The organism is Paraburkholderia terricola (assembly GCF_003330825.1).
Taxonomy (GTDB): domain Bacteria; phylum Pseudomonadota; class Gammaproteobacteria; order Burkholderiales; family Burkholderiaceae; genus Paraburkholderia; species Paraburkholderia terricola.
Window position 1 is genome coordinate 1,886,732 of the sequence record NZ_CP024941.1, and the last position, 114,303, is coordinate 2,001,034.

General features: G+C 64.6%; 97 protein-coding genes (2 of these 97 only partly in view). 61 read left to right on the plus strand and 36 right to left on the minus strand.

Annotated features, from left to right (window positions below):
* Both CUJ90_RS08535 and CUJ90_RS08540 read left to right on the plus strand, forming a co-directional pair.
* Nucleotides 1–564, plus strand: the final stretch of a protein-coding gene (locus CUJ90_RS08535; RefSeq protein ID WP_114162419.1) for an AAA family ATPase. Its footprint begins 597 nt before the window's first position; only the last 564 of its 1,161 coding nucleotides appear in the window; its start codon lies beyond the left edge, outside the window; its stop codon occupies nt 562–564.
* A gap of 240 nt (nt 565–804) precedes the next feature.
* Nucleotides 805–1,872, plus strand: coding sequence for a glycosyltransferase family 4 protein (locus tag CUJ90_RS08540; protein WP_073426651.1), 1,068 nt, complete (start codon nt 805–807; stop codon nt 1,870–1,872).
* Nucleotides 1,873–2,181: 309 nt separating this feature from the next.
* Here CUJ90_RS08540 and CUJ90_RS08545 read toward each other — a convergent pair whose 3' ends face one another.
* From CUJ90_RS08545 to CUJ90_RS08555, 3 genes are all read right to left on the minus strand, one after another.
* Entirely contained in the window at nt 2,182–2,772 is a 591-nt protein-coding gene (locus tag CUJ90_RS08545) for a BPSL1445 family SYLF domain-containing lipoprotein (protein ID WP_073426650.1), read from the minus strand.
* A gap of 434 nt (nt 2,773–3,206) precedes the next feature.
* Nucleotides 3,207–3,656, minus strand: a complete 450-nt coding sequence (locus CUJ90_RS08550) for a hypothetical protein (protein WP_114162420.1) — start codon at nt 3,654–3,656, stop codon at nt 3,207–3,209.
* 274 nt (nt 3,657–3,930) lie between these two features.
* On the minus strand, nt 3,931–4,236 hold the full coding sequence (locus CUJ90_RS08555; protein ID WP_073426648.1) for a PsiF family protein: 306 nt from the start codon (nt 4,234–4,236) through the stop codon (nt 3,931–3,933).
* Between the two features lie 454 nt (nt 4,237–4,690).
* On the opposite strand from CUJ90_RS08555, the gene CUJ90_RS08560 reads away from it, so the two are divergent.
* Both CUJ90_RS08560 and CUJ90_RS08565 read left to right on the plus strand, forming a co-directional pair.
* Nucleotides 4,691–4,987: a YciI-like protein gene (locus tag CUJ90_RS08560; protein ID WP_073426647.1), complete on the plus strand. Its 297-nt coding sequence runs from the start codon at nt 4,691–4,693 to the stop codon at nt 4,985–4,987.
* A gap of 576 nt (nt 4,988–5,563) precedes the next feature.
* Complete coding sequence (locus tag CUJ90_RS08565; protein ID WP_114162421.1) at nt 5,564–6,805, plus strand: DUF6566 family protein; 1,242 nt, start codon at nt 5,564–5,566, stop codon at nt 6,803–6,805.
* 104 nt (nt 6,806–6,909) lie between these two features.
* Here CUJ90_RS08565 and CUJ90_RS08570 read toward each other — a convergent pair whose 3' ends face one another.
* A complete protein-coding gene (locus tag CUJ90_RS08570; protein ID WP_073426645.1) occupies nt 6,910–8,457 on the minus strand; it encodes a mannose-1-phosphate guanylyltransferase/mannose-6-phosphate isomerase in 1,548 nt (515 codons plus the stop codon).
* A 649-nt stretch (nt 8,458–9,106) separates the two neighbouring features.
* On the opposite strand from CUJ90_RS08570, the gene CUJ90_RS08575 reads away from it, so the two are divergent.
* From CUJ90_RS08575 to CUJ90_RS08620, 10 genes are all read left to right on the plus strand, one after another.
* The gene (locus CUJ90_RS08575) at nt 9,107–10,504 is read left to right on the plus strand and encodes an undecaprenyl-phosphate glucose phosphotransferase (RefSeq protein WP_073426644.1); all 1,398 of its coding nucleotides are present in this window, start codon (nt 9,107–9,109) and stop codon (nt 10,502–10,504) included.
* A 128-nt stretch (nt 10,505–10,632) separates the two neighbouring features.
* On the plus strand, nt 10,633–12,075 hold the full coding sequence (locus tag CUJ90_RS08580) for a UDP-glucose dehydrogenase family protein (RefSeq protein WP_073426643.1): 1,443 nt from the start codon (nt 10,633–10,635) through the stop codon (nt 12,073–12,075).
* Between the two features lie 53 nt (nt 12,076–12,128).
* Nucleotides 12,129–12,584 carry an arsenate reductase/protein-tyrosine-phosphatase family protein gene (locus CUJ90_RS08585; protein WP_114162422.1) on the plus strand — a complete coding sequence of 152 codons (456 nt, stop codon included), beginning with the start codon at nt 12,129–12,131 and terminating at the stop codon, nt 12,582–12,584.
* A complete protein-coding gene (locus CUJ90_RS08590; protein ID WP_374710259.1) occupies nt 12,578–13,822 on the plus strand; it encodes a polysaccharide biosynthesis/export family protein in 1,245 nt (414 codons plus the stop codon). The genes CUJ90_RS08585 and CUJ90_RS08590 overlap by 7 nt, the downstream gene beginning before the upstream one ends.
* Nucleotides 13,823–13,989: 167 nt before the next feature.
* On the plus strand, nt 13,990–16,188 hold the full coding sequence (locus CUJ90_RS08595; protein ID WP_114162423.1) for a polysaccharide biosynthesis tyrosine autokinase: 2,199 nt from the start codon (nt 13,990–13,992) through the stop codon (nt 16,186–16,188).
* 78 nt (nt 16,189–16,266) lie between these two features.
* The gene (locus CUJ90_RS08600) at nt 16,267–17,199 is read left to right on the plus strand and encodes a glycosyltransferase family 2 protein (RefSeq protein ID WP_083084286.1); all 933 of its coding nucleotides are present in this window, start codon (nt 16,267–16,269) and stop codon (nt 17,197–17,199) included.
* A gap of 97 nt (nt 17,200–17,296) precedes the next feature.
* Nucleotides 17,297–18,484 (plus strand): glycosyltransferase, encoded by a 1,188-nt coding sequence (locus CUJ90_RS08605; RefSeq protein ID WP_114162424.1) that lies wholly within the window; start codon nt 17,297–17,299, stop codon nt 18,482–18,484.
* A gap of 3 nt (nt 18,485–18,487) precedes the next feature.
* Nucleotides 18,488–19,951 (plus strand): glucose-6-phosphate isomerase, encoded by a 1,464-nt coding sequence (locus tag CUJ90_RS08610; RefSeq protein WP_073426639.1) that lies wholly within the window; start codon nt 18,488–18,490, stop codon nt 19,949–19,951.
* On the plus strand, nt 19,948–21,177 hold the full coding sequence (locus tag CUJ90_RS08615; protein ID WP_073426638.1) for a glycosyltransferase family 4 protein: 1,230 nt from the start codon (nt 19,948–19,950) through the stop codon (nt 21,175–21,177). The genes CUJ90_RS08610 and CUJ90_RS08615 overlap by 4 nt, the downstream gene beginning before the upstream one ends.
* Nucleotides 21,178–21,256: 79 nt before the next feature.
* A complete protein-coding gene (locus CUJ90_RS08620; RefSeq protein WP_083083719.1) occupies nt 21,257–22,423 on the plus strand; it encodes a glycosyltransferase family 4 protein in 1,167 nt (388 codons plus the stop codon).
* Between the two features lie 301 nt (nt 22,424–22,724).
* On the opposite strand, the gene gmd is transcribed toward CUJ90_RS08620, so the two are convergent.
* The 3 genes from gmd to CUJ90_RS08635 all read right to left on the minus strand — a co-directional run bounded on the left by gmd (nt 22,725) and on the right by CUJ90_RS08635 (nt 25,976).
* A complete protein-coding gene (gene gmd, locus CUJ90_RS08625; protein WP_073426636.1) occupies nt 22,725–23,768 on the minus strand; it encodes a GDP-mannose 4,6-dehydratase in 1,044 nt (347 codons plus the stop codon).
* Between the two features lie 226 nt (nt 23,769–23,994).
* Complete coding sequence (locus CUJ90_RS08630) at nt 23,995–24,678, minus strand: SGNH/GDSL hydrolase family protein (RefSeq protein ID WP_244220017.1); 684 nt, start codon at nt 24,676–24,678, stop codon at nt 23,995–23,997.
* A 164-nt stretch (nt 24,679–24,842) separates the two neighbouring features.
* The gene (locus tag CUJ90_RS08635) at nt 24,843–25,976 is read right to left on the minus strand and encodes an acyltransferase family protein (protein WP_073426635.1); all 1,134 of its coding nucleotides are present in this window, start codon (nt 25,974–25,976) and stop codon (nt 24,843–24,845) included.
* Between the two features lie 690 nt (nt 25,977–26,666).
* Here CUJ90_RS08635 and CUJ90_RS08640 point away from each other — a divergent pair.
* From CUJ90_RS08640 to CUJ90_RS08650, 3 genes are read left to right on the plus strand one after another with little or no spacing between them, the layout of a single operon-like run.
* Nucleotides 26,667–28,868 carry an NHL repeat-containing protein gene (locus CUJ90_RS08640; protein ID WP_114162425.1) on the plus strand — a complete coding sequence of 734 codons (2,202 nt, stop codon included), beginning with the start codon at nt 26,667–26,669 and terminating at the stop codon, nt 28,866–28,868.
* Between the two features lie 52 nt (nt 28,869–28,920).
* A complete protein-coding gene (locus CUJ90_RS08645) occupies nt 28,921–30,387 on the plus strand; it encodes a flippase (protein WP_073426633.1) in 1,467 nt (488 codons plus the stop codon).
* The gene (locus CUJ90_RS08650; RefSeq protein WP_114162426.1) at nt 30,384–32,831 is read left to right on the plus strand and encodes a glycosyltransferase family 4 protein; all 2,448 of its coding nucleotides are present in this window, start codon (nt 30,384–30,386) and stop codon (nt 32,829–32,831) included. The genes CUJ90_RS08645 and CUJ90_RS08650 overlap by 4 nt, the downstream gene beginning before the upstream one ends.
* Before the next feature lie 158 nt (nt 32,832–32,989).
* Here the strand turns inward: CUJ90_RS08650 and CUJ90_RS08655 are convergent, their stop codons facing one another.
* Nucleotides 32,990–34,192 (minus strand): acyltransferase family protein, encoded by a 1,203-nt coding sequence (locus tag CUJ90_RS08655; protein ID WP_114162427.1) that lies wholly within the window; start codon nt 34,190–34,192, stop codon nt 32,990–32,992.
* A gap of 255 nt (nt 34,193–34,447) precedes the next feature.
* Here CUJ90_RS08655 and CUJ90_RS32815 point away from each other — a divergent pair, with 255 nt between their 5' ends.
* Together CUJ90_RS32815 and galU are read left to right on the plus strand one after the other, a co-directional pair.
* A complete protein-coding gene (locus tag CUJ90_RS32815) occupies nt 34,448–34,591 on the plus strand; it encodes a hypothetical protein (protein WP_167363261.1) in 144 nt (47 codons plus the stop codon).
* A gap of 328 nt (nt 34,592–34,919) precedes the next feature.
* Complete coding sequence (gene galU / locus CUJ90_RS08660; RefSeq protein ID WP_073426630.1) at nt 34,920–35,825, plus strand: UTP--glucose-1-phosphate uridylyltransferase GalU; 906 nt, start codon at nt 34,920–34,922, stop codon at nt 35,823–35,825.
* 186 nt (nt 35,826–36,011) lie between these two features.
* Here galU and CUJ90_RS08665 read toward each other — a convergent pair whose 3' ends face one another.
* The 5 genes from CUJ90_RS08665 to glcD all read right to left on the minus strand — a co-directional run bounded on the left by CUJ90_RS08665 (nt 36,012) and on the right by glcD (nt 42,579).
* A complete protein-coding gene (locus CUJ90_RS08665; protein WP_114162428.1) occupies nt 36,012–38,183 on the minus strand; it encodes a malate synthase G in 2,172 nt (723 codons plus the stop codon).
* 83 nt (nt 38,184–38,266) lie between these two features.
* Nucleotides 38,267–38,671 carry a heme-binding protein gene (locus tag CUJ90_RS08670; RefSeq protein ID WP_114162429.1) on the minus strand — a complete coding sequence of 135 codons (405 nt, stop codon included), beginning with the start codon at nt 38,669–38,671 and terminating at the stop codon, nt 38,267–38,269.
* 19 nt (nt 38,672–38,690) lie between these two features.
* Nucleotides 38,691–39,959, minus strand: coding sequence for a glycolate oxidase subunit GlcF (glcF, locus tag CUJ90_RS08675; protein WP_114162430.1), 1,269 nt, complete (start codon nt 39,957–39,959; stop codon nt 38,691–38,693).
* Between the two features lie 56 nt (nt 39,960–40,015).
* A complete protein-coding gene (glcE, locus tag CUJ90_RS08680) occupies nt 40,016–41,080 on the minus strand; it encodes a glycolate oxidase subunit GlcE (RefSeq protein ID WP_114162431.1) in 1,065 nt (354 codons plus the stop codon).
* A complete protein-coding gene (gene glcD, locus CUJ90_RS08685; RefSeq protein ID WP_114162432.1) occupies nt 41,080–42,579 on the minus strand; it encodes a glycolate oxidase subunit GlcD in 1,500 nt (499 codons plus the stop codon). Before glcD ends, glcE begins: the two co-directional genes overlap by 1 nt.
* A gap of 252 nt (nt 42,580–42,831) precedes the next feature.
* On the opposite strand from glcD, the gene glcC reads away from it, so the two are divergent.
* Together glcC and CUJ90_RS08695 are read left to right on the plus strand one after the other, a co-directional pair.
* Nucleotides 42,832–43,599, plus strand: a complete 768-nt coding sequence (glcC, locus tag CUJ90_RS08690) for a transcriptional regulator GlcC (RefSeq protein ID WP_073426624.1) — start codon at nt 42,832–42,834, stop codon at nt 43,597–43,599.
* Nucleotides 43,600–44,005: 406 nt separating this feature from the next.
* Nucleotides 44,006–44,890, plus strand: a complete 885-nt coding sequence (locus tag CUJ90_RS08695; RefSeq protein ID WP_114162433.1) for an MOSC domain-containing protein — start codon at nt 44,006–44,008, stop codon at nt 44,888–44,890.
* Nucleotides 44,891–44,979: 89 nt separating this feature from the next.
* On the opposite strand, the gene CUJ90_RS08700 is transcribed toward CUJ90_RS08695, so the two are convergent.
* Together CUJ90_RS08700 and cobA are read right to left on the minus strand one after the other, a co-directional pair.
* Entirely contained in the window at nt 44,980–45,366 is a 387-nt protein-coding gene (locus tag CUJ90_RS08700) for a response regulator (protein WP_114162434.1), read from the minus strand.
* Between the two features lie 383 nt (nt 45,367–45,749).
* Complete coding sequence (cobA, locus tag CUJ90_RS08705; protein WP_244219999.1) at nt 45,750–46,565, minus strand: uroporphyrinogen-III C-methyltransferase; 816 nt, start codon at nt 46,563–46,565, stop codon at nt 45,750–45,752.
* A 741-nt stretch (nt 46,566–47,306) separates the two neighbouring features.
* Here cobA and nirB point away from each other — a divergent pair.
* From nirB to CUJ90_RS08745, 8 genes are all read left to right on the plus strand, one after another.
* The gene (nirB, locus tag CUJ90_RS08710; protein ID WP_114162435.1) at nt 47,307–49,847 is read left to right on the plus strand and encodes a nitrite reductase large subunit NirB; all 2,541 of its coding nucleotides are present in this window, start codon (nt 47,307–47,309) and stop codon (nt 49,845–49,847) included.
* 45 nt (nt 49,848–49,892) lie between these two features.
* Complete coding sequence (gene nirD, locus CUJ90_RS08715) at nt 49,893–50,255, plus strand: nitrite reductase small subunit NirD (RefSeq protein WP_083083731.1); 363 nt, start codon at nt 49,893–49,895, stop codon at nt 50,253–50,255.
* Nucleotides 50,256–50,310: 55 nt separating this feature from the next.
* Nucleotides 50,311–54,537: a bifunctional nitrate reductase/sulfite reductase flavoprotein subunit alpha gene (locus tag CUJ90_RS08720; RefSeq protein WP_114162436.1), complete on the plus strand. Its 4,227-nt coding sequence runs from the start codon at nt 50,311–50,313 to the stop codon at nt 54,535–54,537.
* Between the two features lie 241 nt (nt 54,538–54,778).
* Nucleotides 54,779–56,146 carry an MFS transporter gene (locus tag CUJ90_RS08725; RefSeq protein ID WP_073432583.1) on the plus strand — a complete coding sequence of 456 codons (1,368 nt, stop codon included), beginning with the start codon at nt 54,779–54,781 and terminating at the stop codon, nt 56,144–56,146.
* Nucleotides 56,147–56,243: 97 nt separating this feature from the next.
* Entirely contained in the window at nt 56,244–56,918 is a 675-nt protein-coding gene (locus CUJ90_RS08730) for a type IV pili methyl-accepting chemotaxis transducer N-terminal domain-containing protein (RefSeq protein WP_083083733.1), read from the plus strand.
* 121 nt (nt 56,919–57,039) lie between these two features.
* A complete protein-coding gene (locus CUJ90_RS08735) occupies nt 57,040–57,501 on the plus strand; it encodes an SRPBCC family protein (protein WP_114162437.1) in 462 nt (153 codons plus the stop codon).
* Nucleotides 57,502–57,604: 103 nt separating this feature from the next.
* Nucleotides 57,605–57,919: an ArsR/SmtB family transcription factor gene (locus tag CUJ90_RS08740; protein ID WP_073432588.1), complete on the plus strand. Its 315-nt coding sequence runs from the start codon at nt 57,605–57,607 to the stop codon at nt 57,917–57,919.
* Between the two features lie 236 nt (nt 57,920–58,155).
* Nucleotides 58,156–61,245 carry an acetoacetate--CoA ligase gene (locus tag CUJ90_RS08745; protein ID WP_114162438.1) on the plus strand — a complete coding sequence of 1,030 codons (3,090 nt, stop codon included), beginning with the start codon at nt 58,156–58,158 and terminating at the stop codon, nt 61,243–61,245.
* A gap of 7 nt (nt 61,246–61,252) precedes the next feature.
* Here CUJ90_RS08745 and CUJ90_RS08750 read toward each other — a convergent pair whose 3' ends face one another.
* Together CUJ90_RS08750 and CUJ90_RS08755 are read right to left on the minus strand one after the other, a co-directional pair.
* A complete protein-coding gene (locus CUJ90_RS08750; RefSeq protein WP_073432579.1) occupies nt 61,253–61,618 on the minus strand; it encodes a hypothetical protein in 366 nt (121 codons plus the stop codon).
* A gap of 158 nt (nt 61,619–61,776) precedes the next feature.
* Entirely contained in the window at nt 61,777–62,607 is an 831-nt protein-coding gene (locus CUJ90_RS08755) for an oxidoreductase (RefSeq protein ID WP_114162439.1), read from the minus strand.
* Nucleotides 62,608–62,856: 249 nt separating this feature from the next.
* Between CUJ90_RS08755 and CUJ90_RS08760 the strand changes: the two genes are divergently transcribed.
* From CUJ90_RS08760 to CUJ90_RS08775, 4 genes are all read left to right on the plus strand, one after another.
* Nucleotides 62,857–63,801: an AraC family transcriptional regulator gene (locus tag CUJ90_RS08760; protein WP_114162440.1), complete on the plus strand. Its 945-nt coding sequence runs from the start codon at nt 62,857–62,859 to the stop codon at nt 63,799–63,801.
* 154 nt (nt 63,802–63,955) lie between these two features.
* Nucleotides 63,956–64,210, plus strand: coding sequence for a hypothetical protein (locus CUJ90_RS08765; protein WP_073432577.1), 255 nt, complete (start codon nt 63,956–63,958; stop codon nt 64,208–64,210).
* A 124-nt stretch (nt 64,211–64,334) separates the two neighbouring features.
* Nucleotides 64,335–64,958: a glutathione S-transferase family protein gene (locus tag CUJ90_RS08770; RefSeq protein WP_114162441.1), complete on the plus strand. Its 624-nt coding sequence runs from the start codon at nt 64,335–64,337 to the stop codon at nt 64,956–64,958.
* A gap of 192 nt (nt 64,959–65,150) precedes the next feature.
* A complete protein-coding gene (locus tag CUJ90_RS08775; protein ID WP_083083739.1) occupies nt 65,151–65,777 on the plus strand; it encodes a TetR/AcrR family transcriptional regulator in 627 nt (208 codons plus the stop codon).
* A gap of 35 nt (nt 65,778–65,812) precedes the next feature.
* Here CUJ90_RS08775 and fabV read toward each other — a convergent pair whose 3' ends face one another.
* Nucleotides 65,813–67,009, minus strand: a complete 1,197-nt coding sequence (gene fabV, locus CUJ90_RS08780) for an enoyl-ACP reductase FabV (protein ID WP_114162442.1) — start codon at nt 67,007–67,009, stop codon at nt 65,813–65,815.
* 174 nt (nt 67,010–67,183) lie between these two features.
* Between fabV and CUJ90_RS08785 the strand changes: the two genes are divergently transcribed.
* Complete coding sequence (locus CUJ90_RS08785; RefSeq protein ID WP_114162443.1) at nt 67,184–69,727, plus strand: penicillin-binding protein 1A; 2,544 nt, start codon at nt 67,184–67,186, stop codon at nt 69,725–69,727.
* A 125-nt stretch (nt 69,728–69,852) separates the two neighbouring features.
* Here the strand turns inward: CUJ90_RS08785 and CUJ90_RS08790 are convergent, their stop codons facing one another.
* The gene (locus tag CUJ90_RS08790) at nt 69,853–70,107 is read right to left on the minus strand and encodes a hypothetical protein (protein ID WP_152035337.1); all 255 of its coding nucleotides are present in this window, start codon (nt 70,105–70,107) and stop codon (nt 69,853–69,855) included.
* Between the two features lie 290 nt (nt 70,108–70,397).
* Here CUJ90_RS08790 and CUJ90_RS08795 point away from each other — a divergent pair, with 290 nt between their 5' ends.
* Entirely contained in the window at nt 70,398–70,673 is a 276-nt protein-coding gene (locus CUJ90_RS08795; RefSeq protein ID WP_143326608.1) for a hypothetical protein, read from the plus strand.
* 30 nt (nt 70,674–70,703) lie between these two features.
* Here the strand turns inward: CUJ90_RS08795 and CUJ90_RS08800 are convergent, their stop codons facing one another.
* Nucleotides 70,704–71,135: a cupin domain-containing protein gene (locus CUJ90_RS08800; protein WP_114162445.1), complete on the minus strand. Its 432-nt coding sequence runs from the start codon at nt 71,133–71,135 to the stop codon at nt 70,704–70,706.
* 59 nt (nt 71,136–71,194) lie between these two features.
* Complete coding sequence (locus CUJ90_RS08805; protein ID WP_073432570.1) at nt 71,195–71,632, minus strand: carboxymuconolactone decarboxylase family protein; 438 nt, start codon at nt 71,630–71,632, stop codon at nt 71,195–71,197.
* Between the two features lie 366 nt (nt 71,633–71,998).
* Between CUJ90_RS08805 and CUJ90_RS08810 the strand changes: the two genes are divergently transcribed.
* Entirely contained in the window at nt 71,999–73,633 is a 1,635-nt protein-coding gene (locus CUJ90_RS08810) for a D-alanyl-D-alanine carboxypeptidase/D-alanyl-D-alanine-endopeptidase (protein ID WP_114162446.1), read from the plus strand.
* A 21-nt stretch (nt 73,634–73,654) separates the two neighbouring features.
* On the opposite strand, the gene CUJ90_RS08815 is transcribed toward CUJ90_RS08810, so the two are convergent.
* The gene (locus tag CUJ90_RS08815; protein ID WP_114162447.1) at nt 73,655–75,310 is read right to left on the minus strand and encodes a D-alanyl-D-alanine carboxypeptidase/D-alanyl-D-alanine-endopeptidase; all 1,656 of its coding nucleotides are present in this window, start codon (nt 75,308–75,310) and stop codon (nt 73,655–73,657) included.
* 340 nt (nt 75,311–75,650) lie between these two features.
* Here CUJ90_RS08815 and CUJ90_RS08820 point away from each other — a divergent pair, with 340 nt between their 5' ends.
* The 4 genes from CUJ90_RS08820 (at nt 75,651) to CUJ90_RS08835 (ending at nt 80,957) form a co-directional block, all read left to right on the plus strand.
* Complete coding sequence (locus CUJ90_RS08820) at nt 75,651–78,350, plus strand: type VI secretion system Vgr family protein (RefSeq protein ID WP_114162448.1); 2,700 nt, start codon at nt 75,651–75,653, stop codon at nt 78,348–78,350.
* 19 nt (nt 78,351–78,369) lie between these two features.
* A complete protein-coding gene (locus CUJ90_RS08825) occupies nt 78,370–79,527 on the plus strand; it encodes a DUF2515 family protein (RefSeq protein ID WP_114162449.1) in 1,158 nt (385 codons plus the stop codon).
* A gap of 106 nt (nt 79,528–79,633) precedes the next feature.
* Nucleotides 79,634–80,479, plus strand: coding sequence for a hypothetical protein (locus CUJ90_RS08830; protein WP_114162450.1), 846 nt, complete (start codon nt 79,634–79,636; stop codon nt 80,477–80,479).
* Between the two features lie 52 nt (nt 80,480–80,531).
* The gene (locus tag CUJ90_RS08835; RefSeq protein ID WP_227470724.1) at nt 80,532–80,957 is read left to right on the plus strand and encodes an SRPBCC family protein; all 426 of its coding nucleotides are present in this window, start codon (nt 80,532–80,534) and stop codon (nt 80,955–80,957) included.
* A gap of 117 nt (nt 80,958–81,074) precedes the next feature.
* Here CUJ90_RS08835 and CUJ90_RS08840 read toward each other — a convergent pair whose 3' ends face one another.
* On the minus strand, nt 81,075–81,587 hold the full coding sequence (locus CUJ90_RS08840) for a nuclear transport factor 2 family protein (protein ID WP_114162451.1): 513 nt from the start codon (nt 81,585–81,587) through the stop codon (nt 81,075–81,077).
* Between CUJ90_RS08840 and CUJ90_RS08845 the strand changes: the two genes are divergently transcribed.
* Entirely contained in the window at nt 81,586–81,765 is a 180-nt protein-coding gene (locus CUJ90_RS08845; protein WP_114162452.1) for a hypothetical protein, read from the plus strand. The two genes, CUJ90_RS08840 and CUJ90_RS08845, sit on opposite strands and share 2 nt — an antisense overlap.
* A 293-nt stretch (nt 81,766–82,058) precedes the next feature.
* Here the strand turns inward: CUJ90_RS08845 and CUJ90_RS08850 are convergent, their stop codons facing one another.
* The 3 genes from CUJ90_RS08850 to CUJ90_RS08865 form a co-directional block, all read right to left on the minus strand.
* Entirely contained in the window at nt 82,059–83,459 is a 1,401-nt protein-coding gene (locus CUJ90_RS08850) for an ISNCY family transposase (protein ID WP_167449666.1), read from the minus strand.
* 309 nt (nt 83,460–83,768) lie between these two features.
* Nucleotides 83,769–84,779 (minus strand): IS110 family RNA-guided transposase, encoded by a 1,011-nt coding sequence (locus CUJ90_RS08855; RefSeq protein WP_073432975.1) that lies wholly within the window; start codon nt 84,777–84,779, stop codon nt 83,769–83,771.
* Between the two features lie 210 nt (nt 84,780–84,989).
* Nucleotides 84,990–85,466 (minus strand): universal stress protein, encoded by a 477-nt coding sequence (locus CUJ90_RS08865; protein WP_114163490.1) that lies wholly within the window; start codon nt 85,464–85,466, stop codon nt 84,990–84,992.
* Between the two features lie 254 nt (nt 85,467–85,720).
* On the opposite strand from CUJ90_RS08865, the gene arcD reads away from it, so the two are divergent.
* From arcD to CUJ90_RS08900, 7 genes are all read left to right on the plus strand, one after another.
* On the plus strand, nt 85,721–87,202 hold the full coding sequence (arcD, locus tag CUJ90_RS08870) for an arginine-ornithine antiporter (protein WP_114162454.1): 1,482 nt from the start codon (nt 85,721–85,723) through the stop codon (nt 87,200–87,202).
* Nucleotides 87,203–87,227: 25 nt separating this feature from the next.
* On the plus strand, nt 87,228–88,445 hold the full coding sequence (locus CUJ90_RS08875) for an arginine deiminase (RefSeq protein ID WP_114162455.1): 1,218 nt from the start codon (nt 87,228–87,230) through the stop codon (nt 88,443–88,445).
* A gap of 37 nt (nt 88,446–88,482) precedes the next feature.
* A complete protein-coding gene (gene argF, locus CUJ90_RS08880) occupies nt 88,483–89,481 on the plus strand; it encodes an ornithine carbamoyltransferase (protein ID WP_114162456.1) in 999 nt (332 codons plus the stop codon).
* Between the two features lie 10 nt (nt 89,482–89,491).
* Complete coding sequence (arcC, locus tag CUJ90_RS08885; RefSeq protein WP_114162457.1) at nt 89,492–90,400, plus strand: carbamate kinase; 909 nt, start codon at nt 89,492–89,494, stop codon at nt 90,398–90,400.
* Between the two features lie 278 nt (nt 90,401–90,678).
* Complete coding sequence (locus tag CUJ90_RS08890; RefSeq protein ID WP_114162458.1) at nt 90,679–93,366, plus strand: type VI secretion system Vgr family protein; 2,688 nt, start codon at nt 90,679–90,681, stop codon at nt 93,364–93,366.
* Nucleotides 93,366–94,229 (plus strand): hypothetical protein, encoded by an 864-nt coding sequence (locus CUJ90_RS08895; protein WP_073431472.1) that lies wholly within the window; start codon nt 93,366–93,368, stop codon nt 94,227–94,229. Before CUJ90_RS08890 ends, CUJ90_RS08895 begins: the two co-directional genes overlap by 1 nt.
* A 79-nt stretch (nt 94,230–94,308) precedes the next feature.
* Entirely contained in the window at nt 94,309–95,466 is a 1,158-nt protein-coding gene (locus tag CUJ90_RS08900) for a glycosyl hydrolase (protein ID WP_114163491.1), read from the plus strand.
* A 213-nt stretch (nt 95,467–95,679) separates the two neighbouring features.
* Here the strand turns inward: CUJ90_RS08900 and CUJ90_RS08905 are convergent, their stop codons facing one another.
* On the minus strand, nt 95,680–96,369 hold the full coding sequence (locus CUJ90_RS08905) for a CBS domain-containing protein (RefSeq protein ID WP_114162459.1): 690 nt from the start codon (nt 96,367–96,369) through the stop codon (nt 95,680–95,682).
* A gap of 231 nt (nt 96,370–96,600) precedes the next feature.
* On the opposite strand from CUJ90_RS08905, the gene adhP reads away from it, so the two are divergent.
* Nucleotides 96,601–97,626 (plus strand): alcohol dehydrogenase AdhP, encoded by a 1,026-nt coding sequence (gene adhP / locus CUJ90_RS08910; RefSeq protein ID WP_114162460.1) that lies wholly within the window; start codon nt 96,601–96,603, stop codon nt 97,624–97,626.
* Nucleotides 97,627–97,760: 134 nt separating this feature from the next.
* Here the strand turns inward: adhP and CUJ90_RS08915 are convergent, their stop codons facing one another.
* From CUJ90_RS08915 to CUJ90_RS33580, 5 genes are all read right to left on the minus strand, one after another.
* Entirely contained in the window at nt 97,761–98,027 is a 267-nt protein-coding gene (locus CUJ90_RS08915; RefSeq protein ID WP_114162461.1) for a UDP-glucose 4-epimerase, read from the minus strand.
* 94 nt (nt 98,028–98,121) lie between these two features.
* A complete protein-coding gene (locus CUJ90_RS08920) occupies nt 98,122–98,772 on the minus strand; it encodes a BON domain-containing protein (protein ID WP_114162462.1) in 651 nt (216 codons plus the stop codon).
* A 212-nt stretch (nt 98,773–98,984) separates the two neighbouring features.
* Nucleotides 98,985–99,545 (minus strand): hypothetical protein, encoded by a 561-nt coding sequence (locus CUJ90_RS08925; protein ID WP_114162463.1) that lies wholly within the window; start codon nt 99,543–99,545, stop codon nt 98,985–98,987.
* A 224-nt stretch (nt 99,546–99,769) separates the two neighbouring features.
* Entirely contained in the window at nt 99,770–100,567 is a 798-nt protein-coding gene (locus CUJ90_RS08930) for a potassium channel family protein (RefSeq protein WP_114162464.1), read from the minus strand.
* A 13-nt stretch (nt 100,568–100,580) separates the two neighbouring features.
* Nucleotides 100,581–100,715 (minus strand): hypothetical protein, encoded by a 135-nt coding sequence (locus CUJ90_RS33580; protein WP_277998132.1) that lies wholly within the window; start codon nt 100,713–100,715, stop codon nt 100,581–100,583.
* Between the two features lie 301 nt (nt 100,716–101,016).
* On the opposite strand from CUJ90_RS33580, the gene CUJ90_RS08935 reads away from it, so the two are divergent.
* From CUJ90_RS08935 to CUJ90_RS08945, 3 genes are all read left to right on the plus strand, one after another.
* Nucleotides 101,017–101,259: a hypothetical protein gene (locus CUJ90_RS08935; protein ID WP_114162465.1), complete on the plus strand. Its 243-nt coding sequence runs from the start codon at nt 101,017–101,019 to the stop codon at nt 101,257–101,259.
* A 47-nt stretch (nt 101,260–101,306) separates the two neighbouring features.
* Nucleotides 101,307–102,776: an MBL fold metallo-hydrolase RNA specificity domain-containing protein gene (locus CUJ90_RS08940; RefSeq protein WP_114163492.1), complete on the plus strand. Its 1,470-nt coding sequence runs from the start codon at nt 101,307–101,309 to the stop codon at nt 102,774–102,776.
* Nucleotides 102,777–102,888: 112 nt separating this feature from the next.
* Entirely contained in the window at nt 102,889–103,575 is a 687-nt protein-coding gene (locus CUJ90_RS08945; RefSeq protein WP_073431521.1) for a nitroreductase family protein, read from the plus strand.
* 325 nt (nt 103,576–103,900) lie between these two features.
* On the opposite strand, the gene CUJ90_RS08950 is transcribed toward CUJ90_RS08945, so the two are convergent.
* A complete protein-coding gene (locus CUJ90_RS08950; protein WP_073431482.1) occupies nt 103,901–104,374 on the minus strand; it encodes a universal stress protein in 474 nt (157 codons plus the stop codon).
* 48 nt (nt 104,375–104,422) lie between these two features.
* Entirely contained in the window at nt 104,423–104,767 is a 345-nt protein-coding gene (locus tag CUJ90_RS08955) for a hypothetical protein (protein WP_073431522.1), read from the minus strand.
* A gap of 351 nt (nt 104,768–105,118) precedes the next feature.
* Here CUJ90_RS08955 and CUJ90_RS08960 point away from each other — a divergent pair, with 351 nt between their 5' ends.
* The 7 genes from CUJ90_RS08960 to fnr all read left to right on the plus strand — a co-directional run bounded on the left by CUJ90_RS08960 (nt 105,119) and on the right by fnr (nt 111,983).
* On the plus strand, nt 105,119–106,750 hold the full coding sequence (locus CUJ90_RS08960; RefSeq protein WP_114162466.1) for an oleate hydratase: 1,632 nt from the start codon (nt 105,119–105,121) through the stop codon (nt 106,748–106,750).
* A gap of 117 nt (nt 106,751–106,867) precedes the next feature.
* Nucleotides 106,868–107,716: a universal stress protein gene (locus CUJ90_RS08965; RefSeq protein WP_114162467.1), complete on the plus strand. Its 849-nt coding sequence runs from the start codon at nt 106,868–106,870 to the stop codon at nt 107,714–107,716.
* A 37-nt stretch (nt 107,717–107,753) separates the two neighbouring features.
* Nucleotides 107,754–108,269 carry a universal stress protein gene (locus CUJ90_RS08970; RefSeq protein WP_114162468.1) on the plus strand — a complete coding sequence of 172 codons (516 nt, stop codon included), beginning with the start codon at nt 107,754–107,756 and terminating at the stop codon, nt 108,267–108,269.
* 261 nt (nt 108,270–108,530) lie between these two features.
* Nucleotides 108,531–109,877, plus strand: coding sequence for a PAS domain-containing sensor histidine kinase (locus CUJ90_RS08975; protein ID WP_114162469.1), 1,347 nt, complete (start codon nt 108,531–108,533; stop codon nt 109,875–109,877).
* Nucleotides 109,874–110,521: a response regulator gene (locus tag CUJ90_RS08980; RefSeq protein ID WP_114162470.1), complete on the plus strand. Its 648-nt coding sequence runs from the start codon at nt 109,874–109,876 to the stop codon at nt 110,519–110,521. Before CUJ90_RS08975 ends, CUJ90_RS08980 begins: the two co-directional genes overlap by 4 nt.
* A 249-nt stretch (nt 110,522–110,770) precedes the next feature.
* Complete coding sequence (locus CUJ90_RS08985) at nt 110,771–111,202, plus strand: response regulator (protein WP_114162471.1); 432 nt, start codon at nt 110,771–110,773, stop codon at nt 111,200–111,202.
* The gene (fnr, locus tag CUJ90_RS08990; protein WP_073431489.1) at nt 111,195–111,983 is read left to right on the plus strand and encodes a fumarate/nitrate reduction transcriptional regulator Fnr; all 789 of its coding nucleotides are present in this window, start codon (nt 111,195–111,197) and stop codon (nt 111,981–111,983) included. Before CUJ90_RS08985 ends, fnr begins: the two co-directional genes overlap by 8 nt.
* Nucleotides 111,984–112,067: 84 nt before the next feature.
* On the opposite strand, the gene CUJ90_RS08995 is transcribed toward fnr, so the two are convergent.
* Complete coding sequence (locus CUJ90_RS08995) at nt 112,068–113,054, minus strand: zinc-dependent alcohol dehydrogenase family protein (RefSeq protein WP_114162472.1); 987 nt, start codon at nt 113,052–113,054, stop codon at nt 112,068–112,070.
* 92 nt (nt 113,055–113,146) lie between these two features.
* Nucleotides 113,147–113,422 (minus strand): DUF1488 family protein, encoded by a 276-nt coding sequence (locus tag CUJ90_RS09000; protein ID WP_083084292.1) that lies wholly within the window; start codon nt 113,420–113,422, stop codon nt 113,147–113,149.
* Between the two features lie 242 nt (nt 113,423–113,664).
* Between CUJ90_RS09000 and CUJ90_RS09005 the strand changes: the two genes are divergently transcribed.
* The gene (locus CUJ90_RS09005; protein ID WP_422879697.1) at nt 113,665–113,988 is read left to right on the plus strand and encodes a c-type cytochrome; all 324 of its coding nucleotides are present in this window, start codon (nt 113,665–113,667) and stop codon (nt 113,986–113,988) included.
* A 69-nt stretch (nt 113,989–114,057) separates the two neighbouring features.
* Nucleotides 114,058–114,303 carry the 5' portion of a DUF3564 domain-containing protein gene (locus CUJ90_RS09010; RefSeq protein WP_114162474.1) on the plus strand. 129 nt of this gene lie beyond the right edge of the window, so only the first 246 of its 375 coding nucleotides appear in the window; it begins with the start codon at nt 114,058–114,060; its stop codon lies beyond the right edge, outside the window.

Here is a 114,303-nt window from a genome sequence, read left to right on the forward strand (position 1 = left end):
CACTTCCGCACCGACGCCGAAGCCGCCGCGCGTCTGCCGCAACTCGGCACGCATACGCCGGTGCTTTCCAACGACGGCGCCGACCTCGCCGCCGCGTTGCAAACCATCCGTGAAATCGGCGACCCGCTCGCGCTCGATGCGGCAATCGACGACGCCTTTCCCGGCTCGCGCCTCGACATCGCGACGCAGGACGGCCGCTTCGAAGTGACGATGCAGCAACACGGCCTGCTGCGACCGTTAAAGGGCGCGGAGCTATCGGACGGCACCTTGCGCTATCTGCTGCTGGTGGCCGCGTTATTGACGCCGCGTCCGCCGGCGCTGCTGGTGTTGAACGAACCGGAGACGAGCTTGCATCCGGATCTGTTGCCGGCGCTCGCGCGCCTGATCGCGCGCGCTTCAACGCATTCGCAGGTGCTGGTGGTGTCGCACGCGGCGCGGCTGATCGCGGCGCTCGAGCGCGAGAACGACAGCCGCTCGATCGTGCTGGAGAAGCACTTCGGCGCGACGCGTATCGCGGACGCGGACGATCGCGATTTACCGGCGTGGAAATGGCCGGCTCGCTAGCAGCGTCGCCGTTCGGTGCCTGGGCGGATGTAAGCTGAATGTAACAGCACCGAGGAAATGCAAGACGAGCGGCTTTTTGTTGCGCCTTGATGAATAATGCTTCGATGCCGGTGGTGCACGCGCTCGCGCGGCGGGCGATCGCATTGATCGGCATTGATCGGGAAGCACCTGGCGCCGGCATCCCGGCGCCGCTGACGCGCACCGCCGCACGCGCAAGCCGTCAGTTCACGGAGACACAATATGAAGATTGCGCAGATCGCCCCCTTGACCGAATCGGTGCCGCCCAAGTTATATGGCGGCACGGAGCGCGTCGTGTCGTACATTACCGAGGCGCTCGTCGATCTCGGCCATGACGTGACGCTGTTCGCGAGCGGCGACTCCGTCACGAACGCAAAACTCGAAGCGGTCTGGCCTCGCGCCTTGCGTCTGGACCCCGGCATCCGCGACCGCGTGGCGCCCCATATGCTGTTGATGGAACTGGTGCGCCGCCAGGCCGAGAACTTCGACGTTCTGCACTTTCACCTCGACTACTACTCGTTTTCGGTGTTCAAGCGCCAGGAGACGCCCTTCGTCACGACGATGCATGGCCGCCTCGACTTGCCCGAGCAGCAGCCGGTGTTCGACACGTTCAACACCGCGCCGGTGATTTCGATTTCGAATGCGCAGCGTCATCCGCTGCCGCAGGCCAGGTGGCTCACGACCGTCTATCACGGTTTGCCCGAGCAGCTCTACACGCCGCAACCCGTCGAGCAGAAGTACCTCGCGTTTCTCGGCCGCATCTCGCCGGAAAAACGTGTCGACACGGCGATTCGCATTGCCGGACGTTGCGGCATGCCGATTCGCATCGCCGCGAAAGTGGACGCCGCCGATCGCGAGTACTTCGAACGCGATATCCGGCCGTTGCTGGACTTGCCCTATGTCGAGTTCATCGGCGAGATCGCGGATCACCAGAAGGCCGAGTTCCTTTCCGGCGCGCATGCGCTGCTGTTCCCGATCGACTGGCCGGAGCCGTTCGGCCTCGTCATGATCGAGGCGATGGCGTGCGGCACGCCGGTGATCGCGTTCAATCGCGGCTCGGTGCCCGAAGTGCTGGAAGACGGCGTGACCGGCTTTATCGTCGAGGACGAGATCGGCGCGGTCGCGGCGGTCAATCGCCTGCATAAGATGCCGCGCGCGGGCGTGCGGCAACGCTTCGAGGAGCGCTTCACGTCGCACCGGATGGCGCAGCAGTATGTGGACGCGTATCAGTCGGTGATTCGCGCGCAGAAGCGTTCGCGCTTCAAGGTGATCGATACGTCGGGAAGTTGAGGCGAGCGGACATGGCGCAGGGGTGAGCCCGGTTGATAAAGCGGCCACCGCCTCGCGCGGCACGATAAAAAGAACGGCGATGTGCAAGGCGCATCGCCGTTTTTATTGCCGCTTCGCTGGGGATAGTCGCATCGCCGGCACGAGGGCATGCATCGGGAGCCGAACACAAAGCTCCATGACCCGCAGGCACCGCGTGCGCGGGATGCAACGTGCAATGGTCGCGTCCGCGGGCTGCGTCTGAACCGCTGCCGCCGCTAACGGAACCGGCGGATCCGCCGCAGCCCGCGGACCGGCAAATTCACCGCGCGCTCAGATCTTCAGGCGCGACACCTTGGTGCCCTGGAGCGACAGGTCGGCCATCAGGCCGGCATTGGTCATCACGAATACCTCGACCGGCGCCGTGGCCGTGTTCGTGTCGATCGCGCCGTTCGCGCCCATCTTCACCAGTGCGACGGAAGCGTCGCCGCCCACGGACCAGCCGTCGGCGTTGCGGAATTTGTCGAGCGCGTCTTGCGTCATGAACAGGAAGACGATGGCCTTCGATTGCGCGCCTGCCTGCAGACCGAACGATCCCGTGGCCGTGCTGTAGTAGCCGACCGTGCTGCCGCCCACGCGCAACGCGCCTTCGCCGTATTGGCCGCCGACGATGAAGCCCGCTTGCAGGACCGACGGGAACACGAGAACGCCGCGCGCCTTGGCGACGAGTTCGCGCGAACCCTTCACCGTCGTATAGAGGCGCGACATGGTGCCGTCGACGCTGGCGTCGATCGACTGGCGTTTGGAGGTATCGGTGGAGGACGTGCCCTGCTTGCCGCCGCCGGTGGTCGTACAGCCGGCGAGTGCAAGGCCTCCGAAAGCGAGCGCAGCGGTAGTCTTCAACATGAAGTTTCGTCTTTGCATCGTTTTTCTCCGTCATGGTTCCGGGGCGCAACCTCGTTGGATGTTGCCGGGGTTGCCCTTTGAGTTATATCACATGCGGACCTGGAGGGACGCCTCGCCGGCAGGCGGAGAGCCTTGTGTGGCGGGGCTTTGCGGCTAATCGCAAGGCATCGTGATGTAAATTTGACCTGCATCGAAAACACCGTTCGAAGCGCTCCGGCAGCGAGTTCGAATGGGCTTTCCGGGGCGGCTGTCGAGACTCGATCCGCGCCACGCTCGAAAGGACGCGAACCAACCGAATGCCCGTTTTTACCGATTTTTCGCGCCGGCGATTCCCGTTGCAATTCAATTGAAAGTGTTGCTTCTGCGCCGCGAACCGGTGTTTCGTGATGCTGATCCGGCGCCCGCGCGAATGCAACGACGCCAGCGCGCAGCGACTATCGACGCAGTCGCCGTCATCCGTGATTCGCTGGGCTTTTCACCGCCGGCGGCCGCCGCAGCGCGCGGCGAATCATGCCGATCAGCACGCCGAGCAGGAACAGTGCGATAGCCGGCACGACCCAGTAGCCGACGAACGCATGCCAGAGATAAGCCATCAGGGTAGTGCGGCGCACGCCGTATTCATTGCGCGCGTCCTGCTGACGCGGCGCATTGGCGGCCAGCACCTCGGCCGGGCAGCCGGCGGCTTGCGCTTCGTCGGGCTTGCCGTGGCAGCGCGCGGCTACGCCTGCGGCGCGTTGCGCGTCGGTGAGATTCCAGGTGGTGAGCGCGCGATCGAGGTCGACGGCGTTGTACGCCATTTCCTCCCTGATCTCGTTCACCGCAACGATCGCCACGGGCACCGCCCAGAAGATGATGACGACCAGCCACCGCCTTAACCAGCGGTTTTTATGCTTCGATACCATCCTTGCCTCCGATCGATGCCCTGCAGCACCAACGACAAGATGGCGGCCCGTCTGATGTTGTATTGAGGGTGGGCCGTCTCCGCAGCCATCATAGAAGAAAAACGGCACGTTCGTGCGTGCGTTGATGCGTGCGTTGATGCGCACGGAGCGTTGCAAGAAGGGCGCACAAAGCAAAGGGCCGCGCCGGAGAAAGGCGCGGCCCTTATCGATCGATGAGCGACTCAATGCCGGACGTTCGCGCCGGATTCATTCCGTCGCATTCATTGCGCATCGCTCATTGCACGGCTTGGTTGGCCGGCGCGGACGACAGGCAACTCTTCATGAACGCCTTGCGGTCGTCGCCTTTCTTGCCGGTGGCTTGCGTGTTGCACACTTTCATCTTTTCCTGCTGGGTCATCGGCGCGGCCGCGGGCTTGGCGGACAGGCAACTCTTCATGAAGGCCTTGCGTTCGTCGCCTTTCTTGTCGGCTGCCTGCTTGTTACAGTCGGCCATTTTGGTCTGCTGGCTGTTCTGTGCGAACACCGGCGAAACGAGCACCGCGCCCAGCACCAGCGTAGCGATAGCGGATTGGATCTTCATGTGACACTCCATGGGTGGTGAGACATTTTGTGGTTGTTCAGGCGAGCGGGCACAAACGCAACAGCCCGCAACAGAGCCGCTCGGCACGTTCATTATGGCAAATACTGTCTGCCACAACGGCGGACGGCGCGTTCTGGTTGACACGCGCGCGCCGTGGTATTCCCTTACGCCTGCCATGGCGGAGGCCGCGTGCGTCCCATGATTTGAGCAAGCGCGACAGCGCCGAATCATGTCATGCGACGCAGAGGAATTGTCGCGGCGAATTCGCGTGAATTACATCAACGGCATTCACGCCGAATGATGAAAGGCGTAAGTATGCATTTCGGATTGCTGCGGGCGCACGTGAATAGTAAATCGGAAGAAAATCAATTGGTGATCATTGGCGTCTATTAGACTCGACATGTGCCCGGTGCGTCACTGATCCATTCTTGCAAGCAAGCCTTGGGAGACTCTCATGCACTACCTCTTGATGTATGACCTCGTGCCCGACTATCTCGAACGGCGTGGCACGTATCGCGACGAACATCTGAAGCTCGCATGGGCGGCAGTCGAACGCGGCGAGCTGCTGTTGGGCGGTGCGTTGACCGAACCCGCGGACACCGCCTTGCTGCTCTTCCAGGGCGACTCGCCCGCTGCCGCGAGAGCCTTTGCCGAGGCCGATCCGTATGTTCGCGCGGGTCTGGTCGCGCAATGGCGCGTGCGCGAATGGACGACCGTGGTGGGCGAGGGCGCCGCCAAGCCAGTGCGCTGAAACTTGCGCCGGCCCGCGCGGGTGTCGTCGAACGCGAAGCCGGCGCTTTGCGTGGGCGTGGCTCGCGCGTGCGGCGGCGTACAGGCGGCTGTTCGAGCGCTGTCGAAAAGATGCGCCCGAGGTGTTGCGCGCCTCTTCGACATTCACTCAAAATGTATTGAAATCGCGTGCCGCCCGGGCAACAGATTTACCAAGGCAACTCGTTTAGATAGTCGTAACGTTGTGCTGCGCAGCAACCTTTTCCGTCGCCGGAATGGACAGTAGTTCTGTTACGGCAATGCGTGGAATGACGCAGCAAAAAGGACAAGTTTGTTTCCATCCGTAACACTTGTCTCAGTCATATTCACGCAAACCCTGGGGATGGTATGCTTCGTGCACAATTCTCCCATGCACGAGTGAGACCACGTTTTGTGCTTCGCAATAGGGACAAACCGCACTAAGACAGGGCGGTATTGACCAGCCAGCAAAACGTCCAAGACATATTTGTGCAACCGAGGGTCGCACATGGATCGTGAAAGTTGAATCCGTGGCTGACCCAAAGCCGCGGCCTGGCCAGGCTGCGTGGAGAAAATCCAAATGTTTTTTGATGAGCTAAGCAATGACGAATGGGCGCTGCTGGCAGCGCTCGTCTCCGATGAGCCGGCCGTCCGTCTAAACCGACGCGGCCGGCCCCGCGCCGAACCACGCATCGTGGCGAATGCCGTCCTGTGGATTTTGACAACCGGTGAGCCCTGGTCGAAGCTGCCAGGCCGCTATCCGTCGGGTCCTACCTGCCGGCGCCGTTTCGAAGAATGGCAATTGAACGGCACGCTGCTCGAGATGGTTCGGCTGTTATCCCAAACCGGGCGCACTTTCGCGTACGTCCCCCAACCGGCGCCGCCCGTCGCGGCCAAACCCGCGGCACCGGTCACGGAAACCCCCAGCACGCGTGACGAAAACATGCGTGGCGTGTCCTGGAAGAGTCCCGAGTCGTGGCAAGCGCCGGGCTCGTCCAATGGCACGTCGCATCATGCGGGTAACTGGCGTTCGGCCGATCCGATCGCGGACATCACGCGCCAACTGGCGGGGCTCGATACCGCGCCAGCCGTGGTGCCGCCGGCCGCGCCGTCGCGCATGCAGGCGGCGTCCAACGGCGCGTCGGCTGCGGCGGCGCGGCCCGTGTGGCGAGCCGGTCTGCCGCGCATGGACGAAGCGGGCGCGGTCGGCGCGGCCATGAACGGTTTGAATTCGGCCGTTGTGTCGGCACGCCACGCGCATGAACAGGCGGATCAACGCACGCCGCTGTCGATGAGTCTCGCGCCACGCGGCACCGAGATCGCCGACCGGCGCGGCTATCAGATCTACATCGCGGCCGAGCGGGTGCCCAATGAGATGTATCGCGCATGGGCGGAAATCATGAAGGACGGCAAGCGCATCGAGCGCTCCGGTCTCGTGGGCCCACGCTTCGCGCATGCCGAAGAAGCGGAGCAGTACGCGTTCGAATGGGCGCGTCAGTGGATCGACCGTGAATGCGGCACGCTCGCGGCGGCCCAGACACAAGCGACCCAAGCGGCACCGGAGCCGGCATCGACGGTGAATGTGCCCGCGCCTGCGGTGAGTTCGACGGCGCCGGCGCCCGCGCGTCCCTTGCCGCCCATGCGTCATGTGCCGGAGCCTGTCGCGGTGAATCACGGCGCGCCTTTGCACGGTCCGCTCAATGCATTCCGCGGACCCTTGCGCCGCTATCCCGGCGAACCGGCCAGCACGAACGCAAGCAGCGAGAACAGTGCGTCAGATCGTTTTTCGTCGTACCCAGAACTCATCTCCCACGCGGGATGAGCGCAGCACCCCGCGGCCGGTAGGAGCAACCGCCGCAGGTTCCCGTTTCATCCGTTGTGACTCGTCACTGGCATTGATTCATCGACGTCCCTGACCGGCGTCCCTCATTGACGTCCATAAGTGTCGTCAAAGCGCACGATATCGTCTTCGCCGAGATACGAACCGGACTGCACCTCGATCATTTCGAGCGGCATCTTGCCGGGGTTCTCGAGACGATGCGTGACGCCCAGCGGAATATAAGCCGATTCGTTTTCGGAGACGATGAAGCGCTCTTCGCCGCGCGTGACGAGCGCCGTGCCGCGCACGACGATCCAATGTTCGGCGCGGTGATGATGCATTTGCAGCGAAAGCCGCGCACCCGGTTTCACGACGATGCGCTTGACCTGGAAACGCTCGCCCGTGTCGACGGAATCGTAGTTGCCCCACGGGCGATGCACCTTGCGATGGTTGGCCGCTTCGAGCCCGCCGTCCTCGCGAATCCGGCCGACGATTTTCTTGACGTCCTGCACGCGCGATTTATCGGCGACCAGAATCGCGTCGGCCGTTTCGACCACCACCAGATCCTGCGTGCCCACGCAGGCAATCAGCCGTCCCTCGGAATGCGCGAACGTGGAGTTCGCGCCTTCGAACATCACGCGCCCGCGGCCTACGTTCTGACTCGCGTCCTTGTCGGAGATGTCCCAGATCGCGTCCCACGAACCCACGTCCGACCAGCCCGCCTGCAACGGCACGACCACGCCCGAGGCGGCGGTCTGATCGTTGCCGAGCTGCTCCATCACCGCGTAGTCGATCGAATTCGACGGCGACGCGCTGAACGCATCGCGTTGCAGACGGAAGAAGTCGCCGTCCGCCTTGCCGCCCGCGAAGGCCGCTTCGCATGCTTCGAAAATCGCCGGCTGGAAGTGGCGGATCGCCTTCAGCCACGTCGACGCGCGCATGATGAAAATGCCGCTGTTCCACCAGTATTCCTGCGATTCGATGTAGCGCTGCGCGAGTTCCAGATGCGGCTTCTCGACGAAGCGATCGAGCTGGTGCACCTCGATCTTGCCGGTGCTTTCTTCCTGAGCTTCGTCGGCTGCACCGGCAAGCGCCGCGCCGATGCGAATGTAGCCATAGCCGGTTTCCGCGCGGGTCGGCACGATGCCCATCGTTACGATATGACCGGCCGCCGCGTGCTTCACGCCGACGGCCACCGCCGCATGAAAGCCGTCGAGGTCGGTGACCGCGTGATCGGCGGGCATCACGACCATGATGCCGTCCTCGTCCTGCGCGGCGACCGACAGCGCGGCCACCGTGAGCGCCGGCGCCGTGTCGCGCCCGACGGGTTCGAGAATCAGCCGGGCCGGCTTGCCGCTCGTGCGCAATTGCTCGGCGGTGGTGAAGCGCTGCTCTTCGTTGGCCACCACGACGAGTTGTCCGGTGACGGGATAGCCGGCCTCGAGTCCGTCGAGGCGGCGCGTGGTGGATTGCAGCAATGAATCCTCGCCGAGCAGGCCGATCAACTGCTTCGGATGCTGTTCGCGCGACATCGGCCACAAGCGCGTGCCGGAGCCGCCCGCCAGAATCACGGGATGAACCTTGAGCTTGACGTTCAGGGGCGTAGCTTGCGTGGACCGGGTGTCGGCGGGGATGGCCGTGACCGGAGCTGTCATGATGGACTCCTCGAGGCTGGGGTGAATGCGTCGAGTTTTATCATGAACTCTGGAATCAATAAAAGCGCGTTAAATAGAAACTATATAAATCCGCTAATAAAAATCGTCTGTTTCGTGAAGAAAAAATGTCGGCTTAACTTTTAAAAAAGAAAAATTACCCGAAAAAAATTATGGGCCATTTTTTTACGCCCGACAATGCGGCAGAATAACCACGAAAGGCGCCGCTGTAAGCTTCGTAGGAAACGCCCGGCAGCCACCGCATAGGCCGACGGAAAGGCGCGCAATACGCCGTTCCAACGCTAAATCCGGTAACAATTGCCGAACAAAAGTCGGAAAAAATACCGAAACTTTGACCGATACAATTTGAGATTTTTTGCAGGCTTGCGGCGCGAATTTTAATACCGCTTTATCTATACCTGTACAAGGGTATTCACTCATTCCGACACGCATTTTCCAGCCGGCCGTTCCAGTCATTTTCTGGAAAGGAAAACGGCGGAGCAATTAGCACCGGTTCAATTCATTTCGCGTCGCGCATTTATCTGGCCGGACGCGGATACCGGCGTTGTGCGTCGCGCGGCGGACCGAAGTGCATGACGGAATTAATCAACCACAACGGATGGCACTTGACTGACGAACTGAGGGGCCACGCATGCTGAGCGTTCTATCGAGAATCATCGACATCGCCATGGTCGCGCTGGGCGCCGCCCTCGCGGCGGCCGCGCACAGCGGGAAGTTCGTGTGGCTGGACGATATGCAAAGCGTGTCGCTCGCGTTCGATTGCCTGCTGGTGGTGGTGTTTTTCCCCGCGCTCGGCATCTATCAGTCATGGCGCGGCAAGCCGCTGTACGACCTGCTGTGCCGCGTCGCCGGCGGCTGGGTGCTGGTGGAGGTCACCGGCATTCTGATCAGCTTCAGCCTGCACCGCTCGGACAGCCTGTCGCGGCTGTGGCTCGCGTATTGGGCGCTGGCCACCATCGTGCTGCTGATCGTCACCAAGGTGATCGTGTATTCGATCCTGCGCGGTCTGCGCCGCGAGGGCTTCAATCAGCGCGCGGTGGCGATCGTCGGCGGCGCGCCGTATGGGCGGTTTCTGATCGAGCAGATGCGCAGCCGCCCCGATGCGGGCTTTAGCCCCGTGGTGGTGTTCGACGAGGACGGCACGATCAACCATTACGAAGACCCCGACGCGGGCGACGCGATCGACGGCGTGCCGGTCGAGCGCGACTATCAGCGCATGCTCGAACTGGTGCGCCGGCGCGCGATTCGCGAGTTGTGGCTCGCGCTGCCGATTTCGAAGGAGAAGGCGATTCACCGCTTCGTGATGGACCTGCGCAACGACTTCGTGAATATCCGCTTCATTCCCGACGTGCGCAGCCTCACGCTGTTCAACCAGCCGATGGTCGATCTGCTCGGCGTGCCGGCGATCAACCTGGCCGCCTCGCCGATCACCGATTTGCGCGTGCTGCCCAAGCGCATTTTCGATCGCCTGTTCGCGCTCGCCGCGTTGACCGCGCTGTCGCCGCTGATGATCGTGATCGCGGTGATGGTGAAGCTCAGTTCGCCGGGCCCGGTGTTTTTCCGCCAGAAGAGAAAAGGCATCGACGGCCATCAGTTCGAGATCTACAAGTTCCGCTCGATGCGCATCCATCAGGAAGAGGCCGGCAAGATCACCCAGGCCACGCGCCGCGACCCGCGCATCACCGCGGTCGGCGCGTTCCTGCGGCGCACGAGCCTCGACGAGCTGCCGCAATTCATCAACGTGCTGCGCGGCGAGATGTCGGTGGTCGGCCCGCGTCCGCATGCGCTCGAACACGACGACATCTACAAGGATCTGGTGAAGGGCTACATGCACCGCTACCGGATCAAGCCGGGCATCACCGGGTGGGCGCAGATCAACGGCTATCGCGGCGAAACCGACCGCATCGAAAAGATGATGGGCCGCGTCAAGCTCGATCTGTACTACATGCAGCACTGGACCTTCTGGCTCGACATCAAGATCGTCGTGCTGACGCTGTGGAAGGGCTTCGTGGGCAGCAATGCGTACTGATGTCGGCCCCCAACTGTCGCTGCGCGCCAGCCCCCCGAGGGGGTGCGAGAAAACCTGGGGCGGCCCGGCGTTTTCTTGCGGTGGCCCCGAACTTTATTTGTGAACCAACCCAACCTCCGAGGTAACACATGAACCTGACGATCATCGGTAGCGGCTACGTAGGCCTCGTGACGGGCGCCTGTCTGGCCGACATCGGCCACGACGTGTTCTGTCTCGACGTCGATCAGCGCAAGATCGACGTGCTCAACAACGGCGGCGTGCCGATCCATGAACCGGGTCTGCAGGAGGTCATCGCACGTAATCGCAAGGCCGGGCGTCTGAAGTTCTCGACCAACGTCGAAGCCGCGGTCGCGCACGGCGACATTCAGTTCATCGCGGTGGGCACGCCGTCGGACGAGGACGGTTCGGCCGACCTGCAATACGTGCTGGCCGCCGCGCGCAACATCGGCCGCCACATGACCGGCTTCAAGGTGATCGTCGACAAATCGACGGTGCCGGTCGGCACCGCCTCGCGCGTGCGCGAAGCGATCGCGGAAGAACTGGCCGCGCGCAATGCGAGCCACATGTTCTCGGTGGTCTCCAATCCCGAGTTCCTGAAGGAAGGCGCGGCGGTGGAGGACTTCACGCGGCCCGATCGCATCGTGCTCGGCTGCGACGAGGACGTGCCCGGCGAAAAAGCGCGCGAACTGATGAAGCGCCTCTACGCGCCGTTCAACCGCAATCGCGAACGCACGCTGTACATGGACGTGCGCTCCGCCGAATTCACCAAGTACGCGGCCAACGCGATGCTCGCCACGCGCATTTCGTACATGAACGAACTCGCCAATCTGGCCGACCGCGTCGGCGCCGACATCGAGGCGGTGCGCCGCGGCATCGGCTCCGATCCGCGCATCGGCTACGACTTCCTGTATGCCGGCTGCGGCTACGGCGGCTCGTGCTTCCCGAAGGACGTGCAGGCGCTGATCCGCACGGCCGCCGATCACAAGGCGAACCTGCGCATTCTCGAAGCGGTGGAAGCCGTCAACGACACGCAGAAGAAAGTGCTCGCGCACAAGATCGTCGCGCGTCTGGGCGAGGACCTGTCGGATCGCACGTTCGCGATCTGGGGTCTCGCGTTCAAGCCGAACACCGACGACATGCGCGAAGCGCCGAGCCGTCCGCTGATCGCCGAACTGCTGCGCCGCGGCGCGCGCGTGAAGGCCTACGACCCGGTCGCGATCGACGAATCGAAGCGCGTGTTCGCGCTCGACCTGAAGGACGTGCCGCAGCAGCACGCGCGCCTCACGTTCACGACGGAAGAGATGGAGGCGGCCGAGGGCGCCGACGCGCTGGTGATCCTCACCGAATGGAAGGTCTTCAAGAGCCCGGATTTCGACGCGCTCAAGCAGATCCTCAAGACGCCGCTGATTTTCGACGGCCGCAATCTGTACGAACCGGACGCGCTGCTGGAACTCGGTATCGAGTATCACGCGATCGGCCGTCAGCATGCGCTGCGCAACGCACCGGCGAAGGTCGGCGCGAACGGCTTGCCGCTCGTCGCCGAGGCCGCCACGGCCGAGACCGGCCGCTAGGCCGTCCACGCCAACGCGCCGTCACGAAGCGTCTCACCCGAAGGGAGTCCGCTATGTTCGCCAACGTTCTGATCGTCTGCCACGCCAACGTGTGCCGTTCGCCTGCCGCCGAAATGCTGTTCAAGGCCCGGCAGCGATTGACGTCGCGCACGTCGGCAGCGCCGATCGCGTTTCATTCGGCGGGCATCCGTGCCGTGAACGGCCACGGCATGGACCCGGTGATGCAGCGCCTGCTCGCGGAGCGGGGCGTCGCCTCCGGGATCCACTACTCGAGACGTCTCGACCGGCAGCTCGTGCGCGCCGCCGATCTGGTGCTGGTCAGCGAGCGCGCGCAGGTGAGCGCGGTCGAGGCGCTCGATCCGGCCTCGCGCGGCAAGGTTTATCCGCTCGGCAAGTGGGAGGCCGATTCCGACGTCGCCGATCCGCATGGCGGCGCGGAAACCACTTATAGGGAGAGTCTCGTGCTCATCGAACATCTGGTCATGGGATGGCTGAAGAAAATATGCTGATGAAAAAAACCGCTGCAAGCTCGCTTGCGAACTTCACATCGACGGGCTTCGACTCGACGCGCTTCAAGTCGAGAGTCGCCGCCTCGCTTTTGCTGACGTCCTTTCTGTCGGCCTGCGCCACCGCACCTGGCAATTATCTCGACACCTCCCGTCTCAAAGACGACGGCCAGCACCAGAGCCAGGCTGCGGAAACCTATCCGGTCCATCTGATCGACGGCCCGCTGGTCGCCGCGCAGGCGCAAGCCGCCGCCGCCGCGACCCAGGTGCTGCCGACCTCGCGTTTCAGCGATCCGTCGCAGTACGTGTACCGTCTGTCGCCGCAAGACATTCTCGGCATCACCGTGTGGGATCACCCCGAATTGACCACCCCGCAGGGCAGCACGCTGTCCTCCGGCGGCAACACCACGCAAAGCGTCGCCGGCGCGTTGCAGCAGCCCTATACGGCCGCGCTGCCGGGCCAGGCCGATCCGTACGGCCAGACCATCGCCGCCGACGGCACGATCTTTTTCCCGTTCGTCGGCCGCATCAAGGCCGCCGGCAAGACGCCGGGCGAACTGCGCGATCAGCTCGCATCGGGCCTCGTGCGCTATATCCGCAATCCGCAGGTCGACGTGCGCGTGCTGTCGTACCGCGGGCAGAAAGTGCAGGTCACCGGCGAGGTGAAGACGCCGGGGCCGCTCGCCGTCAGCGACGTGCCGCTCACGCTGGTCGACGCGATCACGCGCTCGGGCGGCTCGACCGGCGACGCGGACATCCAGCGCGTGCGTCTCACGCGCAACAACAAGCTCTATGTGCTCGACGCCAACCGCATGCTCGACAAGGGCGACACCACGCAGAACGTGATGCTGCAAGGCGGCGACGTGATCAACGTGCCGGACCGCAGCGACAGCCGCATCTTCGTGATGGGTGAAGTGAAGACGCCGATCCAGGTGCCGATGCTGAAGGGCCGTCTGACGATCGCCGACGCGCTCACGCAGGCGGGCGGCATTCTCGACACCGACGCCAATCCGCGGCAGATCTTCGTGATGCGCGGCATGCGCGAGAAGCCGACCACGCCGGACGTGTACCGCCTCGACATGACGCAGCCGGACGCGATCATGCTGTCGTCGCAGTTCCAGTTGCAGCCGATGGATGTCGTGTATGTGGGCACCGCCGCCTCGACCACCTTCAACCGTGTGTTGCAGCAGGTCTTGCCGAGCGTGCAGACGTTGTTCTACCTGAAGCAGTTGACGCGCTAAGCCGCGACGGCGTCGACGGGTCCGCGCCGCCTTCACGGGGCGCGGGCCCTCGACACGGAAAGACAGGCAAGCCAGCCGGGAAGCAGGATGAAAGAAGCAAGAAGCCCAGACACACGCCGCAGCAACCGATACGGGATCGAATTGTGAGCAATCAAATCTCTCCATACATGGCCGGTCCGGTTCGGACCGAAGAAGAGGACGTCGTCCTCGGGCAACTGGTGCAGGTGATCCTCGACGACATCTGGTGGCTGATCGCCATTGCCGCGGTGATCGTCGGCATGGCGGGCGCGTACTGCTACCTTGCCAAGCCGGTGTATTCGGCCGACGCGCACGTGCGCGTCGAGCAGTCCGACAACACCTCGCAGGCGCTCACGCAGACGCAGACGGGCGCGGCGATCACCACCGGCTCCACCTCGCTGCCGACCGACGCCGAAATCGAGATCATCAAGAGCCGCGGCGTGGTCGCGCCCGTGGTGCAGCAGTTGAAGCTGAACTTCAGCGTCACGCCGAAGATGTTCCCCTTGCTCGGCAGCATCGCCGCGCGCATGGCGAGCCCCGGCCAGCCGGCGCGGCCGTGGCTCGGTCTGTCGTCGTATGCATGGGGCGGCGAGGTGGGCGACGTCGATTCGATCGACGTGGTGCCCGCGCTGGAAGGCCAGAAGCTCACGATGAAGGCCATCGACGACCAGCACTACGAGCTCTACGCGCCGAACGGCACGCTGCTGCTGCGCGGCCAGGTCGGCCAGCAGGAGCAGGGCGGCGGCGTGACGATGCTCGTGAACAAACTGGTGGCGCGTCCGGGCGAGCAGTTCACCGTGATGCGCGCGAACGATCTCGACGCGATCACCGCGTTCCAGTCGGCGATCAGCGTGCAGGAGCAGGGCAAGCAGACCGGCGTGATCCAGATCTCGCTGGAGGACAAGGACCCGGCGCACGCGGCCGAGGTCGCCAACGCGCTCGCGCAGTCGTATGTGCGCCAGCACGTGCTGAACAAGCAGGCCGACGCGAGCAAGATGCTCGACTTCCTGAAGAGCGAGGAGCCGCGCCTGAAGTCCGATCTCGAACGCGCCGAGGCCGCGCTGACCGCGTATCAGCGTCAATCCGGCTCGATCAACGCGAGCGAGGAAGCCAAGGTCTACCTGGAAGGCAGCGTGCAGTACGAGCAGCAGATCGCCGGCTTGCGTCTGCAGATGGCGCAGCTCACCGAGCGTTACGGCGACGACCACCCGACGCTCAAGGCCGCGCGCGAACAGATGGCCGAATTGCAGGCGCAGCGCGCCAAGTACGCCGACCGCTTCCGCGATCTGCCGGCCACCGAAGTAAAGGCCGTGCAGTTGCAGCGCGACGCGAAGGTCGCCGAGGACATCTACGTGCTGCTGCTCAACCGCGTGCAGGAGCTCTCGGTGCAGAAGGCCGGCACCGGCGGCAACGTGCATATCGTCGACGCCGCGTTGCGCCCCGGCGTGCCGGTCAAGCCGAAGAAGGTGCTGATCCTGTCGGCGGCGGTGATTCTCGGCCTGATCGCGGGCACGGGTTTCGTGTTCCTGCGCCGCAATATGTTCAAGGGCATCGACGACCCCGACCACATCGAGCGCGCATTCCATCTGCCGGTGTTCGGCCTCGTGCCGTTGAGCCCCGAGCAGGCGCTGCTCGAAAGCAGTTTCGAGCGCGGCGGCGAACGCCTGCGCTCGGTGCTGGCGAACGCGCGGCCGAAGGACGTCACGATCGAAAGCCTGCGCAGCCTGCGCACCTCCATGCAGTTCACGATGCTCGACGCGAAGAATCGCATCGTCATGCTGACGGGCCCGATGGCCGGCGTCGGCAAGAGCTTCCTGACGGTCAATCTCGCGGTGCTGCTGGCGAATTCGGGCAAGCGCGTGCTGTTGATCGACGGCGACATGCGCCGCGGCGTGCTCGAACGCTATCTGGGCGGCGCCCAGGACAATGGCCTGTCCGAATTGCTGAGCGGCCAGATCTCGCTGGAGGAAGCGATCCGCAACGCGCCCGTGGAAGGCTTGAGCTTCATTTCGTGCGGCCGCCGTCCGCCGAATCCGTCGGAGCTGCTGATGTCGCCGCGTCTGCCGCAATACCTCGACGGCCTCGCCAAGCGCTACGACGTGATCCTGATCGACACGCCGCCGGTGCTGGCGGTGACCGATGCGTCGATCATCGGCGCGTATGCCGGCTCGACCTTCTTCGTGATGCGCTCGGGCGTGCACAGCGAGGGCGAGATCGCCGACGCGCTCAAGCGTTTGCGGGCCGCCGGCGTGCACGTGCAGGGCGGCATCTTCAACGGCATGCCGGCGCGCGCGCGCGGCGGCTACGACCGCAGCTATGCGGCGGTTCAGGAATATCTGAGCACCTGAGGTGAGGCGCGTTGACGAGCCCCTGAACTTCGCGCGCATTCGAAAGCTGTCGCAATGACGATAACAAAGGACATCACGATGAAAGTGACGGTACTGGTTCCGACTTACCGCCGCCCGGCCGATCTGGCGCGCTGCCTCGCGGCGCTGCAACGGCAATCGCGCGCGCCGGACGAAGTGGTGGTGGTGGCGCGCGCCGACGACGAAGCGACCCATGCCTGTCTGCGCGATCCGGCGGTGCCGGGCAAGCTGCCGCTCGCCGTGGCGCTGGTCGACGTGCCGGGCCAGGTCGCGGCGCTCAATCGCGGACTGGACGCCGCCACGGGCGACGTGATCGCGATCACCGACGACGACGCCGCGCCGCACGCCGACTGGGTCGAACGCATCGCGGCCGCGTTCGAAAACGATGCGCGCCTCGGCGCGCTCGGCGGACGCGACTGGGTGCATGAAAAAGGCCGCGTGCTCGACGGCCAGCGGCCGCTGGTGGGCAAGGTCACCGCGCACGGCAAGATCATCGGCAATCATCATCTCGGCGTGGGCGGCGCGCGCGAAGTCGACATCCTGAAGGGCGCCAACATGAGCTACCGGCGCGATGCGGTGCGCGCCATCCGCTTCGACGCGCGTTTGCGCGGCGCGGGCGCGCAGGTCCACAACGACATGGCCTTCAGCCTCGCCGTGAAGAACGCCGGCTGGAAGCTGATGTACGACCCGCGCGTGGCGGTCGATCACTTCCCCGCCGAACGTTTCGACGACGACCGGCGCGACGCGCAGACCATGACCGCGTTGCGCAACGCCGCCTTCAACTTCCATCTGATCCTGCGCGACCAGTTGCCGCCGCTGCGCCGCGAAACCGCGTGGTGGTGGTGGACGCTGGTCGGCACGCGGGTCTATCCGGGACTCACGCACGCGGCGCTCGCGCTCGTGTCGAGGCAGGCGGCCCTGAAGCTGTCGCGCTGGCGGGCGGTGCGCACCGGCGCGCACGAGGCGCGCCGCGCGCTGTCACGCGCCGCGTGAGCGAAACCAGCGACATGTCCGGCACGTTCGTGCATCGGCCGGCGCGCGGGCACGCGCGCGGCGATGCCCCTTTCCACCGGCAGACCGGAGTGACTGCATGAGTACGAAAGTTCACGTTCACCTGTTTTATGGCGCCGACCCGCGTTTTTATCGACCGGGCGACAACATCGGCTGCCTGTATGGCTATCACCACGCGGAATCCGACGCGTTCGCGCTGACCTATTCGCAGGACGCGCGCGAAGGCAAGGCCGCGCGCCTCTTGCGCCGCGCGCTGAAGGCGGCGCTCGGCTTCGACTTCATCCACACGTGGCGCAACCGCGCCGACATGCTGCGCGCCGACGTGATCTGGACGCACACCGAACAGGAATGGCTCTCCGCCGCGCTGATGCTGCTGCTCTCCGGCCGCAAGGCGGGCGCCGACTCCTCTCCCTTGCTGCTCGCGCAAAGCGTGTGGCTGCTCGACAAGTGGCCTTCGTACGGGATGCTGCGTAGCTGGCTGTATCGCAAGCTGATGACGCGCGCCGATCAGTTGACCACGCTCGCCAGCGAAAACGCCGAGCTGTGCCGGCGCTATTTCGACCGCGATGCGAAGCCGCTGCTCTACGGCCTGAATACGCAGGACTTTCCGGTGCGCGCGCCGAGCGAGTGGAAGCCGCACACGCCGCTGCGCATCGCCGCGATCGGCAACGACCGCGACCGCGATTGGGAGACGCTCATCAAGGCGCTCGGCAACGACGACCGCTACACGGTGAAACTCGCGACGCGCCGCCGGATTCCCGCCTCGTTGCGCGCGCCGAACGTCGAGATCGCGCTGTTCTCGGGCATCAAAAAGCAACACGAACTGTACGACTGGGCCGACGTGATCGTCGTGCCGCTGCGGCCCAATACGCACGCTTCGGGCATCACCGTGATGCTGGAGGCGGCCGCCGTCGGCAAGCCGATGGTGGTGACCAACGTCGGCGCGTTGCAGGATTATTTCCCGGCGGGCGAGGCCGCGTATATCCCGCCGTTCAATCCGCAGGCGCTGCGCGAAGCGGTGGACCGGCTCGTCGCGTCGCCGGCCGAAGCCTTGCAGCAGGCCCAGGCGGCGGCGGCCGGTTTGCTGTCGCGCGATCTGACCACCCAAAGCTACGCGATGCAGCACGTGCGGATCACGCAGGACATGCTGCGGGCGCGCGCGGCGTTGCGCGGGCGCATGGCGGGTGCGGGTGCGGGTGCAGGCGCGGGTGCAGGCACAAGCGGTTCCGCCGGACAGCGCGCGCGCGAATCGCGCGGAGGCTTCTAAACGATGTCGACGATCACGCGAGCCGGCGCCGACGGCGCACCGCGAGCCGTCTCCAACGGCCGCAAGGAGTGGATGCCGGAGGCGCTGCTGTGGCTGATCACGGCGCTCATGATCGGCGCGCGTCAGGGCACGGTGCTCACGCTCGCGTTTCCGCTGCTCGCGATCCTCACGGGCCTGTGGCTGTATTTCAGGAATCCGGCGCGCTACATCGGTTTCATGTGGTGGCTGTGGTTCCTGAGCCCGGAAGTGCGGCGTCTCGCCGACTGGTCCAAGGGCTCGTTCACGCCCACCAGCCTGATCCAGGTCGCGCCGCTCGCGGTGACGATGATCAGCGCGTTCTCGTTGCTGCGCTACTACCGGCTGCTGTCGCAGCGGCGCGGCTTGCCGGTGCTGCTGGTGCTGCTCGGGCTCGCCTACGCGTTCATGATCGGCGTGATGTCGAGCGGGCCGCTCGCCGCCACCTACGACCTCGCGAACTGGCTCTATCCGATCCTGATCGGCTTTCACATCATGGCGCACACGCGCCAGTATCCGCAGTACCGCGACACCATCGTCAACACCTTCATCTGGGGCATGCTGGTGATGGGCGGCTACGGGCTGATCCAGTTCTTCATCATGCCGCAGTGGGACGCGCTGTGGATGCTCGGCTCGCAGATGAACTCGCAAGGCGACGCCGTGCCGATGGGTGTGCGCGTGTTCAGCACGATGAATTCGTCGGGCCCGTTCGCGTTCGCGATGATGGGCGCGATGGTCTTCGTGATGGCGGCCACGCACCGCGTGCGCTGGATCGCCGCGGCGCTCGGCTTCTTCTCGTTCGCGCTGAGCCTCGTGCGTTCGACGTGGGGCGGCTGGATCGTCGCGCTCCTGATTCAACTGGTCAAATCGAACAACAAGGTGCGCGTGCGCATCATCGCGAGCGCGGTGCTGCTCGCGGGCCTGTGCGTGCCGTTGCTCGCGGTCGGCCCGGTGGCCGAGCGGATGCAGGCGCGGCTCTCCACCATCGTCAACCTGAACGACGACCAGAGCTACGCCGCGCGTAACGAGTTCTACGCGACCTTCGCGAAAACCGCCTTTACCGACGTGGCCGGCGAGGGCATGGGCGCGACCGGCACCTCCACCAAGCTCTCGAACGACGGCGGCCAGCTCGGCCAGTACGGCAACTTCGACAGCGGCGTGATGAACATTCCGTTCGTGCTCGGCTGGCCCGGCACGCTGCTGTACATGTCCGGCATCGTCTGGCTGGTGGTGCGCGCGGTGCTCGCGTCGTTCAGGATGCGCAACGACAAGTTCGTGTCCGCCTGCCTGAGCCTGAGTCTCGCGACCTTCGCGATGCTGGTGTTCACCAATTCGCTGGTCGGCACAGGCGGACTGCTGCTTTTCATGAGTGTTTTTTCGATCCTTTCTGCGGTGCACTACGAAAAAATGAACCGCAGACGCACGCTATTTGTCCACGGAGGCACTGAGTGAGAGTCGCCATTGTCACGCACGTCGTGCGCCATAACGACGGCCAGGGGCGCGTCAACCACGAGATCGCGCGCGCCGCGCTCGACGAGAACATCGGCGTCACGCTGGTCGCCTCGCACGTCGCGCCCGATCTGCTCGCCCACCCCAACGTCCGCTGGGTGCCGATGAAAATCGGCCGCTGGTGGCCCACCAATCTGCTGCGCCAGCAGGTGTTCGCGTTCAAGAGCGCGATGTGGCTGCGCGCGCATCGCAGCGAATACGACGTGCTGCACGTGAACGGCTTCATCACGTGGATGCCCGCCGACGTCAACACCTCGCACTTCGTGCATAGCGGCTGGTTCGGCAGCAAGTACTATCCGTTCGGGCTTACCAAGGGCGTGTGGTCCGCGTATCAGTCGATCTATACGCGCTGCAACGCGCTGCTCGAACGCTGGGCCTACCGCCGCTCGAAGGTCATCACGGCGGTGTCGCAGAAGGTCGCCGACGAGATTCGCGCGATCGGCCTCACGCCGGATAACCGCGTCGATGTGATCTACAACGGCGTCGACACGCAAGGCTTCGCCGCAGCCACCGGCGACCGCGAGAAATTCGGCTTGCCGAAGGACGCGTTCCTGCTGCTGTTCGTCGGCGACTTGCGCACGCCGCGCAAGAACCTCGGCACGGTGCTCGCCGCGCTCAAGCATCTGCCCGGGCATGTGCAGATGGCGGTGGCCGGTTTTCTGCCGGGCAGTCCCTATCCTGAAGAAGCGAAGGCGCTCGGCATCGCGCATCGCGTGCATTTTCTGGGGCTCGTGAAGGAGATGCCGGTGCTGATGCATTCGGTCGACGCCTTCGTGTTTCCCTCGCGCTATGAAGCGATGAGCCTGTCGCTGCTCGAGGCGATGGCGGCGGGTCTGCCCGTCGTCACCGCGCGCACGGCGGGCGGCGCCGAGATCATCACGCCGGAATGCGGCATCGTGCTCGACGACCCGGACGATCCCAAGGCGCTGGCCGGCGCGGTCGCGCGTCTCGCCGACAACGACGGCGCGCGGCGCGCGATGGGTGTCGCCGCCAACGAACTCGCCACCGGCTTCGGCTGGGCCCGGATGGCCGCGCAATACATCGCGCTGTACCGGCAACTGGAAGGGCAGCAGAAAAACCGCCGGCGCAGCGACGCGGAAGCGGCGGTGGTCGCCAAGACCGACGCGTTGACGCTGAACACGCTGGCCGGACAGAAGAGCGCCGAATGATCGCGCGGACCTCGCTTGCACGATCGCGCGCCGCATCGCTTGACTCACACAACTCACAGAACGCACAGGGGCAACAACCATGACGACGAGCTCAATCAAATCGCTGCAGATCGGGATGCACTGGTTCCCCGAGCGCGCGGGCGGCCTCGACCGCATGTACTACTCGCTGGTCGGCGCGCTGCCGGGCGCGGGCGTCGCGGTGCGCGGCGTGGTGGCCGGCTCGCCCAAGGTGGCCGCGGACACCGGCGGCGCGATCAACGGCTTCGGCTCCGCCGCGCAATCGCTGCCGCTGCGGCTGATGGCCGCGCGCCGCGCGCTGCGTCAGGAAATCAGCCGGTCGCGCCCCGACGTGATCTCGTCGCACTTCGCGCTGTACACGTTTCCGGGGCTCGACGTGACGCGCGGCATTCCGCAGGTCTCGCATTTTCAGGGACCGTGGGCCGACGAGAGTCATGTGGAAGGCGCCGACTCGCTCGGCCAGCGCGCCAAGCGCTATCTGGAGCAATCGGTGTATGCGCGCTCGTCGCGGCTGATCGTGCTGTCCGAGGCGTTCGGCAAGATTCTGACTTCGCGCTATCGCATCGCGCCGGAGCGGGTGCGCGTGGTGCCCGGCTGCGTGGACGTCGAGCAGTTCAATCTGCCGATCACGCCGGCCGAGGCGCGCCTCAAACTGCAATTGCCGCAAGACCGGCCGATCGTGCTGGCGGTGCGGCGTCTGGTGCGCCGCATGGGTCTGGAGGATCTGATCGACGCGGTGAAGCTGCTCAAGCGCAGCGAGCCCGACGTGCTGCTGTTGATCGCGGGCAAGGGGCGGCTCGAAGGCGAGTTGCAGGCGCGCATCAGCGAGGCCGGGCTGGAGAACAACGTCAAGTTGCTGGGCTTCGTGCCCGATCAGCATCTGGCGGCGTTGTACCGCGCGGCGAATATCAGCGTGGTGCCGACGGTGGCGCTGGAAGGCTTTGGGCTGATCACCGTCGAATCGCTGGCGTCGGGCACGCCGGTATTGGTGACCCCGGTGGGCGGTTTGCCGGAAGCGGTGGCGGGTTTGTCGCCGAACCTGGTGCTGCCGGAGACGGGCGCGAAGGCAATCGCCGAAGGCCTGGCGGGCGCGTTGAACGGCTCGCTGAAGATGCCGGATTCGGATGCGTGCCGCCGCTACGCGCGTGAGAACTTCGATAACTCGGTGATCGCGAAGCGGGTCGCCGCGGTGTATGGCGAGGCGATCGCGGCGGGTGGGGTGCATTGAAGCAAGGCCACGCGCTGCTCCGCGCGGAGGGTGCATGGATGGGGCGGCTTCGGCCGCTCATTATCGTGGCCGTTGAAGCGTGGTCGTTGAAGCGTTGTGGTTAAAGCGCTGTCGCTAAAGCGCTAAGTTAGCGGTCGGCAAGCGCTGCGTTTGTCGTTTTCCAGCTAAGCAATAGACCGGTTTGTCGCTATCCAGCTTTTCCCCGGAAAGCAATCCCACTCCGCGAAATCATTCACGGCCTCCGGACACTACGGTATAGACCGTCGAGTCCGGAGGCCGTGACGCGGCAAACGCGCTCAGATCAAAACGTCTCGTGATGCTCGTTGCGCCCGATATCCGCATGAACCATCATGTGGCATAGCTGTTCGAGCGTGGTTTCCGGCTTCCAGCCGAGCTTCTCATGCGCCTTGTCGGCGCAGCCGATCAGCAGATCCACTTCGGCCGGACGGTAGAACTTCGGATTCACGCGCACCAGGGTCTTGCCGGTGGCGACGTCGATACCGATCTCGCGTTCCTCCTTGCCCGACCACTCGATCTGATAACCCGCCGCGGCAAACGCCATGAGCACGAAGTCGCGGACCGTTTCGGTGCGGCCGGTGGCGAGCACGAAGGTATCCGGTTCATCGGCTTGCAGCATGCGCCACATGCCTTCCACGTATTCGAGCGCGAAACCCCAGTCGCGCTTCGCGCTCAGGTTGCCGAGTTCCAGCACGTCCTGCTTGCCGAGCTTGATCTTGGCGACGGTGTCGGTGATCTTGCGCGTGACGAATTCGCGGCCACGTAGCGGCGATTCGTGATTGAACAGAATCCCGCTGCTCGCGAAGAGGCCATACGATTCGCGGTAGTTGATGGTCGACCAGTGCGCGAACAGCTTGGCCACGCCATACGGGCTGCGCGGATAGAAGGGCGTGTCCTCGCGTTGCGGCACCGCTTGCACGAGGCCGAACATTTCCGAGGTCGACGCCTGGTAGTAACGGGTCTTCGGATTCAGAATGCGGATGCCTTCCAGCAGATTCAGCGCGCCGATGCCGGTCACTTCGGCGGTGGTCACAGGCTGGTCGAACGAGACGCCCACGAAGCTTTGCGCGGCGAGGTTATAGAGCTCGTCGGCCTGCGCGCCTTCGAGCAGGCGCAGCGTGGAGCCGAGGTCGGTCAGATCGTGTTCGACCAGACGCAGATTCGGATGATCGAGCACGCCGAGCTCACGCATGCGCCAGAAGTTGACGGAACTGGTGCGCCGGTACGTGCCGGTCACGTGATAGCCCTTGTCGAGCAGCAGTTTGGTCAGATAGGCGCCGTCCTGTCCGGATACGCCGGTGATGATCGCTTTGCGTGGTTGGCTCATAGCTTGCCTTCGATATTGGTAAAAGAGAAAGAGAAGAAGCATTCGCGCCGGCTACGGCGCATGTCATTGGCACACTTTTGTCGACGAACACAGCGGCACGGTCATTGGCACATCAAGCGGCACACCCCGCGGCAACACTCGAAAAGCGCCTGTCGGAAGCACGCTTCTTCGCGAGCCACTCACAAGGCGCACCCCAGGCGCACCCCAGGCGCACCCGAAAAAAGCTTCAAAGCGCGCCGTCCAGCAGTCGCCGCACCAGCGGATCGACGATTTGAAAATCTTCCTCGGCCTTGAGCCGGTACAAGCCCGGCTTCGGATGCGCGCCGTCGGACATCAGCGTCTTCCAGTCGGGCAAATTGCTGATGTAGGCGAACTGGTCGACGAGCGGCACCTGCTGTTCGGCGGCCACGCGGCGCGTCATCGCCACCATCGCGGCGAGCCGCGCGTTGAGCCGGCCGTCGGGCATCGGATTCGAGGTCTGCAGAACCGGCTCCTTGCCGAGCGCGCGGGCGGTTTTCACGAGCGCCGTTTCGGCCGCGTAGAACGCCTCGGGCGTCTGGTTCTGCATGACTTCGTTGATGCCGTAATTGATCAGCACGATCTCCGCGGGCGACGCGGCGAGCCGCTCCTGCCACGGCAGCCCGGCGCTCGGGCCGGCGCGGCGGTTGCCGGTGCCGTCGCGCAGTTGCGTCGCCATCGTGCCGCCCACGCCGTAGTTCGTGACGCGCACGCGTTCGCCGTGCCGCGCCTGCAATTCATCCTGCAAAAAAGCCACGGCGTTTTGCGCCTGCGGGCCGCAATGACCGTCGCTGCATGTGATGCCGAGCGTGGTCGAATCGCCATAGGCGTCGATCAGCACCTGGGCCGGTTTTGCACGCGCCTGCGTCGGCTGAATTTGCGTGGCCCGGATTTGCGTCGCCTGGGTTTGCGTCAAATTCGTCGGCTTCGCCGGGCTTGCGTCCACGCTGGCCGCATGCGCGCCGGCCGGCAACGAAAGCAGCGCAAACGACAGCAGCGCGAGCGAAGCCAGCGCCGCGGTAGTCCTCAAGCTCGCTCTGCGCCATCCGCCGCGCCTCATGCACGGCTGCGCGGCGCTTGCGACGCGGCCCCGCCACGGCCCGTGGCCGGCGCTTGCGGCGCCGCCCACGTGACGCCCGCGCCCGGCACCGGCGCTTGCGCCGCTTTGCCGCCCGCGCCGAAAATCAGCCGCTTCTCGAACGCGAACCACGTGATGCTCGCGTAGGCGAGCGTGATCGCGAGCGCGAGCGCCGCGGTCATGTAGCGGTTCAGATGCAGCGGCCACAGCGCGTACAGCACGCTCAGGTGAATCAGATAAACCGTGTAGCTGATGGTGCCGATATAGACCAGCACCGGATTGCACAGCAGCCGCTTGACGATGCCCTTGCTTTGCAGGGCGATGACCACGACGGACGTGCAAAGCACCAACGAAACGCTGTAGAGCCCCGCGTTGGAGAGCGGCGTATTGGCCGCGCGAAAACGCGGGTAATGCAGATGCAGCCACGCCAGCACGGCGAGCGCGGCGAATACGCCGAGCACCGCGACGCCCTTGAACGGTTCGAGCGCGTCGCGATCGCGCCGCACGGCGACCGCGAGCAGCGCGCCGGCCGCGAGCAGGTCCATGCGAAACGGCGTCAGGTAATAGATCGGCCAGAACGAATCGAACCAGGGCGTGGCGACCGCGCGCAGCACCGGCACGAGCAGGATCAACGCGGCCGCGACGTAGCCGAGCACGCGCTCGGGCACGAGCAGGATCACGAACGGCCAGAAAATATAAAACTGCTCCTCGACGGCGAGCGACCACAGCACGTTCAGGCTGTCGTGGCCGCTCTGGTTGAGCGCGTCGCCGATATTCGTCGCGAAGAACGCGTACCACTGCCAGTGTTGCGCCCAGCCGAGACCGAACAGCAGCGACGACACCACCATCAGCAGCAGATACGGCGGCAGGATGCGCCGCGCGCGGCGCGCGTAGAAGTAAGCGAAATACGACTGCTCGCGCGACTTGCGTTCGAGCAGGATGCCGGTAATCAGAAAGCCGCTCAGCACGAAGAACAGATCGACGCCCATCCACAGCGGCGCCTTCAGCGCGTGCTGCGCGAACACCGCGAGCACGGCGATCGCGCGCAAGCCATCGAGCTGCACGATGCGGCGGGAGTGGGAAGGCGCTAAGGGCAGGGCGCTGGCAGTCATGAACCGTCCATGGTGTGAAGCGGATGGGCCGGGCGAAGCAACGCGCGTTCGGCAACCACAGGCGCGCTCGCTTCGCGTCGCAACGGAAGTGCAATCGATTCTAGGCAAAAGAAAATCGTGAAAAAACGGGAATGAATTGGATAAATGAATCAGATTGCAACAGGGTGTTTCGTTATTCATTTCCAATGAGTTTTCATGCTTGTGCCGAAGGCGTGACGCGACGCGTAAGAACTGCGCCGTGAGCCTGGCCGCGTCGGTAAGCTTGGCTGCAACGGCCTGGCGCCGGCCAGCCCGGCGTCCATTCCGTTTTAATCGATTTTTAAATCAGTTTCTTTCATTGCGCTTAAAGCGGCGAATATTTTTGAATTATTTTCGATTTTCGTCGCGGTGTTTTTTCCGCGTAATGTGAGCCGTGTGAATTGGGTGGCCAAGGACGGCGCGTGGGCCGCACCCGGTTGTCCCGCTCGCGAGCCCGCGGCGCTGCCGCTTCCCGTTGCCTGCATGCCGCCTCGCCGTCGTTACCCGACCTCGTGTCCTGCGCGAACCGGTCTGATGTTCTTGTGTTGCTTCTGGCTTTTTTGTACCCGTTCGTATTCGTTCGCAAGCGTTCTTACCGTGACCTCACCGGATTTTTTTATCCGCGCGGGTCGTTTGCCTGAGCGCGGCGCGCCGCTGATTGGAGAAAATACTTTGCCCCGTTTCGCGTTCAAAAGCTGGTGTGCCGTGCTGGCATGTGCGGCGGGACTGGTCGCGGGATCGGTCGGCGTCACGGCTCGCGCGGAAACCGCGTTGAACGCGAAAACCTCATGGATCGGCAACACGTTCGGTTTCGGCGACGGCGCGTGGGCGCAAATCAATATCACCGCGATCGCGGTCGCGCCCGATGGCAAGGTCTATACGAACGCGCCGTGGGACGAGAGCGGCGCGGAAGCCAGCGTCTACCAGGACGGCAAGATGCTCGGCTTCGCGGGCGGCACGCACGGCTGGGGCAATAGCGGCGGCAACGCGATCGCGCTGAATCGCCAATACGCGTTCGTGGCGATCGCGGTCGGCAACGAGAAGGGGCGGCTCGTCGAGCAGGGCGTATGGCCGCAGAAGGGCAAGCAATGGTTCGGCATCTCGCGCCGGCTGATCGCCGATCCGAAGCGCGCCGCGCCGTTTCAGCCGGCCGCCAAAAGCGGCGACCCGCATGCGCAGCTCGCCGCGGGCTTCCTGATGATGAACGAAGTGCCCACCGGCACGAGCGCCGAAATCGGCGGCCTCGCGGCGAACGACACCACGCTGTTCGCGGCCAACACGGCGCGCGATCGCATCGAGGTCTACGACGCCGAATCGATGCAACAGAAAACCACCTGGACCGTGCACGAGCCGGGCCGTCTCGCGCTGGCGCCCGACGGCACGCTGTGGGTGCTGGCCGGCACGCGCAACGACCCGGCGCCGCACGTCGAGCACTACACGATCGCGGGCAAGCGCATCGACGAAAACTTCACGCTGCCCGCGGACACGCTCGCCGTCGATATCGCGGTGGACGCGCAAGGACGCATCCTGATCGCCGACAACGGTCCGCGTCAGCAGGTGCTGTTCTTCAGCAGGAGCAATGGCCGCTATGCGGAGTCGGGCTCGCTCGGCGAGCGCGGCGGCATTTTCAGCGGCGTGGCGGGCAGGCCGGGACCCCGGCGTTTCAACGGGCTGACCGGCGTGGGCGTGGATGCGCGCGGCAACGTGTATGTGTCGACCAACGGCATCGGTCCGCGCTATGAGCCGATCGGCGCGGGCCTCGGCGCCACGCTCGAAAGCTATGCGCCGGACGGCCGGCAGAACTGGCAGGTGCAAGGGCTGCTGTTCGTCGACGGCGCATGGATCGATCCGGCTCGGCCCGACAGCGTCTACACCGGCAACAAGCGCTTCGAACTCGATCTGTCGAAGCCCGCGGGGCAGGACTGGAAATACGTGGGCTTCCTGTCGAACCGCTTCAAGTATCCCGACGACCCGGTGTTTCACACCGACCAATATCCGGGGCTGCCGATCGCCCGCAAGCTCAAGGGCAAGACCTTCCTGTATCTCACCGACATGTACGCGGATCACCTGAAGATCTACCGCTTCGATCCGCAGCGCGACGGCGAGGTGGCCGCGCCCTCGGGCTTCATCGCCGGGCGCGAGCGCGCGGTGGCGAAGGTGCCGAACGCGCCGCCGGGCGGCGACTGGATCTGGCGCGACGCGAACGGCGACGGCAAATTCAATACCGACGAATTCACGCCGAACACGAGCGGCACCAAGCTCGCGGGCGGCTGGGGCTGGTGGGTCGATAGCGCGGGCGACATCTGGCGCACGCGCGACACCAAGGGCATCTACCGCTTCCGCTTCGGCGGACTCGATGCGAAGGGCAACCCCGTCTACTCGTATTCGGACCTGACGCAATACCCGGTGCCCAAGCCCTTCACCGAACTGCACCGCGCGATCTACGAACCCGACACCGACACGATGTACGTGGCCGGCTATACGGCCGACACGCCGACCGATCGCGGCTTCTGGAAGGAAGTGGGCCGCGTGCTGGTGCGCTACGACAAATGGTCGAGCGGCAACCCCGTGCAGCGCTATTCGATCACGCTGCCGTGGACCACGCAGAGCAAGCCGATCGCCACGATCATCGGGCTCACCGTCGAAGGGCAATACGTGTTCGGCGTCGAGCCGGTCGGCGCGGTGCACGTGTGGGACAAGGACAGCGGCAAGGAACTCGGCGTGATCCGGCCGGGCCCGGAAGTGGGCCGCGCGTCGGGCTGGGTCGACGTGCCCAACGGCATCAGCGCCGCGAAGCGAAGCAACGGCGAATACCTCGTGTTCGTCGAGGAAGACGCGCGCGGCAAAGTGATGATGTACCGCTGGAAACCTTGATGAAGCGCACAGAACAACAGGCAGTCAACCGTATTCAAACCCAGGGCATCCGATGGACAAAGGCATTCTCAAGAACGTAGCGATCAATTTTTTCGGGTTGGTGCTGCCCACCTTCGTCTCGCTCGTGACCGTGCCGTCGTATATCAGGCTGCTCGGCGTCGAACGCTACGGCGTGATCAGTCTCGTGTGGACCCTGATCGGCTACTTCGGGATTCTGGATCTCGGCATGAGCATGGCCGCGCAGAACCACATCTCGAAGGCGCGCGCCTCCGGCGACAAGACCGAGAGCGCGCGCGTGTTCTGGAGCGCGACGTGGCTCAATCTCGCGACCGGCGTGATCGGCGGGCTGATGATTTACTTCGGCGCGTTTCTGTACACCGCGTATTTCACCAAGGTGTCGCCGGAGTTGCAGCACGAGGTGTACATGGCGCTGCCGTGGCTCGCGGTGGCGATTCCGATCGCCAACGTGTCGTGGGTGTTCGCGGGCGCGATCAACGGCGCCGAGCGTTTCGGCGTCTACAACACCAATCAGACCATCGGCACGTTTCTGTTCCAGTTGCTGCCGCTCGGCGCCGCGCTCTGGCTGGGCGCGACCTTGCAGAACGTGCTGGCCGCCGCGGTGTTCGCGCGCATTCTCGCGGCGCTCCTGCTGGGCCGTTCCGCGCTGAAGGTGCTGGAAATCCGCAGCATCCTGCCGCCGCAACTGGGCGTCGCGAAGGGGCTCTTCAACTTCGGCGGCTGGATGCTGATCGCGAGCGTCACCAACATGATCGCCGAATCGCTCGACCGCGTGATGCTCGGCACGAGTCTGGGCGCGCGCTTCGTCACGTACTACACGGTGCCGCAAAACCTCGTCACGCGTTTGAACATCGTGCCGACGGCGATGGTGCGCACGCTGTTTCCGCGCCTCTCGGCGGTGAGCCGCGCCGATGCCGACACCATCACGCGGCAGTCGCTCGAATTTCTCAACGGCGTGTTCACGCCGGTCGCGCTGGTCGCGATGCTGGTGCTCGAACCGTTCCTGCATCTGTGGGTCGGCAATGAAATCGCCACCGTCGCCGCGCCGGTGGGCCGCGTGATGATCGTCGCGGTGTGGCTCGTCGGCCAGGCGAACGTCACGCGCATTCTGATCCAGTCGCAGGTCCATCCGGCCACCGCCGCGCGCGTCGGCTTGTTCGAATTGCCCTTGTTTGCAGGGGCATTGTGGTTCGGCATCACGCATTTCGGTTTGACCGGCGCGGCGTTCGCCGTGGCCGGCCGGGCGCTGTTCGACTACGCGGTGCTGCTGCGTCTGTCCGCGATTCACGCGCGGCAGATCGCGCTCGACATGCTCGCCCACCTCGCTTTCCTGCTGGCGAGCCTCTGGCTTGCCGGCTTCCTGCCGGGTCTCGCAATGGCGATCGTCGCCGGTGCATTGATGGTGGCGGCCAACGTCGCCTGGTCGATCACGATGACACCCGCCTTGCGCGATCTTGCGCGTTCACTGCTGTTGCGACTGAATTTGAGGAAAAGCGCATGAACCAGGACATCCTTGAAGAAGCCGTGCTGCAACCCGCGACGCGCAGCGCACTGGCCGAACTCACCACCGTTCCCGGCGCTGAGACACAGTCGCGCCGCGCCGCGTTGCGCGGCGACAAGATGGTGCGCGTCGCGATCGTGCATGACTGGCTCGTCACGTATGCGGGCGCGGAGAAGGTGCTGGAGCAGATCGTCGCGTGCTTTCCCGACGCGGACCTGTTCAGCCTCGTCGATTTTCTCGACGACCGCAGCTTTCTGCGCGGCAAGCCGGTGACGACTTCGTTCATCCAGACGCTGCCGCTCGCGCGCACCAAGTACCGCACGTATTTGCCGCTGATGCCGCTCGCGATCGAACAGCTCGACGTGTCGGCCTACGACGTGGTGATTTCGAGCAGCCACGCGGTCGCCAAGGGCATTCTCACCGGCCCCGACCAGGTGCATATCAGCTACGTGCATTCGCCGATCCGCTACGCGTGGGATTTGCAGCACCAGTACCTGCAGCAGTCGAAGCTCACCAACGGCCCCAAGTCGGCGATGGCGCGGCTGATTCTGCACTACATCCGCAACTGGGATATCCGCACCTCGAATTCGGTGGATGGATTCGTGGCGAACTCGGAGTTCATCGCGCGGCGCATCAAGAAGGTCTATCAGCGCGAGGCGCAGGTGATCTTTCCGCCGGTCGACGTCGAGGCGTTTTCGCTGTGCACCTTCAAGGACGATTTTTATCTCACGGCCTCGCGGATGGTGCCGTACAAGAAGATCGATCTGATCGTCGAGGCGTTCGCGCGGATGCCCGAGCGCAAGCTCGTGGTGATCGGCGACGGCCCCGACATGCAGAAGATCCGCGCGAAGGCGGGGCCGAACGTCGAGATCCTGGGCTATCAGCCGTTCAAGGTGTTGAAGGAGAAGATGAGCCGCGCGAAGGCTTTCGTCTTCGCCGCCGAGGAGGACTTCGGCATTTCGGTGGTCGAAGCGCAGGCATGCGGCACGCCGGTGATCGCCTACGGCAAGGGCGGCGCGCTCGAAACCGTGCGCGATCTGTCCGAGCCGCGGCCGACCGGCATGTTCTTCGACGACCAGAACGCCGAGTCGATCATCGCCGCGGTCGAGCGTTTCGACGAGCACGTGAAGCGTTTTTCGCCGGTGGATTGCCGCGCGAACGCGGAGCAGTTTTCCGCCGCGAATTTTCGCGAGCGCTTCTTCGCGCATGTGCGCGCTTCGGTGCCGGCGTTGCGTTCGGCCACGCTGCCGCCTTACGTGCCCTACAAGGCCGAAGCAGGCGCCGACGCGCCGCGCATTCTCGCCGTCGATCAGAGCGGCGTGCTGGGCGGCGCCGAGCTGTCGCTGCTGGAAATCGTCAAGGCGCTGCGCTCGCGCATCGAGGTCGTGCTGTTCGACGACGGCCCGTTTCACACCGCATTGGCCCGGGCCGGCGTGAGCGTCGACGTGCTGGATGCCGGCGCCTTGCGCCACGTTCGCAAGCAAGGCGGCTCGCTGCCGAAGGGCCAGGCGCTCAAGGGCCTGCTCTCGCTCGTGCGCGCCACCGCGAAACGCGCGCGCAATGCCGACGTGATCTACGCGAACACGCAGCGCGCGATGGTGATCGGCGCGATCGCCGGCAAGCTGGCGAGGCGGCCGGTGGTCTGGCATCTGCGCGATATCGTGAGCCCCGAGCATTTCGGCGGCAAGCAGTTGGCGATCATCAAGTGGTGCGCGCGCCTCGGTCTCACGCACGTGATCGCCAATTCCGCCGCTTCGGCGCGAGCGTTCACCGAACTGACGCGATTCGACGAAAAACGTGTCGACGTGGTGTTCAACGGCATTTCCGCCGCGCCGTTCGACGCGCTGCGCACGGTGCCGCAGGCGGCGCTGCGCGAGCGCCTGAACCTGCCGCGCGACGCCTTCCTGGTGGGCTCGTTCAGCCGCCTCGCGCGCTGGAAAGGCCAGCACGTGCTGCTCGAGGCGATGGTCCTCAATCCGCGCATGCACGCGGTGCTGGTGGGGGCGCCGCTGTTCGGCGAGGACCAGTACGAGATCGAACTGCATGCGTTCGTCGCCGCGCACAAGCTAGGCGACCGCGTGCATTTCCTCGGCTTCCAGCACGACATTCCGGCCTGCATGTGCGCGGTCGACGCGGTCGTTCACACGTCGATCACGCCGGAGCCGTTCGGCCGCGTGATCGTCGAAGGCATGCTGGCGCAGCGGCCGGTGGTGGCGGCTCGCGCGGGCGGCGTGCTGGAGATCATCGACGACCACGAAAACGGCGTGCTGTGCACGCCCGGCGATGCGCAAGGACTCGCCGACGCGCTGAGCGAATTGCAATCGAACGACGCGTTGCGCAACAAGCTCGTCAGCAACGGCTATCAAACGGCGCTGCGCCGGTTCGGCACCGCCACTTATGTCGAGGGCGTCGAGCGGATTCTGAAGCGCGTGGTGGCGGGCTGAGCGCGTTGCGAGTGAATGGCTTTGTGCGGGGTAGGGGCGGGGACTTGGCCAGTCCCCGCGGTTAGCGCAACGGAGCGAAAGTCCCAGGGACTTCGCTCCGTTTTTTTATCGCGTGGGTTTCAAGCCTGGATTTGACGCCTGGATTTGAAGCCCGCGTTTCAAGCTTGTTTCAGCGCGGCTTTCGGTTTGAAACTGGCGGACCACTTCATGGCCGGCAGTTCGACCAGCCGGTAGAACACATAGGCGACCGGCACGGCCACCAGCATGTAGCCGAACGACGGCCAGATCGACATCTGCAGCGACGAGCGGAACAGCAGCGACGACAGCAGCACGAAGATCGGCAGATGGATCAGATACAGCGAGAAGCTGAAGTCGCCGAAGCGCGACAACACACGCAGACCCGGCGTGTCGGCGTTGCGGCGTTCCAGCGCCTTGTACAGATAGAACGCGAAGCCGATCGCCCACAACTGGAAGGCGCCGTACTGGCCGAAACGGAACGCCGCGCAGCCGAGCGCGATGAACCCCGCGGCCAGCACATAGAGCCAGATCGACGAGCGCGCCTGCGGCGCGGTGCGGGCCTTGGCGTCCGCGATCCACGCGCCGAGCGTCCACGAAAACCAGTACGACGTGAAAAACTGCAGGTCGTTACGCTCCAGCAGATAGGCGGACGCCACGTTGACCACCGCGACGATCGCCAGCACGGAGGTCATGCCGATGCGCCGGCGCAGCGCGAACAGCAGCGGATAGACCGCATAGAACTGCACTTCGAGCGAGAGCGTCCAGAGCGCGCCGTTCGAGCCGAACGTCTTGCCGGCCACGCCTTGCAGCGAAAACAGATTGACGAGGAAAGCCTGCAGGCCGATCTCGCGGATCTTGTGGCTGACGGGCGGCAGTTGCAGGCTGAACCAGTCGAGCGCGAAGGTCAGCACGAGCGCCGCCAGCAGCACCGGATAGATACGCGCGAAGCGGCGCACCCAGAAATTGCCGGTATCGAGCCGGTAAGCGGGATTTTTCGCGAGCCGCAGCGCGGCGCTGCGATGAATGCAGTATCCGCTGATGACGAAGAAAATCGGCACGCCCGCCGAGCCCCATGCAATCGGGAAGGTCAAATACGCGGCAATCGCATTCAGATTGAATGAATGACCGGCGCTTTGATGAAACGCCTGCATGCCGACCCATTCGATCTGCCGGCAATGGAAATAGGCGACCAGCAGCGCGGCGAAGCCCCGCAGCGCGTCGATGACATGCTCCTTGCCGGCGCTGTCGGCGCGCGCCTCGCTCTGCGCGCGCGGCGCGGCGCCGGAGCGGGCGGGGGAAAGGGGCAGGGATGAGCCGGCGGCATCCAGTGCTGAGTCGCTCATGCGCGGTCCTTATTCTGGAGAAGGGAAAAGCTGATTCCCGGGCGCATGCGCGCCCGCGATGCATGACATCCTAGTGCAACGAGGCAGGCAAAAAATCGGATAAAAAATGACATGGCGAATCGCATGACGAATGCCATAAGCGCGCAATTTTGTGACGAATTGTAATTAAGTCTTATCAAATGCGGCGGCGAATTATTTACCGCTTTTGTCGTGTTAATTTTTGACTTGGGGATTCTACTGACCAGAGGTGAAGTCATGAACCTGCATCTACTCGCCGGCATCGCCGTGCTGCTGATCCTCGTCGCCGCCTCCGCTTACCGGGAGGCGCTGCGCAATGAGCCGATCCGCCGTTTCCGGATGAATTCGGGCAAGCTCCCGCAGATCGACGAGAACGAATAACGCGCCGCATAACGCGCGCGGCAAGCCGCGGCAAAGCAATGACGCGCCCGCGACCTCCGTTCGTCGGGGCGCGTACCGTCCACCGCAACTCCGTTTGGCCGGATACGTAAAATTTTCGGCATTTCCGAAAACAATTCGCTTTCGCCACGTAATTGTTTCCTGTTCCTTGTCACGATGCGATATAGCGAAAGCGAATTGAATTAAATATTCCGGATGGAAAAATTCACGCGTGAACTGAGTTAATTTTTTTGTTAGTCTTTTCGACGACATCGATTGGCCGAAAGGTCCGCGAACACACTAATCTCTAACCGATGTGGGAATGCCTACCATGCTGAAAGTCACCAAAGCCGTGTTTCCCGTAGCGGGCCTCGGGACACGATTCCTGCCGGCTACCAAAGCAAGTCCCAAGGAAATGCTGCCGATCGTCGACAAGCCGCTGATTCAATACGCGGTCGAGGAAGCGATCGCCGCCGGCATCACCGAAATGATCTTCGTGACGGGCCGCAGCAAGCGCGCCATCGAAGACCACTTCGATAAATCGTATGAAATCGAGGCCGAGCTCGAAGCGCGCAACAAGCAGAAGCTGCTCGACCTCGTGCGCAGCATCAAACCGGCCAACGTCGACTGCTTTTACGTGCGCCAGGCCGAGGCGCTCGGTCTGGGCCATGCGGTGCTGTGCGCCGAGAAACTGGTGGGCGACAGCCCGTTCGCCGTGATACTCGCCGACGACTTGCTGCATAGCTCGAAGCCGGTGATGAGCCAACTGGTGGACACCTTCAATCACTATCACAGCTCGGTGATCGGCGTTGAAACCATCGACCGTGAAGACAGCCGCTCGTATGGCGTGGTGGACGGCCGCGAGTGGGAAGACAACGTGATCAAGCTGTCGGGCATCGTCGAAAAGCCGGCCCCGGACAAGGCGCCGTCGAATCTCGGCGTGGTCGGCCGCTATGTGCTGATGCCGACCATCTTCAAGCATATTCGCTCGATCAAGCCCGGCGCGGGCGGCGAACTGCAATTGACCGACGCGGTGCAGTCGCTGCTGACGGAAGAGCAGGTGCTCGCGTATCGCTACTTCGGCACGCGCTTCGATTGCGGCAGCAAGCTCGGCTATCTGAAGGCGACGGTGGAATTCGCGCTGCGCCATCCGGAAGTGAAGGCGGAATTCGAGGCGTATCTGCAAACGTTCATGCAGGCCAACATGCCGGCGCAATACACGGCTGAAGCGGCTTAAAGTTCAAGGGCCGTCCCTAACGTCCCTAACGTCCATAACGCCGTCCTTTAGGGCCGAGCCCGCAACGCATCACGCAGAAGCAACGCGCAGCAGCACCGCGCACATTAAAACGGGCGCCGCATCACGCGGCGCCCGTCCTTTTTTTCAGCCGCGCTCAAAGCGTATTCGAGCCTCGGCGTATCACCCTCAGCCTTGCTTCATTTCCAGCCGGAACTTGTGCAGCAGCGGTTCGGTGTAGCCGCTCGGCTGCTCGCGCCCTTCGAACACCAGCGCCTGCGCGGCCTTGAACGCCACCGTGTCGAAGCCCGGCGCCATCGGCTTGTAGAACGGGTCGCCCGCGTTCTGTTCGTCCACCACCTTCGCCATGCGCTTGAACGTCTCTTCGACCAGTTCGCGCGTCACCACGCCATGATGCAGCCAGTTGGCGATGTGCTGGCTGGAGATGCGCAGCGTCGCGCGGTCTTCCATCAGGCCGACGTTATGAATGTCGGGCACCTTCGAGCAGCCGACGCCTTGGTCGATCCAGCGCACCACGTAGCCGAGAATGCCCTGCACGTTGTTGTCGATTTCGCTGCGAATCTCGTCCGCGCTCCACTGCGCCGATTCGACGACCGGAATCGTCAACAGACCGTCGAGCAGTTCGTCACGCACCTTCGCAAAGTCGGTGCGCTCCAGTTCCTGCTGAACCGCTTGCACGTCGATCTGGTGATAGTGCAGCGCGTGCAGCGTCGCGGCGGTGGGCGAGGGCACCCAGGCGGTATTCGCGCCGGCCTTCGGATGCGCGATCTTCTGTTCGAGCATCGCGTGCATCAGATCGGGCATCGCCCACATGCCCTTGCCGATCTGCGAGCGGCCGCGCAGGCCCGCGCTCAGACCGACCAGCACGTTGCTGCGCTCGTAGGCGGCAATCCACGTGCTCGACTTCATGTCGCCCTTGCGCATCATCGGGCCGGCTTCCATCGCCGTGTGCATTTCGTCGCCGGTGCGGTCGAGAAAGCCCGTGTTGATGAACGCGACGCGCTCCGACGCCTCGCCGATGCAGGCGAGCAGGTTGACGCTGGTGCGGCGCTCCTCGTCCATGATGCCCATCTTGATCGTGTTGCGCGGCAGCTTCAGCAAGACTTCGACGCGCGCGAACAGTTCGCTCGCGAACGCGACTTCGGCCGGGCCGTGCATTTTCGGCTTCACGATATAGATCGAGCCGGTGCGCGAATTCAGCTTGTGCTTGCGGTCGTGCAGCGCGCACAGCGAGGTGATCACCGCGTCGAGAATGCCTTCGGGAATCTCGTGGCCGTCTTGAGTCAGCACCGCCGGGTTGGTCATCAAATGGCCGACGTTGCGGATGAAAAGCAGCGAGCGGCCGTGCAGCTTCACCGGCGTCTTGCCGTCCGCGCCGGTGTAGTCGCGATCGGCATTCAGACGGCGCGTAAAGGTCTTGCCGCCCTTCGTGACCTGTTCGGTCAGATCGCCGTTCATCAGGCCGAGCCAGTTGCGATAGAGCTGGACCTTGTCGTCGGCGTCGACGGCGGCCACCGAGTCCTCGCAGTCGATGATCGTGCTCACCGCCGCCTCGACCACCACGTCCTTCACGTGAGCCGCGTCGGTCTTGCCGATCGGATCGTTCGCGTCGATCTGGATCTCGAGGTGCAGGCCGTTGTGCTTGAGCAGCACCGCCGACGGCGCGCCCGCTTCGCCCTGATAGCCGATGAACTGCGCGGGCGTCTTGAGTTCGCTCGCGCCGCTCTTCAGCGTGACGAGCAGCTTGCCGCCTTCCACCTTATAAGCCGTCGCGTCCGCGTGCGAGCCGTTCGCGAGCGGCGCGGCCTGATCGAGAAACTTGCGCGCATACGCGATCACCGCCGCCCCGCGCACCGGGTTGAAGGTCTTCTGCCGGTCGGCGCCGTTGCTCTCGGGAATCGCGTCGGTGCCGTACAGCGCGTCGTACAGGCTGCCCCAGCGCGCGTTCGCCGCGTTCAGCGCATAGCGCTGATTCGACAGCGGCACGACCAGTTGCGGGCCGGCCTGTTCGGCGATTTCGGTGTCCACGTGGTCGGTCGTGGCCTTGACGGCGGCTGGCGCCGGCACGATGTAGCCGATGCCTTCGAGAAACGCGCGAAAGGCGCGCGGATCGCGCACCGGCCCCGGATTGGCGCGATGCCAGTTGTCCAGTTCGGTTTGCAGACGGTCGCGCTCGGCGAGCAGCGCGCGGTTTTTGGGCGCCAGCTCGTGCACGAGGGCGTCGAAGCCGGACCAGAACGCGGCGCTGTCGATTCCGGTGCCGGGCAGGGCTTCGGTTTCGACGAACTGGTCGAGGTTGGCGGCGACTTGCAGTCCGCCGCGCGGGTTCATCTGAGTCATCGACTGCTCCATCTATCTGAATGAATGGGGCCGATGTGGGGGCATCGGCCCGCGTTGTGCTGCGTTCTTCCGCTTGCCGCGACTCAGGCGGCGAGCGCCGCAATGCCCGCGCGGGCGATCTGCGCGTCCTGGTCCGACTTCACGCCCGACACGCCGACCGCGCCGACCACCTGGCCCTCGACGATCACCGGCACGCCGCCTTCCAGCGTGCCTTGCAGCGGCGCGCTCAGGAATGCGGTGCGGCCGTTGTTGATCATGTCTTCGTATACCTTGGTTTCACGGCGGCCGATCGCCGAAGTACGGGCCTTTTCCGTCGCGATGTACGCGCTGGACGGCGCGCTGCCGTCCAGACGCAGCATTCCGAGCGGGTGGCCGCCGTCGTCGACCACCACGATCGCGACGGCCCACTTGTTCTTCTCGGCTTCCGCGCGCGCGGCTTCGAGGATCTGGGTCGTTTCGGCGACGGTCAACACGGGTTTGCTCAGCATGATCGATGTCCTGTTTCGTTTAAGGTAAGGAGGCTTCTACAAGTTCTATCCAATGACGCGCCGGCGTGCGCCCCGCGCCGTCCAGATGCGCCTGGCAGCCGATGTTGGCCGTGACGATCAGCGCCGGCCGGCCGCTTTCCAGCGCGTCGAGCCGGTTGTCGCGCAAGCGCTCGGCCAGCTCGGGCTGGGTGATCGAATACGTGCCCGCCGAACCGCAGCACAGATGCGCGTCGGGCACCGCGGCGAGATCGAAGCCGAGCCGTTGCAGGACCGACTCCACCGCGCCGCCCAGCTTTTGCGCATGCTGCAACGTGCAGGGGCAGTGAAACGCGATCTTCCGCTGCGCGTGCCCGGGCGACGTTGCCGGCAACGCCGCTTGCAGCGTCGCCTGCGACGGTTCCGCCTGCAAGCGCTCGAGCGGTTCCTCCGCCAGGATCTCGACGAGGTCCCGCGCCAGTTCGCTGACCCGCTGCGCTTTTGACGCATAGCGCGGGTCGTCGCGCAGCAGCTTCCCGTATTCCTTGACGAACGCGCCGCAGCCGCTCGCGGTTTGCACGATCGCCTCGGCGCCGGCTTCGATGGCGGGCCACCACGCGTCGATATTGCGCCGCGCCCGCGCAAGCCCGGGCTCTTGCGCATTCAGATGATAATCGGTCGCCCCGCAGCAGCCGGCCCGCCCGGCATTCACGATGCCGATGCCGAGCCGGTCGAGCACGCGGGCGGCGGCCGCGTTGGTGTTCGGCGACAGCGCGGGTTGCACGCAGCCTTCCAGCATCAGCATGTTGCGCGGATGCCGCGGCGCGGGCCTCGTCTTGGCCCGCGCGCCACGCCTGGGGATTTTACGTCCAAGCGCAGCGGGAAGAAATGGCCGCAGCGTGCGGCCGGTCCTGAGCAGCGCGTCGAACACCGCCGGATGCGGGATCACGCGGCGCAAACCCTCGCGCAGCAGGCGTTCGGACGCGGGCCGGCGAATCCGCCGTTCCAGTTCCGCGCGGCCGATATCGAGCAGCGCGTGATAGGTGACTCCCGACGGGCAGGTGGTTTCGCAGTTGCGGCAAGTCAGGCAGCGGTCGAGGTGCAACTGGGTTTTGCGCGTGACCGGCTCGCCTTCGAGCATCTGTTTGATCAGATAGATGCGTCCGCGCGGGCCGTCGAGTTCGTTGCCGAGTAGCTGATAGGTCGGGCAGGTCGCGTTGCAGAAGCCGCAATGCACGCAGGAGCGCAGAATCTGTTCGGCTTCGTCCGCGCGCGCCAGGGTTTGGGCGGCGTCGCTGAGATTGGTTTGCATGGTGTGGGTTCGCCTTCGGTATTCACAGAGCCGCGCTCATCGAGCGGCGCGCATGGTCACAGGCCGGCATACAGACGGCCCGGATTGAACAGGCCGCGCGGGTCGAGTTGCTGTTTGAGTTGCCGATGAAAACGCAGCAGCGCCGCGGGCAGCGGCGTGAACGGTTCGGCGTGCGCATGGGGTGTGAAGCAGGTGGCATGACCGCCGGCGGCATGCGCGATCTGGCGGATCGTTGCGGCCGGCGCATCGCTTTTCAGCCAGCGTTGCGCGCCGGCCCAATCGAGCAATGTGTCGCCCGGCAGCGGCACGAGCGGCGAGGCGTTCGGCAATGAGAGGCGCCACAGCGCACGCGGATCGTCGAAAAAACCCAGACGGTGCTCGCGCAATGCGTCCCAGAAGCGTGGGTCGAGTTCGTCGCCGCCGATGCGATCTCTTGCCGACGCCACCGACCCCGCACCGCCTTCGAGCCGCACTTGCAAGCGGCCGTCGACGTGACATGCGCCGCTCACCGGCAACGCCGCGCGGCGCCATGCCGACAGTTCGCGCAGCGCTTCGCCCGCGTCGAGATCGAGCGTGAGGCTGCCGGATGCGCGCGGTTTCGGCAGCACCTTCAGCGAGACTTCGGTGATGAGGCCAAGACAGCCGAAGCTGCCGGCCAGCAGCCGCGACACGTCATAGCCCGCCACGTTCTTCATGACTTCGCCGCCGAAGCGCAGATGCTTCGCGTGACCGGTGATCACGCGGCAGCCCAGCACGAAATCGCGCACCGAGCCCGACCACGGACGGCGCGGCCCGGCAAGACCCGCGGCCACCATCCCGCCGACGGTGGCTGCGCCGAACGCGGGCGGCTCGCACGGCAGCATCTGGCCGGCGGCGTCGAGCGCGGCGTTCAGCTCCGCGAGCGGCGTGCCGGCGCGCGCGGTGATGACGAGTTCGGTCGGGTCGTAGCCGATTACGCCGCGATGCGAGCGCGTGTCGATCGGCATGCCTTCGACGGACCGGCCGAGCAACGCCTTGCTGTTGCCGCCGCGGATCGCAAGCGGCGTGCCGCGTTCGAACGCGTGCGCGACTTCGGCGACGAGCCGTTCGCTATCGTCCATCGAGACTGCTTCGATCAGCATCAGAAACGCTCCAGTTCGGGAAAGGGCAGTGCGCCGTGATGCACGTGCATCGAGCCGAATTCGGCGCAGCGGTGCAGCGTCGGCACGTTCTTGCCGGGGTTCAGCAGGCCGCGCGGGTCGAACGCGGCTTTCAGCGCGTGGAAGAACGACAGTTCGTCGCTGTTGAACTGCGCGCACATCTGGTTGATTTTTTCGCGGCCCACGCCATGCTCGCCGGTGATGCTGCCGCCCACCGCCACGCACAGTTCGAGGATTCTCGCGCCGAGCGCTTCGGCGCGTTCGGTTTCGCCGGGCGCGTTCGCATCGAACAGGATCAGCGGATGCATGTTGCCGTCGCCGGCATGGAACACGTTGGCGACGCGCAGACCGTATTGCGTCGACAGATCCTCGATGCCCTTGAGCACGCGCGGCAATTCGCGGCGCGGGATCGTGCCGTCCATGCAGTAGTAGTCGGGCGAGATGCGGCCCACGGCGGGGAACGCATTCTTGCGGCCGGCCCAGAAACGCTGGCGCTCGGCTTCGTCTTTCGCGACGCGGATATCCGTCGCGCCCGCCGCGCGCAGCAGCGCTTCGACGCATGCCACGTCTTCCTGCACGTCGCTTTCCACGCCGTCGACTTCGCACAGCAGGATCGCTTCGGCATCGACTGGATAGCCCGCGTGGATGAAATCTTCCGCCGCGCGGATCGCGAGGTTGTCCATCATTTCGAGGCCGCCCGGAATCACGCCCGCGCCGATGATCCGCGCGACCGCCGCGCCGGCCTTTTCCACGTCGTCGAAACTCGCGAGCAGCACTTTCGCGCTTTGCGGCCTGGTGAGCAGCTTCACGGTCACTTCGGTGACGATGCCGAGCATGCCTTCCGAGCCGGTGAAGAGCGCGAGGTAGTCGAAGCCGGGGGCGTCGAGCGCTTCGGAGCCGAGCGTGATGCGCTCGCCGTCGATGGTGAGAATCTCCAGCTTGAGGATGTTGTTCACCGTCAGCCCGTACTTCAGGCAGTGCACGCCGCCCGCGTTCTCCGCGACATTGCCGCCGATCGAACAGGCGATCTGCGACGACGGGTCCGGCGCGTAGTAGAGGCCATGCGGCGCGGCGGCCTGCGAGATCGCGAGATTGCGCACGCCGGGTTGCACGCGGGCCACGCATGCGTCGGGATCGACTTCGAGAATGCGGTTAAAGCGCGCCATCACCAGCAGAATGCCTTTGTCCAGCGGCAATGCGCCGCCCGACAAGCCGGTGCCGGCGCCGCGCGCGACCACCGGAATCTCTTGCTCGCTGGCGAATTTCAGCAGCGCCTCGACGTGTTCCACCTTGTCGGGCAACGCGACCAGCATCGGCGTCGCGCGATAGGCGGCGAGGCCGTCGCATTCGAATGGCCGCAGGTCTTCCTGCTCGTGCAGCAGTTCCATGCCGGGAATCAGCGCGTGCAGCCGCGCGACGACGGTGGCTTTGTCGTGCGTCGCGAGCGGGCCGTCGACGCGCTCGTCGTAGTGATAGCTCATGTGGGGGGCTCCTGGCGCGGCGCTTCAAGCTGGCGGAATGCCCGTGGGCAACGGCGCGCGAACGTGTCTCCGACGGGATTGTTGCGGCTATGCCGGCCTGTGTCGATGGGGCGGCGAAGTGGTCGTACCAGTTTTTGATTGGGCGTTTGGCGGGCATTTCTTCGTAAAGTGCCTGAATTGTGGCGCTTTCGAGAGGATATGCACACATCGCGTGCTAGCATTTGAAATTGGTCGTACCAGTGAGATTGAACCATGCAGACAGCGGATCTTGAGAGCGCAAGGCAAGTGGCGGACGTGGTGGCCGAGCGTATCGAACGCCTGATCGTCGACGGCGTGCTGAAAACCGGGCAGGCGCTGCCCTCCGAACGGCGCTTGACCGACAAGCTGGGCGTCTCGCGCACGGCGCTGCGCGAAGGGCTCAAGCTGCTGCGGGCGCGCGGCATCATCGAGACTTCGCACGGCAGGGGTTCGTTCGTCGCGAGTCTCACCGCGCAGCCCGCGCTCACGCCGATGATGCATCTGCTCGGCTCGCAGCCGCGCACGCTCTACGATCTGTTCGAGGTGCGCGGCATGCTCGAGGCGGAGTCCGCGCGGCTCGCGGCGCTGCGCGGCACGCCCGCCGATTTCGTGCTGATCACGCGCCGCTATGAGGAAATGCTCGCGGCGCACGGCAAGGAGACGAGCGCCTCCACGCACGCGCGGCTCGATCACGCGTTTCATCTCGCGATCTGCGAGGCCTCGCATAACCCGGTGCTGGTGCATACCTTGAGTTCGCTGACCGACTTGCTGCTGAGTTCGGTGTTCGCATCGGTGAACAATCTCTATCATCGCGAGCCGCACAAGCGCGTGATCGACCGGCAGCACGCGCGGCTCTATAACGCCGTGACCGGCAAGCTGCCCGAGCAGGCGCGCCGGGCCGCGGCCGATCACATCAAGAGCGTGTGCGCGAATCTGCGTGAAATCGAGCAGGAGGAGCAGCGGCTCGTGCGCGCGACGTTGCGGCTGGAAGGGTGGGAGTGAGCGGCGCGAACGTGGCGCAAGCGCGGCGCGAAGATGGCGCGTTAGCGGCACGGGGGCAGCACAGGCGCGGCGCGAACGCGGCACGAAGATGGCACGTTCGCGGCACAAGGGCAGCGCAAGCACGGCACAAGCACGGCACGAATGCGGCGCAAGCATGGCACGAAGAGCACGTTCGCGGCGCAAGGGCAGCGCAAGCGCGGCGCGAATGCAGCGCAAGCGCCGCACGACGAGGCACGAATGTGGCACAGGCGCGGCAGGATCGAAGCGCAGGCGGCGTCACATTCGCTTCGACTCGAATCCGGGCGCCCCAGCCGCTCGCGTCCGCGAGGCGCTACGACAAAGCGCGTAGGCGCTTTACAATCGAGCCTCGACAGAAAAATCGCGTGTTCCCCACGCCCCCCACATCATGCCGACCATCAGCGAGCTTTTCGTCTATCCGATCAAATCCTGCGCGGGCATTGCGTTGAATGAAGCGCGCCTTCACGCCACCGGCCTCGAATACGACCGCGGCTGGATGGTGGTCGACGCGAGCGGCGCAATGCTCACGCAGCGCGCGTATCCGCGCATGGCGCTGATCAAGGTGGAGTTCGGCGAACGGGAACTGGTGATCCGCGCGCCCGGCATGAGCGAACTGCGCACGCCGCTCGACGCCGCGCAGCTGCACGCGCCGCAAAAAGTGCAAACCGTGGTGTGGCGCGACGCGGCCTACGGACTCGACACAGGCGCCGCGAGCGCCGCGTGGTTCTCGAACTTTCTCGGCTTGCCGGCGCGGCTGTTGCGCTTCGATCCCGAGCGCGAACGCACCGTCGATCCCGAGTACACCGGCAGCACCGGCGGCGCGACCACGCATTTCGCCGACGGCTTTCCGCTGCTGGTGATCGGTCAGTCTTCGCTCGACGATCTGAACGTGCGTCTGAACAGCAAGGGCGCGCCGTCGATTCCGATGAGCCGGTTCCGTCCCAACATCGTGCTGACCGGACTGGATGCGTACGAGGAGGATTACGTCGAAAGCCTGAGCATCGAAAATCTCGAAGGGCAGCAGGGGCAGGATGTGCAATTGCAACTGGTCAAGCTGTGCGCGCGCTGTCCGATGCCGACCATCGACCAGGCGAAGGGCGCGCCCGATCCCGATTGGCCGAACGAGCCGACCGACACGCTGAGCGTCTACCGGGCGAACCCGCAGCGCGGCGGCAAGGTGACGTTCGGCAACAATGCGCTCGTCGCGCGCGGCGCCGGCGCGTGGCTGCGGGTCGGCCAGGCGGTGGAAGCGGAAATCGGTTTCGGCGATTAGCCGATCAGGCGACAGATCGGGCGTGGGGACCGGGAGTCGAAGCAGGCCGCCGGATCAGCCGGCGGCGTCATGCGCCAATCATGTGCCGCTTATGTGCCCGTCAGCGCGGCGAGGATGACCGGCATCGGCGTCGGCTTGACGAAATGGTGATCGAAGCCCGAGCGCAGCGAGTCGTTCCTGTCGTCGGGACAAGCGAGGCCGGTCACGGCCACCAGCGTCGGCGGGGGCGTGTCGCCCACGTTGCGGATGCACCGCGCCACCGAGCGTCCGTCGAGGCGCGGCATCTCGACGTCGAGCAGGGCGGCGGCCGGGTGCCACGCGCAATACTGCGCGAGCGCGTCGAGCCCGTTCTCCGCGGTCCGAACGTCGAAACCATGAGCGACGAAGAAAAGGGCGTAGGCGGCCAGCAGGTTCGCATCGTCGTCCGCGATCAGCAGCCGCGCAGCCAGGGGACTCGAAGCTAAGTGACTCGACATCGGGCTTCCTCGGATTGCATTCCCTGTGTAGAACAACAGAGCGAGCAATTTGAAGTCCCGATTCAGGCGTCGCCGGGGCCGCGCATTGACGCGGCTTTCGCGAGGCAGCGGCCACCGCCCGGTGAAGAAATTGCCATCGGCGATGAAAGACGGCCATATGGTTGCACCGTGCGGCTCTCGTGCCTCATGCGGCTTGTGCTGCTTGTGCTGCTTGTGCGGCTCGTGTGGCTCGTGCGGCTCGTGCGCCTCATGTGGCTCATGTGGCTCATGTGGCTCATGTGGCTCATGTGGCTCGTGTGGCTCGTGTGGCTCATGTGGCTCATGTGGCTCATGTGGCTCATGTGGCTCGTGCCGCTCGTGCGCCTGGCGGGGTTCGTCCCGCTTCAGGCGGCCCTGGCGGTCGCCTCCCGCCCACGCGACTCGCCCGCATCCGCGGCGGTGACGCCATCGCGCGACGCGTCGGTGTCCTGCGCCCTCGGTTCGACGCTCTCGCCGATCGCATCCCCCACCAGAATCACCGCCGGACTGCCGAAGCCCGCGCTCGCGGCGTCGGCGGCCAGCCGGTCGAGGCGCGTGAGCAGACGCCGCTCGTCGGCCCCGCCCGCCCACTGCACGACGGCGGCCGGCGTGTCGGCCGGCAGGCTCGCGAGCAGCGCGCCGGCGAGGCTCTCGATGCGCCGCATCCCCATGTAGATCGCCAGCGTGGTGCGGGTCGCGGCGAGCGCGGCCCAGTCCGGCTCGCCGTGGTCCTCGGTGTGGGCGGTGACGAAGCTCACGCCGTGGCAATGGCGCCGGTGCGTCAGCGAGACGCCGAGGCCTGCCGCGGCAGCGAAGCCCGACGAGATGCCGTTGACGATCTCCACCGTGATGCCCGCGCCGCGCAACGCCGCGAGTTCCTCGCCGGCGCGTCCGAACAGCAGCGCCTCGCCGCCTTTCACGCGAACCACGTGCAAGCCCTTGAGCGCATAACGCTGCATCAGCCGTTCGATGAACGCTTGCGGCGTGGAGCGGCAGCCGCCGCGCTTGCCGACGCGAATCACGCGCGCTTGCGGCGCGAGCGTCACGATCTCGGGATTGGCGAGGTCGTCGAGCAGCACGACGTCGGCGGCCGCCAGCGCTTTCGCGGCCTTGAGGGTGAGAAGGTCGAGATCGCCTGGGCCGGCGCTCAATAACGTGACCTTGCCGGGTTGGGTGTTCATCGCGGTGTCCTTAGCCTGTGTGTCTGTCCTTGCCGACGGCAGCCGTCGCGTCGGCGTCGAATAAAAAACGGCGTCCGCCCGTGACTGGTCACGAGGGGACGCCGTTGTCCGTGTTCCTGCTGCTTGCGGTATTCCTGTGGAGCGGGGCGAGGCACTGTGCTGTGTCTCGCCTTTCGACCGCGTGGGCCGCGTTCGCTCCGTCATCGGCTGCGTTGCCGGTGACCCGGCATTCGCTCATGCAAATACCACGCCACCCGCGGCCTGGCTTGCCGCGCCGTTCGGCGAGCGCTTGCCGGGCGCTTGCCGAGCGCTTGCCGCGCCGTGGCCGCAGGGCCGGAAAACACGCCGTCCACCCACGCGCCGCGGCCCCCATGCATGCCCGCTTCCCGCACGCGCCGGGTGCTGCGTCGCACCAAGCGTGTGCTTGCCTGCCTCAAAACCAATCGTCAGACCGCTGCGCCGCACGTCTGTGCGATTCGCCGCCAAGTCCCGTCGCACAGCGCTCGCGCGGCCTTTCCGCGCAATTGGCACAGCCTTTGCATTAAGCCCTGCCATCGGATCAACGAGGGTCCGGCGCGAGCGCAACAACAAGGCGCTCGCCGCAGTACAGGTCAGGACAACGGCGTCCCCCGAATTCAGTCATCGACTGGGTTCGCGGGACGCTTTTTTATTTTCCGAATCACTTTCGCCATCTGCCACGCGGCGGCGAACCCAGCCCAGCACATTGAGGAAAGCGCGGTCATGAAAATCATCGTTATCGGTCACGGGATGGTCGGTCACAAACTGGTCGAATGCCTCGCGCAGGACGCGGCGCACGGCCTCGACATCACGGTGCTGTGCGAGGAACCGCGTCCCGCCTACGACCGCGTGCATCTGTCCGAATTCTTCTCGGGCAAGAGCGCGGACGACCTGTCGCTGGTCGAGCCCGGTTTCTTCGAACGCCAGAACGTGCTGCTGAAGCTGAACGCGAAGGCCGTCTCGATCGACCGCGCCGCGCGCGCGGTGACGGTATCGACCGGCGAGACGCTGCCGTACGACAGGCTGGTGTTCGCCACCGGTTCCTATCCGTTCGTGCCGCCCGTGCCGGGCCGCGAGCGCGCCGACTGCTTCGTCTACCGCACCATCGACGATCTGGAAGCGATGCAGGAATGCGGCGCGCGCTCGAGGACCGGCACGGTGGTCGGCGGCGGGCTGCTCGGTCTCGAATGCGCGAAGGCGTTGCGCGACATGGGCCTGCAGACGCACGTGGTGGAATTCGCGCCGCGCCTGATGGCCGTGCAGGTCGACGAAGGCGGCGGCCGCGTGCTGCGCACGAAGATCGAGGAACTCGGCGTGACGGTGCACACGCAGAAGAACACCACGGCGATCGTCGATGGCGAAAACGGCACGCACCGCATGCAGTTCGCCGACGGCACGCACCTCGACACGGACATGATCGTGTTCTCCGCCGGCATCCGGCCGCGCGACGACCTCGCGCGCGACAGCGGCCTGACGCTCGGCGCGCGCGGCGGCATCGTGATCGACAACGCCTGCCGCACGAGCGATCCGCACATCTATGCGATCGGCGAATGCGCGCTGTGGAACGGTCAACTGTTCGGCCTCGTCGCGCCGGGGTACGACATGGCGCGCACGGTGGCGAAACAGTTGCTCGGCGAGCCGGCCGAATTCGCCGGCGCCGACATGAGCACCAAGCTCAAGCTGATGGGCGTGGACGTCGCGAGCATCGGCGACGCGCACGGCACGACGCCGGGCAGCCGCGCCTACCAGTTCAGCGACGAGCGCAAGCAGGTCTACAAGAAGCTGGTGGTGTCGGAATGCGGCAAGTATCTGCTGGGCGGCGTGATGGTCGGCGACGCGAGCGAATACGGCACGCTGCTGCAGATGATGCTGAACCGCATCGAACTGCCGGAAGCGCCCGAATTCCTGATCCTGCCGCAAAGCGACGGCAAGGCGAAGCCGGGACTCGGCGTCGACGCGCTGCCCGCGGCCGCGCAGATCTGCTCGTGCAACAACGTCTCGAAGGGCGATCTGTGCGCGGCCGTCTGCGCGGGCGCGACCGACATCGGCGCGCTCAAAGGCGCGACCAGCGCCGGCACCTCGTGCGGCGGCTGCGTGCCGCTCGTCACCCAGGTGATGAAGGCCGAGATGAAGAAGCAGGGTCTCGCGGTCAACAACCACGTCTGCGAGCACTTCCCGTTCTCGCGCCAGGAGCTGTATCACATCGTGCGCGTCGAGGGCGTGCGCAGCTTCGGCGAGCTGCTCGCGAAGCACGGCCGCGGCCTCGGCTGCGACATCTGCAAGCCGACGGTGGCGAGCATTCTCGCGTCGTGCTGGAACGAGTTCGTGCTGAAGAAGGAGCACGCCTCGCTGCAGGACACCAACGACTACTACCTCGCCAATATCCAGCGCGACGGCACCTACTCGGTCGTGCCGCGCATGGCGGGCGGCGAGGTGACGCCGGACGGCCTGATCGCGGTCGGCCAGGTGGCGAAGAAATACGGCCTCTACACGAAGATCACCGGCGGCCAGCGGGTCGATCTGTTCGGCGCGCGCGTCGAGCAGTTGCCGTTCATCTGGGAAGAACTGATCGCCGCCGGCTTCGAATCGGGCCATGCGTACGGCAAGGCGCTGCGCACCGTGAAGTCGTGCGTGGGCTCGACGTGGTGCCGTTATGGCGTCGGCGATTCGGTGGGCCTCGCGGTCGAACTGGAGAACCGCTACAAGGGCCTGCGCACGCCGCACAAGATCAAGTTCGGCGTGTCGGGCTGCACCCGCGAGTGCGCGGAAGCGCAGGGCAAGGACGTCGGCGTGATCGCCACCGAGAAGGGCTGGAACCTTTACGTGTGCGGCAACGGCGGGATGAAGCCGCGCCACGCGGAACTGCTCGCGTCGGACCTCGATCGCGAAACGCTGGTGCGCTACATCGACCGCTTCCTGATGTTCTACGTGCGCACCGCCGACCGTCTGCAACGCACCAGCGTGTGGCGCGAGAGCCTCGAAGGCGGCCTCGATTATCTGATCGACGTGGTGGTCAACGATCACCTGGGCGTGGCGGCGGAACTGGAATCGGACATGCGGCACGTGGTCGAGACCTACGAATGCGAATGGAAGAAGGCGGTGACCGATCCTGAAACGCGCAAGCGCTTCCGCCATTTCGTCAACAGCGACCAGGCCGACAACACCGTGACGTTCGTCGAGGAGCGCGGGCAGATCCGTCCGGCGACGCCGGTCGAACGGCAAGCGAAGCTGGTGTCGATTCCCGTGGTTGTCGAGACGGTCTGATTTTTTATCCCCACTCATTTTGCTCATTCACTGAGGAGTTCTGCGATGAACAACGACCGCCTGCCGCGCGCCTGGACACCGATCTGCACCCTCGACGACATCGTTCCGAACACGGGCGTCTGCGCGCTCGTCAACGGCGAACAGGTGGCGGTATTTCACGTGAACAGGCATGAGGAGGATGCGGAGGACACCGCCGTGTACGCGATCGAAAACTTCGATCCGGGCTCGCAGGCGGCGGTGCTCTCGCGCGGCCTGATCGGCAGCCTCGGCGAACGCATCGTGGTCGCCTCGCCGATCTACAAGCATCACTTCGATCTGCGCACCGGCGAATGCCTCGAATCACCGGAGTATTCCGTCAGCGCGTTCGCGACGCGGGTGGAAGACGGCCAGGTGTGGGTCGCGGTTTGAGCGTGCCGATTTCCTGTTTCCTGTTTCCTCTTTCTTTCGAACGACGCCATTTGCCATGTCCTCCACTAGCGTAAAAACCGTGTGCCCTTACTGCGGCGTTGGCTGCGGCATGGTGCTGCACGTCGAGGACGGCCAGGTCGTGAAGATCTCCGGCGACAAGGAGCATCCGGCCAACTTCGGGCGTCTGTGCACGAAGGGCCAGTCGGCGCACGTCGCGTTGCGCAAGTCGGGGCGTCTCGAAGACGCGTTCGTGCGTCATGCGCGCGACCAGGACCCCGCGCCGCTGCCGATGGCGCAGGCGATCAGCACCACGGCGGCGCGCTTGCGCGGCCTGCTCGACGAGCATGGACCGGACGCGCTGTCGTTCTACGTGTCCGGCCAGATGTCGATCGAAGCGCAGTACCTCGTCAACAAGCTCGCCAAGGGCTTCATCCGCACCAACAACATCGAGTCGAATTCGCGCCTTTGCATGGCGAGCGCGGGCAGCGGCTACAAGCTCTCGCTGGGCGCGGACGGTCCGCCGGGATCGTACGAGGACATCGACCACGCCGACCTGTTCTTCGTGATCGGCGCGAATATGGCCGACTGTCACCCGATTCTGTTCCTGCGCATGATGGATCGCGTGAAGGCGGGCGCGAAGCTGATCGTGGTCGATCCGCGCCGCAATGCGACCGCCGAGAAAGCCGACCTGTTCCTGCGGATCAAGCCGGGCACCGATCTCGCGTTGCTCAACGGCCTGCTGCATCTGCTGCACGAGAACGGCCACGCGGATGCGGCTTTCATCGCCGAACACACCGAAGGCTGGGACGCGATGCCCGCGTTTCTCTCCGACTACACGCCGGAGAAAGTCGCGGACCTCACGGGTCTCGCCGCCGAGGACATTCGCCGCGCGGCGCAGATGATCGGCGCCTCGCGCGAGTGGATGAGCTGCTGGACCATGGGTCTGAATCAAAGCACGCATGGCACGTGGCACACCAACGCGATCTGCAACCTGCATTTCGCGACCGGCAAGATCTGCCGCCGCGGTAGCGGGCCGTTTTCGCTGACGGGCCAGCCGAACGCGATGGGCGGCCGCGAAATGGGCTACATGGGGCCGGGCTTGCCGGGTCAGCGCTCGGTGCTGGTCGAAGAAGACCGCGCGTTTATCGAGAACCTGTGGGGCATCGCGCCCGGCACGCTCAGGACCGAAGTCGGCAACGGCACGATCGACATGTTCACGCGCATGGCCGCGGGCGACATCAAGGCGTGCTGGATCATCTGCACGAATCCGGTGGCGAGCGTGGCGAACCGGCAGAACGCGATCGCCGGCTTGCGCGCCGCCGAACTGGTGATCGCGCAGGACGCATTCCTCGACACCGAGACCAACCGCTATGCCGACGTGCTGTTGCCCGGCGCGCTGTGGGCCGAGGCGGAAGGCGTGATGATCAACTCCGAACGCAACCTCACGCTGATGCAAAAGGGCATCGAGCCGCCGGGCGCCGCGTTGCCGGACTGGCAGATCATCGCGCGCGTCGCGTGCGAAATGGGTTTCGCCGATGCGTTCACCTATGCGAGCGCCGAGGAAGTGTTCGCGGAAATCACCCGCGCGTCGAATCCGACAACCGGCTACGACCTGCGCGGCGCGAGCCATCGCCGTCTGAAGGAAACGCCGCTGCAATGGCCGCTCGCCGACGACGCGGCCGAGCGCAATCCGCTTCGCTATATCAACGACGGCGTGAGCCAGCCGTTGAAGCAATGGCCCGACGGCAGCCGTCCGCGGCTCGTGTTTCCGACCGCGAGCGGCAAGGCCAGGTTTTTCGCGCGCGCCCATGCGGCGCCCGCCGAATTGCCCGATCGCGAATTCCCGATCGTGTTGAACACGGGCCGCTTGCAGCATCAATGGCACACCATGACCAAGACCGGCAAGGTCGCGATGCTCAACAAGCTGAACCCCGGCCCGTTCGTCGAGATTCATCCCGAAGACGCGGCCGCGCTCGGCATCAAGCCGAAAGATCCGGTCGAGATTCGTTCGCGCCGTGACCGCGCGGTGTTGCCCGCGGTCGTCAGCGAACGCGTGAGCGCGGGCAACTGCTTTGCGCCGATGCACTGGAACGACGTGTTCGGCGACGACCTGTGCATCAACGCGGTGACGAGCGACGCGATCGACCCGGTTTCGCAGCAGCCCGAACTCAAGTTCTGCGCGGTCGCGCTGAGCCCAGTGGCGCTCGATCGCGCCGAGCCGATGTCGACCAGCGACGACGAGGCGCTTGCCGAAACGTCCGCCGTCGCGATGAGCGTTGCCGGTGACATGAGCGCCGCGAGTGCCGCGCCCGCGAACGCCGTGACGGCCCGCGCCGAGGATCTGGATATGCCCCGTATCAATGCCATCACCAGCCTGCTGCAGTTGCCGCAAGTGAGCGCGCCGTCGTTCACCGAAACAGAGCGCGCCTACCTCTCGGGCTTCGTCAGCGGACTGCGTTCGGCGGAAGCGCAAGGCATCGACCAGGTGCCGGTTCTGCCGGGCAGCGCGCCGTTCGGCGCGACGAGCCGCCTCTATGTGGACGGCTTGCTCGCGGGACTCTATAGCCGTGGCGCGACGGCTGTCGCGAAGCCGGCCGCCGCACGCGCCGAGGCTCACGCGGACGCCGCGCATTCGTCGGGCGTGCGCATCGTGCGCGCGCGTCCGAAGGTGACGCTGCTGTGGGCCTCGCAAACCGGCAACACCGAATCGCTCACGGAGCGCTACGCCACGCGTTTGATGGAATCGCGCTTCGAGATTCGCACCTCGCGCATGGCCGACTATCCGGTCGCGTCGCTCGCCAAGGCGCAATACGTGCTGCTGATGACGAGCACGTTCGGCGACGGCGATCCGCCCGACAACGCGCAAAGCTTGTGGACGCAATTGAGCGCCGCGAACGCGCCGCGTCTCGACGGCGTGCGCTTCGCCGTGCTCGCGCTCGGCGACCGCAACTACGATCAATTCTGCGGCCACGGCCGCCGCCTCGACGAACGTCTCGCGGAACAGGGCGCGCTGCGTCTGATGGAGCGCGTCGATTGCGACAGCGAGTATCAGGAGAGCGCCGACGCGTGGCTCGAACGCATCATCGTGCGCATCAACGAAGAAGATGCCGCGCTGCATGCGGTGCCGCCGGGCGGCATGATCAATGCGGTGGTGCCGGGCGCGGTGCCGACCAAGACGCGCCCGGCCGCATCGCGGCTCGTCACGAATCTGCGCCTGAACAAGCCGGGCACCGCGAAGGACACGCGCTACTTCTCGCTGAGCACCGAGGGCTCCGGCCTCGAATACGAAGCGGGCGACGCGCTCGGCGTATGGCCGAGCAATTGTCCCGAACTCGTCGACGAATTGATCGCGCTGAGCGGCCTGAGCGCGGAGGCTTCGGTGCACGTGCCGGGCGCAGGCGACCTGCGTCTTGCCGACGCGCTCGGCAAGCACTATGAGATCGCGCGCCCGAATCCCGATGCGCTCGCCTTCATCGCCTCGCGCACCAGCAACGGCGCGCTGCGCGATCTGCTGACGCCCGAGCGCAAGGCCGACCTCAAGCAATGGCTATGGGGACAGCAACTCGCCGACGTGCTGCACGAGTTTCCCGTGAGCCTCACGGCCGCCGAATTGACCGGCATGCTCAAGCGTTTGCAGCCGCGTCTGTACTCGATCGCGTCGAGCCCGAAGGCCCATCCGGGCGAGGTGCATCTCACCGTTTCCGCGGTGCGCTACAGCAACGGCCGCCGTCATCGCAAGGGCGTGTCGTCGACCTTTCTCGCCGACCGTGCGGGCGACGTGAACGTGCCGGTGTTCGTGCAGAAGTCCGCGCATTTTCGTCCTCCGCACCACGCCGACACGCCGATGATCATGGTCGGCCCCGGCACCGGCGTTGCACCGTTTCGCGGCTTTCTGCACGAGCGCCGTGCACGCGGCGACAAGGGGCGCAACTGGCTGTTCTTCGGCGAGCAACATGCGGCGAGCGACTTCTACTATCGCGACGAACTCGAAGCGCTGCGCGACAGCGGCGTGCTCACCCGGCTCGATGTCGCGTTCTCGCGCGATCAGGCGGAAAAGATCTACGTGCAGGACCGCATGCGCGAGCAGGGCGCGCAACTGTGGGCGTGGCTCGAGGAGGGCGCGCACTTCTACGTATGCGGCGACGCGAGCCGCATGGCCAAGGATGTCGACGCGGCGCTCAAGCAAGTGGTCGCGCGGCACGGCGGCATGAGCGACGAGAAGGCGCTCGACTACGTGAATCGTCTCGCGCAGGAAAAGCGCTACATGCGCGACGTTTATTGACGGTTCATCGGGCCGGCGGACTCGCGGTTAAGCGGCTTGAAGACGCTTCCGAAGCGAGTTCAAAACGATTTCAAAGAGCACGCAATACAGCATCAAAAGAGGGACCCTGATGGCATGGACGTTGCATGTTCAGGCGGGTTTTCAACATCGTGATCGCTCCGGTGCGTGGCGCTCGAAACCCAATCAGTGCAATGAGCGCAACGAGCCGGATAGTGAACAATCAGTTTGACGAGGATGTCTGATGAAAAACGTGATGAGCTCCCTAAAGAGCGGAGATTGGCGCGCACTGGTAGCGTGTTTCCTCTATTTCGACACCGGCTTTACCGTGTGGGTTCTGTATGGACCGCTCGCGCCGTTCATCAGCAAGAGCATTTCGATGTCGCCCGCGCAACAGGGTTTGCTGGTTGCCGTGCCGGTATTGTCCGCGGCGATCCTGCGCGTGACGCTGGGTAATCTGTATCAATCGGCGCACGGCAAGCGCATTGCGTTGATGGGCGTGCTGCTGTCGGCGGTGCCGACCATCGTGTTGCCGCTGTTGCCGTTCGTGCCGTCGTACACGTTGCTGCTGGTGCTCGGCGTGTTCCTCGGCGTGGGCGGCGCGAGCTTCGCGGTGGCGTTGCCGATGGCCGGCAGCAACTATCCGCCGAAGGTGCAGGGCCTGGTGCTGGGTCTCGCCGCGGCCGGCAACATCGGCGCGGTGCTCGACGGCTTCATGTTCCCGCAACTGGCCACGCACTACGGCTGGCAAATGGCGACCGTCGGCGCGTTGCCGCTGCTCGCGATCTCCGGCATCACGCTGTACTTCTGGGCCAACGATGCGGGCGTGAAGTCGGGCAGCGTGCTGCGCGCGTTCGGCAGCTTCGCGATCACGCTGGTCGGTTTGATCGCGCTGGTGCTGCTCGTCGAAGCCGGCTTGTTCGGCTCGGGCAAGACCGGTGTGCTGCTGTTGCCGGTGATCGGCTCGCTGCTCGCCATCGCCGTGTTGCCCAAGCGCTATCGCGCGGTGCTGACCGAGCGCGACACGTGGGCGATCATGCTGGTGTACAGCATCACGTTCGGCGGTTTCGTCGGCATGTCGTCGTATGTGTCGCTGCTGCTGACCAACCTCTATCAACTCTCGAAGATCGACGCGGGCCTGTTCATGGCGCTGCTCGCCGCGACCGGCGCGATCGTGCGTCCGCTCGGCGGCCTGATCGCCGACCGCGTCTCCGGCGTGCGCGCGCTGACCGTGCTGCTCGCGATCATCTCGCTGTGCGACTTCGTGTTCGCCGCGGCGATGCCTTCGATGGCGGGCGGCATCACGCTGCTGGTGTGCCTGTACGTGGCATTCGGTCTCGGCAACGGCGCGACCTTCCAACTGGTCCCGCATCGTTGGGCGGGCCGCACGGGTCTGATGTCGGGCATCGTCGGCGCGGCGGGCGGCATCGGCGGCTTCTATCTGCCGGTGGTGATGGGCATCGCGAAGGAAAGCACCGGCAGCTATCAGATGGGCTTTGCGACGTTCGGCGCGCTGGCCGCTTGCGCGTTCCTCGCGATCGTCGCGCTGCGCCGTCCGTGGATGGCGTGGTCGATGCAAACCAGCGGGATTCACGCGCACGCCACCGAGTAATACAACCGGGCATCCGCGCCGGCGCGTGCATGTTGAACGCTCGCGCGGTGCGGATGCCGATGGCGCGACGGGCCGATCGATAAAATAAAAAACCGATATGAGCATCACGAAAGAACGGCTTCATGCGCCGCCGTCCGACACGGACGTTTCCGGCGAGGTCCTGGGCTCGTTGATCAACATGGCGGGGCGTCAACGAATGCTGTCGCAACGCATCGCGCTCAAGGCGATGCTGGCGTTCCAGCAGTTCGACGGCGCGCTCGCGATTGCACGCGATACGTTGCGCACTTTTGCCGACACCCACACGGTGCTGGTGCAAGGCCGCGACGGCTTGCCCGGACTGTTTTCTCCCGCGCTGCGCGAGGCCTTTCACGGCGGCGAGCACGTCGCGAGAAAGATCACCGACTTCATCGCGCTGGCCTCGACGGCGATCGACGCGATCGGGCGCGCGTCGCCCGCTGCCGAAGACGCGTTGAAAGCGTTGATCGGATCGGTGGACCCGCTGCTGATGCATCTGCACGCGGTGACCGCGGTCTACGAGCAGGAAAGCCGGCGCATTGCGCGGGCGCAGAAAAAAGAGCAGCGCGACCTGATCGAACGGATCAGCTCGATCGCGAAGGAAGCGCATATCGTCTCGTTCAACGGCCAGATCGTCGCGAGCCGGTCCGATGTGACCGGCCGCGAGTTCGCCGTGGTGGCCGGCGTGATGACCGGCATCACGAAGGAACTGGAAGCCGTGGTCAATGCCTTCGTGAAGAAAACCTCGGCCGCATGAGCGGTGGTCTTCCGTTCGCGTTTCCTTCCAGCGTTTCCCTGCGGAAACGGCACAGGGAATAGGCAGGCAAGCACTTGCATATTGCGCGTCGCGCTCCTAGTATGCAGGCAGGAGGCTGCCTATGACCACATCAACCGATCGCATCGAAAAGCAGATTCTGCTGAAGGCGCCGCGCTCGCGCGTCTGGGGCGCGTTGTCCAACGCCGAGGAATTCGGCGCATGGTTCGGCGTGAATTTCAGCGGCAAGCAGTTCGTCGCCGGCCAGTCCGTGCAAGGCAATATCACCTATCCGGGCTACGAGCATCTCGTCATGGACGTGACGGTGGAACGGATCGAGCCGGAATATCACCTGTCGTGGCGCTGGCATCCGGCCGCGGTCGACGTGTCGGTCGACTATTCGGTCGAGCCCACCACGCTGGTGGTGTTCGAACTGACCGAGGTCGACTCGGGCACCTTGCTGCGCGTCGTCGAATCGGGCTTCGATCAGATTCCCGCCGCGCGCCGCGACGAGGCGTTTCGTATGAATAGCGGCGGCTGGGAGCAACAGCTAGTCAATATCGAAAAGCATGTCGCCGCGGGTTAAGACGGCCGCCGCCAGGGCGGCCATGACGAAGACGAACGCGAACGCGAATGCCAAGGCGAACGCCAAGGCGGTGAAGTCGAAAACGGCGAGCCTGAAGGCCGCCATGCTGAAAAGCGCCGCGCCCATTTTCGCGGCGCTCGGCGACGAGACGCGCCTGCGCCTGATCGCCGTGTTGTGCGCGGGCAGCGCGATGTCGATCGCGCAACTCACCGCCGGAACCGACATCACCCGGCAGTCCGTCACGCAGCACTTGCAGGTGCTCGCCAACGCGGGCCTCGTGCGCGACGTCAAGGTCGGCCGTGAACGCCTGTGGGCGTTCGAGCCGGCTCATCTCGACGAAGCGCGGCGCGCGCTCGAAGCGATCTCGCGGCAATGGGATCATGCGTTGCTGAGCCTGAAGGCGGCAGTGGAAGAGTAGAGGCGTCCTCGCCGCCCCGCGCCTCGCGCCACGCCATTGCGTGCCGTTGGTGCGATGTCGAACAGAGCTATCAGGGTGCAGTCATTAGCCTTCAGAAGTAGTAGACGAAGGCTCCTCAAGAGCTTGCCCAGGCAGCGCCGGGCAGGACTCGTCCGATTGGGGTTTTCCGTCGACGCAACGAATCATGCGAGGCGTGTCCCGGCGAGGATGGCGCGCGCTTGAAGGGGGAGCTTCTGATGGATCGCATGGATCTGGTCGGCGCCTCGTCGGGCGTCGCATCGCGCCTATCGTTCCATGAGATCCAGCCCGATCGCGCCGCGACCTCGCAGATGACGGCATTCACGCGCGCGCTCGAACGCCACACCGGGCGCAGCTTCGCGGACTATCAGGCGCTGCACGATTTCTCGGTGCGCGACTATCGGACCTTCTGGTCATTCCTGCTGCGGTGGTCGGAAGATATCGACTGGTCGGGCAGCGCCGAGCCGGCCTGCATCGGCGACGAATGCGAGCACGCGCGTTTCTTTCCACACGTGCGTGTCAATTATGCGGACGCCTTGCTGAACCTGGCGGTCGCGCCGGCGCACATGCCCGCGCTCACCGTCTGTCACGCGAACGGCCCCACGCTGCACCTGAGTCGCGGCGAATTGCGCGAGCGCGTGGCGCGGCTGGCCGACGCGCTGTCGGCGCTGGGCCTGGGCGAGGGCGACCGGGTGATCGGCGTGCTGCGCAACGACGCCGACGCGGTCGTGACCGCGCTGGCCGTCACCGCGCTGGGCGCGACGCTGTCCACCGTCGCGCCGGAAATGAGCGCCGAGACCATGCTCGAACGTTTCCAGCCGCTCGAACCGCGTTTCATGTTCGCGCACACCGCTGCGCAGCCGTTCGACATCGGCGTGCCGGTGGAGGCGAACGTCGCCGTGCTGGCCGCAGCCTTGCCGTCGCTGCAACATATCGTCGTGCTGGACGGCGGCAGCTTGCCGGACAGGGTTAAGCCCACCGTGCATGCGATGGCCGACCTGATCGCGAACGGCGACGCCGCGCGCTTCGTGTGGCGGCAGTTCCCGTTCAATGAGCCGCTTTTCATCATGTTTTCGTCGGGTACCACCGGCAAGCCCAAATGCATCGTGCACGGCGCCGGCGGCACGCTGCTGCAGCATCTGAAGGAACACCGCCTGCATAGCGATCTGCGGCCCGGCGAGCGGCTCTTCTTTCACACCAGTTGCGCGTGGATGATGTGGAACTGGCAGTTGTCGGCGCTCGCGTCGGGCGTGGAGATCGTGACTTACGACGGTCCGATTTCCACGGTCGACACGCTGTGGCGGCTCGTCGCCGACGAGCGCGCCACCGTGTTCGGCACGAGCCCGGCGTACCTGAAAATGAGCGAGGAGGCCGGGCTCGTCCCCGGCAAGCAGTTCGATCTGGGCGCGTTGCGGGCGATGCTGTCGACGGGCGCGGTGCTGTACGACGCGCAATTCGCGTGGGTGCGCGATCACGTCAAGCCCCTGCCGCTGCAATCGATCTCGGGCGGCACGGACATTCTCGGCTGCTTCGTGCTGGGCAATCCGACGCTGCCCGTGTACGCGGGCGAGGCGCAATGCCGGAGCCTCGGGCTCGACGTTCAGGCATGGGAGCAGGGCAAGCGCACGGACGGCGTCGGCCAGTTGGTCTGCGCGAACCCGTTCCCGTCCCGTCCGCTCGGTTTCTTCGGCGACACCGACGGCGCGCGCTTTCACGCGGCCTATTTCGCCGACAACCCCGGCGTGTGGACGCACGGCGACCTGATCGAGGTATCGCGCGAAGGCTCCGTGCGCCTGCACGGCCGCTCGGATGGCTTGCTGAACGTGCGCGGCATCAACGTCGGTCCCGGTGAGATTTATCGCATCCTCAACGACATTCCCGAGATTCACGAGTCGATGGTCGTGCAGCAGCATGCGCGCGTCGCGCTGGCGGACGGTTCGAGCGCCGTGGCGAGCGAACCACGCGTGGTGTTGTTGCTGGTGTTGCGCGACGGTTGCGTGCTGAACGGCGCCCTGGCCGCGCGGGTGCGGCACGACCTCGCGCGGCGCGCGTCGCCCGCGCACGTGCCGGACCGCATCCTCGCCGTGGCCGAGTTGCCGGTCACGCACAACGGCAAGCTGTCCGAGGCGTCGGTGCGCAATGCGGTCAACGGCTTGCCCGCCGGCAATGCGGCCGCGCTGCGCAACCCGGCCTGCCTCGACGCGATTCGCCATCATCCCGCGTTGCACCTCGCCACGCGCGAGATTCCGCCGCCGGGCGAGACGCTCGAATCGCTGGAAAAGCATGTGCAGGCGCATTGGGAGCGGCTGTTCGAGTTCGCGCCGATCGGCCGCGACGACAACTTCTTCGAGCTTGGCGGCCATTCGTTGCTCGCCGCGCGAATGCTCGCGGAGATCCATCAGACCACGGGCCGCGCGATGCCGCTGGCGACGCTGATGATCGCCCCGACGATCGCGCGCCTCGCCGCCGCCCTCGACGAAAGCGCGCGGCAACCCGCGTCGTCGCCGATCCTGCTGCAAGTGCGCGCCGGCGAGGGCACGCCGATTTTTCTGGCGCACAGCGTGAGCGGTTCGGTGATGGAGTGTTTGACGCTGGTGAATGCGCTGCACAGCCGGCGTCCGGTGTATGGCTTGCAGGCGCACGGTCTGGACGGGGAACAGCCGATGCACCGACGCGTCGAGGACATGGCCGCGAGCTACGTCGAGCAGATGCGCCGCGTGCAGCCGAGCGGACCCTACGCGATCGCGGGTTTCTCATTCGGCGGACTGGTGGCGTTCGAGATTGCGCAGCAGCTATCGCGCGCGGGCGAGCGGATCGAACTGCTGTGCTTGCTGGATACCTACGTGCACGAGCATTTTCTGCCGCTGCACGTGCGCTTGCGGCACCACTGGCGCATGGCCGGCGGGCAGTTGCGCGAACTGCGCGCGGTGCCGGCCGCCCGGCTGCCCGGTTATCTGGCCGGCAAGCTGGTGCACGCGACCGACCGGATACGCCGCCGCACCGGGCGCAGCGCGCGCCGCCCGGACCCCTTCATCGCGAGCTTGCCGCCGACGTTGCGGCGCATCCGCGAAACGATGGGCACGGCGATGCGGACGTATCGCCCTCGTCCCTATGAGGCCGGGCCGATTCTTTATCTGCGCGCGGCGATTGCGGAGCGGGAGCGGGGCGACCCGATGCCGTTATGGCGCAGCATCGCGCGCGGCGGTCTGGTGGTCGCCGAGGTGTCGGGCGGACACGGCGACATGATCGTGGAGCCGAACGTGCAGCGAGCCGCGGCCGTTCTGGATGAACGGCTGGCGAGCGCGTGAAGAGGGATCAATCGGCGATGCGCTTGTCCGCGAGGGCGCTCTGGCAGTCCGCCAACACCTGGCGGACCAGCCGGGCTTGCGGATCGAGTTCGTCGGTGTCGAGAATTTCCTCGACCGCGTCGCGCGCCCACTCCGCGTCCACGAACCTTGCGTGGCGCCGCGCGATTTCGAGCGCCAGCGCCGACAGCCTCGCGATGCTCAGCCAGTCCGCCTCCCGCGAGCGGCGGTCGAGCCACTTGTGGGCGGCCTGCACGTGGAACGCCGCGTCGGGCCAGTCTTCATTCAGGTAGTAGGCGCCGAGGCTCCCGCATGTGAGCCAGCACAACAGCTCCAAACGGTCACGTGGACTCAGATGATGGCGTACATCACTCATGGCGACGCTCGCTGCTGTAATTTGCATTCCGGTGAGGGCGGCGGGCGCCGTCCTGCGCTTGTATCCAACAATATCACGCAGAATTCACGCCCGGCAATTCGTGACGTACCCTGGCTGTTGCGCTGCGGAAAACTCGAAACGACGAGGGCAAGGCGCGCTCACGAGAAATCGGTCGAGCGTGACAGCGCTTCCCACGTCCCGATCTCCGCGCTCAGCGCCGCCAGCTTCGCCGTGACCAACTCGACGGCGTCGTTGCCGAGCAGCAGATGCACGGGTGGATTGGGCGCCGCCACGATCTCCAGCAGCGCTTGCGCGGCTTTGCGCGGATTGCCCGCCTGCTTGCCGCTTTTCGCCTCGCGCGCCGCGCGGACCGGGTCGAAGAGGGCGTCGTAATCGGCGATACTCCGGCCCGCGCGGACCATCGAGCGTCCGGCCCAATCCGTGCGGAACGAGCCGGGTGCAACCGCCGTGACCTTGACGCCGAAGCTCGCGACCTCTTTCGCCAGCGTCTCGGAGATGCCTTCGAGCGCGAACTTGCTGCCGCAGTAGTACGCGATGCCCGGCATCGTGATGAAGCCGCCCATCGACGTGATATTGACGATATGGCCCGAGCGGCGCTCGCGCATGCCGGGCAGCACGGCCTTGATCATCGCCACCGCGCCGAACACGTTGACGTCGAATTGACGGCGCAAATCGTCGAGCGGCGACTCTTCCAAGGTGCCTTCGTGCCCGTATCCCGCGTTGTTGACGAGCACGTCGAGCGCGCCGACGGTTTCGGCGAGCGTCGCGACGGCGGGGGCGATCGCGTCGAAATCCGTCACGTCGAGAACGATCGCGTGCGCGCGCCCGGGCGCGAGCGCCTCGAACGCGTCCCGCGCCGCGCGATTCCGTACCGTGCCGGCGACCGTATGACCCGCATCGAGCGCCGCTTGCGCGAACGCGTGGCCGAAACCGGAACTGACGCCGGTGATCAGAAACGTTTTGCTCATGGTGTTGCACTCCTTTATTTCAGGTGGTGTGAAGGCGCTTTCGGGCGAAAACGCATGGCGTCGGCGGAACCCGGGCCGAGGCTGAATGGTAGGCGCGCCGGCGGCGCACGCGAATGCCGGTTCGTCTGCGGTGCTTGCCTGATCGTATGAGTGCATGGATTTTTCGGCGCGCCGGTGGCACGCTAGCGGCACGTTCCAATCCGGCTCGCAATCAGGCGCAATCAGGCGCACTCCTCGCGCTCCTCAGACGTGATGCTCAAACACAATGATCCGGCGCGGCAACGCATGGTGGCGTTGCTCGAAAGGCTCGCGCCGCTCGAAGGCTACAACCTCACGGCGCTGCCCGACGTGCGCTTTCTGCGCTCGAACCGGCCGCTTCGCCGCACGCCCGTTCTCTACGACCCCGGCATCGTGATCGTCTGCCAGGGGCGCAAGCGGGGCTTTCTGGGCGACACGGTCTATGTGTACGACGCACAGCACTACCTGGCCGTCTCGGTGCCGGTGCCGTTTTCGATGGAAACCGAGGCGAGCGAGGCCGAGCCCTTGCTCGCCATCTATTTCCGGCTCGATTTCCAGGTCGCGGCCGAGTTGATGCTGCAACTCGGCGACAGGGCAGCCGGCGCGCCGGCCAAGCCGCGCGGCATGATGTCGACGCCGCTCGATGCGAGGCTGAGCGCCTCGGTGCTGCGTTTTCTCGAAGCGATGAGCGTGCCGCTGGAAGCCGAATTGCTCGGCCCCGCGCTGGTGCGCGAAATCTACTTTCATGTGCTGACCGGCGAGCAGGGCGGATCGATGCGCGCCGCGCTCACCGCGCAGGGGCAATTCGCGAGAATCGCCAAGGTCATCCGCAAGATTCACGCGTGCTATCGCGAACCGCTCGACGTGGAGCAACTGGCGCTGGCGGCGAACATGAGCGTGCCCACGTTTCATTCGCACTTCAAGGCGGTGACGCGCACTTCGCCGATGCAATATCTGAAGTCGACGCGGCTTCATCAGGCGCGTCTTCTGATGGTGAGGAACGAGATGACAGCGGCGCTCGCATGCGTCCAGGTGGGATACGAAAGCGCCTCGCAGTTCAGCCGCGAGTTCAAGCGTTTGTTCGGGCGCAGTCCGGTGGAAGAGGCGCAGCGGATGCGCAGGAGCTTCGCCGTTCCGCCGCCCGCGCCGGGCACGATCTTCGTGGCGTCGCATTGATGCGTCGCTGCCTGGGCGCGACGGGGCGAGGTGGCGCGTCGTTTCGTTCGCTGTTTCGTTCGCTGTTTCGTCATTCCGTTGTTTGGCTCGGCCGGGAATGCGGGTTGCTGCTCGATGTCGTTGTCCGCTTAAACGCGAGCGAAGGAGAATCGCCATGCAGGAAGTCCACACTCATCGCGGCTTCGTCGTCACGGTGCTGGCCGAGGACGATCCGGCCGGCGGCTCGTCGGTCACCACGCGCATCGAACCCGGCAAGGAGCATCCACTTCCCGACGACGGCACCGACTGGAGCGCGCCGCACCTTGCGCGCTCGCCGTATCGCGGCGCCGCCGCGATCGGCGCCGCGTTCGACGAGGCGCGCCGGCAAATCGACGCGGCGCTCGGCGACCCGGACCCGATCGAGGACTAGCTCATCGTTCGACGTTATCGTTCGACGCCGCCGCGCGCGAAACCCGCGCGGCGAACTGGCCTGGTGCGCAGCCAACCCACTGCCCCTGTGCGTTTTCGCAGGCAGGCGCTACGCTACGAGTCCCATGCTGCAAATACTCGGCAAGACCTCATCCATCAATGTCCGCAAAATCCTGTGGACCTGCGCGGAGCTCGGGCTTCCATTCGAACAGGAAGACTGGGGCTCGGGCTTTCGTGCGACCCATGTTTCCGAATTTCTCGCGCTCAATCCCAACGGCATGGTTCCCGTCATCAAGGACGGCGAGTTCGTGCTGTGGGAATCCAATTCGATCATCCGTTATCTGGCGGGCCGCTATCACGGCGAGGCGCTTTATCCGGCCGATCCTTGTGAGCGCGCGAAGTGCGATCAATGGATCGACTGGCAGGCAAGCGAACTGAACCGCTCATGGAGCTACGCGTTTCTCGCGATGGTGCGGCGTTCTCCGGCTCATCAGGATTCGCGGGAAATCGATGTGTCGTGGGCCAACTGGACGCGTCATATGGCGATCGTCGAGCGGCAACTCGAATTCACCGGCGCGTTCATCGCGGGGCCGTCGTTCTCGCTCGCCGATATTCCGATTGCGCTGTCGGTTAACCGCTGGCTCGAAACGCCATTGCGGCACGACGATTTTCGCGCTGTCGCGGCGTACATGGAGCGGCTCGCCACGCGCGAGGGTTTTCGCGAGTATTGCCGGAACGGCACGCCCTGAGCCGCGGATTCGAACCTGCAAACGGTATAAGGGCCGCACGCACAGCGCGCGGCGCGGCGGGCTGCGGCTTTGTCCCGCGTCCATTCGTATTCGCGGCAAGCCACCGATCATCGTTAAGGTTGCGCGCGCGCCGGACCCGCGCTCGGCTTTTAGAATACGAGCCATCGTTCACATTGACGCCTCGTTTTGCTCATGCCCAAATCACCCGCCGCGCAGCGGCTGAAGCCCCGCAAGTCTCCGGTTCAACAGCGTTCGGCGCGCACCGTCGAAGCCGTGCTCGAAGCGGCGGCCCGCATTCTCGAAACGCGCGGGCTGGCCGCCTGCACGACGAACGCGATCGCGGAGCGTGCCGGCGTCAGCATCGGTTCGCTCTATCAATACTTTCCGAATCGCGATGCGCTGACGGTCGCGCTGATCGAGCGCGAAACCGCGCAACTGGTGGCGGATATCGAGGCGGCGTCGCGGGTGGAGCATTCGCGCGACAGCGTGCTGGCGATGGTGCGCGCGTCGGTCGCGCACCAGATGCGCCGGCCGGTGCTCGCGCGTCTGATCGATTTCGAGGAGCGCCGCTTGCCGCTCGGGGAGCGCGAAGCGCGGCTGGCCGACCTGATTCAGGCGGCGCTCGTCGGCGCGCTCACGGTGAAGCCCGGTGCGCCCGAACTGGACGATGCGAGCCTGGTGGCGCGCGATCTGCTGGCGATCGTGCGCGGCATGATCGACGCCGCGGGCGAGCGTGACGAACGCGACGCCGCGGCGCTGGAAGCACGCGTGATGCGCGCGGTGGACGGCTACGTGGCGCAGTCGCGCAGGGTGAACTAGCGCGCCGCGTGTGCCTGGGTGCGCCGCGCATCACCTTACATTTGCACGAGCTTTGGAATCGGCACGTCGGGATTCACATCGGCGTCATAGTCCACGCCCGCGATCTCGAATCCGAACAGACGCAGAAAATCGGTCTTGTAGCCGCTGAAGTCGGTGAGCTGGTAGATGTTGTCGCTCGTCACCTGGCCCCACAGTTCCTGAACGCGCGCTTGCACCTCGGGATCGAGCTCCTTGTCATCCGCGCGCAGACGGCCTTCTTCATCGATGCGCGGCGCGTCGCCGTACATGCTGTCCCTGTACAGACCGTAGACCTGCTCGATGCAGCCTTCGTGCGTGCCTTTCTCCTTCATCACCTTGAAGAGCAGCGACAGATACAGCGGCATCATCGGAATCGCGGAGCTGGCCTGCGTGACCACCGCCTTGAGCACCGAGACGCGCGCGTCGCCGCCGCTGGCCGCCAGTTTCTCGCGGATGCCGAGCACCTTCTGGTCGAGATCCTTCTTGGCGGCGCCGATCGAGCCGTTCCAGTAGATGTCGTGCGTGATCTTTTCGCCGAGATAGGTGAACGCGGTGGTCTGCGCGCCGTCGGCGAGCACGCCGGCCTCGAGCAGCGCGTCGATCCACATCTGCCAGTCCTCGCCGCCCATCACCGCGACGGTGTTGTCGATCTCGGCTTGCGTGGCGGGTTCGAGAACCGTTTCCTTGACGACTTCCTTGTCGGTGTCGATGCCGCGCAGCGCGACCGCCTTGCCGACCGGCTTCAGCGTGGAGCTGAACACCTCGCCGGTTTTCGGATGCGTGCGCTTGGGCGCGGCGAGGCTGTAGACGACCAGATCGACCTGGCCGAGATCGCGCTTGATGATTTCGATGGTGCGCGCCTTGACCGCGTCGGAGAACGCGTCGCCGTTGATGCTCGTCGCGTACAGGCCTTGCGCGTGGGCGAATTTCTCGAAGGCGGCGGTGTTGTACCAGCCCGCCGTGCCCGGTTTGGTTTCGCTGCCGGCGCGCTCGAAGAACACGCCGAGGGTGGCGGCGTCCGAACCGAACGCGGCGCTGATGCGCGCGGCGAGGCCGTAGCCGGTGGACGCGCCGATCACGAGCACCTTCTTCGGCCCGTTGACGATGGCGCCGCGTGCCTTGACGTAGTCGATCTGCTCCTTGACGTTGGCTTCGCAGCCGGCCGGATGAGTAGATACGCAAATGAAGCCACGCACGCGCGGTTTGATGATCATGAAGCACCTCTTGTCGGAATTGGCGACATTATAGTGGGCCTCGATTTTTGCCGGCGCGGCGCTTGGGCGGGCACGCCAGGGGTCACAGGGATCGACGCAAGAATCGGCGCAAAAATCGGCTGGCGGCTCGCATCTTGGTAGGATTCAGCCTTTCCAAGCAGACGGTAAGCCAGTGTGACGCGCCTGATCAACCGATTCCTACAGACCCTCGACAAAGGGCTGACCCTCGCGAACCCGCTGGTCGCCGGGGCCTGGTGGCATATGCGGCATCCCACCCGCCGCGGCGTGGCAAGGGCTTGCGCCGCGCTTCCGGTGCTGCTGCTTCTCTACGTGCTGATCCTGATTCCGTTCACGCCGGGCATCGGCGACATCCGCAAGGCGAAGAGCGAGCAGCCCGCGCAAATCCTGTCGGCGGACGGCAAGCTGCTGGCCGAATTCAAGCCGTCGAACCGCGAGTGGGTCAAGCTCAAGGACATCTCGCCGAATGTGGTGAACGCGCTGATCGCGACCGAAGACCATCGCTTCTACCAGCATTTCGGGCTCGACTGGCGGCGCACGGCCTCGGCCGCGCTGCATACGTTTTCCGGCGACCGCCAGGGCGGCTCGACCATCACGCAGCAACTCGCGCGCAATCTCTATCCCGACGAAATCGGCCGCGCGCCGACGCTGACCCGCAAGCTCAAGGAAGCGATCACGGCGTTCAAGATCGAGGCGCTCTACACCAAGGACGAAATCCTCGAAACCTACCTGAATACCGTGCCGTTTCTCTACAACGCCTACGGCATCGAGATGGCCGCGCGGACTTACTTCGACAAATCGGCCTCGGAACTGAACGTGCTGGAAAGCGCGACGCTTGCCGGCATGCTCAAGGGCAACAGCTACTACAACCCGGTGCTGAACCCCGAGCGCGCCTTGCAGCGGCGCAACACGGTGCTCGCGCAAATGGTCAAGTACGGCAAGCTCACGCCCGCCGCCTACGAGACGCTCAAGCGCCGCGCGCTGCGCATCGATTTCGAGCGGCAGACCGAGCCGCCCGGACCCGCGCCGCATTTCGCGCAGCAATTGCGCAAGTGGCTCGCGGCCTGGGCCGATCGCAACGACTACAACATCTATTCCGATGGGCTGGTGGTGCGCACCACCATCGATTCGCGCTTGCAGACCATGGCGACCCAGGCGGTGATTCTGCAGGGCAACCAGTTGCAGGGCATCGCGAACTCGGCGTGGGGCACGCGCGCCGGTTGCGCGAACGGCCGGGACCTGTTGCCAACGTTCCTGCGCGAAACGCCCGAGTATCGCGCCGCGAAAGACGCGGGCATGACCGACGAGGACGCGCTGAAGCGCCTTTCGTCCGACCATCACCTCGTGCAGGCGCTGTGCGAGAGCAAAACCCGCGTGCAGGCCGACTTTCTCGCGATGGACCCGCGCAACGGCCAGATCAAGGCGTGGGTCGGCAGCCGCGACTTCAGCCAGGATCCGTTCGATCACGTTCAGCAGGCGCGGCGTCAGCCGGGATCGACCTTCAAGCCGTTCGTCTACGCCGCGGCCTTCGAAAGCGGCGCGAAGCCGACCGACACGCTGCCCGACAAGCCCGTCGAAATCGCGCTGGCCGGCGGCGAAATCTGGCGTCCGAGCGACGAGGACGAACCGAGCGAACGCGCCATCAGCCTGCGCGACGGCCTCGCTTTTTCGCGCAACCGCATCACCGCGCAACTGATGGAGACGGTCGGTCCGACCAAGGTCGCGAGACTGGCGCGCGCGATGGGCGTGCGCGACAGCACGCTCGATCCGGTGCCGTCGCTCGCGCTCGGCACGAGCCCCGTCACGCTGAAGGAAATGGTGTCGGCCTACGGCACGATCGCCAATTTGGGCGGCTACGTGGAGCCGGTGATGGTCACGCGCATCGAGGATCGCAACGGCGAGGTGCTGGCCGAGTTCGCGCCCGCGCCGCCCAGACAGGAACTGTCCGGCGACGCCGCGCGCACGCTCGTCGACGTGATGCGCGACGTCGTGAGCCGCGGCACGGGGTCGAGCATTCGCAGCCGCTTCGGCGTGCGCGGCGACGTCGCGGGCAAGACGGGCACGACCCAGGGCAATGCGGACGGCTGGTTCATCCTGATTCATCCGCAACTCGTGGCGGGCGCGTGGGTCGGGTTCAACGACAGCCGCGTGACCTTGCGCAGCGACTACTGGGGGCAGGGGGCGCATAGCGCGCTGCCGATCGTCGGCGATTTCTTCCAGCGCGCGCAGCGCTCGAAGCTGGTCGATACCCGCGTGAAGTTCGAGACCGAGCAGGAGCCAGGCTGGTTTGCCGAGCGCACCGACCGGCTGCGGGCGTGGTTCGAGCATCTGTTCGCGGCGTCGCCGGGTCAGAGCGAGGCGCCGCTGGTGCGGCGCGAGCCGGCGCGCCGTGCGCCTGGCGGGTCTGCGGCGAGTGCTGCGTTGGGTGTGTCCGGTGCTTCGGCGGCGTCCGGCGCGTTGGGTGCATCCGGTGCATCCGGTACATTGGCTGAGCCGCGCGAAGTGCCGCAACCGCCGCTGCTTTCCGCGCCGGCATCCGCGCCGAGGTTCGCGAGCGGGGCGGTCGATGGCGAGGTGCGTGGCGGCGGCGAACCGGCATTGGCGCCGACGCCCACGCCGGACGACGTGACCCCGCCCGATGCGGGCAGCCCGGCCAATGCGCTGCCGGCTGCGCCGGCAAGCGCCGGTGGTGCGCCGTGAGGTGAGACGACGCCTCGGACCGTTGCCGCAGTTGCCGATGAACGTAGCTCATGCGGCTCCGCGTCTTCGACTCGATCTACGGCATTGAAGGGCGACAGATGATGGGTCTGTCGCCCCCCATACCTTCATACCCGGCTTCTGACAGCGAGCGCCTTAAAGGCCGCGGCGTTCTTCCATTCAGGGTGCATGGCCGGCTCCGCGCGCAACGCGGGTGGCGCGGGCGCGGCATCGACCGTGGTTTTCGGGGTGACGTTCGAGCCGGGCGCCTTGCAACCCGCGGCGCCCAGTGCGACGAGTGCGACGACTGCAACGCACAGCGCACTCGCCGCAACCGGACTCGCGGCGTATTTCAAACGGTTCAACGGGTAGTTCGCTCGCATGGCGACCTCCACTTTGATCATTCGATTCTATACCCGCGTGTCCCACACGACAGGCGACGCGCGCGCGATCCGACAGCGCTACGCCGACGATTGTTCAGTCGAGCGCAACAGTGTTTTCGGAGGGCGGGGCTGATCTCTCGCGCACGATTGGCGATAATTTCGAAACGAAAATCGGCTAATAGCGCAGGTGATACATGTTCAACGTTTTCTCAGCCCGCATGCCCGACAAGGACGGTGCAGCGGGCGGGCTCCGAGGGCGAAACCCGTTCTCCGACCGCTTGCGCAACCTCATGATGGCTGTGGCACTGGGCGCTTCGCTCGCGGGATGCGCGTCCGCCACCGACGTGGTCGCCACCGACAAACCCGGCACCTATACGGTGGCCGCGAGCGCGACGGGCGGGCGGATGGCCTGGGCCCGCGCGCACGAGCACGCAGTGAGCGAGGCGCGCGACTACTGCGAGCGTCGCGGCATGCAGAGCCGTGTCATGAACGAAACGGTGAGCGGCGTGGAAGTAATGACCACGCACGCGTCCTCAGTGAATTTCGAATGTCATCCGAAGTTCTAGCGCTGTCGCCCGGCGCTCGTCGTTGGGCGTTCACTTCTTGTCGAACGTGACGAGGTTCTTGTCCTTCGTGTCGGCCACGAAGATCGCCAGCAGCTTCGCCGGTTCCGTATCGCTCGCGTTCTCGCTGACCGTGTGATGCGCGCCGGGCTTCTCGGTCCACGATTCGCCCGCGTGAAAGACGCGCTCCTCGCCGTTATCGATGCGGCTGCGAATCGCGCCCGAGAGCACATAAGCAACCACGAAAGCCTGTCCATGCCGATGCGGCGCGGACTTGCCGCCCGGCACATATTCGACCACCAGCGCCGTCATCGTCTTGCCGGGGACGTTCGCAATCGCCTCGGCGAAAGCGGGCGTGACCGTTTCCCGCGTGGCGGGCGCATCGGCGGCGAAGGCGGGCTGCACGCTCGCCGCGAGCGAAAGAGCGGCAAGCGCGGCAGCCGCGATCAGTGTGGGTCGTTTCATCGTGTGACTCCTGGACAAGCTTGGGCGAGCGTCGTGATTTCCTGTCGGTGCGCCGGCGCTCACTCGGGCAGCTTGCGGAAGCCGATCGCGAAACGGTTCCACGCGTTGATCGCCGAAATCAGCAGCGTCAGGTCGACCAGTTCCTCGTCGCTGAAATGCGGGCGCACGGCTTGCCATACCGCATCGGGCACGTGCTCATGCGAAACCAGCGTGAGCGCTTCGGTCCATTCGAGCGCCGCGCGTTCGCGATCCGTGAAGAACGGCGTTTCGCGCCACACCACGACGGTCGCGAGACGCCGTTCGCTTTCGCCGCCCTTGCGGGCGTCCGTGGTGTGCATGTCGACGCAATAGGCGCAGCCGTTGATCTGCGACGCGCGCAGACGGACCAGTTCGGTCAGCGATTTTTCGAGCGCCGATTTGCCCACCTGCTGTTCGACGCCCATCAGCGCCTTGATCGCGGCGGGGTTGGCTTTGTAGAAGTCGAGGCGTTGTTCCATGATTCACTCCTTGGGTCGGTTGGACGCATTCAGTGATGCGGTGAGTGAAGATTAGGCCCGCAGGTGGATTTATGAAATGACCGATTCCGGCGATTTTCAGGTAACCACTTGCCCTGAATTTCACGCCTGGCAGGAAGCGCGAACGATCGTGCGCGTCGCGGCTCGTCTCTCCTTTTTCGGTCAATTGCCTTTGCCTAATCGCAATGCATGCATTAACCGCATGCATCCCGCGAACTACGTTCTATAGTTGCTTAGCGAGCGTTGCCTGGCGAGAACCGAGCGCGGCACAGCGGCCAGATCGCCGGCTTCGACGCTTCGTGCGAGCTTTTCGAACGACAAAGACAAAACCAAATCTGGAGACCTGAAATGAACGCGTCTATCGACCGGCAGCGCAAACGCTGCGCCGTGATTGCAAGCGCATTTCTGCTGGCCTCGTGCGGCGATTCGCTCGACTCGAACACGAGTGTTCCCGATCCGATCACGCAGGTGATGCAAAAATCCGCGTACAAGAATGCAACGTGGTCGATGCAGGCGGTCGATCTCGATTCCGGGCGCGTGATCTACGATCTCAACTCCAGTTCGCAGATGTTCATCGCGTCGGTGCGCAAGGTCTTTTCGACCGGCAACGCGCTCAACGCGCTCGGCGCACAGCACCAGTTCGTGACGCCGGTCTATCGGCAGGGCACGGTCGCCGCGGACGGCACGCTCAACGGCAATCTGATTCTGGTGGCAAGCGGCGATCTGACGATGGGCGGCCGCGCAAACGCCGACGGCACGATCGCGCTGACCAGTTTCGACCACAACGAAGCCAACGCGCTGGGCAATGCGGTGCTGTCCGCGCCCGATCCGCTCGCCGGGTACAACTCGCTGGCGGCACAGGTGGCCGCCGCGGGCATCAAGACGATCAACGGCGATGTCGTGATCGACGACCGGCTCTTCCAGCCGTTCAACTTTCGCGACGAGTTCGAGGTGCGGCCGATCTTCGTCAACGACGACGTCGTCGATGTCTCGTTCAATCAGAGTGCGGAAGGCGCGGTCCTGCCGTTCGACTACCGTCCGAAATCGGCGGCGTTCACCGTGCAATCGACGCTGAAGACCGGCGGTGCGGCGTCGGCGCTCGACATCGAACTCGCTCCTGAGCTGCCGCCGTGCATCGGCTCGGCGAATTGCGTGGGCACGGTGAGCGGAACGGTGCCGGCGGACTTCGTGCCGCCTCTGACGGACGCGTATCCGTTGATCCGCACATTCCGCGTGACCCAGCCGTCCAACTACGCGCGCACGATTTTCATCGAGGCGCTGACGCGCGCGGGCGTGACGGTGACGGCCGCGCCCGTCGCGGCCAACCCCGCGCAGTTGCTGCCCGCGCAAGCGTCGTATGCGAGCGCGCAGCAGGTCGCGCGACTGGTGTCCGCGCCGTTCGTGCAGGACGTCCGGTACGTGAATAAAGTCAGCTACAACATCGGCGCCGACGTGAGCCTGATGCTGTTCGGCCTCGCGAAGAACGGCTCGACGACGATGGCCGCTTCGCTCGCGGCGGAGCAGAGCGAGCTGTCGTCGACATTCGGCATTTCGCCGAGCCAGTATCACTTCATCGACGGAAGCGGCGGCGGCGACACGACCGCGAACGGCATCGCCGTCGTCGCGATGCTGCGCGGCATGCGCTCGAAGCCCGACTTCGCGGCCTATGTGGATTCGATGCCCGCGCTGGGCGTCGACGGATCGCTCACGACGATCACGAACTTCGAAGCCGACGCGACGCTGGCCGGCGCGAAAGGCCAGGTGCACGCGAAGACGGGCACCTACGTCGGCGTGAACGCGTCCGCGCCGACGACGCCGATCCTGAAAGGCCAGTCGCTCGCCGGTTATATCGACGCGAAGAGCGGCCGTCGGATCGTGTTCTTTCTGACGGTGAACAATGTGCCGATCACGGGCATCCCGGACATTCTGACCGTCTTCCAGGACCAGGGCACGATCGCGGCGCTGCTGTGGAAGCTGCAATGACGCTTTACGTTGCTTGCCCGTTCAGTATTTCGCATAGACGATGCCGAGAATCCGCGCTTCGTCGTCGAACACCTCCAACGTGTCGGTGAGCGCGGCGACGGGACCGGCGTTGTTGACGAAGAGCGCATAGGCGAGGCGGCGTCCGCTTTTCGCGTCGATGTAGCCCGCCATGTTCATCGCGATCATCTGGCCGTTGGAGACGGTCGCGCCGCTCTTCACGAGAATATGCTGCTTGCCTTCCACATCGTTGCCGATGGCCGCGAGGGAACCGTCGACGCCGAGAATCGGCAGGGCGTTCCGATACGCCGCCTGGATCGGCCGGCGGCTCATCGTGGTCAGCAGCGTCGCCGTCGTGCGGGCCGTCGCGCGGCTGTCGGGCGTGCCGCTGCCATTGCTCGGAAAGTCGAAGCCCGCACCGTCGAGGCCGAGCGTGCCCGTCAGATACTTGCGCTCGGTGGAGAGCGCGTCACCCACGGTTCTGACGCCTTGCGCAAGACCCTGATACATCAGGCTCAGGTTCGCGCCCGTGTTCAGGCTCACCTTCAGAATCAGTTTCGATAACTCCGAATAGGGTAGGGACGTGAAGCTCGCGACCTGTGTGGCGGCCGAGTAGGTTTGCGCCGACGGCAAACGGGCCGACGCGTTGCGCTGCACGGCGGGCGCCGACACCGTCACGCCGGCCCGCGCCAATGCATCGATGAATGCGGTGCGGGCAAAGGAAGGCGGGTCCTCGACGCGCAGATTGCTCACGCACAGAGGGTTGCCGACGAGCGGCGACACGTAGCCGAGAGAAATCGACGCCGGCGAGCCGAGGCCGGCCTCGCCCGACACGGTTGCCGTGCAGCCGGGCGCAGCCAGACAACTGAGCGGCCCTGCATCGAACGCGTCGCCGGATACGACGATGTCCGCCGCGCCCATTGCGCCGCCCCCGCTTTGCGCCGCCGTCGTGATGGTGGTGCCCTGCAGGGTCATCGCGCTGGTGCGTGGCCGCCAGTCCAGCGCGCCGGGCTGTCCCGCGCTCGCGCCCGGAGCCAGCGTCACGTCGATCAGATTTTCGTTGACGAGTATCGGCGAGATCAGCACGTTGCCGTTCGGCACGCGAAACGCATCGAACAGACGGTCATCGACGATGACATCGCCGCTGACGGCCGTGATGCCGGACGCTCGAACCTGCGCGGCCAAATCGTTCAGCGCGGTCAGCGGATCTTCGGGCGTCAGGATTGCGCCGTTAAAGCCGCGCGCCTCGTTGTGGTCGAAGTCGGTGAAATCGATGGTGCCGTCGGGTTTTTGCCGTCCGCCGAACGTCAGGTCGCCGGACGCTTTGAGGATCAGGTCGCCGGTCAGCTTGCCGGACGCGTCGAGCGTGCCGTTCCGGTAGACGGGCGTTTGAAAGCGATGGTCCGCGCCGAGCAGGTCTAGCGCCGTGCCCACCGAGTACAGCTTGCGCACCGAGCCCGTCAGGAACAGGGTGTCCGGTTGCAACGAGTCGAGCACCTGGCCCGTGCTCGCGTCCATGACCACCATCGACCATTGTGATTTCGCGCTCGTGTAGCGCGGCTTGTTCATGATCTGCGCGATGGGATCGACCGGAGGAACGACCGAAAGGTCGCTGCCGCAACCGGCGACGAGCGCGCAGGCGACCACCAACGCCAGAATTGGCGGGAACTGTGCGCGCATGGGTATTCCTGTCGATCGTGATGGGGAAGCTTCAGCTTAGGATGGTGGTGGGGGAATGGAAAGCGTGGGGCGTGGGGGTGGGTGCGGTGGGGCACGGAGGGGGGCGGGTTCTTCGACCAAGGTCGATTTTCGAGTGCAGCAACGTGCGTTATTCGAAAATTAGAAATAACTTAAAAATAGCGAGTTTTACACTGACCTTATGCGGGATGCATGCTTAGTCGCGAGAAAATAAATGCCATTTAAAACGCAAACAATATCAACTCTATAGTCGATCCATCTGAAGTTTTGTAGAATCGCGCGATCGCGGCATGGCTTGGTCAGCTAAAAAAGACGAGGTGATATGGGTGCGCAGGACATAATCGGGGCAATCACTGGCGGACTCATCCAGAGTGATCGCCTGCTGAAGCTGGATACTGCATTGGGAAATAATGTCCTCGTGCCCCAGCGGGTTGCCGGTCATTCGCGAATCGGCCGCCATTTCGAATTCACCGTTGACGTCGTTTCCACATCAGACACTGTTGAACTCAAAACGCTGATCGCCCAGCCTGTCACGCTCTGGGTCCAGCAGACTGACAGGTCCTATCTGCCTCGGCACGGCTATGTTCACACCGTCCGCCGTCTCGGGTCGGATACCGGCCTCACGAGCTATCAGATCGGCTTTGCATCGTGGATGCACTTTCTGCGCTTTCGCAAGGATGCGCGGATCTGGCAGGACAGGCCGGCCGATGAAATCCTGACTGATGTATTCAACATGCACCCGCAGGCGCAGGGGGCATTCCGGTTTGCCCTGAGCAGGCTCCTGCCGTCGCGCTCCTTCTGCGTGCAATACGAGGACGACTGGAATTTCGTCCACCGGCTGATGGAGAGCGAAGGGCTGTTCGGCTACTTCGACCACGCCGGCGACGGCAAATCGCATACCGTTGTCGTCACAGACAACCTCGATACATTCCAGCCGCTTTCGCCCCGGACCGTCAGGTTCTATCGCGCGGGCACGAATAGCGAAACCGATGCACTGGTTCAATGGTCGGGCACACGAACACTTCAAAGCACAACACTTACGACGCGCACGTTTGATTACAAGGCACCGGCTTCGTCAGCCAACCCGAAAGGCACAAACATCCCGACACTTCCCACGCAGGGAAACCTGCCCCAGCAAGCCGAGGTCTATGAGTACACGGGCGCTTACACCTACGGTAGCCAGGACCGGGGCGATACCCTTTCAAAAATCCGCATGGAAGAATGGGAATCGCGGGCGAAGCGTTTTTACGGTTCCGGCGGTGTGCGAGGTACGGATGCCGGTCGCTGGTTTGAACTGGATGACCACCCCGATCACGCCACGGATAGCGGGCAGAACCGGCAATTCGCCGTTATCGAGGCCGCATGGTTCATTGAAAACAATCTGCCGGTGTCCAGTCGGGCCGCCGATTTCCCGCATAGCCTGAAGGGCGACCTTGCGACGGTCAGAGCGAGTCACGCCACTGACGAGTCATTGAAGGTCAGACACGCCGATGGCAGCGAAGGCTTCTTCCTCGTTGAAATCGAGGCGCAACGCAAGATCGTGCCGTACCGTAGTCCGTTTGAACATCACAAGCAGAAGATGCACTTGCAGTCGGCAATTGTCGTCGGTCCGGCTAACGAAGAGGTCTATACCGACCAGCTCAATCGCATCAAGGTGCGCTTTCACTGGGACCGGCTCAATGACGGCGACGAAACAGCATCCTGCTGGGTGCGGGTTGCCATGTCCGATACCGGTGGCGGATACGGTGGCGTGCATGTGCCACGTATCGGCGAAGAAGTGTTAATCAGCTGGGTTGACGGCGATTGCGACAGGCCGCTGGTCACGGGCCGCGTCTATAACGGCGCGACACAACCGCACTGGCATTCCAATGGGCTGCTCTCTGGCTACAAGTCCAGGGAATATCAGGGCAGCGGCTACAACCAGATGGTGATGGATGACTCGACGGGCCAGAACCGCGTTCATCTATATTCGACGAGCACCAATGCACATTTGCATCTGGGTTACCTGATCGACCAGAGCGGCAACTCACGTGGACCATACCTCGGCAGCGGCTTCGATCTGAAGTCCGACGCTTACGGTGCAGTGCGTGCCGGTCAGGGTCTGTATGTCACGACCTATCCGGCAACCAGCCAGCCGCTCGATGCACGGCAAACCACCTCGCAACTGGTGAATGCCGAAAGCGTGCTGGAATCGATGTCCGACGCCAGCACCGCGCACCAGGCGGAAAGTCTCAGGGACGGCTACGACTCGCTGAAGTCTTTCACCGACGCGACACGGAACAACGTGTCGGGTTCATCGTCAGGCGGGAACACCGCGGGCGGTGGAACAGGAAGCGCAAATGCGTTCGGAGAACCGCTCATGCTGTTCGGCAGCCCTTCGGGCATCGCCCTGTCCACGCAGCAGTCCGTGCACATCGCCAGCAACGCACAGACCAACCTCGTGAGCGGACAGAGCACGCACATTGCAACCGGCAAGTCGCTAGTTGCAAGCGTTGCGGAAAAGCTCAGCTTGTTCGTGCAGAACGGTGGGATGAAGCTGTTTGCGGCTAAGGGCAAGGTCGAAGTGCAGGCGCACTCGGACAACATTGAGATTACTGCGCGGAAGACGTTGAAAATTTTGTCTTCGACCGAGCGGATCGAAATTGCGTCGGCAACGGGCATCCTGTTGACGAGCGGTGGCGGCTATATCCGCCTCAAGGACGGCAACATCGAGATTCATTCCCCCGGTGTGGTCGACATCAAGGGGGCCGCGCATATGTTTGCGGGTCCGGCGCAGATGCGCACCAACCTGGGCGCGTTCAAACAATCAGACGGACCGTACGACGAGAAGTTTGTGTTCAAGGATGAGCTCGGGCGTCCCATGCCCAGCATGGCCCATCTGCTCGAAATGCGCAGCGATCAGTTGGAGAACGTCACCGATCAGGACGGCGCGGTTTCGCGCATGTTCACGAGCAATCCGGAGAAGATCTCCGCGTTTCTGCATTTTCCCAATATCACGAGCGGTACTGACTCGCTCAGCTAAACGGTGCAAGAGGGGATTCATGGCTAATGATTCGGTCGTCAACGACGGCGAAGGTACGGCCTATCTGAAGGGCAGGCAGGTTGGCCAGGGCACCACCAATCAGATGCCGGACTCATGCGTCGATTGCACGATAAAGTGCGAGGATCTCTGGTCTGTCGCGCAAATGAAAAACATCAGCTTCGAAGCGGAGAGTGGCCGTTTCATCGAAGACGCAATGCGTCGCGCGAAGCGCACTGCCGGTAACTATGCGCAACTTTTCCTCGCCGACGAAGGCACGGACAAGGCAGGACGTTTCTACTGGCCCGGTCTCGCCGCGTTTGCCGCGAAAGAGGTCGTGGCGGGGATGGATCTTGCGATGCAGTTCATGTCGGTGCAGAAACCTCAGGCGGCGCTCGGTATGGCGCGCGATTCGGCACGCGTGACGTTCTACTATCTTGCGAAGGGCAATCTCTGGGTCTTTCTCGAAGTGACCACGTGGCACCTCTTCTACCGGGACTACGGCAAGGAACTGTTCGAACACTGCAAGGAAAAGCGCGACGTCGGCACATATGATCCGGCGGTCAAGAAAATTATTCAGGGCCTGCCTTGGGCGAGCGGCCCGAACAATGGATTGATCGAAGCGCTGCGCAAGAAAATCGTCGTTTTCGGTGCGGCCGAAATCATGGACGGATCGGCGCTCACAGAAATGAATCAATGCAAGCTTACCCCGTATCTGAACAATGGCTTTGGCCTGCTGGCGCAATATGAAGCATCGAGTGCCAAGGGCCGGCCCCCGCTTGCCCGCTCCGCAGCATGGCAATTTCTGCTACACGAGCAGACGCTTCATTTGCAGAAGATGGTGTATGACCACAAGGAGTTCCGCGATGCCATCGATATGAACGATTTCGGTCGGTTGCCCGTGTTACGTTCGTTGTCGGGAGCGAAGGACCCCACGGTGTTTTTCAATGCCTCGGCAGACGTTACGCCAAGCATCGAAGAAACGGAATTGAAGCCGTATGGCCTGCAAACGGATGACATCAGGGTGACAATGGACACTGGCAAGCTTTATGACACGACCGACCGGATGGGCTACGTCACGAAGATCCTGAACAAATACCATTACCTGATGACGTCACCGCGATATCGACCGTACATGATCGAGCAGATTCGAACAATCGGCGGGTGGGAGGATGCTTAAGCGACGGATCGCGACGATAGCCGCATGCGCCGTTATTGCATTGGGTTCGACCCACACGTGGTCTGCAAAAGGCGAAGCAACGAACGTTCAGCAAGGAAAACATGTGATGCAGGCAAACCTCTCCTTCGGATTAGGCGAGAACAGCGACGAGATCATGCGCAAGTCCGCCGTGCCGATCAGGAAATCAACGGTGTCCACGGCTTTGATGTACGACGCGAGCCGTATCGCGACTGGCGTCGAACCGGTCTTTGAGTTCAAGGATGACCGGTATGGCGTGCTCTTTCCGCAGGCAACTAGCATCGAATTCATGTCGGACTCGGAGGAAGGCGCGCGCGTGCGCAATATCGAGGTGACCTTCAAGGTTCCTGCACCACCGCACGACATCAAGCATCAGGCGGCGCTGAGTGCGTACGACGACGCGATCTATCGCTATGTCATGGATGTCATCGCGCGTATCAACCGGGCCGGCTGGAAGCGCTTCATCGCAGCGGATTCGCCGCGGCTCGGCGGACTGGACACGTATGTTTTCGACACACCCGTGAGCGGCCAGAAATATTCCCCGCCGCCTGGCATCGACTATGCGGACCCGACCTACCCGCTGACGCTCGAGCAATGGACACATCTAAGGGCAGGAGGCACGGTCATTTGGAGCTGGCACGTCGACAATATGTTTATCGATCTGCAATATACGAAAGACTTCCGTGCGGCAGACGCGCCACTGGTGGTTGGCGATCAGCTGAGCGCAACGATCAGGACCGACGAAACGTGGCTCGACGCGTTCGGCAAGGATGGCGATGTCACGCCCGACGCCTTGCGTGCTCGCTACCGCAGTGCGCTACCGGAAATGCTGGCGACCCGCAGAAAGGCGGAGACGATGGCACGTGCTCAGGGCGCCACGATTCTCGATCATTGGAATGAGGCCGTTATCTCCGGCGTTCCTGTTCACCAATGACCGGCGATCCGTTACCCGATATTGCCCGATGGTAAGCCGATTGATTTTTCGCATGCCTGCAACATCGGCAGAGGTATTTGAGGCGTTCCACAATCACGACACGCGTCTGCGCTGGGACACCTTGCTGAAGCAGGCAACGCTGGACGGTGGCCATCGTTATCCGCACGTTGGCGCCGTTTCTATCAACGTCGGACGTGGATGGAGGGGGGTGTTCTGTTTGCGTACGCGTTTTATTGCCTACGATCCACCACAACTCGCCGCGGCGACGATCGACCAACCTGTAGGCATTTTCAATGAGTGGAGTGCGTCGATACGCCATCGCGATCGCGACGACGGTACATCGGATCTCATTTACACCTTTAAACTGGGCTTACGCCCGCGATGGTTCCATCGGCTTTGCGTGGACGCAGTGACTGCGATCTTCGAGGAAGAAACACGACGACGTTTCGAGTCGCTAGCCGCCTTTCTCCGGCAATAGGTCTCATCATCTTGATGAGCCTATCGGATTTTTGAATTGGTCGCGAAATGCTCACGGGTCGCAGGCGGCGGTGTTCATGTCGATGAGGCTCCTGCATGTTTGCGAGCGTGGGTTTTTTCAGAGACCTAGATCGCTGAGTCCGGGGTAATCGTCCGGCCGGCGTCCGAGCGGCCAGAAAAACTTGCGGTCGCTCTCCCTGATCGGCAGATCGTTGATGCACGCATAGCGGTGATGCATGAGTCCATCGGCGCCGAACTCCCAGTTCTCGTTGCCGTACGAGCGATACCAGTTCTGCGCGTCGTCGTGCCATTCGTAGGCGAAGCGCACTGCGATGCGCTCGCCGCCATACGCCCACAATTCCTTGATGAGCCGATAGTCGAGTTTGCGTTGCCATTTGCGGGTCAAGAGGGCGACGATCGCCGGGCGCCCCGTTGCGAATTCGGCGCGGTTGCGCCATACGCTGTCCACGCTGTAGGCGAGCGACACTGTCTCGGGATTGCGCGAGTTATAGCCATCCTCGGCGAGACGCACTTTCTCGATGGCGGTTTCGAGCGAAAACGGCGGAAAGGGCGGTCGCGCCGCGTTGACGCGCCTTTCGACGCTGATCGAATGCCGGACGCTGCTCGTCATGCAGCCGGGGCGCTCGCTGTCCGAGAACTGCAAGGAGTTTCTCAAGTTCCTGCGGCTGCAACTGCAGCAGGAAAGCACGCAGATAGAAGCCGTTCTGGATCTGCGGCACGATGGGCAGCCGGGACAACCTGCGCGGTCGGGCAAGGCGACGAATGCGCCGGCGTCGGCCGTTCGCTGACGCTCACGCCGCGTTTCAGCGTGAAGGTTTATCGTGCGCTTCCGTGTGCGAACGGGTCTGCGGCGCGCGCACATCTGAACTTGGCTGGAACACGACATTCTCATATTGCTGCTACATTGTTTGTCGAGGCCATTTCAAGATGTCGTGGCGGCGGCTAAATACAAATGTCGTGTTTTCAGGGTTAAAAGGTCGGTCTTTCATCGGTTACTGATCACCCAGTGTCGAAGGATCCGCCGTGAATGGGCAGGGCGCCGACGTCTGTTTCGACTGACCCTGCAGACCACCGGCCAGGTTTACGGGTTGCGGGTTATCTGTCTTTGCTGGGCAAGATCCACGATCACATGCTCGATGTCAGTCTGCGTGAATTCGCGTTCTTTCTTCTTGCCCGGCGAGCTGCCCTCAGCCCTGGTTGCAACTCCCAGATGCGTTCGTGAAGGCGCCTTGCCGATCCGGCTGTTATCGCGTTGAGCCTGAATCACCTGCGCGACCTGCAGCACGTGGCTCAAACGTTTATGCTCGACGATCGCGCCCTGATCGATTTCTGTCAGCCGGTCATACTGCCTGCACGACAATGCACCGCCATCTGCCCGAAGTTCGATTCGCCCATCCGGATACTCCCAGACCTCGATATACCGGTCGATCAGCTTGCGATGCGCCGGCGTATCGTCCAGCAGATACATGACGCGGTCGTACTGCACGGTCAGCGCCTTCGTCACCTTGCGCGGCTCGCGCCACGTGAGCACGAGTTCAAGGTTCTCGTCAGCCCTCGGCGGACGGTGTGCGTCAAACTCGCTCTTCGGAGGCTTTGCGAAACGCGCGTTGTAGGCCGCCATGAAGGAGGGCACCCAGGCATTGGCCGCAGCGAGCGTGCGGATGTCGCGCAAGCGCATTTCCTTCACCATCCGGTCCTGCAGCGTCAGGTGCGCGCGCTCGACACGGCCCTTGGCCGCGCTACTGTTTGCACAGATCGTGTCGATGTTCAGCTCGTACATCGCGCGACCAAACTGCGTCACGCTATTGCCGGTCCTGCTTGCGGCCGTGTTCCGGAACACGCTCGCCTTGTCGCTGTAGAACGCCACCGGCTTGCCGTGACGCTCGATGTACGCACGCGTCGCCTCGAAGTAGCTGAAGGTCGATTCCGTGGCCGTGAAAAGCACGTGCATCAGCCGGCTCGTTGCGTCGTCGACGTACACCAGCAGCGTGCACTGCGGCGCCCGGTCCTCGAACCAGGGATGCTCGCTGCCGTCGATCTGGATCAGCTCGCCCAGGCACGACCGCCGCGCGCGCGGCTGGTAGACCTTCGGCGGCCGCTGCCGGCGCGGCACCCATAGGCCCGCGTCCGTCATCAGCCTGCGGACCGTTTCCTTCGCCAGACGTATGCCGTGGCATTCGTGCAGCTTCTCGCAGGCCAGCGTTGGGCCGAAATCGGCGTAGTACTCGCGGATAATCGCCAGGGCGCGCTGGGCCTCGTCGTCGTCCAGCCGCCGGTTACCCGGTCGGCTGCGTTTGCGTGAGACCAGGCCCGCTGCGCCTGATTCACGATACCGGATTACCAGCCGCTCGATCTGCCGCACCGTCAGGCCCAGCCGGTCGGCAGCACGTCCAGGTTTCAGACCGGTGTCCACCACAGCCTGGATCACCTTCAGTCGGTCGAGTTCGCGCATGTTCAATGTCACCAGTGTCGCTGGATGCATGGCCGGCTCCGTAATCCCGCGGGGAACCGGCAAGCATACCCAGAGCAGAACACGACATTTCTTATATGGTCGCCTCCCATTTGCAAGGTAATTGTTCGTAGCGAGAAGGGTGGTTGCGGACTTATATCCGGACTCGATTGCGGAACGTACCCGCCGGCCCCGATGGATTTCGCCGCAAAGGTCCTAATCTAAATAACGGACTCGAAGTCCGAGAAATGTCTCAGGCTTGCCTTCACGCGGTCCAACCTGTCTTGCCATCGTTCAATACACCTGTGCAACCGTGGATGGGTTAAAGGCTACGGTTCGTGCTTACTGCGCTGGTGCTGCCTGATACGTTCGACCATACGCGAGCAGCGCCCAGATTGTTCGCGCCATCTTGTTGGCGAGCGCAACGGCAACGACATTCGTTGGACGCCGGGTCAGCATCTGGCGCAAGCGCTCCGGCAAATACCTTGAACTTGAGATGACCGATCGCGCGCCGTGGATCAGTAGCGTTCGCAAGTACACGTCCCCGCGTTTGCTGATCCCGCCAAGCTTTACCTTGCCCCCAGAGCCGTTCTGTCGCGGCACGAGGCCCAAATAGGCAGCGAACTCCCGGCCGGAGCGAAAGGTCTTCGCCTGTCCAATTACCGATACTGCAGCAGTGGCCGTGAGTACTCCCACGCCGGGGATTTCGGAAATGCGTCTGCATGCATCGTTGTTGCGTCGCCACTCGAGAATGCGCTGTTCGATCCGGGCAATCTGCTCGTCGAGTCCACGTAGCCGCGAGATCTGGTCCTGCAGGCTGTCTGCCAGCATAGTGGGCAACTGCTCAGCCATCGACGCCAGCGCGACTTTGGCTGCCTCTATCGATGCACGGCGACCTGCCGGCAGTATCACGCCAAATTCGTAGAGCAATCCGCGAAGCTGGTTGACCTGCATGACACGGATCCTGACAAGTTGCTGGCGTATGCGGTGCATCGCAAGCATGGCCTGCTGGTCTTCCGTCTTGACAGCTACGAAACGCATGCCGGGACGTTGGGCCGCTTCCCAGATCGCCGCGGCATCCGCGGCATCGTTCTTGTTCGACTTCACGAACGGTCGGACGAACTGGGCTGCGATGAGCCGCACGTCGTGGCCAAGCCGCGCCAGGACACGGGCCCAGTGATGGGCGCTGCCGCAGGCCTCCATAACGACACAAGTCGCAGGCCGGTTGGCGAAGAACGGCACGAGCTGGGCGCGTTTGAGCACCTTGCTGCGAATCGCGCCGGTCACAGGCTCGACGTAGTGAATCTGGAAAACGCGCTTGGCCAGGTCGATGGCAATAGTCGTGGGTTCCATCAGCTTTCTCCTTAACGGGATATCCCAACGGAGACGATACTCGGGCTCGACATCGTCGCCGGGGTTGCTGCGGCGTCGGTTGGCCCGTTAAGGCGGGAGGCGACCATTCCATCTATAAAGCTACTACACTGTTTGTCGGTGATAATTTGTATTATGTCAATCAACGCATACTCCCGACGCACGTCCACTTCATAAACTCCCAACCCCAACTCAAAGCCCCGAAGGTATTCCATCCAGATCCCTCGGAGATCTCGCCACAAGCACCGGAACGTCCGCGCGCCGCAAGAACGCTTCCGCGACGCTGCCGAGCAACAACCGCCCTATGCCGTGCCGGCCTTGCGTACCCATCACCACCAGACCAGCACCCTGGCGTTGCACGCAACGGCCGAGGCAGTGAGCGACATCGTCCGCTGCGTTTTCTGTTTCCTCGATCTCCGTGTCGCCGGGCACGCCACGTTCGGTCATGGCCCGGCGCGCTTCGTCGAGAGCAATGCGGCCGTCTTCACGTAGCACGCCACGAAGCTGATCCGAATCGACATAGCCCGCATACCTGGACACGCCCCAGGGATGCACGATGTACACCGCCTGAAGCCGCGCCTGCGTAAGCTGCGCCATGTCGAGCGCTTCGTACAGCGCCCATCTGGACGACTCGCTGCCATCCAGCGCGACGACGATCTTCTGATACATGACCCGCTCCTCGTAGACGTTGCAGGAATCCCGCTCGACGGCCGGATATCTGCACATCGCTACAGCTAACTGGATCATCGGCGCGAACGCGCTACGTCAACTGACCTGCATCAAGCAAGCGCGTGACAGATCGTCCGACTCCGCGTTCTCGCAGCCCGACCGGTCCGCGGTCGTCGGGTGAATGATCCAGATCAATGGACCCATCGCCATGAAGTGACCTAATCCACTTACCAAAAAAAACGGCGAGGTCCGTCATGAAAAACCTGGCAGATTCACTCCCGGCCTCCGCTTCCGCGAAGCCGGCCGACAGCCCCGCGAGCGTGGGCGCCAAACCATTGCGCCTCGGCTTGCTCACCGCTCTGGTGATCGGTTCGATGATCGGCAGCGGCGTGTTCTCGCTACCGCAGAACATGGCCTCGGGCGCCGGCGCCGCCGCCGTGCTGATCGGCTGGCTGATCGCCGGCGCGGGCATGTTGATGCTCGCATTCGTCTATCAGACCTTGACGACGCGCAAGCCCGAACTCGACAACGGCATCTACGCCTATGCGCGGGCCAGTGCCGGCGACCTCGTCGGCTTCAATTCGGCGTGGGGCTACTGGGTCAGCGCGTGGATCGGCAATGTCGGCTATCTCGTCATCGTGTTCGGCACGCTCGGCTACTTCTTTCCCGTGTTCGGCGACGGCAATACACGTGCCGCGGTGCTCGGCGCATCCATCACGCTGTGGATCATGCACGCGGTGATCCTGCGCGGCGTGCGCGGCGCGGCGGTGCTCAACGCGATCACCACGGTCGCCAAGATCATCCCGCTGCTGTTGTTCATCGTGCTCGCGGCAGCCGCATCCAAAGGCCATGTGATCGCACAGGACTTCTGGGGCAACGTGAAGCTCGGCAGCGTGTTCACGCAAGTCAAGAGCACGATGCTCATCACCGTGTGGGTGTTCATCGGCATCGAAGGCGCCAGTGTGTTCTCGGCCCGCGCGCAGCGGCGCGAGGATATCGGGCGCGCGACCCTGCTCGGCTTCGCCGTCGTCCTGGTGCTGCTGATGGCGGTCTCCTTGTTGTCGCTCGGCATCGTCCCGCAAGGCGAACTCGCCGCGATGAAGAACCCGTCGATGGCCGGCGTGCTCGACCGCGCGGTCGGCGCCTGGGGCGCGGTGCTGATCAGTCTCGGTCTGCTGGTGTCGGTCGGCGGCGCATTGCTGGCCTGGACGCTGTTGGCGGCCGAAACGCTCTTCACACCGGCGGACGGCGGCGTCATGCCGAAGTTTCTGGCCCGGGAGAATAGTCACGGCGTGCCGGCCAACGCGCTGTGGGTCACCAACGGACTGGTGCAGTTGTTTCTCCTCATCACGCTCGTATCCAGCGCGACTTATCAGGCGCTCATCTCGCTGGCGACCTCGATGATCCTGGTCCCGTATCTGTTCTCCGCCGTCTACGCGACCCGCATCGCGATGCGCGGCGAAGGTTATGCGCCGACGGACAACACGCGCCTCCGCGACCTGCTGATCGGCGCGGCCGCGACCGTTTATTGCGGCTGGCTGCTGTACGCCGCCGGTCCCAAGTATCTGCTGCTCTCCGCCCTCCTCTACGCACCCGGCGTGCTGCTGTACGGCTGGGCGAAACGCGAACGCGGCGCGCGTCTTTTCAAGCCTTTCGAAGTGGTGATCCTCGCGGCCCTGCTCGTTCTCGCCGCCGTGGCGGCATGGCTGCTGTCCACCGGCGCGCTCGGCCTTTGATCCGTCAATCTCCAGGAGAATCACAATGACATTCGGCGTTTATTCAGAAATCGGCCCGTTGCGCAAGGTCATGGTCTGCCGCCCCGGCCTCGCCCAGGCGCGCCTGACACCGGCCAATTGCCGCGAGTTGCTGTTCGACGACGTGCTGTGGGTATCGCAGGCGAAGAACGATCATTACGCGTTCGTCAGCACGATGCAGGAGCATGGCGTCGACGTGCTCGAGATGCACGATCTGCTGACCGATATTCTGCGCGGCCGCGAGGCGCGCGAATGGGTGCTCGAGCGCAAGCTCGCGCCCGGCACGGTGGACGATGAACTGGCCGAGCAACTGCGGCCGTGGCTCGATGAAATGAGCGCTGACGAGCTGGCCGAACGCCTGATCGGCGGAATCGTTCGAGCCGAGTTGCCGTTCGAGCCCGCCGGCCTGCTCGCGCAATGCACCCCGCCCTCGGGCTTCATTCTTCCGGCGTTGCCGAACACGCTTTTCACGCGCGACAGCAGTTGCTGGATCAACGACGGCATCGTGCTCGGATCGATGTACTGGCCGGCCCGGCAACAGGAAACGCTGCTTGCCGCCGCCATCTACCGGTTTCATCCGATCTTCAGCGGCGGCACGCGCATCTGGTGGGGCGACCCGGACACGGACCACGGCGGCGCCACGCTCGAAGGCGGCGATGTGATGCCGCTATCGCGCGACGTCGTGTTGATCGGCATGGGCGAGCGGACCTCGCCGCAAGGCGTCGCGCAACTCGCGCGGTCGCTGTTCGCCCGCGAATCGGTCAAGCAGGTCATCGCCGCGCAACTGCCGCGCTCACGTGGCGCGATGCATCTCGATACCGTCTTCACCTTCTGCGACCACGACCTCGTGACGATCTTTCCCGAGGTGGTCGATGCGATCCGTTGCACGACCTTGCGCCCCGGCAGCATGCCGGGTCAGCTCGACGTGCGGCCCGAGAAAGCGCCGTTCCTCGACGTGGTCGCCAGGGCGCTGGGCATCGCGACGCTGCGCACCGTCGCCACCGGCGGCGATACGTGGGAGTCGGAGCGCGAGCAATGGGACGACGGCAATAACGTGATCGCGCTCGCGCCGGGCGTGGTCGCCGCCTACAACCGCAACGTCTACACCAACACGCTTTTGCGCAAGGCCGGCGTGGAGGTCATCACGATTCCGAGCGGCGAACTGGGACGCGGCCGCGGCGGCGGCCATTGCATGACCTGCCCCATCGAACGCGCCCCCCTCTGACGCCCGCGCGCGCGTCGCACTTCTGGAGAATTCGCTCATGGCATTCAATCTACGCAACCGCAGTTTGCTGAACATGCAGGATTTCACGCCGCGTGACATCCGCTTTCTGCTCGACCTCGCCGCCGAACTCAAGCGCGCGAAATATGCAGGCAACGAAGTGCCGCGCCTCACCGGCAAGAACGTGGCCCTGATCTTCGAAAAGACCTCGACGCGCACGCGTTGCGCCTTCGAGGTCGCCGTGCACGACCAGGGCGGCCACGTCACTTACATCGATTCCAGCAGTTCGCAACTCGGCCGCAAGGAGTCGCTCAAGGACACCGCGCGGGTGCTCGGACGCCTCTACGACGGCATCGAATACCGCGGCTTTCATCAGAGCATGGTGGAGGATCTCGCGACCTATTCGCACGTTCCGGTATGGAACGGCCTCACCGACGAATTCCACCCGACGCAAGTGCTCGCCGATCTGCTGACCATGCAGGAATTCGGCGAAAAGCCGCTCCACGAACTGTCGTTCTGCTACCTCGGCGACGCCCGCTTCAACATGGGCAATTCGCTGCTGATCGGCGGCGTGCAGATGGGCATGGACGTGCGTATCGCCGCGCCGCGCGAGTTGTGGCCGAATGACGAACTGGTGGAACAGATGCGGCATCTCGCCGAGCGCACCGGCGCGAGCGTGACGATCGTCGAGGACCCGCATGAGGCCGTGAGCAACGCCGATTTCATCTACACGGATGTGTGGGTGTCGATGGGCGAACCGGTTCAGGCGTGGGGCCCGCGCATCGATCTGCTGCTGCCCTATCAGGTCAACGCCGCGCTGATGAAAGCCACCGGCAAGGCGCGCACGCGCTTCATGCACTGCCTGCCCGCCTATCACAATCTCGATACGGAAACCGGCCGCATGATCCACGAGCATTTCGGCCTGTCCGAACTCGAAGTGAGCGACGAAGTGTTCGAATCGAATGCGTCGATCGTGTTCTCCCAGGCTGAAAACCGCATGCACACCATCAAGGCCGTGCTCGTGGCGACGCTCGCGTAAGGGACTTGAGATGCGCATTCTGATAGCACTGGGCGGCAACGCGCTGCTGCGCCGCGGTGAACCGATGACGATGGCGCACCAGATCGCCAATATCCGCCGCGCCGCGACGCAGATCGCGCGGCTCGCCGGTGAGCATCAACTGGTGGTCGCGCATGGCAACGGTCCGCAGGTCGGACTGCTGGCGTTGCAGGCCGCCAACGGCAACGCGGAGGACGCAGCGCCGCTCGATGTACTCGACGCCGAATCCGAAGGCATGATCGGCTATCTGCTCGAACAGGAACTGGCGAACGCGCTGCCGGCCGCGCGGCAGGTGGCCACCCTGCTCACGCGCGTCGAGGTCGATGCCGACGATCCGGCCTTCACGCATCCCACCAAACCGATCGGCCCGGTTTATACGCAGGTGCAGGCCGAACTGCTTGCGGCGCGCAATGGCTGGCGTATCGCGCCTGATGGAAGCGGCTTCAGGCGTGTCGTGGCGTCGCCGAAGCCTCGGCGTATCGACGCGCTGAAGCCGGTTGAGTGGCTGCTGGAGCACGACACGATCGTGATCGCGGCCGGTGGCGGCGGCATCCCGGTCACGCTCGCGGCGGACGGGCGAACGCGTACCGGCGTCGAGGCCGTGATCGACAAGGATCTGTGCAGCGCGTTACTCGCCGCGAATCTGAGCGCCGACCTGCTGCTGATCGCGACCGACGTGGATGCCGTCTATGCCGACTGGCATACGCCGAGCGAGCGGGCGCTGGGGGAGATATCGGTGGCGGCATTGCGGTCGATCGCGTTTCCCTCCGGGTCGATGGGCCCCAAGGTGGAAGCGGCGTGCGATTTCGTCGCGCGTACCGGCAAGCGCGCGGTGATCGGCTCGCTCGAGCAGATCGAGGAAATGGCGGCGGGAACGGCGGGTACGCAGGTTACGCGGTGAGTGGGAGGGTGCGGTGTGGTCGATCGGTTCTTCGCGGTTGACCACGCCCTTGTCTCATGGAAGGGATTAGGTAATCCGGCTATCGCTGTTTTATACCGGCTTCGTAATCGGTATATTCGAGGGCCTTTGGCTGGATTTACAAAATATGCCGTCGGCATATTCAGGCTCGGCAATTCATGCCGCTCGACATTCATTGACATTGAATAGCTGGCCGTTTCGTCTGAAGTTCCCTAAAATCGCGCGGAGCGCGGTCGCTCGATCCAACAAGACGAGGCGGTATGGGAGCGCAGGACATAATCGGGGCAATAAAGAGCGGACTCGCTCAAGGCGACCGGCTGCTGAAACTGGATAGTTTGCTGGGCGGTAATGTTCTTCTGCCGCAGCGGGTTATCGGCCATTCACGGATTGGCCGCCATTACGAATTCACCGTCGATGCCGTTTCCACTTCCGGCGCCATTGAACTGAAGACGCTGATCGCGCAGCCCGTCACGCTGTGGATCCAGCAGACCGACAAATCCTACCTGCCTCATCACGGCTATGTGCATACCGCGCGACGCCTCGGCTCGGATAACGGACTCACGAGCTATCAGCTCGGCTTTGCCTCATGGATGCACTTCCTGCGCTTTCGCGAGGACGCGCGGATCTGGCAGGACAAACCCGCCGACGAAATCCTCACCGATGTCTTCAACCTGCATCCACAGGCCCAGGGCGCATTCCGCTTTGCGCTGAGCCGGCCCCTGCCCCCACGTTCGTTCTGCATGCAATACGAGGACGACTGGAATTTCGTGCATCGCCTGATGGAAAGCGAAGGGCTGTTCGGCTGCTTCGAGCAGGCTGGCGACGGCCAGTCACATACGCTCGTCGTCACGGACAACCTCGACGCGTTCCGGCCGCTTTCACCCAAGACGGTCCGGTTCTATCGAGCGGGTACGAACAGCGAAACCGATGCACTGGTTCAGTGGTCGGGCACAAGAACGCTTCAGAGCACCACGCTCACGACGCGCACCTTCGACTACAAGGCACCGGGTTCGTCGGCCAGTCCGAAGGGCACGACCGTGCCGACGCTTGCCACACAGGGCGACCTGCCGCAGCAGGCCGAAGTCTACGAATACACCGGCGCCTACACCTACGGCAGCCAGGACCGGGGCGATCACCTGTCGAAGATCCGCATGGAGGAATGGGAGTCGCGGGCGAAGCGCTTCTTCGGTTCAGGCGGCATGAGGCAGGCGGATGCGGGCCGCTGGTTCGAACTGGATGATCACCCCGGGCACGCCACCGACAGTGAACAGAACCGGCAGTTCGCCCTGATCGCAACGTCATGGTTCATTGAGAACAACCTGCCGGTTGCCAGTCAGGCCGCCGATTTCCCGCATAGCCTGAAAGGCGAACTGGCGATGGTCCGGGCGAATCACGCCACATCGTCGAACGCACTGACGGTCGCCCACGCCGATGGCAGCGACGGCTTCTTCCTCGTTGAGATCGAGGCGCAACGCAAGGCCGTGCCCTACCGCAGCCCGTTCGAGCATCACAAACCGGACATGCATCTGCAGTCGGCAATCGTCGTCGGCCCCGCGAACGAGGAGGTCTACACCGACGCGCTCAACCGCATCAAGGTGCGCTTCCACTGGGACCGGCTCAACGACGGCGACGAGAAGGCGTCATGCTGGCTGCGGGTCGCGATGTCGGATACGGGCGGCGGCTATGGCGGCGTGCATGTGCCGAGGATCGGCGAGGAAGTGCTGATCAACTGGACAGATGGCGACTGCGACAGGCCGCTCGTCACGGGCCGGGTGTATAACGGCGCGACGCAACCGCCCTGGCATTCGAACGGTCTGCTGTCGGGCTACAGGTCGAAGGAATATCAGGGCAGCGGCTACAACCAGATGGTGATGGACGATGCGACCGGCCAGAACCGCGTCCATCTCTATAGCAGCAGCACGAATGCGCATCTGCATCTGGGTTATCTGATCGCGCAGACCGGCAACACACGCGGCGCGTATCTGGGCAGCGGTTTTGACCTGAAGTCCGACGCCTACGGCGCGGTGCGCGCCGGTCAGGGTCTGTACGTCTCCACGCATGCGAAACCGGCAGCGGGCCAGCAACTCGACGTGCGCGAGGCGAACTCGCAACTGGTGAATGCGGAAAGCGTGCTGGAGGCGCTGTCCGGGGCGAGCACCACGCATCAGGCTGAAAGCCTCGGGGACGGACACGCGGCACTGAAGTCGTTCACCGATGCTACGCGGAACAATGTTTCGGGTTCGTCGTCGGGTGGCAGGACGGCGGGCGGTGGAGCGGGCAATGCCAATGCGTTCAGGGAGCCCGTCATGCTGTTCGCCAGCCCGTCGGGCATCGCGTTGTCCACGCAGAAATCGGCCCATGTATCGGCGGACGAACACATCAACTTCGTAAGCGGTCAGGGCACGCACCTCGCGACCGGCAAATCGCTGATCGCGAGCGTGGCCGGAAAACTCAGCCTGTTCGTGCAGAACGCGGGGATGAAGCTGTTCGCGGCCAGGGGCAAGGTCGAAGTTCAGGCGCACTCGGACAACATCGAACTGACGGCGCAGAAGACGATGAAGCTGCTGTCGGCAACAGAGAAGATCGAGGCGGCCGCGAAACAGGAAATTCTTCTGACGTCGGGCGGTGCGTACATCCGCATCAAGGGCGGCAACATCGAGATTCATGCGCCTGGCAAGATTGATATCAAGGGCGCTCAGCATGCATTCTCCGGACCGACACACATGTCCACTGCCCTCCCCGCCATGCCCGGTTCGGAAGGTAGCTACGATCAGGCGTTTATTGCGCATTGGGCCGGCACGGATATCCCCGCGGCCAATATGAAATTCCAAATGTTCTCCGACGGCACGCTCATTTCGCAGGGTGTCACGAACGAACTGGGTGAAACAGGGCTCACCCAAAGTCACGTGCCGAAGGATGTGGTCATTAAATTTCTGGAGAACCATTGATGGCAGACAAGCAGGACTCCGTCCTGGGAACGGGGGCGGCAATGCTGACGCCCAGCGGATATCAAGTCCGCCCGAAGGTCGCGCTGAGCAGTTGCAACAGGATCGTGCCACCAGCGGCACCGTCGATTATCGGGCAGTGTCCGTACTACTACCAGCCACTGCATGGTGAATATCTTGAGACGGTGGAAAAAGTCAGCGTCTCGAGCGCATGGGAAACGGTGAAGGCTTTCGCGACCTCGTGGGATCCGTGGAAGGACAAGGAAGTCGCGCGCCGTTTGCTGCATCGTCGAGAGCAACTGATTGCGCCTGAAAGCACGGATTCCGACTGGTCGCGTCATGGCAATTTCATGATGCGCCATGTCGGGTGTGGGCATAAGCCGCCCTCGTATTACGTCAGCTATGGGTATTACTATTGCTCGAACTATGGGGCGAAGTTGTATCCGAGATTGAGTCCGGAGGGACAAGCGTGGTTGCGAAGTGCCAGAAAGCTTCTGCAGACGAACATGGAAGATGGCTTACGCCAAAACATGGAGCATGATGGTATTCAAATGGACAGTCTGAAACCAGGGAACGGCAGCATCGACTTTCCGGTGCAACGGTACATGCTTGAGCTTGACGACAATACCTTCAAATCCTTCGCATTCAAGACGCATCCCTTAGCATATCTGGATGGAGGTCTCGCAGATCTTCCGATTCTGGATTTGGTAAAGATCTCGGCGCAACCGAACATCCAGGAATGGGGCGACATACGAACGTGGGAGCAGGCCGTTGACAGCGGCAAAGTGGTTCTGCCGCATATGATTAACCATTCTGACATCGACGATCCAGTCGGCAAGGCACTTGGTCGCCTGCTGGCAAAATGACATGCAAAAATCGAAACGCTGGACGATGCTATTAGGCGGTCTTGCTTTGCTGGCCGCTTTAACCTACGGATATCAGAGCATGACAACAGGCTGGGAAACGGTCACGACATCTTTTGCAAAAGGTGACAAACCCTATGGCGGGGGCGCATTTCGTATTCGCGGCGACGACATCATCAGCCTCAAGACTGCAGGACCGGAACTGAAGTTCAAGCCGGCAAGTGAACTCAAAAATCCCGAGGTCGCGGAGTTTACCGAAGCGTGGATGGATGATTCTTCCGAACGGCTAAATCGACGCACAGTAGCTTTCCTGAAAGGAACGTTCAGTGGTGGCTTGACGCGCACGTTCCAGCAACGCGGTCAGAATGCCGTCTGGTGGTACTCAAAAGACTGGCGCACGGTATACGTCAGCACCGGGTGGATGGATTACAAGGTACCGCACGCTGCTGACGAGCAGGCCCCGCAGATCACCAAACTCTGGCGCTCCAGCGACGGCGGCCAGAACTGGACCCAACTGAACTGGCAAGAAGACCACAACATCGGCCAGTTGCTGTTTCTCGACCCGCAGCGTGGTTATGCAATCGGCTGGGGACCCCACGTATGGCGCACGGCCGACGGCGGTCAGTCATGGCGAGAAATAAAAGTGCCGCCGCTTGCCAATGCCGGCAAGCCGCGCAAAACCTTCGACGCGGTCAATCTCGGCCCCGATGGCGTGCTGCGTGTTGCCTACTACGTCGAACAATTGGGCGATGTCAAAACATCGAGTCTTATCTACCGAATGACGTGGGACCAGCAGGACTTCGAGCAGGACGTGGTGCTGCCGAACCAGACGGTAGTCGACCTGCAATCATCACCGGAGACGACCGGCGGCTATTCGCTGTACGCGTTATCCCGCTTGGGCACGCCGCGCAACTGGGACGACCCGAGCGACAAGGAGTATCGCACGGGCGCACTCTCGGTATGGGCGAACGTCCAGCGGCCCAATGTGCAGCAGTTGCATACGTTCGACGACCGCCTGATGCTCGATGGCCTCAGCGCGGGAAGACAAGGCGTGCTGCTGGTCTATGCCACTGATGCGACGGGCGACGGTGCGCCGGCCGATCTCACTTTCATCAGCAAGGATTCCGGCAAATCGTGGAACGAACTCAATGATGGCGCGGCCCAGGGCGGCTATTTCGACCCGGATACCAACACCCAATACGCACTGTTCGCCTACACGCTGAAGAAGCGGAAACTGTAGCGATTCAACCCAATGCGCAACGCGCCGTAAAACCGCCGTAAAACCCTAACCCTTCCCCCGCGACAGGCGCCCGAGCGCAGCTTTCGCTAGCTCACAACCGCTCCCACCGTCTCACAGAGACAACGACCGCCCCGCGAAACCTCGCGGGGCTCGTTTCGCACTCTTCCCACTACCCATCACTACCCATCCTCATCCCCGCAGCAGCACCCACACTCAAATCCCCGGCATCATCTGATACGGCTCCGTGTGATCCTCAACGCCTTTAACACCGGGTATGTTCTGCGCCGCCACACGAACCGCATCGACCGCTTCCGTCGATTGAAACACGCCCCACAGATGCACGACGCCGTCGCTGACGACGATATTGCGGCCCGCGAACGCCCACTTGCGGCCCGCGAGTTCGCCCATCAACATCGCGCGGATCTCGCCGTCCGGCAGCGCGACATCCGATGCCGGCTCATCCGGCACGCTCGCCAGCGCCTGCACGAGATTGGCGCGGCTCACGATGCCCACGAGTTGCCCCGCCATCATCACGGGCACGCGTTTGATGCGCCGCGTTTCCAGAATGCCGGCCACTTCGCCGAGCGGCGTGTCGGGCCGAACGCTCAGCACCTCGGCGGTCATCACGTCGCGCACCTTGGCGCCGTGAGTCTTGACGTAATCGCGTGCTTCATGGTCCGCGGACCAGAGATCGAGCCACGAGGTCCGCGTGCGCTCATCGGTGCCGATTTCGCTGCGGCGAAGCAGGTCGCCTTCGCTGATCATGCCGACGACATCGCCGCCGGAGCCCAGGACCGGTGCGCCGCTGATGCGGTTATCGACGAAAATTCTGGCGACCTCCCGCACGGTCATGTCGGGTGAAACGGATATGACATTGGTGGTCATGACATCGGATGCGCGCATGGTAAGCCTCCTCAACGGTTGGGTACTTGAATTCGCGGGACCGGCCGTCGGTATCGAACGCCGGTTAAGCCCTCTTGTGCCTTGAGATTAGGCCGATGCGGCGTCGTCCCGTTTGACGTGGATCATCCCGAACGCTGGCGCGCGCATCCACCGACAGATGACTCAGGTCAATTACGCCGCATCCGTGAAGACGATACTGGTTGCCACGCAATCTTCGTCTGGAGAAAGGTCATGGCCCAAGTTATGAAAGCTGCTGTCGTTCACGAATTCGGCGCTCCGCTGCGTATCGAGGAGGTCCCCGTTCCGAAGCCCGCGCACGGACAGATCCTCGTCAACATCAAGGCGTCGGGCGTCTGTCACACAGATCTGCACGCGGCCGACGGCGACTGGCCGGTCAGGCCCACACTGCCCTTCATTCCCGGCCACGAGGGCGTCGGCTATGTCGCCGCCGTCGGCGAGGGCGTCACGCATGTCAAGGAAGGCGACCGCGTCGGCGTGCCGTGGCTGTATACCGCCTGCGGTCATTGCGAACATTGTCTCGGCGGTTGGGAAACGCTTTGCCACGAGCAGCAGAACACGGGCTATTCGGTCAACGGCGCCTACGCCGAGTACGTGCTCGCCGATCCGAACTACGTCGGCCACTTGCCGTCGAATGTCGCCTTCGAGGATATCGCTCCGATCCTCTGCGCCGGCGTGACGGTGTACAAAGGCATCCGCATGACGGACACGCGGCCGGGTCAATGGATCGCGATTTCGGGCATCGGCGGCCTGGGCCACGTCGCGGTTCAATACGCGATCGCGATGGGCCTGCGCGTGGTCGCGGTCGACATCGCCGACGACAAGCTCGCTCTCGCCCGTGAACTCGGCGCGGCGCTCACGTTCAACGCCGCCGAATGCGACGCCGCCGCGGCGATCCAGAAGGAAATCGGCGGAACGCACGGCGTGCTCGTCACCGCCGTATCGCGCGGCGCTTTCGCTCAGGCACTGGGCATGGTGCGCCGCGGCGGCACCGTCGCGCTGAACGGCCTGCCGCCGGGCGACTTCCCGCTGCCGATCTTCTCGACCGTGCTCAACGGCATCACCGTGCGGGGTTCCATTGTCGGCACCCGCAAGGACTTGCAGGAGTCACTCGAATTCGCCGCCGAAGGCCGCGTGCGCGCGCGGATTCATCTGGACCGGCTGGACAACATCAATCATGTTTTCGCGGAACTGAAGAGCGGTCGGGTCGATGGCCGGATTGTGCTGAAGCTCGATTGATCGGTGGATTCGCAGGGGAACGACGCGGGGCACAACACGGGGCACAACGCGGGCGCGAGCGCTTGACCGGCTCGCGCCCGGCACGAAGTCATGGACTCATGGCGAAGCGGTGAATCACGAACGAGAGCCGGAAATCACGCCGCCCCGGCAGAACACTCGCGTGGCACGGCCGACAACGTGTTCGACATCTTGAGTCCCAGCCATTGCATGCCTTCGCGCAATCCTGCCAGTACGGCTTCGCGCTCCGTGGGAAAAATACTGCTGTGCTTGAACTCGTGCCTGAACACTCCCGCTGGCGTGCGATGGCTGAGTTCGATCGAGCAATCGAAGCCGCCCGCCGCGCAATGCGTGGTGGCGGCGACCGACCAGTCGCCCTCGCCCGCGTTACCCGAAATCGTCATGAGTCGTTCCTCACTGATGCGCCGCCGGCAATGCGTCGCGCACGGCGGCGGCTGCATGAGCGGCGTCGGCCATGTCGCGGCGAGTGGGCGGTGCCTACCTCACCGTCAGATTGTCGATGACCGCATGCACGCCTGGCGCCGACCATGCCGCGCCGCGCGCGGCCGAGCGCTCCGCCAGGGAGCCGACCGTGCCCTCCAGCGTGACCGTTCCCTCATGCACCTTCACGCCGATGTGCTTCGCCTCGCGTTCGGCGTGGCGTTGCAGCGCACGGCCGATCTGCTCGCCGATATCGTGCGCGGCCGCGTCGCCCCCAATCCGAATGAGATTCGAAACCCCTGTCACGCCGCGCATGTGCGAAATCGTGCGCGTGGCGACGTGGCTTTGATACGCCCAATCGACTTCGCCGCCCAGCGTCACCCAGCCCTTCTCGACCTGCACCTTCACGGCCTCTTCGCTCAACCCGACGGTCCAGTGCAGAATGGTGCGGACCGCGCTGGCGATTTCCTCGTCGGTGCGAACGTCCTTGTGCGGCAGCCGAATCGCCATCTCCACGACGACCGCCTTCACGCCGGCCACGCGCTGCGCGGCCTTCTCCGCCGCGAGCTTCTCCGCATAGCTGACCGGGTGGCCCGACAGCGTCACGACCCTGTCATGCACTTCGACACCGATGTCCGCGACGTTGACCGCCGGATCCCAGGCCAGTTCGTCTTCGACCTGCCGTTTCAATTCCATGTCCGACTTCATTGCATGCTCCTCGTTTGCGTGCAGCCATGCGCCGTCGTGCGGCGAATCACGCGTTCGCGCTCTTTCATGTCGTGGCGGGCATGCCGTATCACTGACTTTAGGCGCGGCGGCGAGACGCCGATTGACGTGCGTCAAGCACCCCGCATCGTGAAGACGCCGGCTGAGCGCGGCGCCGAATCACCCGATGCCGCCGGTGATGCAAGCAGCGCCGCCTAGCCGCCATGTCGATGGCCTTGCCGCTCGCGACCGCCGGACGACGACGGCGGCTGGATCGAATTCGCCGAATTCGCTGAATTGGCTGGCGCGGCCTGACTGGCGCCGCCGCGGTCCGCGCGCCGGTAAGGCATGCCGGCCGCCGCGCCTTGCATGTACTGCAACCACTCCTGCCACGGCTGCATGACCGGATTCATGGGGACATGCGTCGGCCATTGCTCGCTCCACGCCGACTGCCACGTTGCCAACGCTTCGCGCAGGCCCTCGCCATAGCCGCTTTGCAGCCGCACCGCGGAACCCAGGCCTTGCTGCCAGAGACTGGCGGTGGTCGTCAGGTACTCGCGCGCCACGCTCTGGCAGGACGCCGCGAATTCATTCCAGTCACGCGCCGTCGAGGCCGCATTGCGAATCGCCTGCGCCGCCGCCAGGTCGCGCCGGACGCGTTGCATGTGGAACTCGCCGGCCTGTTGCCGCGCTTCGTGGCCGAAGCTCAGCATTTGCAGCGCGAATGCAAGATTCGCGCGGTACAGATCGAACGGGGTGACGGATGGGTCTGTCATGATGAATCTCCTGACGTAATGAAGCGGTCCGCATGCGGGCAGCGCAACGCTGCGGCGAGTGCTTGCGCGGCAGCACTGCGTCCAATGTAGGCACGAGCGTCTGAAGCCCGTTGACTTGCGTCAATCGCGCAAGGGCTTGCCCTCGACGTGAGCCGTCTGCGCGTGCCGTGAGACCTCCTCCTCTCCACACGTCGGCCGGCGCGTGGCGCAAGACGCGAGGCGCATTAAGGCGGATCGGCAACGCGTGTTTCGCCGCCGCGCGCCTGCACGTCTTTTCTCAGCGCGGCAATCTCGCCGCGCAGCGCCTTGATGTCGCGATGCATTTCGCGCCGCAGGATGCGCTCTTCCCGCTCGACGAAAATCGCGGCAATGCTGGCGAAAACCAGCGACAACAGTCCGTAGCCGAGCAGCACCACGAAGGCGGCGAAAACGCGCGAGGCGGGCGTGGTCGGCGCCATGTCGCCATAACCGACAGTCGCGCTGCTTTCGAACGCGAGCCAGATGCCCTCGCCGTAGGTATGCACGCCGGGTTCGAGCCAGTAAAACCCCGCTCCCGCGCAGGCGAGCAGTATCGCCGCCGCGATGAGCAGCAGCCACAGGCGGCCGGGCGAGAAGAACCCTTGCAGCGACACCACGATGCGCACCGCCACGAGCCCCACGAACAGGATGCGCAGCACCCATTCGGCCGACGACCACGGCGCCATGCCCCACGCCACACCGCCCGCCGCGGCCAGCGCAATCAGCAGGTCGTAGCCATTGCGCGTGAGAAAGCGCCGCGGTTTGCGGCTCAGGCAGGCCATGCGGACAAGAACCGCCGCGAATCCCGCGGACATGCAGGCATAGAGCGCACGTCCCGCGAGATGAAACCCGGCTGCGGCAGCCAGTTCGAAATAGAACGCCGGAATCGCGAGCAGGCTGAGCGCGAACAGCGCCCACTGCATCCAGCGCCATGCGTGCACGGCGCGCGCGTCGTCGTGAGGATCGACCCCGGCGAGACCCGCCACGCGCAAGCTTTCGTTCATGGCGACACCGTCTCTATACGCGCGCGAGATCGCGCGCCTTCTCAAGCGCGATTTCAGTGTCGCGATGCGCTGCGATGCGGGCTTCGGTGCTGTAACCGGCAACACGGATCGTCAGTAGCGCAAGCGCCGCGCGCCATCGGTTTTTCATCACAGTCCGCCCGTTTTCAGGTGCAACGTCACGGATGCCGTTGCAACCACTCGTCTGTTTTCAAAAGTATGGGCAGGACGTGTCCAGACATTTGACGTGGATCATGATCTATCGTGAGAGGGGCCACCGTGTAGGGAAACGCTGACCTCCACGCAGGAACACCTACCGCAGTCTCAGCGAGACCTGATTTATCCGGCCTGTTCGATGACCAATACTGAATTCATCGGAGACCGCAATCGACCCATCCGCGCAGCGGTAAAAACCGCCGCGCCATTCCTGTCGAGCGCTTCAGGAGACCATCATGACGACCCACGCTTCTTTCGATGCCGGGAAGGCGCCGGCTGACGGCCAGTTGCGCGATGCGCTCGACGCCGGCGACGATTTCAGTCGCATCCTCACGCTCGCTCGCGAGGCGGGCATGCTGGTCACGCTGGAGGGTCGGATCGGCCGGGAGAAGTACCCAGGCATCGCCGGCTCGCTCAACGCGTTCCGGCGCGTCGCGCAAGCGCTCCGCAACGCCTCCCTGCAAGCCTCGGCGCGCTGAAGGAACTCCCGGCCAATGCGGCCACTCCCGACTGCGAGGTGCGCGACATGAAGCTGACCTTTCTCGGTGCGGCGGAAACCGTCACCGGTTCGAGATATCTCCTCGAAGGCGCGGGGCTGCGGATTCTGATCGACTGCGGTTTGTTTCAGGGCACGAAGAATCTGCGTCTGCACAACTGGCGCCCCCTGCCCGTCGATATCCACACGCTGGATGCGGTGGTCTTGACCCACGCGCATCTGGATCACAGCGGCTACCTGCCGGTGCTCGTGCGAGCGGGCTATCGCGGACCGATTTACTGCACGCGCGGCACCCGCGACCTGTGCCAGATCATGCTTCGCGACAGCGCGCGCTTGCAGGAGGAAGAAGCGGCCTACGCGAACCGCCACGGCTTGTCGAAGCATCATCCGGCGTTGCCGCTGTACACGCTGGACGACGCCGAACGCGCGCTGGAACTGCTCGAGCCGCGCGACTTCGACGTGCCCAAGCGCTTGAACGAGCACGCGTGTTTTCGCCTGCTGCCGTCCGGGCACATTCTCGGCGCGGCGAGCGTGGTGCTGTGCGTCGAAGGCAAGGTCATCGCGTTCTCGGGCGATCTCGGCCGGCCGGACGACCCGATCATGCGCGCGCCGATGCCGCTCGCGCACGCCGACTACCTGGTGGTCGAATCCACCTACGGCGACCGTCTGCACGACACAGCCGATCCCGCCACCGAACTGGCGGAAGTCTTCGCGAATACCTTCCGGCGCGGCGGCGTCGTCGTGATTCCGTGTTTCGCGGTGGGGCGCGCGCAATCGGTGCTTCATCACATCGCGCGACTCAAAGCCACCGGCCGGATGGCGAACGTGCCGGTCTTTCTCGACAGCCCGATGGCGACGAGCGTCACGCAGCTTTATTTGCATCATGTCGGCGAACACCGGCTGAGCTCGACCGAGGCCAACGCGATCAGCCACGCCGCGCAGAGGGTGCGCAGCGTCGACGAATCGAAGGCGATTCTGACGCGGCACGGCCCGATGGTGATCATCGCGGGCAGCGGCATGGCGACCGGCGGCCGGGTCGTGCATCACCTGAAAGCCTTTGCGCCCGATCATCGCAACACGATCGCGCTGGTCGGCTACCAGGCGGCGGGCACGCGCGGCGCGGCGCTGGCGGCCGGCGCGCCGGCGATCAGGATTCATGGCGACGACGTGCCGGTGCGCGCCTCGGTGGTGAGCCTGTCGTCGTTGTCGGCCCACGCGGACTACGCCGAAATGCTGTCCTGGCTGCATTCGATACCGGAGCCGCCGCGGCGCACCTTCGTCACCCACGGCGAGCCGGCCGCCGCCGATGCGATGCGCCGTCACATCGAAGAGACGTATCACTGGCGCTGCGACGTGCCGGTCTACCTGGAAAGCGTCGACTTGCCGGCATCCGCGGAATACGCGGGCGTCGATCCCTGCGTCGCCGTCGCGAATGCGGCGACGGTGCGCGGCATGCCGGCGCCCGATGCCGCGAGCGGCGCTCCATTGAATTCGAACTGATCCAGATCAATCCGCGCACGGCGCAGCCTGACACAGTGGGCGTATGACAGCGTGCAGGAGACCACGACATGAACGCCCGGCGGCTGCCCCACCCGTGTTCGATGAGACCGCGATGAAACACTTCTTCAGACTCGGCACGGCAACGCGCGACCCGGCTCGCCCCCGCCCGGTGACGGGCCCATCGGCGCCGCGTATCGCCCTGCCCGCGCCGATGTCGAGCGGCGGCCTGCCCATCATGGAAGCCTTCTCGAAACGGCGCACGACGCGCCGCTTCGCCGCGACGGAACTCGACGAAGCGACCCTCGGCCAGTTGCTCTGGGCCGCCAACGGCGTCAACCGCGGCGGTTCGGACGGCAACGGCGGACGCACGGCGCCGTCCGTGCTCGCCTTGCACGAGATCGACGTTTATGCGGCGCTCGCCTGCGGCTTATACCGCTACGACCCGTTGCAGCATTGCCTCGATCTGGTGAGAGCCGCCGATCTGCGCGGCTTGACGGGCTATCAGGACTTCGTCGGCGAAGCGCCGGTCGAACTGGTCTACGTAGCCGACCTCGCGCGCATGCACGACATCGCGCCGTCGCAGCGCGAGCCGTTCGCGTATGCGAGCGCGGGCGCGATCGTGGAGAACGTCTATCTTTTCTGCGCCGCCGCGGGGCTGGCGGTCGCCGCCCGAAGCTGGCTCAACCGCAGCGCGTTGGGCGTCGAGATGCATCTGTCGCGCGACAGCGTGCCGGTTCTCGCACAAACCGTCGGGCACTTCGATCGGTCCGAGCCTGGGGATGCGGACGATATCTCCTGAGGAGTGCGCGAGCCGAGCGCGCGGGCGCGTACTGGGCCGCGCTACGGTCGGTGTCTGCATGGCATGCCGTGAGACCGGGGCTGTTTACTGAGCGGTATCGTGTCGTGGTGCAAGCGGGACGCACGGCTGCCACTCGGTGCTTGAGTTGTCGCCCGGTGTTGTGAATCGCCTTGTCCAAATCGCGCGCTGACGCACGAGCGCGCCCCTCACCCGGCAGCGGCGCCGCCCCCGCATGACGCCGAGCAACGCATCCGTCGCGGCATCACCGGCCACTTCACCTGAAAGAAGCGTCAGCCCGCACCCGCGCAAACCGGAGAAATGCTCATCAAGCCGCCGCCTGCTGACCCGTATCCCCCGCCTCACGGATCAGCAGCACGGGGCACGTCGCGAAGCGGACGAACCGCTCGGCCACGCTGCCGATCACCATGCGCCGCAAGCCGCGGCGTCCGTGCGTGCCCATCACGACCAGATCCGCACCGCGCCGTTGCGCGCAGCGCAGCAACGCGCCGGCAATGTCCTCGCCGATGCCTTGCGTCTCCACGATCTCCATATCGCCCGTGACATTGAACTCACGCATCTGCGCGAGCGCGTCATGCAGCAAACTCGTGCCGACCTGCCGCGCGGCGTCCGTCAGCAGATGCGGATCGCAGGCGCCCGCGTACGTGAAAGCCGCCGACTGATCCAGCACGTACACCGCCGTCAGCTTGCCGCGCGAGAGCTTCGCGAGCTGAACCGCCTCGGCGAGCGCGCGCTTCGCGGCTGCGCTGCCGTCGATGGCCACCACGATGTTCGAATACATGACTGCCTCCGGGACTAGGAATAAAACGTTGCGACAGGCGTTGGACGATCAGACCCGCGTAACGCCGCGTTCGAGCAGGCGTTCGGCCGCATCGAAAGCCGCGCGCACGGCGGCGTCGGGGTCGGCGCTCTGCCGATGTTCGAGCGGCACCAGTTCGCCGTTGCGCAGAACCAGATCGAGTCGCGCATCGAACATGAGGTGATTCGGTGTGGCGTCGAACACGCCGCGTGAGGTGCCATCCGGCGCACGCTCGCGAATCGCCTCGATCGCGAGATGGCAACCAGAAATGGATTTGCCGAAGCGCTCGAGCCGCACGAACTGAACGGCGGCTTCGGCCTCGATTTGCGCGGACCCCGCAAACCCGAAGTACACGATCTGCATATCGATTCCCATGCCGCCTCCGAGCGTGCCTTGATACTCATCGGCCGTCGCGGCGTCAGTCGCCAGAACGGAAGCCGCGAACGACAGCGAGCCGATGAATACATGATCGGCGCTATTCGCGCCATGCGATTGACATGCGTCAACGGCGCGGCAGTGCCGCGCAGCGCCTGTGCGAACGCGAACGCGGGCGCGGAATGCCGCGGGCGGAATCCGGCGGCGTGAGCGTGGATCAAGCACGGATCACGCGCACCGCACTGGCGAGCGCGGGTCGCGCTCCGGTTGATCCAACGCAACGCGCCTTTGCGCCGCGCGCGTATGGTCCGGGTAATACGTCAACGGCCATCACCCTTCGGGGAGCATCACATGAACGACTCCAACTCTCTCCCTGCTCATCCGCTCGCGGATCAGGCTCGCGACGACGCGAGCGCCGCCGGCCATGTCTATCTGATCGGCGGCGGTATCGCGTCGCTAGCGGCCGCGGCGTTTCTGATTCGCGACGCCGATATGCCCGGCTGCCGCATCACGATTCTCGAAGCGCTCGACCAGCCGGGCGGCAGCCTCGACGGCACCGGTTCGTCGCGGGAAGGCTACGTCGTGCGCGGCGGTCGCATGCTCGAAAGCAAGTATCTGTGCACCTACGACCTGTTCGATTCGATTCCCACGCTCGACGGCCACGGCAGCGTCACCAAGGAAATCTTCGACTGGAACGAGACGCTGCGCACCTCGTCGAAAGCGCGGCTCGTGCGCGACGGCCGGCGCGAGGACGCGCCCGCCTACGGGCTCGCCGACACGCATCTGCTGACGCTCGGCCGCCTGTCGCTCGAACCGGAAATTCTGCTCGGCGACAGCCGCATTTCCGACCACTTCGAACCGGACTTTTTCGACACCAACTTCTGGACCATGTGGTGCACGACGTTCGCCTTCCAGCCGTGGCACAGCGCCGCCGAATTCCGCCGTTACCTGCTGCGCTTCGCGCATATGACCTCGGGCTTCAACCAGTTGCACGGCATCATGCGCACGGTCTACAACCAGTACGATTCGATGGTGCGGCCGCTGCGCAAATGGCTCGACGAGCATGGCGTGGCGTTTCGCGCCAACACGCGCGTCGTCGATCTGCGGTATGACGAAAGCGGCGAACTGAACCGCGTGTCGGGCATCGTCTGCGAACACGACAAGCGGCGCTTGGAGATTCCGGTCGGCGCGGCGGACAAGGTCATCGTCACGCTCGGCTCGATGACGGCGGGATCGAGCCTCGGCGGCACGCACCGCCCGGCCGTGTTCGATCATGCCGACAGCAGCGGCGCATGGGCGCTGTGGAAAACCATCGCGGCCGGACGAGCCGAATTCGGCCATCCCTCGGTGTTCGCCGATCATGTCGACGAATCCAAATGGCTGTCCTTTACAGCGACGCTGCGCGATCCGACGCTGTTCCGGCTGGTCCGCGATCTGACCGGCAACGTGCCCGGCGAAGGCGGCCTGATCACCTTCCCGCAATCGAACTGGCTCGCCTCGATCGTGCTGCCTCACCAGCCGCATTTCATCGGCCAGCCGAAGGACGTCCAGGTGTTCTGGGGTTACGGGCTCTTCATCGACCGGCCCGGCAACTTCGTCGGCAAGCCGATGGCCGAGTGCACGGGCCGCGAGATCATGACGGAGCTGCTCGGCCATCTGCACATTCAGGCGGAAGCCGCGCGCATTCTCGACGACGCGATCTGCATTCCGTGCCTGATGCCGTTCGTGACCAGCCAGTTCCTGCGGCGCAAGCGCGGCGACCGGCCGCAAGTCGTGCCCGAGGGCTGGGCGAACCTCGCGTTCATCGGACAGTTTTGCGAGCTGCCGAACGACGTCGTGTTCACCGTCGAATATTCGGTTCGGTCCGCGCAGACCGCCGTTTATACGCTGCTCGGTTTGAACCGGTCGGCGCCGCCCGTGTACAAAGGCCAGCACGATGCGCGCGTGGTGTACGGCGCGGCGTCCGCGTTGCGCGGGCACTGAGCGGGCCATGCGCGCCGCCCCTGCCGCCATTGATCTGCATCAACGGGGCCGCCGCGATCGTTGCTGGACTCAGGCTCAACGATCCGTGCGTCACCGTCTCTTTCCGGAGCGACTGTCATGAACTACAAAACCATCGTTGTTCACCTGGACACCAGCGAGCGCGCGCATCCGCGGCTCGAAATCGCCCTGCGGCTCGCCAAACAGTTCGGCGCGCATCTGACGGGCGCCTATGCCGTGTTCTCACCGGATCCGCGTTCGCTCCATGTGATAGCAGGAACCGCGGAGTATTACCGGGAGCAGGAAGCGCGGCGCACCGAGCGGCGCGCGGCGCTCGAGCGCCTCTTTCACGCCGAACTCCGGCGCGCCGAGGTGCCCGGCGAGTGGATCGCCATCGACGCGCCCGCGAGTCTCGCGATTCCGCGCGCGGGCCGCTGCGCCGACCTGATCGTGGCCGGCCAGGACAACCCCGCCGATCCCGAGTCGTATGTCGGCGACTTCTTTCCGGAAAACCTGATTCTGACGAGCGGCCGGCCGGTGTTGCTGGTGCCGTATGCGGGCAATGACAGAGCCACGGGCAACCGGGTTCTGGTCGCGTGGGACGGCAGCCGCGAAGCCACGCGCGCCGTGCACGACGCGCTGCCGTTCCTGCGCGCGGCGGCGAGCACCACGATCCTCACCGTGAACGGGATGCACGCGGGCCGGCACGATGACGAGCGCATCCGTCTTCCCGGCGCGGACATCGCCACGGTGCTCGCGCGGCATGGCGTGAAGGTCGAGGTCGCCGATACCGAAACCGGAGCGGGCGGCTCGGTCGGCGAGGTGCTGCTCTCGCAGGTCGCCGACGGCGGCGTCGATCTCTTGGTGATGGGCGCCTACGGCCATGCCCGCTGGCGTGAACTCATGATGGGCGGCGCCACGCGCACGATCCTCAAGTCGATGACGGTGCCCGTGCTGATGTCGCATTGAGCACGGCAGATTGCTTTCCCGTTCAGGAGTGTTCGCCATGTACAACAGGATTCTGGTCGCCGTCGACGGCAGCGACACCTCGTCGCGCGCGCTGGCTGCCGCCGTCGAACTGGCGCGCGAGTCGAGCGCGCAACTGCAGCCGCTCTACGTGGTCGACGTGCCGCTGATGGTCTACGACGTGCCCGCCTATGACCCGTCCTACGTGCGCAACGCGCTCGTCGAGGAAAGCGCGCGCGTGCTCGCCGACGCCGCCGCGCGAATGGCCGGCGCGGGCGTGAAAGGCTCGCCGCGCATGATCGAAACCGACCTGACGGGTGACGACATCGCGCACCGCATCCGGCTCGCCGCGGACGAGTTCGACGCCGACCTCGTGGTGATGGGCACGCACGGCCGGCGCGGCGTGCGGCGGCTGATGCTCGGCAGCGTCGCCGAACGTTTTGTGCGCATCGCCAACCGTCCGGTGCTGCTGATCTCCGCGCATTGCGCATCGCCCGCGGCGAGCGCGGCTGACGCCACCCCGCCCGCGAGCGAATCGGTCAAGGAGCCGTCATGAACCGCACAACGCTGCTGGCGCATCTCGACGACAGCGCCCATGCCGCTGCCCGGCTCGGGCTATGCGCTCGCGCTGGCATGAAGCGGGCGTTTCACGGACAATGAACGCAAACACACACTTTCCGCGCGGTGTTTCCGCGGCCTGCGGCCACATGAATCACGGAATCACCCGGAACCAGCGTGTTTGCCGCGCGCACCGCTGCACCGACCTCGTCGGGCGGCGCGCCCCATTCTTGTCCGTTGTCATTCCAAAGAGGCGCACATGCCCGTTAGCGGTAAGACGCCCCTGCCGCCCAGTGCCGTTTCACGCGAGCGTCTGGGCTCGCTGGCGGCCCGGCCCGCAGTCGCGGCCACGGCCGCGTTCGTCGTGACGCTGGCCGCGATGCTGGCGGCGCGGCGCTGGTTCGACCCGGTGTTGTTCATTTGCGTCGCCGCCGCCCTGCTTCTGGCCACGAGCGCGTTCCTGCTCGTGCGCGCGCGTCGCGACGGGTCGTCCGCACACAGCGAGGCAAGCCCCGGAAGCAGCCACGCCGGCGTGAACGAGGCTCGCATGATGGCGATCATCCGCTCCTCGATGGAAGCGGTCATCACCATCGACGAACAGCAGCGCATCGTCATCTTCAATCCGATGGCGGAACAGGTGTTCGGCTGTTCCGCCATGGACGCGATCGGCTCCTCGCTCGACCGCTTCATCCCGCAACGGTTTCGCGCGGCTCATGCGCGGCATGTCGAGCAGTTCGGCGAGACAGGCGTGTCGGACCGGCAGATGGGCAGGCAGCGGCTGTTATCGGGCTTGCGCGCCAACGGCGAGGAATTCCCGCTGGAGGCGTCGATCTCGCAGATCCGCGACGGCAACACGCGCCTTTACACGGTGATGCTGCGTGACGTCACGGAACGCGTCAGGGCGGAGCGCGCGCAGCAGCAGGCGCGCGAGGAGCTGCGCGAACTGTCGGCCAATTTGCAGAACATCCGTGAAGACGAGAAAACGCGCATCGCGCGCGAACTGCACGACGATCTCGGCCAGCAACTCACCGCGCTGAAAATGGACATCTCGTCGGTCGAACAGGCGCTGGATGCGTCGGCGAGCGCGCCGGTGCGTGAACAACTGCAAGGCATGCGCCGGCTGATCGACATGACGGTGGCCTCGGTGCGGCGCATCGCCGCCGATCTGCGGCCGGTCATGCTCGACGACCTCGGACTGATTCCCGCGATCGAATGGCTCGCGAACGACTTCACCAACCGCTACGGCATCGACGTGGAGCGCGACATCGAAACCGGCGACGCGCGCTTCACGCCGGCGGGCGCCACCGCGCTGTTCCGCATCGTGCAGGAAGCGCTCACCAATGTCGCGCGCCATGCCGACGCCACGCTGGTCACGCTGAGCCTGCGCGCGGCGGAACAGACCTTCGTGCTGCGCATCGCCGACAACGGCCAGGGCGCGCAGCAGGCAGCCGAGCCGGCCGGCAAGTCGTTCGGCTTGCTCGGCGTGCGCGAACGCGCGCACATGCTCGGCGGCGCAGTCGACATTCATACGGCGCAAGGCGAAGGCTTCGTGCTGAGCGTCACCATTCCGGCGGAAACCGTGCAAATGCAGGAGATGCAAACATGACCCGCGTCCTGATCGCCGACGACCATGCGCTGGTGCGCGACGGTCTGCGCCATATCCTGGAGGGCGCAAGCGGCTTCGAAGTGGTCGGCGAAGCGAACGACAGCCCGAGCACCGTCGCGCTGATCCGCGAGCGGGCCGCCGACGTGCTGGTGCTCGATCTGTCCATGCCCGGCCGCAACGGCGTCGAGTTGATCAAGCAGATCAAGGAAGAAAAGCCGACGCTGCGCATTCTCGTGCTGACCATGCACGCCGAGCAGCAATACGCGGTGCGCGCGTTCAAGGCGGGCGCGTCCGGTTATCTGACGAAAGAAAGCGCGAGCGCCGAGCTGGTGGCCGCCGTGACCAAGGTCGCCGCGGGCGGTGTCTACGTGAGCCTCGCGATGGCCGAGCGGTTCGCGCAGAGCCTGAACGAACCCACCGATCTGCTGCCGCATCAGCGTCTGTCCGATCGGGAATTCGACGTGTTGAAGCGCATCGCCACCGGTCAGACGATCACCGAGATCGCGGCCGAACTGTGCGTGAGCGCCAAGACCGTGAGCACCTATAAGACGCGGATCCTCGAGAAAATGCAGATGCCGCACGACGCGGCACTGGTGCGCTATGCGATGCGTCACAAGCTGGTCAGCGACGAGGACGACATCTAAACGCCCGCGTGACTCGCATCGGCTTGCGGGTCACGACGCGCACGGACCCCGCCGCCGCGCGTTTTCGCTCCTGCCGCCCATCGCGACCCACCGCGCCCACCGCGCACTCTGCCCACTTAGCCCACTCGCCGATCCCCGCTCCGCTCCACACCCGCTGTAGGAAACGCCCTACAGCGCCTCCCTCTCGCCTACTCGAAGTTCATTCGACGCCGATTTCATTTAGATATGGCGCGACCGATACTTCGAGCCATGAACTCAAGCACTGACCACCCCGCGCTGCGCGTCTTTCTCGTCGACGATGCCGCATTGGTGCGGCACCGTATCGCCGCGCTGTTCGGCGCGCTCGACGGCGTCGAGATCGTCGGCCAAGCCGAGGAGCCCGGCGCGGCATTCGCGGGCATCGCCGCCGGCGCGGTCGATCTGGTCGTGACGGAACTGCATCTGAACGGCGGCACCGGCATGGAGTTGCTCGCGTTGCTTGCCCAACGCATGCCGCATGTGATCGTCATGGTGCTGACGAACCGTTCAGGCGCCTGGTTCCGGAGCGCATGCCTCGCGAGCGGCGCTCACTACTTTTTCGACAAGACCAGCGAATTCAATCTAGCGCGCAACGCGATCCAGCGGATCGCCGGCGAACATCGCGCGCGCACCCTTCCTCAACCTGGAGCACATCATGTCTGACGTTGCCGTCTATTCCGTCACGTCGCCTTCGCTTAAGACCCGGCAAGCCTCGCCCGCTCCCGCAGCCGAGCCGGCAACCGCGCGGGCGCCGCGCAACGACGCGGTACGTTGCACGGCCTGCTCGATGCGCTCGATCTGCATGCCGCAAGGGCTGACATCCGAGGAATTGCAACGGATGGAATCGCTCATCTGCCCGTCGCGGACCATCAAACAGGGCGAGACCCTCTACCGCGCGAACGATTCGTTCCAGAGCATCTATGCGGTGCGCGCCGGCTCGTTCAAGACGGTCGTCATGCATCGCGACGGCCGCGAGCAGGTGACCGGTTTTCATCTCGCCGGCGACTCGCTGGGGCTGGACGGGGTGTGCTCCGGCCACCACAGTTGCGACGCCGTGGCGCTCGAGGACAGCAAGGTCTGCATCATCCCGTTCCATCTGCTCGAAGCCATGTGCCGCGAGGTCAAGGCCGTCCAGCAGCACCTGCACCGGATGATGGGCGGCGAGATCGTGCGCGAATCGTCACAGATGCTGCTGCTCGGCACCATGTCCGCCGATCAGCGGGTGGCGACGTTCCTGCTGAATATGTCGGACCGCCTGCGACTGCGCGGGTATTCGCCGGCGGAATTTCATCTGCGCATGACACGCGAGGAAATCGGCAGCTACCTGGGCATCAAGCTCGAAACGGTGAGCCGGATGCTCTCCAGGTTCCAGCGCGACGGACTGGTCGACATACGCGGCAAGGATATCCGGATCGTGGATCACGCGGGCCTCGTGCGGGTGTGATTCCGGGTTTGATCCGCAGTGCGGTTTTCGCCCGAACGCACCGCAAAACGCGGGGCGACGCGGACCACGCCCGAACCGCTCACGCTAGCGAATGCTGAGCACGGCCGCGCCCGTCAGTCTGCCGTCACGCAGGTCGCTCAGCGCGCGGTTGGCATCCGTCAGCGGATAAGTCGTCGTTTCGATCGCGAGGCGCGTCTCGTCCGCGATGCGCATGAAGGCGAGCCCGTCGTCGCGCGTCAGATTGGCGACCGACACCACGCGCCGCTCGCCCCATAGGAACGCGTACGGGAACGACGGAATGTCGCTCATGTGAATTCCGCCGCACACCACCACACCGCCTTTCGCCACCGCTTGCAGGGCTTGCGGAACAAGCGCGCCGACCGGCGCGAACAGCAACGCGGCATCCAGTTCGTCGGGCGGCGTCTCATCGCTGCCGCCCGCCCAGGCCGCGCCGAGACGCAGCGCGAGTTGCCGGGCCGCATCGTCGCCCGGACGCGTCAACGCGTACACCGTGCGCTGCTGATGACGCGCGACCTGCGCGACGATATGCGCCGCCGCGCCGAAACCGTAGATGCCGATCCGCCGCGCGTCGCCCGCCATGCTCAAGGTGCGATAGCCGATCAGGCCGGCGCACAGCAGCGGCGCCGCCTCGATATCCGTGTAGTGCTCCGGCAGATGAAAGCAGTAGCGGCTATCGGCGACGGTGCGCTCGGCGTAACCGCCGTCGATCGTATAACCGGTGAAGCCGGCCTCGCCGCAGAGATTTTCGCGCGCCGACAGGCAGTAGCGGCAATGCCCGCAGGTGCGGCCCACCCACGGCACCCCAACCCGGTCGCCGACGGCGAAGCCCGCCACGCCCGCGCCGAGTTCGGCCACCGTGCCGACGATTTCATGGCCCGGAATCACGGGCTGTTTTGGGTGCTCCAGCTCATGGTCGATCAGATGGAGATCGGTGCGGCACACGCCGCAGGTATGAACATCGATCAGGATCTGCCCAGGGCCCGGCGTCGGATCAGGCATATCCCGCTCATGCAGCGACGACGCGCTGCCGTCGAATACCATCGCACGCATCAAAGTCTCCTCGAACCGGGGCGGCTGCCGGCGCATCGAAACGCATCCCAACGCATTGAAACAGGCCGCGCGTCCGGCCGCCTCACGCGAAGTCAGTCGCAAAAGCGGAAATACCCGCTGTGCATGAGCACCGGCTTGGCGCCGATTTCGTTCAGCAGTTGCCTTGCCGCGTGTTCGATCGGATGCCGGTTCGAGTCGAATGCGGCGATCAGATCGTCCTCACGCAGCGACGCGGCGCCAAAATGATCCTCGAGCGCTTCCGCGGTGATCGCGCACTGCACGCGCACGCCATCCACCTCGGCCGGAAACGCGACGACGAGATCGCGCGCGCAATATTCCGGACGTTCCTCGGGAAAATGAATCTTCATCATCACCACCTGGTTCCTTGCGCAGGATGCGAGGCTTAAGCGGCGTCTCCGCCCACCCGCGCATCGCGCACCACGCGTCGAGGCGGCCCGGTCCGTGGGTCGCCCCGCACCGCCTGTCATCAGCATAGGAGCCTGGCGCGATTCGTCAAACTCAGGCCCTGCGTCCTCGTTGACCGAGGTCAATCGCACCCGGAGCGCGGCCCTTACACTGGGTTCATCCCCGTCGCCAAGGAGCGCGTGCCGTGAACGTCCTGTCCAGAAACTATCTGGTGGCACGTGCCGGGTTCGTGCTGGCCGCCGCCGCGCCGGAGCCCGCCGCGCTGGTCGATCAGCATCACTGCATGTTTTGTCACACGCGCGATGCGCCGTTCCTCGCGCCGTCGTTTCAGCAGATCGCCGAGCGCTACCGCGACGTGCCGAACGCGCAGTTCATGCTCGAACACAAGCTGCGGCTCGGCGGCAAGGCGCATTGGGGCGATACGCCGATGCCGCTGCCGGCCGATCGCGGCGGCCCGCTGTCCCCGGAGGATGCGCACACGCTGGTGCAGTGGGTGTTGAGTCAATGACCCGCTTTTGAATCATGACTTCCGCGGTCTGCTCCGCCTGAACCGGACCGCCCGTTTCGGAGAATTTTCATGCGCCTCACTGTCCACCTCGACGCCTTCGACTGCACCCACCCGATGGCATTTGCAATCCTCTGGCTGGACAAGGACACGCGGCAATGGTCGCGCGAAGGCCACCACGGGCTCGACCTGCCCGAATGGGGCACGCTGCAGGTGGATGGCGGCAATACCCTTATGTGCGGCCCGCGCGATGCGTCGCCCCTCTGCGTGCTCGAAGGCCTCGATCTGAAAGACCGCAGCGGGCCGTTCGAAGGCGAG

What these genes read in the sequence shown, in the direction of transcription:
- CUJ90_RS08540 (WP_073426651.1), top strand. Translation starts at nt 805, where the DNA reads ATGAAGATTGCGCAGATCGCCCCCTTGACCGAATCGGTGCCGCCCAAG.
- glcC (WP_073426624.1), top strand. Translation starts at nt 42,832, where the DNA reads ATGCAGACAGCGGATCTTGAGAGCGCAAGGCAAGTGGCGGACGTGGTG.
- CUJ90_RS08875 (WP_114162455.1), top strand. Translation starts at nt 87,228, where the DNA reads ATGACATTCGGCGTTTATTCAGAAATCGGCCCGTTGCGCAAGGTCATG.
- CUJ90_RS08700 (WP_114162434.1), bottom strand. Translation starts at nt 45,366, where the DNA reads ATGTCGAGTCACTTAGCTTCGAGTCCCCTGGCTGCGCGGCTGCTGATC.
- adhP (WP_114162460.1), top strand. Translation starts at nt 96,601, where the DNA reads ATGGCCCAAGTTATGAAAGCTGCTGTCGTTCACGAATTCGGCGCTCCG.
- CUJ90_RS08575 (WP_073426644.1), top strand. Translation starts at nt 9,107, where the DNA reads ATGCTGAGCGTTCTATCGAGAATCATCGACATCGCCATGGTCGCGCTG.
- CUJ90_RS08565 (WP_114162421.1), top strand. Translation starts at nt 5,564, where the DNA reads ATGTTTTTTGATGAGCTAAGCAATGACGAATGGGCGCTGCTGGCAGCG.
- CUJ90_RS08595 (WP_114162423.1), top strand. Translation starts at nt 13,990, where the DNA reads ATGGCCGGTCCGGTTCGGACCGAAGAAGAGGACGTCGTCCTCGGGCAA.
- CUJ90_RS08945 (WP_073431521.1), top strand. Translation starts at nt 102,889, where the DNA reads ATGAAACACTTCTTCAGACTCGGCACGGCAACGCGCGACCCGGCTCGC.
- CUJ90_RS08930 (WP_114162464.1), bottom strand. Translation starts at nt 100,567, where the DNA reads ATGAACGAAAGCTTGCGCGTGGCGGGTCTCGCCGGGGTCGATCCTCAC.
- CUJ90_RS08545 (WP_073426650.1), bottom strand. Translation starts at nt 2,772, where the DNA reads ATGCAAAGACGAAACTTCATGTTGAAGACTACCGCTGCGCTCGCTTTC.
- CUJ90_RS08940 (WP_114163492.1), top strand. Translation starts at nt 101,307, where the DNA reads ATGAAGCTGACCTTTCTCGGTGCGGCGGAAACCGTCACCGGTTCGAGA.
- nirD (WP_083083731.1), top strand. Translation starts at nt 49,893, where the DNA reads ATGAACAACGACCGCCTGCCGCGCGCCTGGACACCGATCTGCACCCTC.
- CUJ90_RS08815 (WP_114162447.1), bottom strand. Translation starts at nt 75,310, where the DNA reads ATGCGCGCACAGTTCCCGCCAATTCTGGCGTTGGTGGTCGCCTGCGCG.
- CUJ90_RS08970 (WP_114162468.1), top strand. Translation starts at nt 107,754, where the DNA reads ATGTACAACAGGATTCTGGTCGCCGTCGACGGCAGCGACACCTCGTCG.
- CUJ90_RS08795 (WP_143326608.1), top strand. Translation starts at nt 70,398, where the DNA reads ATGATGGCTGTGGCACTGGGCGCTTCGCTCGCGGGATGCGCGTCCGCC.
- CUJ90_RS08620 (WP_083083719.1), top strand. Translation starts at nt 21,257, where the DNA reads ATGACGACGAGCTCAATCAAATCGCTGCAGATCGGGATGCACTGGTTC.
- CUJ90_RS08915 (WP_114162461.1), bottom strand. Translation starts at nt 98,027, where the DNA reads ATGACGATTTCGGGTAACGCGGGCGAGGGCGACTGGTCGGTCGCCGCC.
- CUJ90_RS08925 (WP_114162463.1), bottom strand. Translation starts at nt 99,545, where the DNA reads ATGACAGACCCATCCGTCACCCCGTTCGATCTGTACCGCGCGAATCTT.
- CUJ90_RS09000 (WP_083084292.1), bottom strand. Translation starts at nt 113,422, where the DNA reads ATGAAGATTCATTTTCCCGAGGAACGTCCGGAATATTGCGCGCGCGAT.
- CUJ90_RS08570 (WP_073426645.1), bottom strand. Translation starts at nt 8,457, where the DNA reads ATGACAGCTCCGGTCACGGCCATCCCCGCCGACACCCGGTCCACGCAA.
- CUJ90_RS08890 (WP_114162458.1), top strand. Translation starts at nt 90,679, where the DNA reads ATGGGAGCGCAGGACATAATCGGGGCAATAAAGAGCGGACTCGCTCAA.
- CUJ90_RS08900 (WP_114163491.1), top strand. Translation starts at nt 94,309, where the DNA reads ATGACAACAGGCTGGGAAACGGTCACGACATCTTTTGCAAAAGGTGAC.
- CUJ90_RS08720 (WP_114162436.1), top strand. Translation starts at nt 50,311, where the DNA reads ATGTCCTCCACTAGCGTAAAAACCGTGTGCCCTTACTGCGGCGTTGGC.
- argF (WP_114162456.1), top strand. Translation starts at nt 88,483, where the DNA reads ATGGCATTCAATCTACGCAACCGCAGTTTGCTGAACATGCAGGATTTC.
- glcF (WP_114162430.1), bottom strand. Translation starts at nt 39,959, where the DNA reads ATGCAAACCAATCTCAGCGACGCCGCCCAAACCCTGGCGCGCGCGGAC.
- CUJ90_RS08555 (WP_073426648.1), bottom strand. Translation starts at nt 4,236, where the DNA reads ATGAAGATCCAATCCGCTATCGCTACGCTGGTGCTGGGCGCGGTGCTC.
- CUJ90_RS33580 (WP_277998132.1), bottom strand. Translation starts at nt 100,715, where the DNA reads ATGAAAAACCGATGGCGCGCGGCGCTTGCGCTACTGACGATCCGTGTT.
- CUJ90_RS08590 (WP_374710259.1), top strand. Translation starts at nt 12,578, where the DNA reads ATGCTGATGAAAAAAACCGCTGCAAGCTCGCTTGCGAACTTCACATCG.
- CUJ90_RS08790 (WP_152035337.1), bottom strand. Translation starts at nt 70,107, where the DNA reads ATGCGAGCGAACTACCCGTTGAACCGTTTGAAATACGCCGCGAGTCCG.
- CUJ90_RS08765 (WP_073432577.1), top strand. Translation starts at nt 63,956, where the DNA reads ATGCAGGAAGTCCACACTCATCGCGGCTTCGTCGTCACGGTGCTGGCC.
- CUJ90_RS08730 (WP_083083733.1), top strand. Translation starts at nt 56,244, where the DNA reads ATGAGCATCACGAAAGAACGGCTTCATGCGCCGCCGTCCGACACGGAC.
- CUJ90_RS08645 (WP_073426633.1), top strand. Translation starts at nt 28,921, where the DNA reads ATGGACAAAGGCATTCTCAAGAACGTAGCGATCAATTTTTTCGGGTTG.
- CUJ90_RS08770 (WP_114162441.1), top strand. Translation starts at nt 64,335, where the DNA reads ATGCTGCAAATACTCGGCAAGACCTCATCCATCAATGTCCGCAAAATC.
- CUJ90_RS32815 (WP_167363261.1), top strand. Translation starts at nt 34,448, where the DNA reads ATGAACCTGCATCTACTCGCCGGCATCGCCGTGCTGCTGATCCTCGTC.
- CUJ90_RS08775 (WP_083083739.1), top strand. Translation starts at nt 65,151, where the DNA reads ATGCCCAAATCACCCGCCGCGCAGCGGCTGAAGCCCCGCAAGTCTCCG.
- CUJ90_RS08935 (WP_114162465.1), top strand. Translation starts at nt 101,017, where the DNA reads ATGACGACCCACGCTTCTTTCGATGCCGGGAAGGCGCCGGCTGACGGC.
- CUJ90_RS08955 (WP_073431522.1), bottom strand. Translation starts at nt 104,767, where the DNA reads ATGGGAATCGATATGCAGATCGTGTACTTCGGGTTTGCGGGGTCCGCG.
- CUJ90_RS08635 (WP_073426635.1), bottom strand. Translation starts at nt 25,976, where the DNA reads ATGACTGCCAGCGCCCTGCCCTTAGCGCCTTCCCACTCCCGCCGCATC.
- CUJ90_RS08920 (WP_114162462.1), bottom strand. Translation starts at nt 98,772, where the DNA reads ATGAAGTCGGACATGGAATTGAAACGGCAGGTCGAAGACGAACTGGCC.
- CUJ90_RS08855 (WP_073432975.1), bottom strand. Translation starts at nt 84,779, where the DNA reads ATGGAACCCACGACTATTGCCATCGACCTGGCCAAGCGCGTTTTCCAG.
- glcD (WP_114162432.1), bottom strand. Translation starts at nt 42,579, where the DNA reads ATGAGCTATCACTACGACGAGCGCGTCGACGGCCCGCTCGCGACGCAC.
- CUJ90_RS08580 (WP_073426643.1), top strand. Translation starts at nt 10,633, where the DNA reads ATGAACCTGACGATCATCGGTAGCGGCTACGTAGGCCTCGTGACGGGC.
- CUJ90_RS08610 (WP_073426639.1), top strand. Translation starts at nt 18,488, where the DNA reads ATGTCGACGATCACGCGAGCCGGCGCCGACGGCGCACCGCGAGCCGTC.
- CUJ90_RS08850 (WP_167449666.1), bottom strand. Translation starts at nt 83,459, where the DNA reads ATGCATCCAGCGACACTGGTGACATTGAACATGCGCGAACTCGACCGA.
- CUJ90_RS08975 (WP_114162469.1), top strand. Translation starts at nt 108,531, where the DNA reads ATGCCCGTTAGCGGTAAGACGCCCCTGCCGCCCAGTGCCGTTTCACGC.
- CUJ90_RS08895 (WP_073431472.1), top strand. Translation starts at nt 93,366, where the DNA reads ATGGCAGACAAGCAGGACTCCGTCCTGGGAACGGGGGCGGCAATGCTG.
- CUJ90_RS08825 (WP_114162449.1), top strand. Translation starts at nt 78,370, where the DNA reads ATGGCTAATGATTCGGTCGTCAACGACGGCGAAGGTACGGCCTATCTG.
- CUJ90_RS08985 (WP_114162471.1), top strand. Translation starts at nt 110,771, where the DNA reads ATGAACTCAAGCACTGACCACCCCGCGCTGCGCGTCTTTCTCGTCGAC.
- CUJ90_RS08845 (WP_114162452.1), top strand. Translation starts at nt 81,586, where the DNA reads ATGCAGCCGGGGCGCTCGCTGTCCGAGAACTGCAAGGAGTTTCTCAAG.
- CUJ90_RS08905 (WP_114162459.1), bottom strand. Translation starts at nt 96,369, where the DNA reads ATGCGCGCATCCGATGTCATGACCACCAATGTCATATCCGTTTCACCC.
- CUJ90_RS08750 (WP_073432579.1), bottom strand. Translation starts at nt 61,618, where the DNA reads ATGAGTGATGTACGCCATCATCTGAGTCCACGTGACCGTTTGGAGCTG.
- CUJ90_RS08670 (WP_114162429.1), bottom strand. Translation starts at nt 38,671, where the DNA reads ATGCTGAGCAAACCCGTGTTGACCGTCGCCGAAACGACCCAGATCCTC.
- CUJ90_RS08820 (WP_114162448.1), top strand. Translation starts at nt 75,651, where the DNA reads ATGGGTGCGCAGGACATAATCGGGGCAATCACTGGCGGACTCATCCAG.
- CUJ90_RS08995 (WP_114162472.1), bottom strand. Translation starts at nt 113,054, where the DNA reads ATGCGTGCGATGGTATTCGACGGCAGCGCGTCGTCGCTGCATGAGCGG.
- CUJ90_RS08600 (WP_083084286.1), top strand. Translation starts at nt 16,267, where the DNA reads ATGAAAGTGACGGTACTGGTTCCGACTTACCGCCGCCCGGCCGATCTG.
- CUJ90_RS08800 (WP_114162445.1), bottom strand. Translation starts at nt 71,135, where the DNA reads ATGAAACGACCCACACTGATCGCGGCTGCCGCGCTTGCCGCTCTTTCG.
- CUJ90_RS08735 (WP_114162437.1), top strand. Translation starts at nt 57,040, where the DNA reads ATGACCACATCAACCGATCGCATCGAAAAGCAGATTCTGCTGAAGGCG.
- cobA (WP_244219999.1), bottom strand. Translation starts at nt 46,565, where the DNA reads ATGAACACCCAACCCGGCAAGGTCACGTTATTGAGCGCCGGCCCAGGC.
- CUJ90_RS08725 (WP_073432583.1), top strand. Translation starts at nt 54,779, where the DNA reads ATGAAAAACGTGATGAGCTCCCTAAAGAGCGGAGATTGGCGCGCACTG.
- CUJ90_RS08745 (WP_114162438.1), top strand. Translation starts at nt 58,156, where the DNA reads ATGGATCGCATGGATCTGGTCGGCGCCTCGTCGGGCGTCGCATCGCGC.
- CUJ90_RS08695 (WP_114162433.1), top strand. Translation starts at nt 44,006, where the DNA reads ATGCCGACCATCAGCGAGCTTTTCGTCTATCCGATCAAATCCTGCGCG.
- gmd (WP_073426636.1), bottom strand. Translation starts at nt 23,768, where the DNA reads ATGAGCCAACCACGCAAAGCGATCATCACCGGCGTATCCGGACAGGAC.
- CUJ90_RS08655 (WP_114162427.1), bottom strand. Translation starts at nt 34,192, where the DNA reads ATGAGCGACTCAGCACTGGATGCCGCCGGCTCATCCCTGCCCCTTTCC.
- CUJ90_RS08960 (WP_114162466.1), top strand. Translation starts at nt 105,119, where the DNA reads ATGAACGACTCCAACTCTCTCCCTGCTCATCCGCTCGCGGATCAGGCT.
- CUJ90_RS08965 (WP_114162467.1), top strand. Translation starts at nt 106,868, where the DNA reads ATGAACTACAAAACCATCGTTGTTCACCTGGACACCAGCGAGCGCGCG.
- arcC (WP_114162457.1), top strand. Translation starts at nt 89,492, where the DNA reads ATGCGCATTCTGATAGCACTGGGCGGCAACGCGCTGCTGCGCCGCGGT.
- CUJ90_RS08980 (WP_114162470.1), top strand. Translation starts at nt 109,874, where the DNA reads ATGACCCGCGTCCTGATCGCCGACGACCATGCGCTGGTGCGCGACGGT.
- fabV (WP_114162442.1), bottom strand. Translation starts at nt 67,009, where the DNA reads ATGATCATCAAACCGCGCGTGCGTGGCTTCATTTGCGTATCTACTCAT.
- CUJ90_RS08605 (WP_114162424.1), top strand. Translation starts at nt 17,297, where the DNA reads ATGAGTACGAAAGTTCACGTTCACCTGTTTTATGGCGCCGACCCGCGT.
- CUJ90_RS08835 (WP_227470724.1), top strand. Translation starts at nt 80,532, where the DNA reads ATGCCTGCAACATCGGCAGAGGTATTTGAGGCGTTCCACAATCACGAC.
- CUJ90_RS08805 (WP_073432570.1), bottom strand. Translation starts at nt 71,632, where the DNA reads ATGGAACAACGCCTCGACTTCTACAAAGCCAACCCCGCCGCGATCAAG.
- CUJ90_RS08585 (WP_114162422.1), top strand. Translation starts at nt 12,129, where the DNA reads ATGTTCGCCAACGTTCTGATCGTCTGCCACGCCAACGTGTGCCGTTCG.
- fnr (WP_073431489.1), top strand. Translation starts at nt 111,195, where the DNA reads ATGTCTGACGTTGCCGTCTATTCCGTCACGTCGCCTTCGCTTAAGACC.
- CUJ90_RS08810 (WP_114162446.1), top strand. Translation starts at nt 71,999, where the DNA reads ATGAACGCGTCTATCGACCGGCAGCGCAAACGCTGCGCCGTGATTGCA.
- CUJ90_RS08650 (WP_114162426.1), top strand. Translation starts at nt 30,384, where the DNA reads ATGAACCAGGACATCCTTGAAGAAGCCGTGCTGCAACCCGCGACGCGC.
- nirB (WP_114162435.1), top strand. Translation starts at nt 47,307, where the DNA reads ATGAAAATCATCGTTATCGGTCACGGGATGGTCGGTCACAAACTGGTC.
- arcD (WP_114162454.1), top strand. Translation starts at nt 85,721, where the DNA reads ATGAAAAACCTGGCAGATTCACTCCCGGCCTCCGCTTCCGCGAAGCCG.
- CUJ90_RS08665 (WP_114162428.1), bottom strand. Translation starts at nt 38,183, where the DNA reads ATGACTCAGATGAACCCGCGCGGCGGACTGCAAGTCGCCGCCAACCTC.
- CUJ90_RS08830 (WP_114162450.1), top strand. Translation starts at nt 79,634, where the DNA reads ATGCAGGCAAACCTCTCCTTCGGATTAGGCGAGAACAGCGACGAGATC.
- CUJ90_RS08560 (WP_073426647.1), top strand. Translation starts at nt 4,691, where the DNA reads ATGCACTACCTCTTGATGTATGACCTCGTGCCCGACTATCTCGAACGG.
- galU (WP_073426630.1), top strand. Translation starts at nt 34,920, where the DNA reads ATGCTGAAAGTCACCAAAGCCGTGTTTCCCGTAGCGGGCCTCGGGACA.
- CUJ90_RS08865 (WP_114163490.1), bottom strand. Translation starts at nt 85,466, where the DNA reads ATGTATCAGAAGATCGTCGTCGCGCTGGATGGCAGCGAGTCGTCCAGA.
- CUJ90_RS08550 (WP_114162420.1), bottom strand. Translation starts at nt 3,656, where the DNA reads ATGGTATCGAAGCATAAAAACCGCTGGTTAAGGCGGTGGCTGGTCGTC.
- CUJ90_RS08950 (WP_073431482.1), bottom strand. Translation starts at nt 104,374, where the DNA reads ATGTATTCGAACATCGTGGTGGCCATCGACGGCAGCGCAGCCGCGAAG.
- CUJ90_RS08740 (WP_073432588.1), top strand. Translation starts at nt 57,605, where the DNA reads ATGCTGAAAAGCGCCGCGCCCATTTTCGCGGCGCTCGGCGACGAGACG.
- CUJ90_RS08840 (WP_114162451.1), bottom strand. Translation starts at nt 81,587, where the DNA reads ATGACGAGCAGCGTCCGGCATTCGATCAGCGTCGAAAGGCGCGTCAAC.
- CUJ90_RS08755 (WP_114162439.1), bottom strand. Translation starts at nt 62,607, where the DNA reads ATGAGCAAAACGTTTCTGATCACCGGCGTCAGTTCCGGTTTCGGCCAC.
- glcE (WP_114162431.1), bottom strand. Translation starts at nt 41,080, where the DNA reads ATGCTGATCGAAGCAGTCTCGATGGACGATAGCGAACGGCTCGTCGCC.